The sequence below is a fragment of the Bradyrhizobium sp. CCBAU 21365 genome (assembly GCF_015291305.1).
Taxonomy (GTDB): domain Bacteria; phylum Pseudomonadota; class Alphaproteobacteria; order Rhizobiales; family Xanthobacteraceae; genus Bradyrhizobium; species Bradyrhizobium elkanii.
In genome coordinates this window covers 5,784,426-5,894,724 of record NZ_CP030036.1, presented here as the reverse complement: position 1 = coordinate 5,894,724, position 110,299 = coordinate 5,784,426, and the positions used below count along the sequence as shown (strand labels likewise).

The 110,299-nt window shown below is 63.8% G+C and carries 119 protein-coding genes, 3 tRNA genes and 1 pseudogene (2 of these 123 only partly in view); 77 read left to right on the top strand and 46 right to left on the bottom strand.

The window, feature by feature from the left end:
* Both XI02_RS27725 and XI02_RS27720 read left to right on the top strand, forming a co-directional pair.
* Window positions 1-522 carry the 3' end of a hypothetical protein gene (locus XI02_RS27725; protein WP_038380551.1) on the top strand. Its footprint begins 765 nt before the window's first position, so 522 of the gene's 1,287 nt are visible here — the last part of the coding sequence; its start codon lies off the left edge, out of view; it ends in the stop codon at window positions 520-522.
* Window positions 523-628: 106 nt separating this feature from the next.
* Window positions 629-1,765 carry an MFS transporter gene (locus tag XI02_RS27720; protein ID WP_050999578.1) on the top strand — a complete coding sequence of 379 codons (1,137 nt, stop codon included), beginning with the start codon at window positions 629-631 and terminating at the stop codon, window positions 1,763-1,765.
* 76 nt (window positions 1,766-1,841) lie between these two features.
* On the opposite strand, the gene XI02_RS27715 is transcribed toward XI02_RS27720, so the two are convergent.
* Both XI02_RS27715 and yidD read right to left on the bottom strand, forming a co-directional pair.
* On the bottom strand, window positions 1,842-2,009 hold the full coding sequence (locus XI02_RS27715) for a hypothetical protein (protein WP_016843922.1): 168 nt from the start codon (window positions 2,007-2,009) through the stop codon (window positions 1,842-1,844).
* Window positions 2,010-2,133: 124 nt separating this feature from the next.
* Complete coding sequence (gene yidD / locus XI02_RS27710) at window positions 2,134-2,445, bottom strand: membrane protein insertion efficiency factor YidD (protein WP_016843921.1); 312 nt, start codon at window positions 2,443-2,445, stop codon at window positions 2,134-2,136.
* Between the two features lie 369 nt (window positions 2,446-2,814).
* On the opposite strand from yidD, the gene XI02_RS27705 reads away from it, so the two are divergent.
* Complete coding sequence (locus XI02_RS27705; RefSeq protein ID WP_016843920.1) at window positions 2,815-3,657, top strand: hypothetical protein; 843 nt, start codon at window positions 2,815-2,817, stop codon at window positions 3,655-3,657.
* Window positions 3,658-3,681: 24 nt separating this feature from the next.
* Here XI02_RS27705 and XI02_RS27700 read toward each other — a convergent pair whose 3' ends face one another.
* Window positions 3,682-4,128 carry an iron-sulfur cluster assembly scaffold protein gene (locus XI02_RS27700; protein ID WP_016843919.1) on the bottom strand — a complete coding sequence of 149 codons (447 nt, stop codon included), beginning with the start codon at window positions 4,126-4,128 and terminating at the stop codon, window positions 3,682-3,684.
* A 240-nt stretch (window positions 4,129-4,368) separates the two neighbouring features.
* Here XI02_RS27700 and folE point away from each other — a divergent pair, with 240 nt between their 5' ends.
* The 10 genes from folE (at window position 4,369) to XI02_RS27650 (ending at window position 13,284) form a co-directional block, all read left to right on the top strand.
* A complete protein-coding gene (folE, locus tag XI02_RS27695) occupies window positions 4,369-5,049 on the top strand; it encodes a GTP cyclohydrolase I FolE (protein ID WP_016843918.1) in 681 nt (226 codons plus the stop codon).
* 28 nt (window positions 5,050-5,077) lie between these two features.
* The gene (hisI, locus tag XI02_RS27690; RefSeq protein ID WP_016843917.1) at window positions 5,078-5,506 is read left to right on the top strand and encodes a phosphoribosyl-AMP cyclohydrolase; all 429 of its coding nucleotides are present in this window, start codon (window positions 5,078-5,080) and stop codon (window positions 5,504-5,506) included.
* A gap of 205 nt (window positions 5,507-5,711) precedes the next feature.
* A complete protein-coding gene (locus tag XI02_RS27685; RefSeq protein ID WP_016843916.1) occupies window positions 5,712-6,323 on the top strand; it encodes a c-type cytochrome in 612 nt (203 codons plus the stop codon).
* Between the two features lie 13 nt (window positions 6,324-6,336).
* Entirely contained in the window at window positions 6,337-7,587 is a 1,251-nt protein-coding gene (locus XI02_RS27680) for a cytochrome c (protein ID WP_370143224.1), read from the top strand.
* Between the two features lie 115 nt (window positions 7,588-7,702).
* On the top strand, window positions 7,703-7,882 hold the full coding sequence (locus XI02_RS27675; RefSeq protein WP_016843914.1) for a hypothetical protein: 180 nt from the start codon (window positions 7,703-7,705) through the stop codon (window positions 7,880-7,882).
* Window positions 7,882-8,445: a hypothetical protein gene (locus tag XI02_RS27670; protein WP_016843913.1), complete on the top strand. Its 564-nt coding sequence runs from the start codon at window positions 7,882-7,884 to the stop codon at window positions 8,443-8,445. Before XI02_RS27675 ends, XI02_RS27670 begins: the two co-directional genes overlap by 1 nt.
* A complete protein-coding gene (locus XI02_RS27665; RefSeq protein ID WP_016843912.1) occupies window positions 8,435-10,060 on the top strand; it encodes a b(o/a)3-type cytochrome-c oxidase subunit 1 in 1,626 nt (541 codons plus the stop codon). The genes XI02_RS27670 and XI02_RS27665 overlap by 11 nt, the downstream gene beginning before the upstream one ends.
* Window positions 10,057-10,848 (top strand): c-type cytochrome, encoded by a 792-nt coding sequence (locus XI02_RS27660; RefSeq protein ID WP_016843911.1) that lies wholly within the window; start codon window positions 10,057-10,059, stop codon window positions 10,846-10,848. Before XI02_RS27665 ends, XI02_RS27660 begins: the two co-directional genes overlap by 4 nt.
* A gap of 86 nt (window positions 10,849-10,934) precedes the next feature.
* A complete protein-coding gene (locus XI02_RS27655; protein WP_018272280.1) occupies window positions 10,935-11,939 on the top strand; it encodes a transglycosylase SLT domain-containing protein in 1,005 nt (334 codons plus the stop codon).
* 163 nt (window positions 11,940-12,102) lie between these two features.
* Window positions 12,103-13,284, top strand: a complete 1,182-nt coding sequence (locus XI02_RS27650; RefSeq protein ID WP_026192936.1) for a DUF2336 domain-containing protein — start codon at window positions 12,103-12,105, stop codon at window positions 13,282-13,284.
* 68 nt (window positions 13,285-13,352) lie between these two features.
* Here XI02_RS27650 and XI02_RS27645 read toward each other — a convergent pair whose 3' ends face one another.
* The 3 genes from XI02_RS27645 to XI02_RS27635 all read right to left on the bottom strand — a co-directional run bounded on the left by XI02_RS27645 (window position 13,353) and on the right by XI02_RS27635 (window position 15,374).
* A complete protein-coding gene (locus XI02_RS27645; protein ID WP_016843908.1) occupies window positions 13,353-13,931 on the bottom strand; it encodes an Hpt domain-containing protein in 579 nt (192 codons plus the stop codon).
* Window positions 13,932-13,940: 9 nt separating this feature from the next.
* On the bottom strand, window positions 13,941-14,486 hold the full coding sequence (locus XI02_RS27640; protein WP_026192935.1) for a response regulator: 546 nt from the start codon (window positions 14,484-14,486) through the stop codon (window positions 13,941-13,943).
* A gap of 108 nt (window positions 14,487-14,594) precedes the next feature.
* Complete coding sequence (locus XI02_RS27635) at window positions 14,595-15,374, bottom strand: NAD kinase (RefSeq protein ID WP_016843906.1); 780 nt, start codon at window positions 15,372-15,374, stop codon at window positions 14,595-14,597.
* A gap of 163 nt (window positions 15,375-15,537) precedes the next feature.
* On the opposite strand from XI02_RS27635, the gene XI02_RS27630 reads away from it, so the two are divergent.
* Window positions 15,538-17,139, top strand: a complete 1,602-nt coding sequence (locus tag XI02_RS27630; RefSeq protein WP_018272278.1) for a S10 family peptidase — start codon at window positions 15,538-15,540, stop codon at window positions 17,137-17,139.
* Between the two features lie 310 nt (window positions 17,140-17,449).
* Here XI02_RS27630 and XI02_RS27625 read toward each other — a convergent pair whose 3' ends face one another.
* Window positions 17,450-18,346 carry a DUF2189 domain-containing protein gene (locus tag XI02_RS27625; protein ID WP_026192934.1) on the bottom strand — a complete coding sequence of 299 codons (897 nt, stop codon included), beginning with the start codon at window positions 18,344-18,346 and terminating at the stop codon, window positions 17,450-17,452.
* A 546-nt stretch (window positions 18,347-18,892) separates the two neighbouring features.
* Between XI02_RS27625 and coxB the strand changes: the two genes are divergently transcribed.
* From coxB to XI02_RS27590, 7 genes are all read left to right on the top strand, one after another.
* Entirely contained in the window at window positions 18,893-19,726 is an 834-nt protein-coding gene (coxB, locus tag XI02_RS27620; RefSeq protein ID WP_018272276.1) for a cytochrome c oxidase subunit II, read from the top strand.
* 83 nt (window positions 19,727-19,809) lie between these two features.
* Window positions 19,810-21,585 carry a cytochrome c oxidase subunit I gene (gene ctaD / locus XI02_RS27615; protein ID WP_018272275.1) on the top strand — a complete coding sequence of 592 codons (1,776 nt, stop codon included), beginning with the start codon at window positions 19,810-19,812 and terminating at the stop codon, window positions 21,583-21,585.
* Complete coding sequence (locus tag XI02_RS27610) at window positions 21,582-22,286, top strand: cytochrome c oxidase subunit 3 (protein ID WP_016843901.1); 705 nt, start codon at window positions 21,582-21,584, stop codon at window positions 22,284-22,286. The genes ctaD and XI02_RS27610 overlap by 4 nt, the downstream gene beginning before the upstream one ends.
* 14 nt (window positions 22,287-22,300) lie before the next feature.
* Entirely contained in the window at window positions 22,301-23,023 is a 723-nt protein-coding gene (locus XI02_RS27605) for a heme-copper oxidase subunit III family protein (RefSeq protein ID WP_016843900.1), read from the top strand.
* Window positions 23,024-23,031: 8 nt separating this feature from the next.
* A complete protein-coding gene (locus XI02_RS27600) occupies window positions 23,032-23,439 on the top strand; it encodes a cytochrome C oxidase subunit IV family protein (protein ID WP_026192933.1) in 408 nt (135 codons plus the stop codon).
* Window positions 23,440-23,578: 139 nt separating this feature from the next.
* Window positions 23,579-24,487 (top strand): heme o synthase, encoded by a 909-nt coding sequence (locus XI02_RS27595; protein WP_016843898.1) that lies wholly within the window; start codon window positions 23,579-23,581, stop codon window positions 24,485-24,487.
* A gap of 710 nt (window positions 24,488-25,197) precedes the next feature.
* Entirely contained in the window at window positions 25,198-25,635 is a 438-nt protein-coding gene (locus XI02_RS27590) for a DUF5658 family protein (RefSeq protein ID WP_016843896.1), read from the top strand.
* Between the two features lie 43 nt (window positions 25,636-25,678).
* Here the strand turns inward: XI02_RS27590 and XI02_RS27585 are convergent, their stop codons facing one another.
* Window positions 25,679-26,560 carry a LysR substrate-binding domain-containing protein gene (locus tag XI02_RS27585; protein WP_016843895.1) on the bottom strand — a complete coding sequence of 294 codons (882 nt, stop codon included), beginning with the start codon at window positions 26,558-26,560 and terminating at the stop codon, window positions 25,679-25,681.
* A gap of 182 nt (window positions 26,561-26,742) precedes the next feature.
* On the opposite strand from XI02_RS27585, the gene XI02_RS27580 reads away from it, so the two are divergent.
* The 18 genes from XI02_RS27580 (at window position 26,743) to XI02_RS27495 (ending at window position 43,333) form a co-directional block, all read left to right on the top strand.
* Window positions 26,743-27,204 carry a (2Fe-2S)-binding protein gene (locus XI02_RS27580; protein ID WP_016843894.1) on the top strand — a complete coding sequence of 154 codons (462 nt, stop codon included), beginning with the start codon at window positions 26,743-26,745 and terminating at the stop codon, window positions 27,202-27,204.
* A gap of 3 nt (window positions 27,205-27,207) precedes the next feature.
* On the top strand, window positions 27,208-29,385 hold the full coding sequence (locus XI02_RS27575) for a xanthine dehydrogenase family protein molybdopterin-binding subunit (RefSeq protein WP_018272272.1): 2,178 nt from the start codon (window positions 27,208-27,210) through the stop codon (window positions 29,383-29,385).
* 89 nt (window positions 29,386-29,474) lie between these two features.
* Entirely contained in the window at window positions 29,475-29,903 is a 429-nt protein-coding gene (locus tag XI02_RS27570) for a hypothetical protein (protein ID WP_018272271.1), read from the top strand.
* A 100-nt stretch (window positions 29,904-30,003) separates the two neighbouring features.
* Entirely contained in the window at window positions 30,004-30,405 is a 402-nt protein-coding gene (locus tag XI02_RS27565; protein ID WP_016843891.1) for a FixH family protein, read from the top strand.
* Complete coding sequence (locus XI02_RS27560) at window positions 30,402-31,859, top strand: efflux RND transporter periplasmic adaptor subunit (RefSeq protein WP_370143231.1); 1,458 nt, start codon at window positions 30,402-30,404, stop codon at window positions 31,857-31,859. Before XI02_RS27565 ends, XI02_RS27560 begins: the two co-directional genes overlap by 4 nt.
* Window positions 31,856-35,014, top strand: a complete 3,159-nt coding sequence (locus tag XI02_RS27555) for an efflux RND transporter permease subunit (RefSeq protein WP_018272269.1) — start codon at window positions 31,856-31,858, stop codon at window positions 35,012-35,014. The genes XI02_RS27560 and XI02_RS27555 overlap by 4 nt, the downstream gene beginning before the upstream one ends.
* A 157-nt stretch (window positions 35,015-35,171) precedes the next feature.
* Entirely contained in the window at window positions 35,172-35,480 is a 309-nt protein-coding gene (locus tag XI02_RS27550; RefSeq protein ID WP_016848401.1) for a phage minor head protein, read from the top strand.
* 343 nt (window positions 35,481-35,823) lie between these two features.
* A complete protein-coding gene (locus XI02_RS27545; protein WP_244620814.1) occupies window positions 35,824-36,315 on the top strand; it encodes a hypothetical protein in 492 nt (163 codons plus the stop codon).
* Between the two features lie 89 nt (window positions 36,316-36,404).
* Window positions 36,405-36,611: a hypothetical protein gene (locus XI02_RS27540; protein ID WP_125459324.1), complete on the top strand. Its 207-nt coding sequence runs from the start codon at window positions 36,405-36,407 to the stop codon at window positions 36,609-36,611.
* A gap of 126 nt (window positions 36,612-36,737) precedes the next feature.
* Window positions 36,738-36,941 (top strand): hypothetical protein, encoded by a 204-nt coding sequence (locus tag XI02_RS27535; RefSeq protein ID WP_125459325.1) that lies wholly within the window; start codon window positions 36,738-36,740, stop codon window positions 36,939-36,941.
* A 566-nt stretch (window positions 36,942-37,507) separates the two neighbouring features.
* Entirely contained in the window at window positions 37,508-37,960 is a 453-nt protein-coding gene (locus XI02_RS27530; protein ID WP_370143235.1) for a hypothetical protein, read from the top strand.
* A 77-nt stretch (window positions 37,961-38,037) separates the two neighbouring features.
* The gene (locus tag XI02_RS27525) at window positions 38,038-38,349 is read left to right on the top strand and encodes a hypothetical protein (protein WP_018272268.1); all 312 of its coding nucleotides are present in this window, start codon (window positions 38,038-38,040) and stop codon (window positions 38,347-38,349) included.
* Window positions 38,350-38,358: 9 nt separating this feature from the next.
* Window positions 38,359-39,783: a TolC family protein gene (locus tag XI02_RS27520; protein WP_018272267.1), complete on the top strand. Its 1,425-nt coding sequence runs from the start codon at window positions 38,359-38,361 to the stop codon at window positions 39,781-39,783.
* Window positions 39,784-39,795: 12 nt separating this feature from the next.
* Window positions 39,796-41,151: a multicopper oxidase family protein gene (locus XI02_RS27515; protein ID WP_026192930.1), complete on the top strand. Its 1,356-nt coding sequence runs from the start codon at window positions 39,796-39,798 to the stop codon at window positions 41,149-41,151.
* 41 nt (window positions 41,152-41,192) lie between these two features.
* Window positions 41,193-41,666 (top strand): cupredoxin domain-containing protein, encoded by a 474-nt coding sequence (locus XI02_RS27510; protein WP_016842356.1) that lies wholly within the window; start codon window positions 41,193-41,195, stop codon window positions 41,664-41,666.
* A gap of 29 nt (window positions 41,667-41,695) precedes the next feature.
* Complete coding sequence (locus XI02_RS27505; RefSeq protein WP_016842357.1) at window positions 41,696-42,010, top strand: copper-binding protein; 315 nt, start codon at window positions 41,696-41,698, stop codon at window positions 42,008-42,010.
* 149 nt (window positions 42,011-42,159) lie between these two features.
* Window positions 42,160-42,909, top strand: coding sequence for a cation transporter (locus XI02_RS27500; RefSeq protein WP_016842358.1), 750 nt, complete (start codon window positions 42,160-42,162; stop codon window positions 42,907-42,909).
* Between the two features lie 145 nt (window positions 42,910-43,054).
* Complete coding sequence (locus tag XI02_RS27495; RefSeq protein WP_018272266.1) at window positions 43,055-43,333, top strand: hypothetical protein; 279 nt, start codon at window positions 43,055-43,057, stop codon at window positions 43,331-43,333.
* Between the two features lie 175 nt (window positions 43,334-43,508).
* Here XI02_RS27495 and XI02_RS27490 read toward each other — a convergent pair whose 3' ends face one another.
* Window positions 43,509-44,057 carry a lipopolysaccharide assembly protein LapB gene (locus XI02_RS27490; protein WP_016842359.1) on the bottom strand — a complete coding sequence of 183 codons (549 nt, stop codon included), beginning with the start codon at window positions 44,055-44,057 and terminating at the stop codon, window positions 43,509-43,511.
* A gap of 284 nt (window positions 44,058-44,341) precedes the next feature.
* On the opposite strand from XI02_RS27490, the gene XI02_RS27485 reads away from it, so the two are divergent.
* From XI02_RS27485 to XI02_RS27470, 4 genes are all read left to right on the top strand, one after another.
* Window positions 44,342-44,662, top strand: a complete 321-nt coding sequence (locus XI02_RS27485) for a His-rich protein BRANT (RefSeq protein WP_075968988.1) — start codon at window positions 44,342-44,344, stop codon at window positions 44,660-44,662.
* 229 nt (window positions 44,663-44,891) lie between these two features.
* The gene (locus tag XI02_RS27480) at window positions 44,892-45,317 is read left to right on the top strand and encodes a hypothetical protein (protein WP_016842361.1); all 426 of its coding nucleotides are present in this window, start codon (window positions 44,892-44,894) and stop codon (window positions 45,315-45,317) included.
* A 316-nt stretch (window positions 45,318-45,633) separates the two neighbouring features.
* Entirely contained in the window at window positions 45,634-46,350 is a 717-nt protein-coding gene (locus XI02_RS27475) for an outer membrane protein (RefSeq protein WP_016842362.1), read from the top strand.
* A 183-nt stretch (window positions 46,351-46,533) separates the two neighbouring features.
* Entirely contained in the window at window positions 46,534-46,773 is a 240-nt protein-coding gene (locus XI02_RS27470) for a DUF6719 family protein (protein WP_026192929.1), read from the top strand.
* A 66-nt stretch (window positions 46,774-46,839) separates the two neighbouring features.
* Here XI02_RS27470 and XI02_RS27465 read toward each other — a convergent pair whose 3' ends face one another.
* Complete coding sequence (locus XI02_RS27465) at window positions 46,840-47,088, bottom strand: hypothetical protein (protein WP_016843366.1); 249 nt, start codon at window positions 47,086-47,088, stop codon at window positions 46,840-46,842.
* Between the two features lie 509 nt (window positions 47,089-47,597).
* On the opposite strand from XI02_RS27465, the gene XI02_RS27460 reads away from it, so the two are divergent.
* The 3 genes from XI02_RS27460 (at window position 47,598) to XI02_RS27450 (ending at window position 50,087) form a co-directional block, all read left to right on the top strand.
* A complete protein-coding gene (locus XI02_RS27460; RefSeq protein ID WP_063709307.1) occupies window positions 47,598-47,966 on the top strand; it encodes a hypothetical protein in 369 nt (122 codons plus the stop codon).
* A complete protein-coding gene (locus XI02_RS27455; RefSeq protein WP_016843369.1) occupies window positions 47,963-48,811 on the top strand; it encodes an alpha/beta fold hydrolase in 849 nt (282 codons plus the stop codon). Before XI02_RS27460 ends, XI02_RS27455 begins: the two co-directional genes overlap by 4 nt.
* A 115-nt stretch (window positions 48,812-48,926) precedes the next feature.
* On the top strand, window positions 48,927-50,087 hold the full coding sequence (locus XI02_RS27450; protein ID WP_016843370.1) for a DUF2652 domain-containing protein: 1,161 nt from the start codon (window positions 48,927-48,929) through the stop codon (window positions 50,085-50,087).
* A gap of 36 nt (window positions 50,088-50,123) precedes the next feature.
* Here the strand turns inward: XI02_RS27450 and XI02_RS27445 are convergent, their stop codons facing one another.
* The 7 genes from XI02_RS27445 to XI02_RS27415 all read right to left on the bottom strand — a co-directional run bounded on the left by XI02_RS27445 (window position 50,124) and on the right by XI02_RS27415 (window position 53,064).
* Entirely contained in the window at window positions 50,124-50,657 is a 534-nt protein-coding gene (locus XI02_RS27445) for a hypothetical protein (protein ID WP_018272265.1), read from the bottom strand.
* 133 nt (window positions 50,658-50,790) lie between these two features.
* The gene (locus XI02_RS27440) at window positions 50,791-51,021 is read right to left on the bottom strand and encodes a hypothetical protein (RefSeq protein WP_016843372.1); all 231 of its coding nucleotides are present in this window, start codon (window positions 51,019-51,021) and stop codon (window positions 50,791-50,793) included.
* A 137-nt stretch (window positions 51,022-51,158) separates the two neighbouring features.
* Window positions 51,159-51,338, bottom strand: a complete 180-nt coding sequence (locus tag XI02_RS27435; protein ID WP_016843373.1) for a hypothetical protein — start codon at window positions 51,336-51,338, stop codon at window positions 51,159-51,161.
* Between the two features lie 55 nt (window positions 51,339-51,393).
* Complete coding sequence (locus XI02_RS27430; RefSeq protein WP_016843374.1) at window positions 51,394-51,582, bottom strand: hypothetical protein; 189 nt, start codon at window positions 51,580-51,582, stop codon at window positions 51,394-51,396.
* Window positions 51,583-51,947: 365 nt separating this feature from the next.
* Window positions 51,948-52,178 carry a hypothetical protein gene (locus tag XI02_RS27425; RefSeq protein ID WP_125459437.1) on the bottom strand — a complete coding sequence of 77 codons (231 nt, stop codon included), beginning with the start codon at window positions 52,176-52,178 and terminating at the stop codon, window positions 51,948-51,950.
* 211 nt (window positions 52,179-52,389) lie between these two features.
* Window positions 52,390-52,464 (bottom strand) — tRNA-Thr (locus XI02_RS27420).
* 162 nt (window positions 52,465-52,626) lie between these two features.
* Window positions 52,627-53,064 (bottom strand): hypothetical protein, encoded by a 438-nt coding sequence (locus XI02_RS27415; RefSeq protein ID WP_038381361.1) that lies wholly within the window; start codon window positions 53,062-53,064, stop codon window positions 52,627-52,629.
* Between the two features lie 197 nt (window positions 53,065-53,261).
* Between XI02_RS27415 and XI02_RS27410 the strand changes: the two genes are divergently transcribed.
* From XI02_RS27410 to XI02_RS27400, 3 genes are all read left to right on the top strand, one after another.
* Complete coding sequence (locus XI02_RS27410) at window positions 53,262-54,029, top strand: hypothetical protein (RefSeq protein WP_016843376.1); 768 nt, start codon at window positions 53,262-53,264, stop codon at window positions 54,027-54,029.
* 172 nt (window positions 54,030-54,201) lie between these two features.
* Entirely contained in the window at window positions 54,202-54,675 is a 474-nt protein-coding gene (locus XI02_RS27405; RefSeq protein ID WP_018272262.1) for a hypothetical protein, read from the top strand.
* A gap of 95 nt (window positions 54,676-54,770) precedes the next feature.
* Complete coding sequence (locus tag XI02_RS27400; RefSeq protein WP_026192928.1) at window positions 54,771-55,190, top strand: hypothetical protein; 420 nt, start codon at window positions 54,771-54,773, stop codon at window positions 55,188-55,190.
* Between the two features lie 60 nt (window positions 55,191-55,250).
* Here XI02_RS27400 and rlmB read toward each other — a convergent pair whose 3' ends face one another.
* Window positions 55,251-56,075: a 23S rRNA (guanosine(2251)-2'-O)-methyltransferase RlmB gene (gene rlmB, locus XI02_RS27395; protein WP_016843379.1), complete on the bottom strand. Its 825-nt coding sequence runs from the start codon at window positions 56,073-56,075 to the stop codon at window positions 55,251-55,253.
* Window positions 56,076-56,384: 309 nt separating this feature from the next.
* On the opposite strand from rlmB, the gene XI02_RS27390 reads away from it, so the two are divergent.
* Together XI02_RS27390 and XI02_RS27385 are read left to right on the top strand one after the other, a co-directional pair.
* A tRNA-Tyr gene (locus tag XI02_RS27390) sits at window positions 56,385-56,470 on the top strand.
* Window positions 56,471-56,798: 328 nt separating this feature from the next.
* On the top strand, window positions 56,799-58,034 hold the full coding sequence (locus tag XI02_RS27385) for a glycosyltransferase family 87 protein (protein WP_016843380.1): 1,236 nt from the start codon (window positions 56,799-56,801) through the stop codon (window positions 58,032-58,034).
* 85 nt (window positions 58,035-58,119) lie between these two features.
* Here the strand turns inward: XI02_RS27385 and XI02_RS27380 are convergent, their stop codons facing one another.
* Together XI02_RS27380 and XI02_RS27375 are read right to left on the bottom strand one after the other, a co-directional pair.
* Entirely contained in the window at window positions 58,120-58,980 is an 861-nt protein-coding gene (locus tag XI02_RS27380) for a sterol desaturase family protein (RefSeq protein ID WP_240537337.1), read from the bottom strand.
* A gap of 115 nt (window positions 58,981-59,095) precedes the next feature.
* On the bottom strand, window positions 59,096-60,067 hold the full coding sequence (locus XI02_RS27375) for a LysR family transcriptional regulator (RefSeq protein WP_018272234.1): 972 nt from the start codon (window positions 60,065-60,067) through the stop codon (window positions 59,096-59,098).
* A 102-nt stretch (window positions 60,068-60,169) separates the two neighbouring features.
* Between XI02_RS27375 and XI02_RS27370 the strand changes: the two genes are divergently transcribed.
* The gene (locus tag XI02_RS27370; RefSeq protein ID WP_016843383.1) at window positions 60,170-60,781 is read left to right on the top strand and encodes a DUF1989 domain-containing protein; all 612 of its coding nucleotides are present in this window, start codon (window positions 60,170-60,172) and stop codon (window positions 60,779-60,781) included.
* Between the two features lie 24 nt (window positions 60,782-60,805).
* Entirely contained in the window at window positions 60,806-61,735 is a 930-nt protein-coding gene (locus XI02_RS27365) for a LysR substrate-binding domain-containing protein (protein ID WP_016843384.1), read from the top strand.
* On the opposite strand, the gene XI02_RS27360 is transcribed toward XI02_RS27365, so the two are convergent.
* Together XI02_RS27360 and XI02_RS27355 are read right to left on the bottom strand one after the other, a co-directional pair.
* The gene (locus XI02_RS27360; RefSeq protein WP_018272233.1) at window positions 61,716-62,600 is read right to left on the bottom strand and encodes a polysaccharide deacetylase; all 885 of its coding nucleotides are present in this window, start codon (window positions 62,598-62,600) and stop codon (window positions 61,716-61,718) included. The genes XI02_RS27365 and XI02_RS27360 overlap by 20 nt on opposite strands.
* A gap of 36 nt (window positions 62,601-62,636) precedes the next feature.
* On the bottom strand, window positions 62,637-63,308 hold the full coding sequence (locus XI02_RS27355) for an FMN-dependent NADH-azoreductase (RefSeq protein WP_018272232.1): 672 nt from the start codon (window positions 63,306-63,308) through the stop codon (window positions 62,637-62,639).
* A 296-nt stretch (window positions 63,309-63,604) separates the two neighbouring features.
* Between XI02_RS27355 and XI02_RS27350 the strand changes: the two genes are divergently transcribed.
* Window positions 63,605-65,065 carry a cytosine permease gene (locus tag XI02_RS27350; protein WP_018272231.1) on the top strand — a complete coding sequence of 487 codons (1,461 nt, stop codon included), beginning with the start codon at window positions 63,605-63,607 and terminating at the stop codon, window positions 65,063-65,065.
* 22 nt (window positions 65,066-65,087) lie between these two features.
* Here the strand turns inward: XI02_RS27350 and XI02_RS27345 are convergent, their stop codons facing one another.
* Window positions 65,088-66,014, bottom strand: a complete 927-nt coding sequence (locus XI02_RS27345) for a LysR family transcriptional regulator (RefSeq protein ID WP_018272230.1) — start codon at window positions 66,012-66,014, stop codon at window positions 65,088-65,090.
* 119 nt (window positions 66,015-66,133) lie between these two features.
* Between XI02_RS27345 and XI02_RS27340 the strand changes: the two genes are divergently transcribed.
* Complete coding sequence (locus XI02_RS27340; protein WP_026192923.1) at window positions 66,134-67,489, top strand: MFS transporter; 1,356 nt, start codon at window positions 66,134-66,136, stop codon at window positions 67,487-67,489.
* A gap of 22 nt (window positions 67,490-67,511) precedes the next feature.
* Window positions 67,512-68,756, top strand: a complete 1,245-nt coding sequence (locus tag XI02_RS27335) for an amidohydrolase family protein (RefSeq protein ID WP_018272228.1) — start codon at window positions 67,512-67,514, stop codon at window positions 68,754-68,756.
* A gap of 191 nt (window positions 68,757-68,947) precedes the next feature.
* Here XI02_RS27335 and XI02_RS27330 read toward each other — a convergent pair whose 3' ends face one another.
* Window positions 68,948-69,148 carry an autotransporter gene (locus tag XI02_RS27330; protein ID WP_145972847.1) on the bottom strand — a complete coding sequence of 67 codons (201 nt, stop codon included), beginning with the start codon at window positions 69,146-69,148 and terminating at the stop codon, window positions 68,948-68,950.
* Window positions 69,149-69,240: 92 nt separating this feature from the next.
* Here XI02_RS27330 and XI02_RS27325 point away from each other — a divergent pair, with 92 nt between their 5' ends.
* Window positions 69,241-70,431: an adenylate/guanylate cyclase domain-containing protein gene (locus tag XI02_RS27325; protein ID WP_016843392.1), complete on the top strand. Its 1,191-nt coding sequence runs from the start codon at window positions 69,241-69,243 to the stop codon at window positions 70,429-70,431.
* Between the two features lie 79 nt (window positions 70,432-70,510).
* Here the strand turns inward: XI02_RS27325 and XI02_RS27320 are convergent, their stop codons facing one another.
* The 3 genes from XI02_RS27320 to XI02_RS27310 all read right to left on the bottom strand — a co-directional run bounded on the left by XI02_RS27320 (window position 70,511) and on the right by XI02_RS27310 (window position 73,490).
* Complete coding sequence (locus XI02_RS27320) at window positions 70,511-70,711, bottom strand: hypothetical protein (protein WP_041482667.1); 201 nt, start codon at window positions 70,709-70,711, stop codon at window positions 70,511-70,513.
* A 204-nt stretch (window positions 70,712-70,915) separates the two neighbouring features.
* Window positions 70,916-72,229, bottom strand: coding sequence for a chloride channel protein (locus XI02_RS27315; protein WP_018272225.1), 1,314 nt, complete (start codon window positions 72,227-72,229; stop codon window positions 70,916-70,918).
* Window positions 72,230-73,079: 850 nt separating this feature from the next.
* Complete coding sequence (locus tag XI02_RS27310; protein WP_016843395.1) at window positions 73,080-73,490, bottom strand: NUDIX hydrolase; 411 nt, start codon at window positions 73,488-73,490, stop codon at window positions 73,080-73,082.
* A 322-nt stretch (window positions 73,491-73,812) separates the two neighbouring features.
* On the opposite strand from XI02_RS27310, the gene XI02_RS27305 reads away from it, so the two are divergent.
* Together XI02_RS27305 and XI02_RS27300 are read left to right on the top strand one after the other, a co-directional pair.
* Window positions 73,813-74,109 (top strand): hypothetical protein, encoded by a 297-nt coding sequence (locus tag XI02_RS27305; RefSeq protein WP_018272224.1) that lies wholly within the window; start codon window positions 73,813-73,815, stop codon window positions 74,107-74,109.
* A 60-nt stretch (window positions 74,110-74,169) separates the two neighbouring features.
* Window positions 74,170-74,397, top strand: a complete 228-nt coding sequence (locus XI02_RS27300; RefSeq protein WP_016843397.1) for a hypothetical protein — start codon at window positions 74,170-74,172, stop codon at window positions 74,395-74,397.
* 190 nt (window positions 74,398-74,587) lie between these two features.
* On the opposite strand, the gene XI02_RS27295 is transcribed toward XI02_RS27300, so the two are convergent.
* The gene (locus XI02_RS27295; protein ID WP_244620813.1) at window positions 74,588-74,818 is read right to left on the bottom strand and encodes a hypothetical protein; all 231 of its coding nucleotides are present in this window, start codon (window positions 74,816-74,818) and stop codon (window positions 74,588-74,590) included.
* Between the two features lie 354 nt (window positions 74,819-75,172).
* On the opposite strand from XI02_RS27295, the gene XI02_RS27290 reads away from it, so the two are divergent.
* The gene (locus XI02_RS27290; RefSeq protein ID WP_018272223.1) at window positions 75,173-75,970 is read left to right on the top strand and encodes a lytic transglycosylase domain-containing protein; all 798 of its coding nucleotides are present in this window, start codon (window positions 75,173-75,175) and stop codon (window positions 75,968-75,970) included.
* Between the two features lie 71 nt (window positions 75,971-76,041).
* On the top strand, window positions 76,042-76,464 hold the full coding sequence (locus tag XI02_RS27285; protein ID WP_018272222.1) for a hypothetical protein: 423 nt from the start codon (window positions 76,042-76,044) through the stop codon (window positions 76,462-76,464).
* 73 nt (window positions 76,465-76,537) lie between these two features.
* Here the strand turns inward: XI02_RS27285 and XI02_RS27280 are convergent, their stop codons facing one another.
* The gene (locus tag XI02_RS27280) at window positions 76,538-76,924 is read right to left on the bottom strand and encodes a YciI family protein (RefSeq protein WP_018272221.1); all 387 of its coding nucleotides are present in this window, start codon (window positions 76,922-76,924) and stop codon (window positions 76,538-76,540) included.
* Window positions 76,925-76,927: 3 nt separating this feature from the next.
* Between XI02_RS27280 and XI02_RS27275 the strand changes: the two genes are divergently transcribed.
* Together XI02_RS27275 and XI02_RS27270 are read left to right on the top strand one after the other, a co-directional pair.
* Complete coding sequence (locus tag XI02_RS27275) at window positions 76,928-77,146, top strand: hypothetical protein (protein ID WP_129965114.1); 219 nt, start codon at window positions 76,928-76,930, stop codon at window positions 77,144-77,146.
* Window positions 77,147-77,417: 271 nt separating this feature from the next.
* A tRNA-Gly gene (locus XI02_RS27270) sits at window positions 77,418-77,491 on the top strand.
* A 57-nt stretch (window positions 77,492-77,548) separates the two neighbouring features.
* Here XI02_RS27270 and XI02_RS27265 read toward each other — a convergent pair.
* The 5 genes and pseudogenes from XI02_RS27265 to XI02_RS45495 form a co-directional block, all read right to left on the bottom strand.
* A complete protein-coding gene (locus XI02_RS27265; protein WP_026192919.1) occupies window positions 77,549-78,808 on the bottom strand; it encodes a hypothetical protein in 1,260 nt (419 codons plus the stop codon).
* Window positions 78,805-78,993 (bottom strand): hypothetical protein, encoded by a 189-nt coding sequence (locus XI02_RS27260; RefSeq protein ID WP_018272218.1) that lies wholly within the window; start codon window positions 78,991-78,993, stop codon window positions 78,805-78,807. Before XI02_RS27260 ends, XI02_RS27265 begins: the two co-directional genes overlap by 4 nt.
* 429 nt (window positions 78,994-79,422) lie before the next feature.
* Complete coding sequence (locus tag XI02_RS27255) at window positions 79,423-79,632, bottom strand: hypothetical protein (protein WP_018272217.1); 210 nt, start codon at window positions 79,630-79,632, stop codon at window positions 79,423-79,425.
* A 911-nt stretch (window positions 79,633-80,543) separates the two neighbouring features.
* Window positions 80,544-81,728 (bottom strand): HEPN domain-containing protein, encoded by a 1,185-nt coding sequence (locus XI02_RS27250; RefSeq protein ID WP_129965112.1) that lies wholly within the window; start codon window positions 81,726-81,728, stop codon window positions 80,544-80,546.
* Window positions 81,729-82,219: 491 nt separating this feature from the next.
* Window positions 82,220-82,402, bottom strand: a pseudogene (locus XI02_RS45495) (hypothetical protein); the annotation flags it as partial.
* A gap of 480 nt (window positions 82,403-82,882) precedes the next feature.
* On the opposite strand from XI02_RS45495, the gene XI02_RS27245 reads away from it, so the two are divergent.
* From XI02_RS27245 to dhaK, 12 genes are all read left to right on the top strand, one after another.
* The gene (locus XI02_RS27245) at window positions 82,883-84,241 is read left to right on the top strand and encodes an ABC transporter substrate-binding protein (RefSeq protein ID WP_018272215.1); all 1,359 of its coding nucleotides are present in this window, start codon (window positions 82,883-82,885) and stop codon (window positions 84,239-84,241) included.
* 71 nt (window positions 84,242-84,312) lie between these two features.
* Complete coding sequence (locus XI02_RS27240) at window positions 84,313-85,287, top strand: carbohydrate ABC transporter permease (protein WP_016843402.1); 975 nt, start codon at window positions 84,313-84,315, stop codon at window positions 85,285-85,287.
* Entirely contained in the window at window positions 85,284-86,261 is a 978-nt protein-coding gene (locus tag XI02_RS27235; RefSeq protein WP_016843403.1) for a carbohydrate ABC transporter permease, read from the top strand. The genes XI02_RS27240 and XI02_RS27235 overlap by 4 nt, the downstream gene beginning before the upstream one ends.
* On the top strand, window positions 86,258-86,476 hold the full coding sequence (locus XI02_RS27230) for a hypothetical protein (RefSeq protein ID WP_016843404.1): 219 nt from the start codon (window positions 86,258-86,260) through the stop codon (window positions 86,474-86,476). The genes XI02_RS27235 and XI02_RS27230 overlap by 4 nt, the downstream gene beginning before the upstream one ends.
* 4 nt (window positions 86,477-86,480) lie before the next feature.
* The gene (locus XI02_RS27225) at window positions 86,481-87,578 is read left to right on the top strand and encodes an ABC transporter ATP-binding protein (RefSeq protein ID WP_018272214.1); all 1,098 of its coding nucleotides are present in this window, start codon (window positions 86,481-86,483) and stop codon (window positions 87,576-87,578) included.
* Window positions 87,571-88,596, top strand: a complete 1,026-nt coding sequence (locus tag XI02_RS27220; RefSeq protein ID WP_018272213.1) for an ABC transporter ATP-binding protein — start codon at window positions 87,571-87,573, stop codon at window positions 88,594-88,596. The genes XI02_RS27225 and XI02_RS27220 overlap by 8 nt, the downstream gene beginning before the upstream one ends.
* Before the next feature lie 21 nt (window positions 88,597-88,617).
* The gene (dhaL, locus tag XI02_RS27215) at window positions 88,618-89,241 is read left to right on the top strand and encodes a dihydroxyacetone kinase subunit DhaL (protein WP_016843406.1); all 624 of its coding nucleotides are present in this window, start codon (window positions 88,618-88,620) and stop codon (window positions 89,239-89,241) included.
* The gene (gene dhaM / locus XI02_RS27210) at window positions 89,238-89,630 is read left to right on the top strand and encodes a dihydroxyacetone kinase phosphoryl donor subunit DhaM (RefSeq protein ID WP_016843407.1); all 393 of its coding nucleotides are present in this window, start codon (window positions 89,238-89,240) and stop codon (window positions 89,628-89,630) included. Before dhaL ends, dhaM begins: the two co-directional genes overlap by 4 nt.
* 31 nt (window positions 89,631-89,661) lie before the next feature.
* Window positions 89,662-89,964, top strand: a complete 303-nt coding sequence (locus XI02_RS27205; RefSeq protein ID WP_063607060.1) for an HPr family phosphocarrier protein — start codon at window positions 89,662-89,664, stop codon at window positions 89,962-89,964.
* Window position 89,965: 1 nt separating this feature from the next.
* Entirely contained in the window at window positions 89,966-91,582 is a 1,617-nt protein-coding gene (gene ptsP, locus XI02_RS27200) for a phosphoenolpyruvate--protein phosphotransferase (RefSeq protein ID WP_018272211.1), read from the top strand.
* Window positions 91,575-91,997, top strand: coding sequence for a hypothetical protein (locus XI02_RS27195; RefSeq protein ID WP_018272210.1), 423 nt, complete (start codon window positions 91,575-91,577; stop codon window positions 91,995-91,997). The genes ptsP and XI02_RS27195 overlap by 8 nt, the downstream gene beginning before the upstream one ends.
* A gap of 37 nt (window positions 91,998-92,034) precedes the next feature.
* Window positions 92,035-93,018, top strand: coding sequence for a dihydroxyacetone kinase subunit DhaK (gene dhaK, locus XI02_RS27190; protein ID WP_018272209.1), 984 nt, complete (start codon window positions 92,035-92,037; stop codon window positions 93,016-93,018).
* Between the two features lie 222 nt (window positions 93,019-93,240).
* Here dhaK and XI02_RS27185 read toward each other — a convergent pair whose 3' ends face one another.
* The 3 genes from XI02_RS27185 to XI02_RS27175 all read right to left on the bottom strand — a co-directional run bounded on the left by XI02_RS27185 (window position 93,241) and on the right by XI02_RS27175 (window position 96,778).
* Entirely contained in the window at window positions 93,241-94,623 is a 1,383-nt protein-coding gene (locus XI02_RS27185) for a hypothetical protein (protein WP_018272208.1), read from the bottom strand.
* Window positions 94,624-94,650: 27 nt separating this feature from the next.
* Entirely contained in the window at window positions 94,651-95,736 is a 1,086-nt protein-coding gene (locus XI02_RS27180; RefSeq protein ID WP_016843414.1) for a hypothetical protein, read from the bottom strand.
* A gap of 163 nt (window positions 95,737-95,899) precedes the next feature.
* Window positions 95,900-96,778, bottom strand: coding sequence for a hypothetical protein (locus tag XI02_RS27175; RefSeq protein ID WP_018272207.1), 879 nt, complete (start codon window positions 96,776-96,778; stop codon window positions 95,900-95,902).
* 129 nt (window positions 96,779-96,907) lie between these two features.
* Between XI02_RS27175 and XI02_RS27170 the strand changes: the two genes are divergently transcribed.
* The gene (locus XI02_RS27170) at window positions 96,908-97,537 is read left to right on the top strand and encodes a hypothetical protein (RefSeq protein WP_026192915.1); all 630 of its coding nucleotides are present in this window, start codon (window positions 96,908-96,910) and stop codon (window positions 97,535-97,537) included.
* Between the two features lie 89 nt (window positions 97,538-97,626).
* Here XI02_RS27170 and XI02_RS27165 read toward each other — a convergent pair whose 3' ends face one another.
* The 9 genes from XI02_RS27165 to XI02_RS27125 form a co-directional block, all read right to left on the bottom strand.
* Window positions 97,627-99,213 carry a class I SAM-dependent methyltransferase gene (locus XI02_RS27165; RefSeq protein WP_038380522.1) on the bottom strand — a complete coding sequence of 529 codons (1,587 nt, stop codon included), beginning with the start codon at window positions 99,211-99,213 and terminating at the stop codon, window positions 97,627-97,629.
* A gap of 5 nt (window positions 99,214-99,218) precedes the next feature.
* Complete coding sequence (tssH, locus tag XI02_RS27160; RefSeq protein WP_018272204.1) at window positions 99,219-101,855, bottom strand: type VI secretion system ATPase TssH; 2,637 nt, start codon at window positions 101,853-101,855, stop codon at window positions 99,219-99,221.
* A gap of 97 nt (window positions 101,856-101,952) precedes the next feature.
* Window positions 101,953-103,017, bottom strand: a complete 1,065-nt coding sequence (gene tssG / locus XI02_RS27155; RefSeq protein ID WP_018272203.1) for a type VI secretion system baseplate subunit TssG — start codon at window positions 103,015-103,017, stop codon at window positions 101,953-101,955.
* Window positions 102,981-104,948: a type VI secretion system baseplate subunit TssF gene (gene tssF / locus XI02_RS27150; protein WP_038380498.1), complete on the bottom strand. Its 1,968-nt coding sequence runs from the start codon at window positions 104,946-104,948 to the stop codon at window positions 102,981-102,983. The genes tssG and tssF overlap by 37 nt, the downstream gene beginning before the upstream one ends.
* Window position 104,949: 1 nt before the next feature.
* Entirely contained in the window at window positions 104,950-105,498 is a 549-nt protein-coding gene (gene tssE, locus XI02_RS27145) for a type VI secretion system baseplate subunit TssE (RefSeq protein WP_026192914.1), read from the bottom strand.
* 68 nt (window positions 105,499-105,566) lie between these two features.
* Window positions 105,567-106,052: a type VI secretion system tube protein Hcp gene (locus XI02_RS27140; protein ID WP_016843423.1), complete on the bottom strand. Its 486-nt coding sequence runs from the start codon at window positions 106,050-106,052 to the stop codon at window positions 105,567-105,569.
* A 53-nt stretch (window positions 106,053-106,105) separates the two neighbouring features.
* Window positions 106,106-107,608: a type VI secretion system contractile sheath large subunit gene (gene tssC / locus XI02_RS27135; protein WP_018272201.1), complete on the bottom strand. Its 1,503-nt coding sequence runs from the start codon at window positions 107,606-107,608 to the stop codon at window positions 106,106-106,108.
* A gap of 17 nt (window positions 107,609-107,625) precedes the next feature.
* Window positions 107,626-108,153, bottom strand: a complete 528-nt coding sequence (gene tssB, locus XI02_RS27130) for a type VI secretion system contractile sheath small subunit (protein WP_016843425.1) — start codon at window positions 108,151-108,153, stop codon at window positions 107,626-107,628.
* 129 nt (window positions 108,154-108,282) lie between these two features.
* A complete protein-coding gene (locus XI02_RS27125) occupies window positions 108,283-109,596 on the bottom strand; it encodes an ImpA family type VI secretion system protein (RefSeq protein ID WP_038380497.1) in 1,314 nt (437 codons plus the stop codon).
* A 349-nt stretch (window positions 109,597-109,945) separates the two neighbouring features.
* On the opposite strand from XI02_RS27125, the gene XI02_RS27120 reads away from it, so the two are divergent.
* Window positions 109,946-110,299, top strand: partial view of a type VI secretion system Vgr family protein gene (locus XI02_RS27120; protein ID WP_172647751.1) — the beginning only. 1,515 nt of this gene lie beyond the right edge of the window; the window shows 354 of its 1,869 coding nt (coding positions 1-354); it begins with the start codon at window positions 109,946-109,948; the stop codon falls past the right edge of the window.

The window sequence follows — 110,299 nt, the reverse complement described above, 5'->3', positions numbered from 1 at the left end:
GTGGAGAAGGAGACACGGCCCTATGTTCGCAAGATCGTGCAGCAGAAAAGAGCCGACGGCAGCTCGTTCCGCATGATGGAGTGGCGGCTGTTCTGCGAGAGCAAGGATCGCGGGCGGCTGATGTTCGTGCGCGAGTTCGAGGAGGGGGCAGCCGGCAAGAGCACGGTGGCGATGATGGCCGGCGCGTCCAGGACCGTCGCATTCGGCCGATCGGCGCGGTTCGGCAAATACGAGGTCTGGAGCGAGGCGGTGACCTCCGACACCGTCAAGGCGATGCTCGCGGCCCCGCATCTGCAGATCGGCGAAAGCGCGCCGGCAACCGACGGCAAGCTTGATACCAAGTCTGACAGCAAGTCCGACCTTGCGACATTCGATATCGACACCACCGGGCTGGAGCAGGGGTGGACGCAGCTTCTGGCATCGTGCCCGGCGGCGACCACCGGTCCGAAGCCTGCGAGCCCGTTGCCGGCTGCCGCGTCGCCGAGCGTCAGTGCGGTGCCGGCGTCGTCGCCGTCGCCATGAGCGCAAGAGGCGCCGTTCGATCAGGTGCCATGCATTTAGATGCAGTTGCATCGATCTCGCCGTCTGCTAACACCGCGGCGTGAAACGCTTCGCTCCCACCGCATTGATGCTCGGCAATATCGTCACCGGCTGCTCGGTGCTGGCGCCGGCCGGCATGCTGGCGGAGTTGTCCGACGGACTCGGCGTCACGATCCATACCGCGGGTCTCCTGATCACCTTCGGCGCGATCGTGCTGTGCGTGGGCTCGCCGGTGACGGCGTGGCTGACCAGCCGGATCGAGCGGCGGGCGCTGCTGACGGCGACGCTGCTGGTGCTGACGCTGACCAATGCGGCCTCCGCCTTCGCGCCGAACTACGACAGCCTCCTGATCATTCGGCTGGTGATGCTCGCGGTCGGCGTGCTCTACACGCCGCAGGCGGCGGGCACCGCGGCACTGATCGTGCCGGTGGAGAAGCGCGGCAGCACGATAGCCTACATCTTCCTCGGCTGGTCGCTTGCCGCCGCGATCGGGCTGCCGCTGATCACCTTCATCGCAAGCCGCTACGGCTTTCGCGTGACCTATGGCGCGATCGCGCTGACAGGGCTTGTGAGTTCCCTGCTGCTGTGGTGGCGGCTGCCAGGCGGACTGCACGGCGCGCCGGTTGACCTCAGAACCTGGGTCGATCTCGGTCGCAATCCGATGGTCATTCTGCTGCTGTCGATCACGACGCTGCAGATGTCCGGCCAGTTCGTGGTGTTCACCTTCATGGGGCCGCTGCTCGCCAAACTGACCGGCGCCAATGCGGACGCCGTCGGGATCGTGTTCGCGCTCTACGGCATCTTCGGGTTCGTCGGCATCGTGATCGCAACGCGCGTGGTGGACTCGTGGGGCGCCTGGAAAACCTCGGTCCTGTTCACCGTGCTGCTGCTCGCAGGCGTAGCCGGCTGGGCACTGAGCGCCGGGGCCTACGCCCTGATGGCCGCCTCCGTCGCGGTGTGGGGCCTCGGCTTTGCATCGACCAATTCGATGCAGCAGGTACGCCTGGTCGGTGCGGCGCCGGCGCTCGCTTCGGCGTCGGTCTCGCTCAATACCTCGGTGCTGTATATCGGCCAGGCCATCGGCTCCGCGATCGGTGGCTTGCTGTTCGCCCACGAATGGCTGCACAGCGCAGGCTACGTGGCCACGGTCTTCGTCGCGGCGGCGCTCGCGGTCGTAATCATCACGCGGCCGCGACGGACGGCTGCCACCGCCGCAGCCGAGTGAACGGCTGGCTTTCACGCATGCGTTCGCGAGAGCATCAACGATCCGCGTGAGGACCATCCTGGAGCTCGACTGCGCGTCACCACCTCACGCTCTGGCTGGGCACGATGAACGCCGTCGTACTCGGCTTGTTCGGATTGTGGGTGAAGTAGCCGTAGGCGGCGACGATCACGACGAGCAAGGCAAGCACGGCCAGCAAGTCGATCTGCCGGGGATCATGACCGTTGTGGCTGATTTTCCAGCGCATTGTTGTTTCCTCCCCAAAGGGGCAACGAAACAATGCGCCAACTATCGCCACAGTTCCGACGGGCAGCACTGCGCGCCGCGCTTGGACGTGCCGCAGCAACCGATCAATTGTCGTTGACGCCGCGTCAACCCTCGTTGACGCCGCGCCAGCGGCCATAGCTCCAGGGCAAGTACCAGCGTGCCCCGGGCGGCTTCGTCAGCGGGACATTATCGATCCCGGATGTTCCCCAGGGCTGGCAGCGCAGCAGCCGCGCCAGCGTCATCCAGCCGCCGCCCCACAGGCCGAAGCGTTCGATCGCCTCGTCGCCATAGACCGAACAGGTCGGCAGATGCCGGCAGTTGTAGCCGACCAGCGGCGACAGCGTGTGCCGGTAGATCCAGATCAGGGCGCGGCCGAAGTTGCGCGGCAAGCGGCGCATGGTGCTGGCACAGTCCATGCATCGTGGATGGTGTGTCGTTGAATGGTCTGTCGGCGGCATACGCAAGTATGTACGTAGTCTTGCGGGGGTTCCAAGCCAAGGAACTGTTTTGTTGCAGATATTTACGCCACAGTTCGTTATTATTGCACAGCACCGATGGCGCTGCAGCAAGGGCTCTATGGACGGTCCGGGTCAGCAACGCTACCGTTCCCATAACGCGCCGCTGACAGAATCGTGGCGCATTGCCATGGGGCCATTGCCACCGCTCGCATCACCAAGGGCTTGGGGGAAGGAACCAAATTGAGGCTCGTCAAGTCGCTCTCGTTGCGCAGTTGGGCGCTTACCGGCGCCGTTGCTCTTTGCTTCGCAGCTTCCGGCACCGCCGCCATGGCGGGCGGTTCCGCGCAGGCCAATTCGACCCTCGAAGAGCGCAAGCTGCCGATGAAGTTCAGCTGGATCGCCTGCCAGCCGAATTGCCGCGGCTGGGTGTCCGCGGTCGGCATCATCACGGCCGATAGTCCGAGGGAATTCGACGAGTTCGCGCGCGGCCGCCAGCTCAACGGCGCCACCATCGTGCTCGACTCCAGCGGCGGCTCGGTCAACGACGCGATCGCGCTCGGCCGCCGCTTCCGCGGTCTCGGCGTGCTGACCACGGTCGGCACCAGCGTTGCCAATCAGGCCGCGCAAGGCCGCGCGAGCGTTCTGCCGGATGCCTATTGCGAGTCGATGTGCGTGTTCCTGCTGCTGTCGGGCAAGACGCGCTACGTTCCGCCGGCCGCCCATGTCCGCGTGCATCAGATCTGGATGGGCGATCGCGCCGACGACGCCAAGGCCGCGAGCTACACCGCGCAGGACCTGATGATCGTCGAGCGCGATATCGGCCGTCTTGCCAAGTACACCTTCGATATGGGCGGCGCGGGTGATCTGCTGGCGCTCTCGCTCAGCGTGCCGCCGTGGGAAGACCTGCACGAATTGTCGGCGGCGGAGTTGCGGCTGACCAACCTCATCACCACCGATGCGGTTGCCGACGTGCTGCCGCGGCAGGACAACAGCAAGGACAACGCAATTCCCGTCGCCGAGGCGAAGCCGAAGAACAACGATCGCTTCGTGAGCAGCACGATGGAGGGCGAGGCGCCACCGGCGGCGAGAGCGACCAAGACCGCCGAGGCCGTGGTGCCGACCGGCGGCAACGCAGCGCCGGCGCCGGCGCCGGTCCAGCCCGCGCAGTAGGACGTGGGCCGGCGGAAGTAAGGCTTACGCCGGCTGCTTCGCCTTGGCCTCGATCTGGCCGATCGCATCGACCACGGCATCGAAGGTCAGCAAGGTCGAGGCATGGCGGGCCTTGTAGTCGCGCACCGGCTCAAGCAGCGCGATATCGGCCCATTTGCCGCCCTGCGGGGGCCGGCCGTTTTCCTTCAGCATCTTGCGGACCGTCTCGCGCAATTCGCGCAACTCGTCCGCGGTCGAGCCCACCACCTGGCTTGCCATGATCGAGGAGGAGGCCTGGCCGAGCGCACAGGCCTTCACATCATGGGCGAAGTCCGTCACCACGGGACCGTCCATCTTGAGGTCGACCTTGACGGTCGAACCGCACAATTTGGAGTGGGCGGTGGCGCTGGCGTCCGGGTCGGCAAGCCGTCCGAGGCGCGGAATATTGCCGGCCAACTCGATGATCCGCTTGTTGTAAATGTCGTTCAGCATGAGGACAGATGCCTGGTTCCGGCCGTGCCGGGCGCTCTTGGCGGCTGGGTTGCACCGCCCTATATATGGGCGGCAACGCCGGAAACATAGCCCGGCCATGCAGCCAGCGCGGCCCACCTCCGCCGCGGCGGTGCTACAATAATGGGACTCAGGCGCCCGGCGGTCGAACCATCCGCCCCGTCTGCCCGGTGACACATCCGGACCAAGGTCAAATCCGAGGGCCGGTCGAACGGAGAAGACATGGACGCCTTGATCAAATCGATTCGCCCCAACAAGCCGGCCGACGCGAAGCCCGGCGAGCTCGACCCCTCAGAATTCATGACGGCGGCCGTTCGTGCCGATCAGCCGCGCCCGTCGCGGGCGGAGGCGGAGGACGCCGTCAAGACGCTGCTCGCCTATATCGGCGAGAACACGGGCCGCGAGGGCCTGCTCGACACGCCGCGCCGGGTCGTCGAGGCCTATGACGAACTTTATCAGGGCTACCACCAGTGCCCGGCCGAGGTGCTGAACCGCACCTTCGGCGAGACCGCCGGCTACGACGATTTCGTCCTCGTCCGCGACATCGAGTTCACCTCGCAGTGCGAGCATCACATGATGCCGTTCTACGGCAAGGCGCATATTGCCTATACGCCGGTGGAGCGCGTCGTCGGCCTCTCCAAGCTCGCGCGGCTGACCGACATCTTCGCCCGCCGTCTGCAGACCCAGGAGCATCTCACCGCGCAGGTCGCGGCTGCGATCGACGAGGTGCTGAAGCCCCGCGGCGTTGCCGTGCTGATCGAGGCGGAGCATACCTGCATGTCGGTGCGCGGCGTCGCCAAGCATGGTGCATCGACCTTCACCAGCCGCTTCACCGGCATGTTCCGCGACAATCCGGCGGAGCAGCAGCGTTTCCTGTCCCTGGTGCGAGGACCGAACCGGTAACCTCGCATTTTCCTGAGCGAGGTTTTCCGTGTCCGCAGCGACCCACGATCACGACCGCGAGGAGGGGCTGGCCTTCCAGCCCAAATTCGACGCGGCAGGCCTTGTGACCTGCGTCGCGACCGATGCCGCGACCGGCGACGTGCTGATGGTCGCGCACATGAACGACGAAGCCCTGCGCAAGACGATCGCGACCGGCGAAGGCTGGTACTACAGCCGCTCGCGCAACGCGCTGTGGCGCAAGGGCGAGAGCTCGGGCCAGACCCAGCGCGTGGTCGAGATCCGGATGGATTGCGATCAGGACGCGGTGTGGATCAAGGTCGAGCAGATCGGCGCCGCCTGCCACACCGGACGGCGCTCCTGCTTCTATCGGGCGGTGAAGGACGAGGATGGCCATGTCAGCCTGTCCTTTGTCGACGCCGAGCAGCTGTTCGATCCGGCGCAGGTCTATCGCAAATAGCGTTTTCATCTGAATCAAATGCGACGCGTCGAAGCGTCGCGCTTCGTTGCTCCTCCTTTCGCGATGTGCCTATAATTCCCCATCATCGTCGCGCTGGGGGTGAGTTGTGGCGCATCGTCTGATACCGCTTGTTGGGTTTCTTGCCTGGGTTGTATTGCCGATTGGTGCAGCGCAATCGCAAACAACCGAGCGCGCACCCGACACGATGGCCGCGCGCGTCCTTGCCTGTGCACCTTGTCACGGCGCCGAAGGCGAGGGCACCAGCGACGCCTATTTCCCGCGGCTGGCCGGCAAGCCGGAGGGCTATCTCTACAACCAGCTCATCGCATTCCGGGATGGACGGCGGAAATATCCGCCGATGAACTATCTGCTGGAGTTTCAGACCGACGATTACCTGAAGAAGATTGCCGAATATTTCGCCTCGCTCAGGCCGGCATTTCCGCCGCCGGTCCCGCCGGTCGACAGCAAGGAGATTCTGGCGCGCGGCGAGGAGATCGTGAAGAACGGCGATCCGCAGCACGGCATTCCGCCCTGTTCGGCCTGCCATGGTTCCACATTGGGCGGCATGGAGCCCGGCATTCCCGGCCTGCTTGGCCTGCGCGCGGCCTATATCAGCGGCCAGCTCGGCGGCTGGCGCTACGGCACGCGGACTGCGTTCGCTCCCGATTGCATGCAGATCGTCGCGAGCCTGCTGACGGAGGACGACGTGAAGGCGGTGGCAGCCTACCTGTCATCGCGTCCGGCGCCAGCCGATCCATCCTTCGCGCCGCGGGGCAGCCTTCCGATGCCGCTCAAATGCGGCAGCGAACCGCATTGAGGGGATCGTGCCGATGTCGCGAACCTTAACAGGACTGCTTGTCGGACTGATGCTGGCACTGTCGCCGATTGGGGCATCGGCGCAGCAGAAGGCGGCCGATCCGGCCGTCCTCGCCAAGGGCGAGTATCTCGCACGCGCCGGCGATTGCATCGCCTGCCACACCGCGCGCGAAGGCATGACCTTCGCCGGCGGCCTGCCGATGAAGACGCCATTCGGCACGCTGTACACGTCGAACATCACGCCCGATCCGCAGACCGGGATCGGCACGTGGACCTCCGATCAGTTCTACCAGATGATGCACAATGGCCGCTTTCCCGATGGCGGCCTGGTCTATCCGGCGATGCCGTTCGCCTCCTATACCAAGGTGACGCGCGAGGACAGCGACGCGATCTACGCCTATTTGCGCACGGTGCCGCCTGTGAGGCAGCTCAACAAGCCGCATGACCTGACATTCCCGTTCAACAATCGCTCGCTGATCCTCGGATGGCGCACGCTGTTCTTCAGGGAAGGCGAGTTCAAGCCGGATCCGACGAAGTCGGCGGAGTGGAATAGAGGTAACTATCTGGTCGAGGGACTGGGTCATTGCGGGATGTGTCACACCCCGATCAATGCGCTCGGCGGCAGCAAGCAGTCGCAGGCCTTCGAGGGCGGCCTGATCTCGATGCAGAACTGGTACGCGCCGTCGCTGACCTCCAACAAGGAGACGGGGCTCGGCGACTGGACCATCGAGGAGATCGTCGACTATCTGCGCAAGGGCGTGTCCGCCAAGGGCGCGGTGTACGGGCCGATGGCCGAGGTCGTGTACAACAGCCTGCAATATCTCAATGATGATGATGCGCGCGCGATGGCGGTCTACCTGAAGGGCCTTGCGCAGGGCGGTCCTCCGGAAAAGGCGTCGACTTCGCTGCCGTCGGCCGAGAGCAGTCTGCTGCTGTCCTTTGGCAAGTCGATCTATGACCGCGACTGCGCAAGCTGTCATGGCGCGGTCGGGCAGGGCATGCCGCCGGATTATCCGCCGCTTGCCGGCAATCAGTCGATCCAGATGGTCTCCGCGGTAAACCCGATCCGGATGGTGCTCAATGGCGGTTATCCGCCGGGCACGTCAGGCAATCCGATGCCCCACGGCATGCCGCCCTTCGCGCAGAAGCTGTCGGATGACGAGGTCGCGGCTGTCGTGACCTACATTCGAACGGCCTGGGGCAATCGCGGCGAGCCGGTGTCGGCGCGGCAGGCCAACGAACTGCGGGCAGCAACGCTGAACTAAAGCATGATCCGGAAAAGTGCGAAGCGGTTTTCCGAAACGATCATGCTCAAACAAAGGAGCTAAAGCGCGATGACTAGTCAATCTCGTCTCGTCGCGCGTTAGGGGGAGCGCGATCATGATCAACTCGTCTTCGCCGCAACCGCCGGCATCGGGCTCGGAAGACGATGATGTCGAGACCATCGTCCGCGCCGGTCCGGGTGGCGCGGTCGCGGTCGCGGGCATTGCGACGGCCGTCGTGGTCGGATTGTGGTTTGCATTCTACCTGCTGGTCTTCCTGCCGCGGAGCGTTCCCTGATGGCGAGCGAGACCGATCACAGCCTCGGCGAGGCCGTTGCCGCACGGATCGAGCGGCGCTGGGCGACGTTGTCGATCGTCATTGTCGGCGTCCTGGTCGGCATGGCGGCCTATATCGGCATCCATCAGGCGACGATGCCGCAGGGCCGGGTCGAAACCGCCGATCCCAAGACGCTGCATCTGTCGGGCGAATTCGTCGAGAGCAATCTCGGCAGCGAAATGCTGGCCGACGGATCGGTCACCGTGCGCGCGATTGGCCAGCAATATTCCTTCACACCGCAATGCATCGTGGTGCCCGCGGAGACTCCGATCACCTTCCGCGCCACCAGCGCCGATGTCGTCCACGGTTTCCTGATCGAGGGCACCAACATCAACACGATGCTGGTGCCGGGCTACGTCACCGACCTGCCGGTGCGCTTCAAGGCGCCGGGCGATCACGTGATGCCGTGCCAGGAATTCTGCGGCATCGGCCACCAGGGCATGTGGGGCAAGGTCAAGGTGGTCGACAAGGCTGCGTTCCGTGACATGGCGGCAGCGAAGCGGAGGCTGACCTGTGTTGATTAACAAGCGGCTGATCGCGGCGCATTTCTGGCTTGCCTTCATCGTGTTCGGCGTCGCGCTGGTGCTCGGCGCCTGGCAGATGTTCGTGCGCAGCCCGTTGAACGCCTGGCATTTCAATCCCGAGTTCTATTATCGCTCGGTCACCGCCCATGGCTCGGCGATGGGATACGTCTTCCCGACGTTGATCGCGATGGGATTCGGCTACGCGATCACCGAAGCCTCGCTCGAGAAAGAGCTGGTTGGACGGCGCTGGGCCTGGGTGGGCTTCTTCCTGGTCGCCGTCGGTGCCGTTGTCGCGATGATCCCGGTGTCGCTCGGGCTCGCCTCGGTGCTCTACACCTTCTATCCGCCGATGGTCGGCAACCCCTTCTATTACATCGGCGTCGTCATGGTCGTGGTCGGCTCATGGATCTGGGTCGCGCTGATGGTGACCAATTTCGTGATCTGGAAGCGCGAGAACCCGGGCAAGCCGGTGCCGCTTGCGATGTATGCCAATGTTGCGGGCTCATTGCTCTGGGGCTGGACCGCGGTCGGCGCGGCGCTGGAGATCCTGTTCCAGATCCTGCCCGTGGCGCTTGGGCTGAAGTCGACGATCGATGCGGGGCTGGCCCGTGTCTTCTTCTCCTGGACGCTGCATGCCATCGTCTATTTCTGGCTGATCCCGACCTACATCGCCTATTATACGATCTTTCCGCGTGCGATCGGCGGCCGGCTCTTCAGCGACGCGATGGCGCGGATTTCGTTCATCCTGTTCGTCGTGGTGGCGATGCCGATCGGCGTGCACCATCTGTTTGCCGACCCGCAGGTCGGCGCCGGATTCAAGTTCATGCACTCTGTGTTCACCGGCCTCGTCGCGCTGCCGACGCTGCTCACGGTGTTCACGATCTGCGCGTCGGCGGAGATCGCCAGCCGCCTGCGCGGCGGCCGCGGTGCATTTGGCTGGATCGGGGCGCTGCCGTGGTCCAATCCGATCATGCTGGCGACGGCGCTGTCGCTGGTCATGCTCGGCTTCGGAGGCGCCGGCGGTCTGATCAACATGAGCTATCAGCTCGACGCCACCGTGCACAACACGCAGTGGATCACCGGCCATTTTCACCTGATCTTCGGTGGCGCCATCGTCATCATGTATTTTGCCATCGCCTATGATCTGTGGCCGCATCTGACCGACCGGGCGCTGGACAGTTTTGCGCTGATGCGCACGCAGCTCTGGCTGTGGTTCATCGGCATGATCGTGACCACCTTCCCGTGGCACTATGTCGGTATTCTCGGCATGCCGCGCCGCATGGCCTATTATGACTATGCCAACCCGGCGATCTCGCCGCAGGCCTTGTCGGTCACGATGTCGGCAATCGGCGGATTCATCCTGTTGCTGTCGGGCCTGCTGTTCCTGCTGGTGTTGATCCGCGGGCAGTTCGGCGCGCGGGGCGAGGCTGGTGCGTACCGCTTCGCGGTGCCGTTGCACATGCCGGCGCGGATTCCGGTCGCGCTCAACTCGTTCGGCCTGTGGCTCGCATTGATGGTCGGCCTCACCGTGGTGAACTATGGTTTCCCGATTGCGCAGCTGATGGCGCTGAACGAGACCAGCGTGCCTGCGGTCTATGTCGGAGCAGGCCGATGAGCGACCAGCCGCTGTTCTCGCTTCGCAATCCGTGGTTCGGCGCCAGCGTCGGCATCACGGCCGCCATCGCCGTGTTGTCGGCCGTCGCAGGCCTGATCTGGTTGCCGCTGGCGCAACCCAATTTGAAGCTTGCCGGCGTCTGGGATGCGATCTGCAGCGCGGCCGGCGTTCCGCGTGCCGCCGTGCAGGAGCCCGGCATCAAGCCGGATTTCAAGACGTCGAACGTCATCATGACGTCGGAGATGCTGACCAAGGTGAATCAGGTCTCGATCGGGCGGGGCGCGACGCTGGCGCAGCGCTGCGCGATCTGCCACGGACCGCAGGGCGTCAGCGACGCCCATTCACCGAACCTCGCCGGGCAATTTGCCGCGGTGACGTACAAGGAACTGAACGACTTCAAGACCGGCGCGCGGGTCAGCGTGGTGATGAGCCCGTTCGCGGCGGCGATGAGCGATCAGGACATGAAGGACGTCGCGGCCTATTACGCCTATCTGCCGCGGGTGCCTTCGAACAATCTGGATACCGGGCGTCCCGCGCCGGCGATCGTGGTGACGGGCGCCCCGATGCGCAACATCGCGCCTTGCGGCTCCTGCCACGGCGATGTCGACAACAAGGCGGGAAGCCCCTGGCTCGGCGGCCAGTCGGCGGTCTACATCAAGGCGCAGCTCGAGGCCTTTGCATCCGGGGCCCGCCGCAACGACATCAGTCAGCAGATGCGCAACATCGCGCGCCAGATGACGGCCGAGGAGATCGACCAGGTCGCGCACTACTACGAGGCCCAGCCCTGAGCCATTAACGCGCCATTAACCATAATTACGGCAGGTTGACGGGACATGGGTGCCGATTGCCGGCACCCGGCAAGGCACCCGGACAGATGGCGGTCGACCTCTTCAATGCGACGGCTTCGGCAGGTGTCGATCCCTCGCGCCTGAAGGTCGCGAGCTCGATCAAGCAGGCGGCCGCGACCACCGGCACGAGCTTCGAATATCTGCTCACGACCGCGAAGATGGAATCCAATTTCAATCCGCGGGCCGGCGCCACGACCTCGTCGGCGCATGGACTTTATCAATTCATCGACCAGACCTGGCTCGGCACCGTCAAGGAGGCTGGAAGCCAGCTCGGCTACGGCCAGTATGCCGACGCCATCAGCAGGAATTCCGACGGCAGCTATTCGGTCGGCGATCCCTCCGCGCGCGCCGCGGTCATGAAGCTGCGCGACGATCCGGACGCGGCGTCCTCGATGGCGGCGGTGCTGACGCAGTCCAACAGCTTCAAGCTCACCGGCAAGCTCGGCCGCCGTCCGACCGATGCCGAACTTTACATGGCCCACTTCATGGGAGTCGGCGGCGCCGGCAAGCTGATCTCGAGCGCCGAGGATAGCCCGAGCGCCAATGCGGCCGCGATGTTTCCGAAGGCGGCGGCCGCCAACCAGTCGATCTTCTACGACAAGTCGGGCAACGCGCGCAGCGTCAGCCAGGTCTATTCGGTGTTGACCACGCGCTACGCCGCGGCCGCGAACTCCAAGGACACGCGCACCGCCTTCGCCGCGGCGGGCGGCGACACCATGTCGCCTTACGCGATCGCAAGCGCCGCGCCCACACAAGCGCTGACCATGGACACCGCGTCCTATCTCTCGACCTTCCCGGACTCCCGGTCGGCGACGCCCGTCGCTGCGACCTCGGCCGTCGCATCGGCGCAGCCGGCACCGGCCTTCCGCTCGCTCTACCAGGCCGGCGACCGCTCGGAGCCGATCTCGCCGGCGGTGCAGGAGCTGTGGGGCAATTCCTCCTCGCTGACCGCGTCGGCGACGCCAAAGGTTCGCGCGCCCGGACGGCTTGACCTGTTCAGCGATCCGAGCGGCACCTACAGCAACGGCTAGCGCCGCCCTGCCGCGCGCGCGAAGCCGCACGCCGTTGCCGTCTTAACGAAACGTCAATAATCCCAAACGTTTATGGTGAACCCTTTATTAAGCGTCATGGTTTATTTTTCCTTGTAGTGGCGTCGTATGCCGATGCCGTTTCGTTGCGTAAGCCGGCAGGACCATGATCGTTCGGCAATTTATTAGTTGGATTAGGACCGCTCCAGCAGGTGAGCGAGCAGAGGCGACACGGGCGTTGGCCCGGGCCTGGCTCATCTCGGATCTCACCGAGGACGACCGCATCGCAGCCGAAGGCGCGCTGCTGATGCTGCTCGACGACCCGTCGCCGCTGGTACGGCAGGCGATGGCCGAGGTGTTCGCGCGCAGTGCGGACGCGCCTGCCGCAATCGTGCAGGCGCTGTCGGCCGACCAGCCGGCGATCGCGCTGCCGGTGCTGGAACATTCACCGCTTCTGATCGATGCCGACCTCGTCGACATCGTCGCCACCGGTTCCGACGAGATGCAATGCGCGATCGCGCGCCGCATCAACCTGCCGGCCTCCGTCGCCGCCGCGATTGCCGAGGTCGGCTCGGCGGCGGCCGCGCTCGAGCTGATCGAAAATCCTTACGCCGGCCTCGCGCCATTCTCCTGGGATCGCATCGTCGAACGCCACGGCCATCTCGCCGCCATCAGGGAATCGATGCTGCAGCTGGAAGACCTGCCGTCGGCGACGCGGCTGGCGCTGGTCGCAAAGCTCTCCGACACGCTGGCGCAGTTCGTCGTCGCGCGAAACTGGCTCGGCAGCGATCGGGCCGACCGCATCGCCGGCGAGGCCAGGGAACGCTCCACCGTGAACATCGCCGCGCGTGCCTTCGGCGATGACATGCAGAACCTGATCATGCATCTGCGCGCCACCGGGCAATTGACCGCCGGGCTGATCCTGCGCGCGCTGCTGTCGGGCAATCTCGATTTGTTTGGGGCGGCGCTCGCCGAACTGTCCGGACTGCCCTATGGCCGCGTCTCCGCGCTGTTGAACGACCGCGGCGGCAACGGCCTGCAGGCGCTGCTGCGCCGCGCCGGTCTGCCGGAATCCACCTACGCCGCGTTCCGCGTCGCGCTCGAGGCCAGCCACGAGGTCGGCTATGTCGACAGCGGCGACGGTGCGGCGCGGCTGCATCGCCGCATGGTGGAGCGGGTGCTGACGCATTGCGAGACGGACCATTCGGCGGCCGAGCCGCTCCTGATCCTGCTGCGCCGCTTCGCGACCGAATCGGCCCGCGAGGACGCGCGGATGTTCTGCGAGGAGCTCGCCGCGGAAGACGCCATCGCGGTGCTGCCTTACGACGACGATCTCATCGCGGCCTGAGGGCCGCGATTCTTTCCGATCGATGGATGCCTGAGAGGCGGCCGCAACGCGAGCGGCCGGCCGCGCGGCTATTCGCCGGGCACGATGCTCGGCGCGAGGATCGCCTCGAGGTGCTCGGGCCGGTCGCGGTTGGCGTGGGTCAGGAATTCATCGGCGATGCCGCGGAGCTGCTTGCTCAGCACGCCGGCGACGACCGCGGTGTCGAGCTTGGTGCGGTTGCGCACGATCGCCTGCACGGCGTTGATGTGATGGGCGATCAGCTGCGGCGGCACGGCGCCGAGATCCGGCGCGTGCTCGATGATGCGGCACAGGCTCTCCGCGGCTGCGGCGGCCGACGGATAGCCGAATGTCGCGGCGTCGCCCTTGATGTCATGCGCGGCGCGGAACAGCTCCTCGCGCGTCTTGTCGCTGAAGCCCTCGCGCAGCACGGTGGCGTGCGCGGCGGAGAGGCGGTCGGCCTCGATCGTCATCCACTCCTTGAACTCGCCCGACAGCCCGGCGAGCGCCTTTTCGGCGCGGCCGACCGGATCGTCGAGATCGCTCTCGGGGACGCGCAGCAGCATCTTGCGCAGCGGATTGGGCTGCGTGATCACGTGGTGCGTGCCGAAACTCTTGACCTCGATCGTCCCGGGTTTGTCTTTCGCCATGGCGGTGTCCTAGATGGCCGAGCGCGCCTTTTCGAGCAGCGACGGCTGTTGCAGCACCTCGACCTCGCCGCTGCCGCGGCGTTCGGGGCCGATATAGGTGGTGGTGGTGTTGCGGCGGCGGTCGGGGCCGAAATAGGTCTTGGTCTTGATGAACGGGCGCGGATTGGCGACCACGTTCATGATGCGCTGGTAGAGGCCCTTGGCCGAGATCGGCTTGGCCAAAAATTCGGTGACGCCGGCATCGCGCGCCACGGTGACACGGCGCTTCTCGGAATGCCCGGTCAGCATGATGATCGGCGCGTAGGGGTTGCCCTTGGATTCCGGCTGCCGGATCATCTGCGCAAGCTCGAGCCCGTCGAAGATCGGCATCGACCAGTCGGTGATGACGATGTCGGGCACGTAGTGCGTATACATCTCGAGCGCGGTGGCGCCGTCCTCGGCCTCATACACCTCGCGCGCGCCGAACGAATGCAAGAGCGTCCGCAGGATGCGGCGCATGTGCGGATTGTCGTCGCAAATCAAAAATCGCAGCTTGTTGAAATCGATGCGATACATGGTCCGGCCCTGATAGGGCATTACCTCGCCAATGCGGTATTACCCGACGTTAACCATATCCTGCCCGGGGTTAATGATTGGTTGCCGGGCAAGGGGCAGCCGTCGCCGTCAGTAGCCGAACTGCTCGCGCAGGATGCGTTCTTCCAGCGAGTGGCCGGGATCGAACAGCATCCGCATCGCGATCGTCTTGTCGGACAACACCTCAACCCGGCGGACGTCGCGCACCTCGTCATGGTCGGCGACCGCGGCGACCGGGCGCTTCTCGCCCTCGATCACCTCGATCACCACGAAGGCGGAATTCGGCAGCAGCGCGCCGCGCCAGCGCCGCGGCCGGAACGCGCTGATCGGGGTCAGCGCCAACAGCGCCGCGTTGATCGGCAGGATCGGCCCCTGGGCGGAGAGGTTGTAGGCGGTCGATCCGGCCGGCGTCGCCACCAGGATGCCGTCGGCCATCAGCTCGGGCATCCGCTCGTGCTCGTCGATCAGGATGCGCAGCTTGGCGACCTGGTAGGTCTGCCGGAACAGCGCGACCTCGTTGATGGCGTGATGCAGATGCACGGCGCCGTGGATGTCGGTGGCGCGCATCAGCAGCGGATTGATCAGCGACTCGCGCGCGGCGGCAAGCCGGGTGCGCAGATCATGCGTCGAATATTCGTTCATCAGGAAGCCGACGGTGCCGCGGTGCATGCCGTAGATCGGCTTGCCGCTGCGCATGTTGGCGTGCAGCGTCTGCAGCATCAAACCGTCGCCGCCGAGCGCGACCACGACGTCGGCATCGGCGGGTGGATGGTTGCCGTACATTTCCGTCAGCTGCTCGAGCGCCGATTGCGCTTCCGCACTGGCGCTGGCGACGAAGGCGATCTTGTCATACCGCTTGGAGCTGGCCATTCGCTCACGAACTCGTTTGGCACGGAACACGCCGCGCTCGTCTATACATCCCGGGCGGCCTTGTCGAGATGGTCCGGGAACGGACCGCATGCCACGCCGGCGCCGCCAAACTAGCGCAGTTTGCCGCTGGGTTGCGTAAATCGGGGCGCAGGGAGTGAACGATATGGCTAACAGTCTTGCGACACGGCTCGCCGCGGCGTTGCTGGTGGCCTGTCTTGCGACCGCGGCGCGGGCCGACGACGAGACCCCGCAGCCATCGCCGTCGCCGAGCGTGCAGGCCCCAGGCGGCCAGAACCCAGCTGGCCAGAACCCGAGCGGTCAGAAGGGGCGGGCAGGACGCGGCGGCGAGGCCGGCTCCGGCGCCAACGCCGCGGCCAGCGGCTCGACCGCCGAGCAGCACCGCCTGCCGCCGGACTCCACGACCAAGCAATCGGTCGCGCTGCCGAACCGCACCCTTAACTTCAGCGCGACCGCGGGCTCGATCCGCGTGTTCGACGACAAGGGCGAACCGCTCGCCGACATCGCCTATACGTCCTACCAGCTCGACGGCGCCGAGAAGGCGAACCGTCCGGTGACCTTCCTGTTCAACGGCGGTCCGGGCTCCGCGTCGGCCTGGCTGCAATTGGGCAATATCGGGCCGTGGCGGCTGCCGTTCGACGGCGCGGTGTCCTCGGCCGCGCCCGAGCTGCAGGCCAATGCCGACACCTGGCTCGATTTCACCGATCTCGTCTTCATCGATCCGGTCGGCACCGGCTACAGCCGCTTCGTCACGACGTCGGAGGAGGCGCGCAAGCGCTTCTTCACCGTCGACGGCGACGCCAATTCGGTCGCGCTGGTGATCCGCCGCTGGCTGGAGAAATACGACCGGCTGACCTCGCCGAAATATCTCGTCGGCGAAAGCTATGGCGGCATTCGCGGACCCAAGGTGGTACGCAATCTGCAGATGCAGCAGGGCGTCGGCGTCCGCGGCCTGGTGCTGATCTCGCCGGTGCTCGATTTCCGCGAATATACCGGCTCCAGCCTCCTGCAATATGTCGCAAGCCTGCCGACCATGGCGGCGGTCGCGCGACAGGCGAAGGGCCCGGTGACGCGCGAGGATCTCGCCGACGTCGAGAGTTACGCGCGCGGCGATTTCCTGCTCGACCTCGTCAGGGGGCAGGCCGACACCGAGGCCACCACGCGGCTCGCCGACAAGGTCGCAAGCCTGACCGGGATCGATCAGGCGGTGAGCCGCAGGCTCGCCGGCCGTTTCGACATCGGCGAATTCCGCCGCGAGTTCGATCGCAAGAACGGCAAGGTCACCGGCCGCTACGACGCCTCGGTCGAGGGCTTCGATCCCTATCCGGATTCCAGCTACTTCCGCTTCAACGATCCGTCCGGCGATCCCCTGATGGCGCCCTTGACCAGCGCCGCCGTCGACCTCACCACGCGCAAGCTGAACTGGCGGCCGGACGGCTCCTATCATCTGCTCAGCGAGAGCGTGAACAAGGCCTGGGAGTTCGGTCACGGCATCAGTCCGGCGGAGTCGGTGACGCAGCTCCGCCAGGCGCTGGCGCTCGACCCCAACCTGAAACTCCTGGTCGGCCACGGCCTGTTCGATCTCGCCACGCCGTACTTCGCCTCGAAGATCATCCTCGACCAGTTGCCAGCCTTCGCGGGCCCGAGCCGCACCAGGCTCGCGGTCTATCCCGGCGGCCACATGTTCTACTCCCGCGACGGCTCGCGCCAGGCCTTCCGCAAGGAGGTCGAGGCGCTGATGAGGTGAGGGGATGTGGCGGCGTGGATTGCGCCGTCGCTGCAAATACGGTCGTCGTCCTGGCGAAAGCCAGGACCCATTACCACTGGATTCGATTGTGAGCGGGATCGTGGCCCCAGCGTCGCGCAACAAGTGCCATTTGGGGGAATGGGTCCTGGCTTTCGCCAGGACGACATCGATTGTGTGGCACGGCCGACATCCACATTCGTCGTCCCGGCCCCCCGTGCGCAATTACGCATCAGGCCGGGACGACACCCAATTGTTGCAGCATCGGTGCCATGCACCCGCATTCTCGCGACATGCTTCGCTCAAAAAACGCTTAGCGCTCACGGCTCCATGGGAAGAGGGAGGCCGGGAAGTCGGCCGCGTAGCGGTGACCGATCGGCGGGCGGGGCTCTTCTTGCGGAGGATTCCGGTCGGGCTCGACCACCTTCCGGTAAAGATGCCAGGTCGCATGACCAAGCACCGGCAGAACGACGCAGAGGCCGACGAAGAACGGCAGTGAGCCCACGGCCAGCAATACCGCAACGATCAATCCCCACGCGGCCATCTCAATTGGATTCATCATCACGGCTCGTATCGAGGTGCGGATCGCATCGATCGCTGTCGCATGACGGTCGAGCATCAGTGGAAATGAGACGACGCTGACGCACAGGGCAACCAAGGCGAAAAGGAAGCCGACGCCGCATCCGACGATGATGAGCGACCAGCCTTCGGGCGTCGTCAACACGCGCTTTGCGAAATCAGGGATGCTCGCAGCCGGCGCATAGCCGAACGTCATGATGTAGATCGCGTCCGCGGTGGCGATCCAGACCCCGAACAGAACGAACAGGAGAACGCCGAGTTCGAACATGGCGCCGAACGACGGCGCGCGCAGCACCTGCATTGCATCCCAGGCTCCTGGCTCCTCTCCGCGTTCGCGTCGTCGGCTCAGTTCGTAGAGGCCGAGTCCGGCGAAAGGACCGATCAGGGCGAAGCCGGCGGCGAGCGGAAACAGCAGCGGCAGCACCGAATAGCCAAGCACAAGTCTGAACAGGACAAGTCCGAGCACCGGATACATCACGCACAGGACGATTGCGTGGGTCGGGATGGCCTTGAAGTCTTCCCAGCCGAGGCGCAGCGCGTCGCCCAGGTCGGAAAGGCTGATCTTGCGAACGACGAAGGCGGTAGAGACGCCAAACAATTGCAGCTTGGGTCGTGCGAACACCGTGGTCATGGTTCCGGTCTCCTTGCTTGTGGCCGCAGGGGAACGGAGCGCCATCAACACACGCACATCCGCCTCATGCGCGAAAATCGCGACTGAGTCCGGCAAATCAGATTCAACCAGAAGGAGCTTGCCGGACGACATCTGTCGCAACCGGTCCGGTAAAACTAGTCCGATGCGCGGCAGAAGCAAGGTGGCGAATGCGGTCGGGAGAATTGTGCAGCTGCACAAGCGATGTCTTGCGATGCACCATGCGAGACGGGAGGGCCGATCAGTGTTCGCGGCATCCCATGCATTCCCGGCAGCACGCGCCGGACAGGGGCGGGCATTACTCCTCTATTGACGTCCGCCTCGATGGGTACCATGTTGATGGTTGACGCCCCCAGCTCCGATGAGGTTGCGGCCGTGACGTTGAGTTTTTGTCATGTCCCAGCATCGTGACCGGCAGAATGGGCGAGGCAAAAGCCACGGTGATGGTGAACGTGAGACCATCCCTCTGACGTGAGCTCCGCCCTTTCGTTCGTCTCCGCAGCCTTCGATGGCAAGGAGGAATGAGGGATGGCTGTAGCGATCTTACTGCTCCTGGTTGCCGTCGCCTCGGTGCTGTTTCACCTCTACAGCCCCTGGTGGTGGACCCCGATTGCCTCGAACTGGAGCTATATCGACCACACCATCAACCTGACATTCTGGATCACCGGAGCGGTGTTCTGCACGGTGATCGTGTTCATGGCCTATTGCGTCCTGCGCTTTCACCACACCGAGGGACGGCGCGCCCACTACAATCCCGAGAACAAGAAGCTCGAATGGTGGCTCAGCATCGGCACCGCGATCGGCGTCGTCGCCATGCTGGCGCCCGGCCTCGTCGTCTGGCACCAGTTCGTCACCGTTCCCGACGACGCGACCGACGTCGAGGTCGTTGGACAACAATGGATGTGGAGTTATCGGCTTCCGGGAAAGGACGGCCGGCTCGGCACCTCAGATGCACGCCTGATCAGCTCCGACAATCCACTCGGGTTGAATCCCAATGATCCGAACGGGCAGGACGACATCGTCGTGCAAAACGAGGATCTGCATCTGCCGGTCGGGAAGCCGGTGAAGGTGCTGCTCCGCTCGATCGACGTCCTGCATGATTTCTACGTCCCCGAGTTCCGGGCGAAGATGGATATGATCCCCGGCTCGGTGACCTACTACTGGCTCACGCCGACCCGGACCGGAACCTTCGACGTCCTCTGCGCGGAGCTTTGCGGTGCCGCGCACGCACAGATGCGCAGCAAGGTCGTCGTGGAAGAAGAGAAGGAATATCACGCGTGGCTGGACAAGCAGCACACGTTCGCCGCCTTGTCCGGCCAGCGCAACGTCGCGAAGGCGGCGTACAAGACTGGCAGCGAATGAACATGCCGACGAGGATCGGCCGGATGTTCGGCCGGATATGACGTGAACTCGTCGCTGAGCGGAAGACCGAGGAGGGTATTCCGATGGTCGATATCCCGTTTGATCAGGTCGCAGGCATCCCGCCCGCCGAAGTAGGTGAGGTCGAGCTCTACCATCCGCACAGCTGGTGGACGAGGTACGTCTTTTCGCAAGACGCCAAGGTGATCGCCGTCCAGTACTCGATCACGGCGATGTCGATCGGAATGGTTGCGCTGGTGCTGTCGTGGATGATGCGGCTGCAACTGGGATTTCCCGGCACATTCTCCTTTATCGATGCCAATCAGTACCTTCAGTTCATCACCATGCACGGCATGATCATGGTGATCTATTTGCTCACGGCGCTGTTCCTCGGCGGCTTCGGTAACTACCTCATCCCGCTGATGGTCGGCGCGCGGGACATGGTCTTCCCCTATGTGAACATGCTGAGCTATTGGGTCTACCTGCTCGCGGTGCTGGTGCTGGCCGCGACATTCTTCGTGCCGGGCGGGCCGACCGGTGCCGGCTGGACGCTTTATCCACCCCAGGCGATTCTGTCCGGTACCCCCGGGCAGGACTGGGGCATCGTTCTCATGCTGGCCTCGCTGATCCTGTTCATCATCGGCTTCACGATGGGCGGGCTCAATTACGTAGTGACGGTGCTGCAGGCGCGCACGCGCGGCATGACCTTGATGCGCATGCCGCTGACGGTGTGGGGCATCTTCACCGCGACCGTGATGGCGCTGCTGGCGTTCCCGGCGCTGTTCGTGGCCTCGGTGATGCTGCTGCTGGACCGCCTCCTTGGAACGAGCTTCTTCATGCCGACACTGGTCGAGATGGGCCAGCTGACCAAGTATGGCGGCGGCAGCCCGATCCTGTTCCAGCATTTGTTCTGGTTCTTCGGCCACCCCGAAGTCTACATCGTCGCGCTGCCGGCGTTCGGCATCATCTCGGATCTGATCAGCACGCACGCGCGCAAGAATATCTTCGGCTATCGCATGATGGTCTGGGCGATCGTGGCGATCGGAGCGCTGAGCTTCGTCGTGTGGGCGCACCACATGTATGTCAGCGGCATGCACCCTTATTTCGGGTTCTTCTTCGCCACCACGACGCTCATCATCGCGATCCCGACCGCGATCAAGGTCTACAACTGGGTGCTGACCCTCTGGCGCGGCGACATCCATCTCACGGTGCCGATGCTGTTTGCGCTCGGCTTCATCGTCACCTTCGTCAATGGCGGCCTGACCGGGCTGTTCCTCGGCAACGTTGTCGTCGATGTTCCGCTGTCCGATACGATGTTCGTCGTCGCGCACTTCCACATGGTGATGGGAATTGCGCCGATCATGGCCGTGTTCGGCGGGATCTATCACTGGTATCCGAAGGTCACCGGGCGGATGCTCAATGATGCGCTCGGACGCTTCCACTTCTGGGTGACGTTCATCGGGGCCTATGCGGTGTTCTTCCCGATGCACTATCTCGGCCTGCTCGGGATGCCGCGCCGCTATCACGACATCGGCGAGACCTCGTTCGTCCCGGCATCCGCCCATGACCTCAATGCGTTCATGAGCGTGGCGGCGCTGATTGTCGGCTTCGCCCAGCTTGTCTTCCTGTTCAATCTGGTCTGGAGCCTGTTCAAGGGAAGAGAGGCGGGCGGCAATCCCTGGGGTGCCACCTCGCTGGAATGGCAGACGCCGGAGACCCCGCCGGGGCACGGCAACTGGGGCAAGGAGCTCCCCGTCGTCTATCGCTGGGCCTATGATTACAGCGTGCCCGGTTCCGCGAGAGACTTCATCCCGCAGAATGAACCGCCGGCCAAGGTGCTGGCCCAGGGAGCCCATCCGTGAGTGCCATCGTCCTGTTCATTGCTACGATTGCAGCGATCGCGGGATGGTGGCTCTCGCAGCAACGGCTGGCCGCCAAGCCGTGGCTGGAGCAGGGCATTGCCGTCGATCTTCGCGGCGATCTCGGCTCTTCGGTGCCGGCGGCGAAAATCGGCCTTGGTGTCTTTCTCGCGGTGGTCGGCTCGCTGTTCGCGCTCCTGATCAGCGCCTACTCGATGCGCACCACCATGGTGGACTGGCGCGAGCTGCCGCTGCCGAGGCTGGTGTGGTTCAACACCGGCGTCCTCGTCATCAGCAGCGTGGCGCTGCAATGGGCGCTGATGGCCGCGCGCCACGACGACCATGAGGGCTTGATCGCGGGCCTGTTGGTCGGCGGTGCATCGGCCGTGATGTTCCTGATCGGGCAGCTCGTGGTGTGGCAGCAGCTCAACGTCGCCGGCTATGTCATGGCGTCGAATCCGGCCAATTCCTTCTTCTATCTGATCACCGCGCTCCACGGGCTGCACGTGACCGGCGGCCTGGTGGCGCTCGGCAGGGCGACCGTAAAACTGTGGCGCGGCGCGCCGATGACGCAGATGCGCCTGAGCGTCGAGCTTTGTACCATCTACTGGCATTTCCTGTTGCTGGTATGGCTGGTCCTGCTCGGTCTGCTGACGGGCTGGACCGACAATTTCGTCGACATCTGTCGCCAGTTGCTCACCTAGCGAGGCAGGACGCGATGACCGAAACCACACTCGCAACCCCCAAGGCGCTGCCCGGAACGACGCCCGGACTGCGAGGCATCGCCGCCGACTGGGCCTCGGACCAGCGCGCGTTCAAGAACGTGTCGTGGGGGAAGGCCATGATGTGGATCTTCCTCCTGAGCGACACCTTCATCTTCAGCTGCTTCCTGCTGTCGTACATGACGGCGCGAATGTCGACGACCGTGCCGTGGCCCAATCCCAGCGAAGTCTTCGCGCTCAATATCGGCGGCCAGCACATCCCGCTGATCCTGATCGCGATCATGACCTTCGTCCTGATCAGCAGCAGCGGGACGATGGCGATGGCCGTCAACTTCGGTTACCGCCGGGATCGCGTCAAAACCGCAGCCTTGATGCTGGTCACCGCGGCATTTGGCGCGACGTTCGTCGGAATGCAGGCTTTCGAATGGACCAAGCTGATCATGGAGGGCGTGCGGCCCTGGGGCAACCCGTGGGGCGCACCGCAATTTGGCGCTTCCTTCTTCATGATCACCGGCTTCCACGGCACCCACGTGACCATCGGTGTGATCTTCCTGATCGTGATCGCGCGAAAGGTTTGGCGGGGAGACTTCGACGTCGAGCGGCGCGGCTTTTTCACGAGCCGCAAGGGCTACTACGAGATCGTCGAAATCATGGGCCTGTACTGGCATTTCGTCGATCTGGTCTGGGTGTTCATCTTTGCCTTCTTTTATCTCTGGTGAGGTCGCGCATGACAGAAGCAGCGGTACATGTGGAAGGGCAGGCAGCACAGCATGTGCTACACAGCTATGTGCATGGCGCGGTGGCATCGGGCGCCGCGCATGCGGAGGGCCAGCAGCACCCGATCAAGCTCTATCTCGTGGTCTGGGGATGGTTGTTCGTGCTCAGCACCTGCTCCTATCTCGTCGACTATTTTGGTATCCATGGCCACCTGCGATGGTCGCTGATCCTGCTGTTCATGGTGCTGAAGGCCGGCCTGATCGTCGCCGTGTTCATGCACATGGCCTGGGAGCGGTTGGCATTGGCCTATGCCATTCTGTTGCCGCCGGTGCTGGTGCTGGTTTTTGTGGGGATCATGGTGTTCGAATCCGACTATACGCACCTGCTTCGGGTCATGTTCTTCGCACCAGCAAGCTAGAAATGGGGCGGCCATGACCACATCGGTCGTGCTGGACGAGGCAAGACATCCTGAAGGCGGAGGCCTCGCCGCATCGTCCGGCACCCTGCGAAGAGGGCCTTCAACCGATGGCTTTTCGAACTGACGAGGAATTAATCTCGTGCAAATCAATCGTTCAATTCGTCGCCGGAGCTATGCCAACATCGGAGACTACGTCGCACTGACGAAACCGCGCGTGATGTCGCTGGTCGTCTTTACCGCACTGGTCGGTCTCATGGTCGCACCGGGGGGCATCGATCCCTTCATCGGGTTCGCTGCTCTTGTTTGCATCGCTGCGGGCGCCGGCGCTGCAGGCGCGCTCAATATGTGGTACGATGCCGACATCGATGCGATGATGGCACGTACCGCCATCCGTCCAATTCCGAGCGGCCGCGTATCGCGCCCGGAAGCATTGGTCTTCGGATTGATGCTCGGCACGTGCGCCGTCCTCGCCCTCGGCACCTTGCTGAACATGGCCGCTGCTGCGCTGCTTGCTTTTACAATCTTCTTCTACGTTGTCGTCTACACGATGTGGCTCAAACGCCGAACCCCGCAGAATATCGTCATTGGCGGTGCCGCCGGCGCGCTCCCTCCGGTGATCGGCTGGGTCGCGGTCACAGGACATATCGGGCTCGAGCCGCTCATCCTGTTTCTGATCATCTTCCTTTGGACGCCACCCCACTTCTGGGCACTGTCGCTCAATCTTGCTGGAGAGTATGCCCGCGCCGGAGTGCCGATGTTGCCGGTCGTGGCCGGCAAGGCCGAAACAAAGCGCCAGATTCTTCTCTACAGCGCCCTTCTTGTTTCGACCTCACTGCTGCCTTGTGCACTGGGGTTTGCTGGAGCCGTCTACGGCGCGGCTGCGGTGACGCTGGGAGCGATCATGATTTTTCTCGCATGGCAGGTACGCCGGAGCCACGACAAGGAAAGGCGGCCCGCTCGTCGCCTGTTCGTGTTTTCGATGCTCTATCTGGTCCTGCTTTTCGGGGCGCTGCTGATGAATGCTGCGCCCTACGCTCAGTCCCACTGACTGGACGCATTCGAATCGACAGCCGCCTTGCGCCATCGGACAGCTCAGTGATTGAATTTCGCGGGGCACCCGCCGGGGACGGCCCTAGCGCTCGTCTCGCATATATGGACTTCGCTGGGAGACGCGTCTCAGGTCTTGGTCGTCTTGATCGGCAGACATCGTCTGGAGCCCGTGCATACGTGGCACGCTCGCCGGGTTACCGAACAAGATCCAGGCGATAGCGCCCGTGGCCAGCATTCCGCCGCAGATCACCAAAAGGTCCCGCCTCATCGCGCGTCCTCCGCATGTGGCCATCTCCAAGCATAAATCAGGCCAATCCAGCGGGTACGGACAGGTGCGGCGCACAGGATAGCGTTGGACAAGTAGGACAAGCTCGCCCTAAGCTTCGCCCATTGCAGCAGCCAGGCGCGGTTCAACGATGGACTGGTCCTACTATCTCGGGAGCACTGCTATTGTCCTGCTTCTTCTTGCCTATCGGCTGCATGGCGGGCTGTTTAGGAAGAATTCATTGCGGGACGAGAGACTAAATCGACTGATTGATGAACGCATCGGACGCATGGACCTGAAGCGACGCAACGATTGAATCGCCCAGAAGCGGCACCTCCACTCTCCGGAATCAATCCTTGCGGCGACGGCAGAGCCGTCTCCGGAGCGGACCATTGCGGCAGATGATACGTCTTATGATTTGAAAAGAGCTATTTGAGCATCGAATGAAAGTCTGGGTCTATACCGACACAAGCAAGCCCGTTGGCGAGCCGGAGCGTCTGAAGGTTTTCGCGACCAATGACGCCGCGCAGTCGTGGTTCAAGCGGAACGTCCCGGAGGGCGTCGCTTTTGCTTACGAGATTATTCTGGGGCCGCGTTACCTCGCCAAGACGCTCCTCGTGCTGTCCGTCCTGCTTCTTGGCATCGCCGACCTATACACCACGAACACAATCCTGAATCTCGGCCTCGGCGAGCTGAACCCGTTCATGCATGTCGCTCAGACATGGCTCGGCCCCTGGTGGCTTATCCCGAAGCTCGGTTTGACCTATTTCATGATGTGGCTGCTTTGGCGCAGCAATAACCCTTACAATATTGCGATCGTGGCGGCGTTTTGCTCCACGCCCGTACTCAACAATCTTCTCATCATAGCAGGCACGAACTAACCTCAATTCACGTTTCGAGCGTGAACCGAAGGATCGATCTGTCTCACCCATACGTCTCCACGATGAAGTCGATCAGCGCGCGGAGCTTCGGCGTCATCTTGCGGTGCTTCGGCCACAGGATCTGGCGCGCGCGGGCCCGCGTCGTGTAGTTCGGCAGCAGGACCTGCAGCCGTCCTGCGGCGATATCGTCGGCAAGCAGCTCGTCGCGCATCAGCACGATGCCGGCGCCGGCCAGCGCCGCATAACGGATGCCGAACGCGCTGTTGATGAAGAGGCGGCTCGCGACATCGACATGCACTTCGCCCTCCGGCCCCAAGAAGGTCCATCGCTGTCCGTCCGACCAGCCGGGGTAGCGCAGGCATTCATGGCGGGCGAGATCCGCCGGATGGGTCGGCGTGCCGCGTTCGGCGAGATAACTCGGCGCGGCGCACACCACGCCGGTATAGGGCGACAGCGAGCGCGACATCATGGTGGAGTCAGTCAGCGTGCCGACCCGGATCGCCGCATCCAGCCCTTCCTCGAGCAGGTCGACCATCCTGTCGCTGAGGATGAGGTCGACCGAGACTTCCGGATACTTCTTCATGAAGCGGACCAGCGCGGGCGCCAGGCTGTACGATCCGAAGGCGACCGAGGTCGCGATCCGGAGCTTGCCGCGCGGTGCGCTGAGGGCCTCCTCGACCAGCGCATCGCCGGCCTCGGCCTGTTCCAGCAATTGCCTGCAGTGATCGAGATAGCTGCGGCCGAGCTCGGTGAGGCCCTGCCGCCGGGTCGACCGGTTGATCAATTGCGAGCCGAGCCGGTCCTCGAGAAAACGGATATGCTTGCCGATCATGGTCGGCGACATCCGCAGCTCCTTGGCCGCCGCGGTGAAGGAGCCCAGATCGGCGACGCGGGCGAACACGGACATGCTGGTCAGTCGATCCATGATTATAAACCAATAGTTATTTCACTGCAGATCAAAGCGTCGCTTATACGGCGCTGGAATTGTATTTATTACCATAAGTGAGCAATCGGCGCGATGATCCGTGCGATTGCTTCGAAATGCTGCCGATTTCGCCCGGAGGGACGCGATCCCGCCCAGGACTTGAACCAGACAGGAGTGTCAGGATGCCTTTCCAGATCACGATCAATGGGACCAGTCATCAGGTCGATGCCGATGGCGATACGCCGCTGCTCTGGGTGCTGCGCGACGTGCTCGGCATGACCGGCACCAAGTTCGGCTGCGGCATGGCGCTGTGCGGCGCCTGCACGGTGCATCTCGATGACAGCGCGGTGCGCTCCTGCATCACGACGATCGACAGCATCGGCGACTCCAAGATCACGACCATCGAGGCGGTCGGCAACACGCCGGCGGGCAAGAAGATCCAGGACGCATGGCTCGCGCATGAGGTGCCGCAATGCGGCTACTGCCAGTCCGGGCAGATCATGTCGGCTTCCGCGCTGCTCGCGAGCAAGCCGAAGCCGACCGATGCCGATATCGACGACGCGATGTCCGGCAATATCTGCCGCTGCGGCACCTATGTCCGCATTCGCGAAGCCATCAAGCAAGCCGCGCAGTCGGGAGGTTGAGCCATGACGCTGATCGACAATCTGTCCGAGCGCGCTGCTGACCTGTCGCGGCGCAACTTCCTCCGCGCCGGCGCGATCGCGGGCGGCGGCCTGCTGCTCAGCGTGAGCCTGCCGTTCGCGGGCCGCGAGAGCGAGGCGGCGGCCTCCGACGGCTTCGCGCCGAACGCCTTCGTCCGGATCGGCGGCGACGGCAAGGTCGTGCTGACCATGCCCTATGTCGAGATGGGGCAGGGCACCTACACCTCGATCCCGATGCTGATCGCCGAGGAACTCGAGATCGGCCTGACGCAGGTCCGGCTCGAACACGCGCCGCCGAGCGACAAGCTCTACGCCAACCCGCTGCTCGGCGTGCAGGCCACCGGCAATTCGAATGCGATGCGCGGCGCCTGGCAGCCGATGCGGAAAGCCGGCGCGACTGCGAAGGCGATGCTGGTTGCAGCCGCGGCGAAACGCTGGAACGTCGAGCCTGGGACATGCCGCGCCGAGAACGGCGAGGTGCATCATGCAGCCTCGGGACGCAAGCTGGGTTACGGCGAACTGGCGACCGACGCGGCGCAGATGCCGGTGCCGGAGAATGTCACGCTGAAGAGCCCGTCCGAGTTCAAGCTGATCGGCACGCCGGCCAAGCGGCTCGATACGCCCTCCAAGATCAACGGCACGGCGGTCTACGGCATCGACGCCCGGCCGCCCGGGGTGAAGATCGCGACCCTGGCGCAGTCGCCGGTGTTCGGCGGGCGGGTGAAGCGCGTCGATGATGCGGCGGCAAAAGCCGTCAACGGCGTGCGCCAGATCGTGACGCTCGACGACGCCGTCGCGGTGGTGGCCGACCACATGGGGGCGGCGAAGAAGGGTCTCGCGGCGCTCACGATCGAGTGGGACGAGGGGGCCCACGCCAAGCTCGCCACATCGGATATCGCGCGCGAGCTCGAAACCGCCACCACGAAGCCGGGCGCGGTCGCGCAGAATATCGGCGACGCCGACAAGGCGATGGCAGGCGCGGCGACGAAAGTCGAGGCGACCTATCAGCTGCCGTTCCTCGCCCATGCGACGATGGAGCCGATGAACTGCACCGTGCATGTGCGCCCCGATGGCTGTGAGATCTGGGTCGGCAGCCAGGCGCTCTCGCGCGCGCAGGCGGTGGCCGCGAAGGTGCTGAACATGCCGCCGGAGAAGGTGGTGGTGCATAATCACCTGCTCGGCGGCGGCTTCGGCCGCCGGCTCGAGGTCGATGGCGTCATTCGCGCGGTGCAGATCGCCAAGCAGGTCGATGCGCCGGTCAAGCTGGTGTGGACCCGCGAGGAGGACATCCAGCACGACATGTACCGGCCCTACTGGTGCGACCGGATTGCGGTCGGGCTCGATGCATCCGGCAAGCCGGTCGCCTGGAACAACCGCTTCGCCGGCTCGTCGGTGCTGGCGCGATGGGCGCCGCCGGCGTTCCGCAACGGGCTCGACCCCGACACGACGGAAGGCGCGATCGATCTCGTCTACGACATCCCGAACTTCCACGTCGAATATGTCCGGGTCGAGCCGCCGGGCATTCCGACCGCGTTCTGGCGAAGCGTCGGGCCCTCGCACAACGTGTTCGTCACCGAAAGCGTGATCGACGAGCTGGCGGCGGCGGCGAAGCAGGATCCGGTCGATTATCGCCGCGCGCTGCTCGGCAAGTCGCCGCGCGCCAAGGCGGCGCTCGAGCTCGCGGCGGCCAAGGCCGGTTGGGGCGGCAAGCTGCCGGCCGGGCGCGGACGCGGCGTGTCGCTGCAATTCGTGTTCGGCAGCTACCTCGCGCAGGTCGCCGAGGTCGAGGTCGCCAGGGACGGCTCGGTCCGCGTCCACCGCGTCGTCTGCGCGATGGATTGCGGCACCGTGGTCAATCCCGACACGGTGCAGGCGCAGCTGCAGAGCGGCATCAATTTCGGCGTCACGGCGGCGCTCTACGGCGAGATCACGCTCAAGGACGGCCGCGTCGAGCAGAGCAATTTCGACAGCTACCAGATGCTGCGCATCGATCAGGCGCCGGCGATCGAGGTCCATATCGTCCCGAGCACCGAGCCGCCCGGCGGCATGGGCGAGACCGGAACCTCGGGCATCGTGCCGGCGATCAGCAACGCGATCTTCGCGGCGACCGGCAAGCGGCTGCGCAAGATGCCGGTCGATCCGGCGGTGTTGAAGCAGACGTAAGCCGCGGGTGAGAATGTCAGCCGGGGTGCTGGCGCGATCGTGAAGCCGGACGGATTTGCGCCGTGCACAGATCCGTGCGAGAAGCGGGCATGCATTTGAGGCGGCTCGCCAATCTCTGGATTCTGCTGCTAGTCGCGGCCGGGCTGTTGCTCGCGCCCGTGGCGCCGGCATTTGCCCGGATGATGCCGGATGCATCGGCTGCTGCGATGCAGGCGATGTCCGATCACGCCATGTCTGGACAGGCCATGTCGCATCAGGCCGTGTCCGTCGAGACCATGTCCGGGCAGGAGATGGCCGACGACATGCCGTGCTGTCCGGACCAGAGCAAAAGCAAGGGCTGCGGCGACTGTCCGTTCCTCGCGCTCTGCATGCTGAGCGTTTCGCTACCGGTGCCCGCCGGCACAGCGTCGCTGGTCGAGCGCGAGCCGCTGCGGAGCCGGATCGCCGCCCGTGACGACCGCCTGCTTGACGGCCTTGGTGCCAAACCTCCCGACCATCCGCCTCGAACCCACGTCTGACGGGCGCGCAAGCGCCTGATCGTTGACGCGTGCGCCAGACGGCGCGCGTGCCTTTGCATGCCGCTCACGCGGTTCATCAGACGTATCGAGGATCATTACCATGAAGTCTTTCCACCTGGCGCGCGCCGCTGCCGCCGCGCTGATGGGCGTTGCCGTAACGGGCATGGCTGCCCACGCCGAGATCAAGAACTACGAATTCCAGCTCGTGCAGCCGACGGTCAAGGCGGGTGCCGATCGCATCGTCACGGTGCGGCTGGTCGACAAGACCAGCGGAAAAGCCGTGCCCGACGCGGTCATCTTCTCGACTAGGCTCGACATGGCGCCCGACGGCATGCAGGAGATGGCCACCAAGGTGACGCCGATGCCGGGCACCGAGCCCGGCACCTATCGGTTCAAGGCGACCTTCGGCATGGCCGGCCGCTGGCAATTGTCGCTCGGCGCCAAGGTGCAGGGCGAGACCGGCGCGGTCGAGAACAAGCTCGTCGTCACGGCCGAGCAATGAGCCGTCGAGCAATGGGCCCCTTAACATGGGCCGGCGCTGGGGCTGCGATCGCCGCAGTGGCAGGCGCCGCATGGATCGGCCGCGACCTGCCGCCGCGGCCAGCGACCGCTGCCATCGTCTCCGCCGCGCGGGCGGCGGAGACCGCTGCGCCGATCTACTACCGCGATCCCGACGGCAAGTCGCTCTATTCGGCGACACCCAAGAAGACGCCTGACGGGCGGGACTATCTGCCGGTGTTTGCGGATGACGAGGGAGGTGCCGGCGGGCCCGGGCAATCGGCAGAGGTGAGCGCGCCTGCCGCGAAAGGCGAGCGCAAGGTCAAATATTATCGCAATCCGATGGGACTTCCCGACACCTCGCCGGTGCCGAAGAAGGACTCCATGGGGATGGATTACATCGCCGTCTATGACGGCGATGACAGCGACGACGGGTCGATCACGCTGTCGCCCGGTAGGATCCAGCGTAGCGGCGTCAAGTCCGAGCCCGCACAGATGCGCCGCATCCGCACGCTGGTCCGCGCACCCGGCACGATCCAGCTCGACGAACGGCGGGTGTCGGTGATTGCAATGCGCGCCGAGAGCTATGTGCAGAAAGTCGCCGACGTCACGACCGGCAGCCGGGTGACGAAGGGCCAGCCGTTGATGGAGATCTACAGCCCGGCAATATCGTCCGCTGCGGCCGAATATGTCGCGACCATCACGTCGAAGGCGACCGTGGGTATCGAGCCCTACGGGCGCGGCTCCAAGCAGCGACTGACCAATCTCGACGTTCCCGAACCGGTCATCGCCGAGATGGAGAAGAGCCGGACGGTTCCGATCGCGATCCAGTGGCTGTCGCCGCGCGACGGCATCGTGCTGCAGCGCGCCGCCATCGAGGGCATGCGCGCGCAGCCCGGCGACGTGCTGTTCCGGATTGCCGACGTCTCTGTCGTGTGGGCATTGGTCGACGTTGCCGAGCGCGATCTCGGCAATATCGTCGTCGGGCAAAAGGTCACGGTGCGGGCGCGCAGTTATCCCGGGCGCAGCTTCGCGGGCCAGATCAGCGTGATCTATCCGCAGGTGAACAAGGAGACGCGCACCGCGCGGGTGCGGATCGAATTGCAGAATGCCGACCTCGCGCTGCTGCCGGACATGTATGTCGACGCAGAGATCGACACCGGCGGCGCGGCGCCGGTACTTACGGTAGCTGATAATTCTATCCTCGACACTGGCAGCCGCCAGAGCGTGCTGATCGACCGCGGCAACGGGCGGTTCGAGCCGCGCGAGGTCAAGCTCGGCCGGCGCGGCGAGGGCTATGTCGAAATCCGCGACGGCCTCGCCGAGGGCGATGCGGTGGTGACCTCCGCGACGTTTCTGATCGATGCCGAAAGCAACCTGAAGGCGGCGATCAAGGGCTTTGCCGAGGCCGGTGCTGCGCAGGCGGGCGAGGGCGAGAAGACGGGGGACCGGCGATGATTGCCCGTGTCATCGCCTGGTCGGCGCGCAATCTGCTGCTGGTGCTGTTCGGCACCGGCTTCGCGGCAGCCGCGGGCCTTTACGCGCTGCTGCATTTGCCGCTCGATGCGATCCCCGATCTCTCCGACACCCAGGTCATCGTCTATACGGAGTATCCCGGCCAGGCGCCGCAGGTGATCGAGGACCAGGTCACCTATCCCCTGACCACGGCGATGCTGACGGTGCCGAAGTCGAAGGTCGTGCGCGGCTTCTCGTTCTTCGGCGTGTCTTTTGTTTATGTCATCTTCGAGGACGGCACGGACATCTACTGGGCGCGCTCGCGGGTGCTCGAATTCCTCAACGGCGCGGCGTCGCGGCTGCCGGCCGGCGTCTCGCCGACCATCGGACCCGACGCGACCGGGGTCGGCTGGGTCTACCAGTATGCCGTGATGTCGAAGGAGCTGAACCTTGCGGACACCCGCACGATCCAGGACTGGAACCTGAAATTCGCGCTCGCCAGGGCGGAAGGCGTGGCCGAGGTCGCCAGCGTCGGCGGCTTCGTCAAGCAGTACAACGTGATCCTCGATCCGCAACGGATGCGCGATCGCGGCATCACCATGCAGCGGATGCGCGATGCGATCCGCGCCAGCAATGCCGATGTCGGCGGCCGCACCGTCGAGCTCTCCGAGTTCGAATATGTCATCCGCGGCAAAGGCTATCTGAAGGACATCAACGATCTCGGCAACATCGTGCTGAAGACCGATGGCGGCACGCCGGTGCTGCTGCGCGACGTCGCCCGCGTCGAGCTCGGCCCCGACGAGCGGCGCGGCATCGCTGAACTGAACGGCGAGGGCGAGGTGGCGAGCGGCATCGTGCTGCAGCGCTTCGGCGTCAACGCGCTCGACGTGATCGAGAACGTCAAGAAGCGTTTCAGGGAGATCGCGACCAGCCTGCCGAAATCGGTCGAGATCGTGCCGGTCTATGACCGCTCCAACCTGATCTATGCGGCGATCGACACGCTGAAGCGGACGTTGCTGGAGGAGAGCGTGGTGGTCGCGCTGGTCTGCATCGTGTTCCTGCTGCATGTCCGCAGCGCACTGGTCGCGATCCTGATGCTGCCGGTCGGTGTCTTGATGGCGTTCGGCGCGATGAAGCTGCTCGGCATCGGCTCCAACATCATGAGCCTCGGCGGCATCGCGATCGCGATCGGCGCCATGATCGACGCGGCGATCGTGATGATCGAGAACGCGCACAAGCACCTGGAGCGGGCGGAGCCCGGGCGGTCGCGGGTCGCGATCCTGATCGAGGCCGCGGCGGAGGTGGGGCCGGCGCTGTTCTTCAGCCTGCTCATCATCACCGTGTCCTTCATGCCGATCTTCACGCTGGAGTCGCAGGAGGGGCGGCTGTTCTCGCCGCTCGCCTTCACCAAGACGTTCGCGATGGCGGCGGCGGCGCTGTTGTCGGTGACGCTGGTGCCGGCGCTGATGGTGATCTTCGTCCGCGGCAGGATCGTCCCCGAGCACAGAAATCCGATCAATCGCTTTCTGATCTGGATCTACCGTCCGGTCATCAACGGCGTGTTGCGGGCGAAGACGCTGGTGATCCTGCTGGCGCTCGGTGCCGTCGCCGTCTCGATCTGGCCGGCCCGGCAGCTCGGCACCGAATTCATGCCTGACCTCAATGAGGGCACGCTGCTTTATATGCCGACCACGCTGCCGGGGATTTCGGTGACCAAGGCGGCCGAGCTGTTGCAGATGCAGGACCGGATCATCCGCGGCTTTCCGGAAGTCGCCTCGGTCTACGGCAAGGCCGGCCGCGCCGCCACCGCAACCGATCCGGCGCCGTCTGAGATGTTCGAGACCGTCATCAATCTGAAGCCGAAGCAGCAATGGCGCGCCGGCCTCACGCTCGACCGCCTGATCGCCGAGATGGATAAGGCGCTGCAATTTCCCGGCGTCTCCAACGCCTGGACCATGCCGATCAAGGCGCGGATCGACATGCTGTCGACCGGGATTAGGACGCCGGTCGGCGTCAAGGTGATCGGTCCCGATCTTGCCGTGATCGACAAGCTCGCGCGCCAGGTCGAGCAGGTCGTGCGGGGCGTGCCCGGCACCTCGTCGGCCTATGCCGAGCGCAGCCTCGGCGGCTACTACCTCGAGATCACGCCGAACCGTGAGGCGTTGTCGCGCTACGGCATCGCGGTGCAGGACGTGCAGGATACGATCGCGACCGCGCTCGGCGGCCAGAGCGTGACCACGACGGTCGAGGGGCGCCAGCGCTTCACCGTCAACATGCGCTATCCGCGCGATTTGCGCGACAATCCGGGCGCGATTGCGGGCGACATCCTGGTGCCGATGCCGGCGGGCGGCGCGGTGCCGCTCGGCGAGGTCGCCGACATCGCGCCGGCGCGCGGGCCGACCACGATCCGGACCGAGAACGGGCAACTCGCGACCTACATCTATGTCGATATTCGCGATCGCGATCTCGGCGGCTATGTCGCGGACGCGCAGCGCGCGGTGCAGGCCGGCGTGCAGTTTCCGCCCGGAACCTACGTGGTCTGGAGCGGGCAGTACGAATATCTCGAACGCGCCGCCGCGCGGCTCAGGATCGTGGTGCCGGTGACGCTGTCGATCATCTTCCTGCTGCTCTACCTCAATTTCCGCTCGGTGGCGGAGACGATGATCGTGATGCTGTCGCTGCCGTTCGCGCTGGTCGGCGGCTTCTGGCTGATGTGGGCGCTCGGCTTCAACCTGTCGGTTGCGGTCGCGGTCGGCTTCATCGCGCTCGCCGGCGTCGCCGCCGAGACCGGCGTCGTGATGCTGATGTATCTCAACCAGGCGCTGGGCGAGATCACCGCGCGTCGCGCTGCGGAGGGACGCACGATCGTTCGTGACGACCTCAATCGCGCGATCATCACGGGCGCGGTCGAGCGCGTCCGTCCGAAGATGATGACGGTGGTCGCCATCATGGCCGGGCTGTTGCCGATCATGTGGAGCACCGGCACCGGCTCCGAGATCATGCAACGCATCGCGGTGCCGATGATCGGCGGCATGATCTCGTCGACGCTGCTGACGCTGATCGTGATTCCCGCGATCTTCGCCGTCGTGAAGGGCATCGAGATCAAGGCGAGAGTGTCGGCACGCGAAGTTGCTTCCTGTGCCGCGCGCCAAGTGTAGCGCGCAAAAACGAATGGCACCGTGCGCAACTTCGTTTGTCACCCCATCACCAACCCGGAACTTTGGGTCAACCGAGCGCCGCCGCGGCGGTCCAAAGGGCGTCCATCCGGGCGCTGGGAGCAGATACAGCAGGTCAAGGCGACCCGGGCCTTACCTAATGTACAAGCATCTGCCGGGCCAGGCGCATCCGCGGCCGGAGCACAAGGCCTGGGACGGCACAATTCTCCCAGTGGATGATCCGTGGTGGCAGACGCATTTCCCGCCCAATGGCTGGTTCTGCCATTGCTGGGTCGAAAGCCTCTCCGACGACGACCTTGAACGCTACGGCTATGAGGTGTCCTACCAGGCGCCGGCCTCGCGCCTGGTGCCGCACATCGTCGGCGACCGAACCGTCATGGTGCCCGAAGGAATCGACCCCGGTTTCGCCTATCGACCAGGCGAGCAACCGGTGCGCGCCGAGGAATAAAGTCTATACGTGCTCGTACTCACAAGCCCTTGTGCAGGTATCGAGGTCCGCGGTGCCCTTCCTTATTCAACACATGTTCGGTCATTAATCATTAGGTGTTAGACGGGAGACGGAGTAACGTCTCTACAGTGCTCAACCGAATTGCTTGCCGGATAGCTGCCAAAGTGGCGAGGCGCCGAGGTCTCGCAGCCACCAGGTGGGGCAGCTCATGCCGTCGGTCGGCACACTTTTTCCACGCTTAATGACGTGAAGTGCACCCAAACGCGCAGCCCGCTGACTGCGGCAGGCCATTTGTTCCTTGCAGAGGCGAAACAACATGCGAATGTGCAATGCGCCACGGGCGATGGCAAAGTACGTTTATGCCTCGGCTACCAACTGGGTAGCTCCTCTTGCTCTAATCAAATCGGTGCATCTCCTTGAAAGGATTGGACTGGCTACCGTTGGAGCCTCCTGCGGCATGTATGTGGGCGCAGCATTGATGCACCTGAAAGGCGAATTGTTTGGAAGCGACTGGTTTATCTGGTTGGTGATGCTCTTTGGCGCCTTCAGCTTCTATATCGGGATCGACCTGCCTGGCCGTCCTGCTCAGCGATCAACTTCGAGGCTGCCGGGAGAGCGAACCACTGGCACAGACGCCGCCGAGATCCTCAGTGCGGCAGGTACTTTCGTCGCCGCTATTACCGCGTTTCTGTGCGTCAATATGATTGTCCTTGATCACGTAGTGTCCGACGGTTCGATCGTTCTGATCGCATGCTGCTGGGCAATTGGATGTTCGCTTCAAATTGCCGCGGGCACGGTTAGCCGCAACTACGACCTCGAGATGATGGCCTCGTAATCTCTGCAATGGAATCGGCTCGCCGCAATTGGTGGACGCGAGCAATCGGAGAGGTTGACGCAGACGCGCGTAGCGAGAGGGAGATCAGGATGAATAATTATTCACCAGAAGAGCTTGCCAGTTTCCGAAAAGTTTTTGAGGAAGCGATAACTTCATTATTACCCATGACGCTCACGATCTCTAACCGTCTGCAGATTGCACAGAACATCCTTTCTTGTGCCGCAACGGGTGAGCGCGACGAAAGCGAACTGCGGGTTACGGCCTTGGCAAACGTGAAAGGGCCTCAACAAATCTAGCCGCAACGGTGGCGCTCTGTAACATCCGTCAGGGAGCGCGCCTCGGCAAGGAAATCGAGACAATTTTTTTCGCCGGTACCGTGCAAGCGGATCGACGTTCCTGTGTTCTTTCATTGGAGAACAGCATTGAAAAAATCAATTGGCGATCCGGTTGCGGACTCACGCTACGCGATAAGAATAGCCGAGGGTCGCTTTGTGCTGTGGGACAACACGCGTCCTGATCCGCTATCTAAGCACCGCTCGCTGGCCGCCGCCGAAAGCACGAAGGGCATCCATGTCCGCATCGACCGCCTTCTCAAGGCGGGACGAGAACGGCGCAAGGCGCGATGATGGCAAACGTCAGCAGCGAGACTAATTCGACGTCAACGCAGTGGGACAAGCGAGCTCGCTTACCTATCAAAAGCGACCGAAATTGAGTCCCACTTGGAGTCCCACTTTCGACGCGTCTGCTGTGCGCCCGAAGTCAAAAACCCTTTGCGCGGCAAGGCTTTCTTGAACATCCGACCTAGGTGGGACTCCCGTTCGCGAGGACGCCGGTTTGAGTCCCACTTAGGCCTCGCCGGACTGAATTGATTGGCATTTTCGTGCGCGGCGCGCCGCCGGGTGACATTCGAAGTTGCGCGCTCGCGTCCCGTCCAAATGCGCGCAGTGGCCAGCCAAGCCTTTGAGAACTCGCCACTTCCCGGCCAATCCCGGTTGATCCCGGATCAGCCCGGGAGTGTCACTCGAAACTGCGCGTCACACCAAGCGGCAAGGATGTGATAGAAACATGACGCCGGCTCGTGGATTTGAACCGGATTGAATGATACCCGGCGGGGGTATATAGCTGGTGGCGATTTGCAGCAGGCTGATTTGCGGGTAGCTTGCGGATGGTTGGAGATGCGACGCGGGTGTTGGTGCGATTGACGAGGACAAGGCGGGTACGGGCGGGATGTTCCATCATCCTGGCCTATCTGTTTTGCGTGCTCGCGCCGTCCTTTGCGCTCGCATTCGGGGCGCCGTTTCCGTGCCTGACCGATGAGGTCCAGCCGGCTGCCGCCGCGCATGTTCACGCGGCGTCGACGCCGATGGCGCATGCCGAAGGCGTCGCGCACGATCATGCCGCCCACGATCACGGCGGCATGCACATGCATCACGCAGCCGATGGCGCTGAACCACCGGTCAAGCACAGCCACGACGGCAAGACCGCGCCGGGACCGTGCTGCGCGTTGATGTGCGCATCGGCGCTGCCGGCCGATCTTCCGCTCGTCGCCGGTCCCTTGCACCCGATCGCGACCCGTCTCGCTGAAGCCTTCCAGAGCCTGCGCAGCGAGGCGCCTGCGCGGCTCTATCGTCCCCCCATCGCCTGATCTCTCGCTGACATCGTGGCTGCGCCGCGCGCTCGCGTGCGCATGCCTGTGATTCATTTGATGATCGGGACAGATCCATGTTTTCGCATCTCGGGGCGAGGCTCGCCGCCGTGGCCAACCGGCTTGGCAACCGGCTTGGCCGGCGCGCGCAATCCATACTGTTATCGCGGCTGACCGCCGCCGTCGTCGCGGCAGCGCCGCTCGTCGGCTGCATGGCCGACGGCCGGCCGGTCGCCGTTGCTGGCGATCCTGCGGATCCGTCGGCGGGCAGGGCCAGCGTTGGCTACCGCTCGACGATCGCGCCTTACAGCAGCCTGCGTCCGTCGACGCCGCAGCCCTGGCGCGAGCGCAACGACGGCGTGACCCCGCCGGCCAAGTCCGAACATTAGGAGGGCGCCATGCGATATCCGGCCATCGCGCCGATCCTGCTGCTGACATCCGCGCTCGCGGGATGCGCCTCGTTCTCGCCCGATAGCGGTATGGGCGTCGTCTCCGAGGTGACCGCGCAGGCGATCGGCAAGGACGTCGCCTTCGTTCGCAGCGGAGAGGGGGCCGCGAGCGTCGACGCCGCGGTGAAACGGCTGCTCGCACGCAATTTGACGGCGGATGCCGCCGTGCAGGTCGCGCTGCTGAACAACAAGGGCTTGCAAGCCGCCTACAACGAGCTGGCGCTGGCGGAGACCGATTACGTCGCCGACAGCCTGCCGCCGAACCCGACCTTCTCGATCTCCCGCATCGCCGGAAACGGTGCCAGCGAGGTCGAGCGGCAAGTGGTCGGCGACATCCTTGCGCTCGCGACCCTGCCGGTCCGCTCCGAGATCGCGCGCGAGCGCTTCCGCCAGGCGCAGCTCAAGGCCGCGCTCGCCACCCTGCGGCTTGCCGCCGAGGTGCGGCGCAGCCATGTCGCGGCCGTCGCGGCAAATGAGATGGTCGCGCTGCTGACGGATGCGAAGGCAACCGCGGAGTCGACCGCGCAACTCGCCAGGAAGCTCGGCGAGACCGGCGGCATGAACAAGCTCGACCAGGCCCGCGAGCAGGTGTTCTACGCCGAGATCACCGCCGACCTCGCCAGCGCGCGGCAGAATGCGGCGAGTTCGCGCGAGCGGCTGGCGCGCCTGCTCGGCTTGTGGGACGGCGATCTCGGCTTCCGGATTCCGGACCGGCTGCCGCCGCTGCCGAAGCAGCCGCTGCAGCAGCCGTCGATCGAGATCGCCGCGGTCGGTCACCGCGTCGATCTGCAGATTGCACGGATGGAAATCGTCGCGCTCGCCAAGGCGCTCGATCTCACCGAGGCGACGCGCTTCGTCACGCTGCTCGACGTCGCCGGCATCGACAAGCGGACGCACGATCCCGAAGCCCCGCCGTTCAGCGAGCGCGGCTTCGACGTCCAGTTCCAGATTCCGGTCTTCGACGGCGGCGAGGTGCGAGTACGGCAGGCGGCGGAGACCTACCGCCAGGCGATGAACCGCCTGACCGAGAAGGCGATCAACGTCCGTTCCGAGGCGCGCGACGCCTACCGCGTCTACCGCTCGACCTACGACATCGCGCGCCACTACCAGCGCGAGGTGCTGCCGTTGCGGCAGATCATCACCGAGGAGATGCAGCTGCGCTTCTCCAGCATGCAGGTCGACGTGTTCGCGCTGCTGACCGAAGCGCGGCAGCGGCTCGCCTCGCTGCGCACGGCGATCGACGCCAAGCGCAACTTCCTGCTGGCGCAATCCGAACTGCAGACCGCGATCAACGGCGGCGGCTCGGCCGGCGCAGCATCGACACCATCCGCCATCGCCTCGGTCGCGCAGCCCGCGGCCGGCGGCGGTCATTGAATGGAGCAGCACATGTTTTCACGACGAGGATTTCTCGGCAGCGCGGCGCTGGTCACGGCCAGCGCGGTGAGCGGCCGCGTCCAGGCCGCCGCCATTCCCGAAGCACCGACCATGGACAAGGTGGTGATGCAGCCGCCGCTGCATCCCACCAGCGGGCCGGACTACCGGCCGGTCGTCACGCTCAACGGATGGTCGCTGCCGTGGCGGATGAACGGCGACTGGAAGGAATTCCATCTCGTCGCCGAGCCCGTGGTGCGCGAATTCGCCGACGGCATGAAGGGCAATCTCTGGGGCTATAACGGCCAGGCGCCGGGGCCGACCATCGAGGCGGTCGAGGGCGACAAGGTCCGCATCTTCGTCACCAACAGACTGCCGGAGCACACCACGGTGCACTGGCACGGCATGATCGTGCCCAGCGGCATGGACGGCGTCGGCGGGCTCAACCAGCCGCACATCAAGCCCGGCAAGACCTTCGTCTACGAATTCGAGATGAAGCACAGCGGGACCTTCATGTACCACCCGCATTCCGACGAGATGGTGCAGATGGCGATGGGCATGATGGGCATGTTCATCGTGCACCCGCGTGATCCGGCGTTCCGTCCCGTGGACCGCGACTTCGTCTTCATCATGAGCAGCTACCTCATCGACCCCGGCACCTATCTGCCGAAGGTCAACGAGATGACCGACTTCAACATGTGGACCTGGAACAGCCGCGTCTATCCCGGCATCGATCCGATGCCGATCCGGCTCGGCGACAGGATCCGGGTGCGGATCGGCAACCTGACCATGACCAACCATCCGATCCATGTGCACGGGCACAATTTCGCGGTGACCTGCACCGACGGCGGCTGGGTGCCGGTGTCGGCGCAATATCCGGAGACCACGACCGACGTGCCGGTCGGCGCGGTCAGGGCGTTCGACATGCTCGCCGACAATCCGGGCGACTGGGCGTTCCACTGCCACAAGTCGCACCACACCATGAACGCGATGGGCCACGACATGCGCAACTTCATCGGCGTGTCGCGAAAGGATCTGGCGAAGGCGGTCGGCAAGCTCGCGCCCGACGCGATGGTGATGGGATCGACCGGCATGGCGATGGGCAACATGGAGATGCCCGCGCCCGACAACACGCTGCCGATGATGACCGGCACCGGACAATTCGGACCGATCGAGATGGGCGGCATGTTCACGGTGATGAAGATCCGCGAGGGGCTCGGCCGCGACGATTACGCCGACCCCGGTCCCTATAAATATCCGCCGGGCACGGTTGCCTATGAGGTCGAGGCGCCCGCCGCCGAGCCCGCGCGCCAACCGCCGGCGGCGCCCGGGCGAAAGGCCAAGCCATCGATGAAGGGAATGAAGATGTAGCGGATCCGGCTCACTCACCAACCACAAGCATCAAACACAGAATGGAGAATCCAGTGAAGCAACTCACCGGCATCGGCGTCGCGCTGATCGCGCTGTCGGTCGCGGCAGTGCCGTCGCGCGGTCACGAAAAACATGGTCACGAATCCTATTCGGCCGGCGAGCCCGGCGATCCGAGCAAGCCCTCGCGCACGGTCGAGGTCGAGATGAAGGAGATGGAGTTCACGCCGTTCCGCATCGAGGTCAAGCGTGGCGAACAGATCCGCTTCGTGATCCGCAATGCCGGCACCGAGGATCACGAATTCCTGCTCGCGACCACCGAAGAGAATTTGAAGCATGCCGAAGTGATGAAGAAGCATCCGCATATGGAGCATGCCGATCCGAACGGCGTTCGCCTCGCACCGAAGAAGAGTGCGGAGATCGTCTGGAAATTCACCAAGGCCGGAACGTTCGAATATTCCTGCCTGATTCCGGATCACCGCGACTACGGGATGACCGGCCGCGTCATCGTGAAATGAAATCATCAACGAAAGAAAGGACAACAACCATGAACAGGATCATCCGGATTGCGCGCGCGGCCTCGCTTGCGCTGGCGTTGGCATTGAGTGCGCCTTGGGGCGCGGCGTTCGCGCAGGGCGCTGATATCGATGGCGAGGTCAAGAAGATCGACGAGGGCGCGGGGAAGATCACGCTCAAGCACGGCCCGGCCAGGAGCCTTGGCATGGACGAGCCGATGACGATGGTCTACCGGGTCAAGGATCCGGCGCTGCTGAAGCAGGTCAGGGTCGGCGACAAGGTCCGGTTCGAGGCCAAGGAGGGCGACGGCGGCTACACCGTCACCGCGATCCAGAAGGCAAAGTGAGGCGACGGCCCGCATCAACAGGTTGGGCTGTCGGCTGAACCCAGCCGGCAGCCCTTGACCGCGACACATGATCCGCAGAGCGGTTCCAGACGGATCGGCTTGAATGCGTTACGTGGTCGGCCTTATCCTGTCGTCTGGAAGGACGAGCAATGAACGATTGCTGTGAGCAGAAGACGACCGAATGCTGCGCACCACCGCCGCTGACGCTGCCGGTCAAGGCTCGTGTGCGGGCAGGGGACCGCGATCGCGCGGTCGATTCGTGCGGCTGCTCAGGCGGCGTTCCCGTCTTCGACGGTCTCGATCCACGCTACAGGCGCGTGCTCTGGACGGTCATCGGCATCAATGGCGCGATGTTCCTGACCGAGATGATCGCGGGTCAGCTTGCCGGATCGCAGGCGCTCAAGGCCGATGCGCTCGACTTCCTTGCTGATACGCTCACCTATGGATTGAGCCTTGCGGTGATCGGCGCCAGCCTGCGTGTGCGTGCCTCCGCTGCGCTGCTGAAGGGCGCGTCGCTGAGCCTGATGGCGCTGTGGGTGTTCGGCTCGACCGTCTACCAGACGTTCGTGCTCGGCGTGCCGAAGGCCGAGGTGATGGGCGCCATCGGCACGTTGGCACTCGCGGCCAATCTAGGTTCGGTTCTGCTTCTGCTGCCGTACAAGGACGGCGATGCCAATGTCCGCTCGGTCTGGCTCTGCTCGCGCAACGACGCGATCGGAAACCTCATCGTGATGGCGGCGGCTCTCGGCGTGTGGGGATCGGTCTCGGCCTGGCCTGACCTTGCCGTCGCCGCCGTGATGGCGATGATATTCCTTACCTCGTCGGTGCAAATCCTGCGGCAGGCATGGGCCGAATATCGCAAGGCGGCGCTCCGCAGTCCGTTAGCGGCGCATGGCTGATGAAGCCGCAAGCGCCCGGTGCTTCCTGCGACGGGCCGCGGCAGGGCAGAAATTTGCCGCGCATTTACCTTAAATGATGGCTCCGGGGGAACGTCCTTGGCAGCGGTGCGTTGCTGTGCATCATTCGCGCACAGAAGGCCCCCTCATGACAATCAACGCGGCAATACTGATGGCGGCATTGGTGCTGTCGGGAACCGTGTTGGCACAAAGCTCCGGCCCTTCGGCCGGCTCGGCGGGGGCCGGGCAGGCCGCCAATGTGACCACCACCGGTCAGGCGCTGAACAGCGCCAAGAAGACCGGCGACAGCGGGCCGCCGGTGGAGAAGGCCGCGCGTCCGGCAAAGCCGGATGCCGGCGCAGCGGGCAACACGGTGGGGGCGAGCCGCCCGCAAAAGCCCGATCGTCGCCTCGAGCATTATCCGTAATCACCATCCGTAACGATTATGCTGATCCTTGGGATGGGTGGAGCGAAGCGATACCCATCACCTCTGATCCGCGCGGAAGCATTATGGGTTTCGCTGCGCTCTACCCATCCTACAGCGCAGCAAAAAGCCGGCGCAGTCGTCGCGACTACGCCGGCTCGAAAGCGGTTGCCTTAACTCAGTAAACCAGGCCGGTGCCCGGGGGCTTCTCCAGCGCCGCGGCGAGCGAGCGATATTCGTCGCTGTTGGTGCCGGCGAGCTGGGCGATGCGATTCAGGTGGTATTGCGCCTGATCGCGGTTGCCCTGTTCGACCTGCCAGAGGCCGTAATACTGCCAGGTGCGCACATGGGCCGGGTCGGCCTTGAGCGCGCGCTCGTACCAGATCTGCGAGACCTTGTAGTCGCCGAGCTTGCGATAGGAGTAGCCGATCAGGTTGGCGACGTCGGCACGATCATCCTGGCCGAGCGCCTTCAGCTGCCCGATCGCGGCGGTGTAGTCGTGCTTGTCGTAGATCGTGGTGTAGGCGGCGCGATAGCCGGCCAGGAACTTCTGATCGTCGATCGCGGAGCTCTTGTCCTTCTTCGCCTTCTTGCCCTTGCTGCTGCCGCTGTCGGAAGCCGGCGGCGAGGGATTGTCGCTGCCCGCCGCATAGGCCGAGATGACCGGCCCGGAGGCGAGCGTCATCGAGAGCACTGCGAGGCCCAAAAACTTCGTCTTCCTGCTCATTCCTGGTTGCTCCTGATCGTTCCTGATCGTGCTCGGTAATCCTACACCGAAGCCTGATGACTTGAACACCCAGGGGTGCAGAACATTCCCGGCCGATCCCACGATTGCGTGATCCTGCTTTTCCGGCGGTAGAGGAGAACATGACAGAGATGTCATGCACATGAATGAAGTCCGTCAGGGTCCTTCAGAACGGGTTCAGTGCGCGGCCCCTAAGGTCACGTGCATTGATCGGTGAGGCCGACCATCCGGCCGGAAACCTCTCGATCCCGACGAGGAGGACCATCATGCTGAAGACGATTTCCGCCGCGCTGCTCGCCATGTCCGTGATCGCAGCGCCCGCGCTCGCCGCCGAGACCGGCAAGGCCGCAACGCCCGCGCCGGCGACCACGACCGCCCCCGCGACCAAGGCTGCCCCCGTCATCAAGAGCGAGCAGCTGCCGTCCAAGGTGCGCAGCGCCAACGCCAAGATGCACCACAAGCACTATCGTCATCACCGTCACCACAATCACATGGGCATGCTGAATGTGAAGTCGCCGAAGCATGCGACCAAGCACGTCCGTGCGAAGGTAGCGATCAAGCACGTCGCGCCGGCCAAACGCGGCTGATCAAGCGCGGTTGAATCTGATCCGAGGGGCGTAGTTTCGATCCACATTTGCCCCGCTGCGCCTTTTGGATGCAGAACCGGCCCGTCGTCCATTGCTTCCCCAATGGCGACGGGCCGGAGTGCGTCCGGCTCCGGTTGTGAACCCGGGCGAAGAATAACCGAGTTGCGAATTCCCTTCGGCCGCCCGGCAGTTTATGAGACGCCTCCGGGGACTCAGGGAACAGCGTCGTTTGCGGATTTCATCACAACTGGCAGCCATCCTGCTGCTCTCGCTTCCGCTCGCCGGCTGCCTTACCAGCGATGACGGCAGCGGGCCGACCACCTTCACCGACGATCGGGGCGTCGCCAACCAGCCGTTCCCGGACCGCTACCGCGACCAGATCCTCGCGTTCATGCGGACCTACCTGAACAATCCGGTCGGGGTCCGCGAGGCTGCTATCGCCGAGCCGGCGCAGCGCACGGTCGGCGGCCGGCTGCGCTACGTCGTGTGCCTGCGCTACAGCGCGAAGGATACCGACGGCAATTACCGCCCGGCCCGGGAGCGCGGTGTCCTGTTTGTCGACGGCCGGCTCGACCGCATCCTCGACAACCCCGCCGAGCCCTGCGCCGGCGCGTCCTATGCGGCTTTTCCGGAACTGGAAAAGATGTCGCGCTAGGGCATGATCCGGAAAAGTGTGAGGTGCTGACCGCGCTTCTGCGCGGCCGCTTGTCGCAAGCCTGATCGAAACGTTAGCGAACTCCGATCACTTTTCGGGGAGCGTTGAACTTCACTTTAGCCGTTTGCGACTTACATTCAGGCGAGATGCGGCTGCTTAACCGGTGAAAAAAACCTTCTGTGCCAGGGAACAGACGGGCGTTGTTGCGACCCTGTCACAGCTCGGAAACATCACGGGTGCGGCATTGCCCCAAAGCAACCTAATTGAGGTCACGTTGTTTGGCTTAACAGCGCAGCGTTAGTAACGGGGACCAGAAATGAAGAAGTTTTTGTTCGGCACAGTCGCGCTGGCCGCCCTTGCGGGCCCTGCGTTTGCGGCTGACATGCCGGCCCGCACCTATACCAAGGCACCGCCGCCCTATACCGCACCCGCCGTCGTCTACAACTGGACCGGTTTCTATATCGGCGGCCATGTCGGCGGCGCGTTCACCGACGGCAACAACCTGATGGGCAGCGACGCGCGCTTCATGGGTGGCGTGCAGGGCGGCTTCGACTATCAGTTCGCCCCGAACTGGGTGATGGGCGCCGAGGCGCAGTATTCCTGGCTGCCCAGCTCCTCGAACAATGGCGTGTTGCTCCCGGGCGGAACGCTGGTGACCGGCAACACCGACCAGATCGGTTCGGTGACCGGCCGCCTTGGCTACACCTGGGGTCCCGCGCTGCTCTACGCCAAGGGCGGTTATGCCTGGCGCGACAACAACAACATCACCGCGTCGGTCGGCGGCGTGCCGGCGTCCTTCACCACCGATGGCGGCCACAAGGACGGCTATACGGTCGGCGCGGGCCTCGAATACATGTTCGCCCCGAACTGGTCGGCGAAGGCCGAATACCAGTACTACAATTTCGGCAAGACCAACTTCACCAGCGGCCCGGCCGACCTCGTCGGCACGAGCTTCCGGAACGACGAGCACACCGTCAAGCTCGGGGTCAACTACCGCTTCGGCTGGGGTGGCCCGGTCGGCTCCCGCTACTGATCGCGGCTTCATCGCATCAATGAAAAGGCCGGCCTTAGGGTCGGCCTTTTTGTTTGCCGGACGCTGTCTCATTCAGCTGATGTTCACGCCTGATCGTGCAATGCAAAAAATAATTCCTGCATGGCACGGAACTTTCATCGTGCTGCGCTATTATGCGGTCGCCGGGCTGGTGGACAAACGAACATGCGTAGTTTTGCGTTAGGGCTGATCCTCTCTGCGGTCTCCGTGCCGTGCCTTGCCCAGACTATCCTCAAATCCGAACCCCTGGCGCTCGCGCCTTATGAGGTCGTATTCGTGCAGGACGCGTCCTGCTCGGCTGGCAAGGTGCTCAAGGTGACCGGCGCGATCCGCGGTCTGCATCGGCGGAAGATTTGCGTTTCGCTCGCCGCCGAACAGGCCTCGCTGGCGACGGCAACGCCGTAGGCGCGGGGCGACCGCACCCATTGCATCCCCGGTCCGCCGCTGCGCGCCGGCCAGCCTACCGTCTGATCAGTTCAACCGCGGCTCCAGGCGCGCTTCGCGATCGGCATCGGCCTTGTTCTTGGCCGGATCCTCGTTCGGCTCGAGCTGACAGGGCCGGATCTCGTAGTCGTTATCCAGCACCGGGCGGGGCGCGGACTTCTCCTCGGAAATGGCATCCACCACCAGGCCGGATTTCCTGGCCAGCGTCCAGACATCCGCCTCGGTCGGGTAGGCCTTGCTCAGTTTGGCGTCCTGATAAAACAGCGCGTACGGCATTCGTCGTTCCCCAAACAACCGACAACGCCAGCCCCCGTTTTGGGTTTCAGGCAATATCGCCGTTCCGGTCACGGAACCGTGAGCGAGCATCTGCGGCAAGCATCTGAAAATATGAGTCATTTCGGCCCTTTCGCGGAAGGGCCTTGAGTCCTTAACGGGTGGTAAACCCCGGAAAAAAGAATCCCCGGGACTCGCCGGCTAGAATCGCCGGATGCTTCGGTCCATGAGAGCGATCCACCAGCCCCCCTACGAACGCGTGCAGCTCGCGCTTGCGGTTGCGCTGCTCGCGGCCTGCGCCGCCAACGTGGCGCTGGTCTGGTCCTGGCTCTAGATATCCTGGCTCTAGATCTCCCGGCTCTCGCCAAAATTCGTATGTGGCGGCCACGCGAAATCGCCGGAGCCGCGCGGCGCCGCTGGCGATTGACGGCACCTGCATTCCTCCCATCATTGCCGGCAGAACAAGCGCCCGCTGCGCCCTGCGCGGACGGGCCGCGATCGGGGGAGCCGATATGATCGACACGCTGAAGGAACGGGTCAACGGCGACGCTGGCCTGGTGCGGCGCGGCCGCTACCTCACCACGACATTCCTGCTCGAGATCGGCGCCGCCGCCTGGCTGATCGCGATCCATGAGGGCCGCATCGTCGCGGTCACGAAGGGCCCGTTCGTGATGCCGTCGTCGTCGTTCGCGCTGCGCACCTCGCAGGCGGAGTGGGACCGGTTCTGCGAAGAGCGGCCGCCGCCGGGCTCGAACGACCTGATGGCGCTGATCAAGCGCCGCGTGCTGAAGGCCGAGGGCGAGCTGCAGATCTTCATGGCGAACCTGCGCTACTTCAAGGAGGCGCTGGGCAAGCTGCGCCGCGAGGGAGTGGCCGCATGAGCGCGAGATTCGAACCGATCGTCGGCCGTTACATGCATCTGGAGCTGTTCGGCCGGGCCCACCGCGTCTATGTCGAGGAGGCGGGCGAGGGCACGCCGCTGCTCTGCCTGCACACCGCAGGGGCGGACGGGCGGCAATATCGCGGCCTGATGAACGATGCGCGGGTCACGCGCAACCACCGCGTCATCGCCTTCGACATGCCCTGGCACGGCAAGTCGTCGCCGCCGCAGGGCTGGCACGACGAGGAGTACCAGCTCACCTCCGCGCAATACACGACCATGATCCTCGCGGTGATGGACGCGCTCGACCTCGACAGGCCGATCGTGATCGGCTGCTCGATCGGCGGCCGGATCGCGCTGCATCTCGCGCTGGAGCATCCCGAACGTTTCCGCGCCATCATCGGCCTGCAGGCCGGCGCGCATGTCGATCCCTATTACGACCTGAATTTCCTGCACCGGCCGGACGTGCATGGCGGCGAGGTCGCCGCCGCCATCGTCTCGGGCCTCGTCGGCCCCGACGCGCCCGACAAGGAGCGGTGGGAGACGCTGTGGCACTACATGCAGGGCGGGCCCGGCGTGTTCAAGGGCGACCTCTATTTCTACAAGATCGACGGCGACATCCGCGCCCGCGTCGCCGAGATCGACACGAGACGTTGCCCGCTGTTCCTGCTGTCGGGCGAGTACGATTATTCCTGCACCCCGGAAGAGACGCTGGCGGTGGCGAACAGCATCGCCGGAGCCGAGGTCACCATCATGAAGGGCCTCGGCCATTTCCCGATGAGCGAGAATCCGGGCGAGTTTCTCAAGCATCTGCTGCCGGTGCTGGAGCAGATCGGCGGCCGCTAGAGGCAGATGCTTGCGAGCGCAGGGCGGTTGCTTTGATCCTCGACTGCGGGCGGTGCGGTATGACAGACTGCGCGTCCGCACGATTGGGCGTGAACCGGTTGCGCAGGAGGTCCCCATGCTTCCGAAGGCTGAAGCGGCCTATTTCGCGATTGCCGATATCTCCGGCTATACCAACTTCCTCGCGGCGGTCGAGCTCGACCATGCGCAGGACATCATCGCCGATTTCATGGATACGGTGGTGAAAGCGCTGCGCCCGCCATTCCGCCTCGCCAAGTTCGAAGGCGACGCCGCGTTCGTCTACACCACCGCCGAAAAGATCGACGGCTCGCTGCTGCAGGACGCGATCGAGGGCGCCTATTTCAAATTCCGGCGGCGCCTGCGCAGTGTGCGCCAGGCCTCGACTTGCGAGTGTCAAGCCTGCGTCGCGATGGGCGATCTCGATTTCAAGTTCGTTATTCATCATGGCGAGATGGTGAAGCAGAAGATGGGCGGGAGAGAGGAACTCGCCGGGCGCGACGTCATTCTGGTTCACCGGCTGCTCAAGAACACGGTTGGTGAGAAGATCGGCGGGCGCGCGTATGCGCTCTACAGCGACGCGGCCATCCGCGCGATGGGCGTCGATCCGGTCGCGCAGGGTCTCATCGCGCATCACGAAACCATCGACGTCATCGGCGACGTGACGCTGTGGGCGCGCGATCTCGAGGCGGCGTGGCGGCAGGAAGACGCGCAAACCCGGATGCAGGTGACGCGCGACGATGCCTACGCCATACTGGAATTCGACATCGCCGCGCCGCGGCAGACGGTGTGGGAGTTTTTCACCGTGCCCGGGCAATGGCAGAAATGGTGGGACGCCGACGCCATCGTCGAGGATTCCGGCAAGGGACGACGCGGTCTCGGCACCAAGAACCACTGTATGCACGGCAACCATACCGTCGTTGAGGAGATGCTCGATTGGCGCCCGACCGATTATTTTACGGTGGGCATTACGCTTCCAATTCCCGGCGCGCCGCGGATCGTGATGACTCGCGCCGTTCTGGACGGTCCAGACGGAATGACGCATCTGGAGCTGCGGGTCGCCAAGCCTAAGCCAAAGGATCGAGAGTTCGTCGACGGCGCCGCAGCCAAATACACCGAACGCATGACCAAGGCGATCGCCGGTTTGCGATCCATGCTGGAGGGGAAGCAGCCTGTCCTCGACGCAGTGGAAGATCCGGCGCTGACGCGATCGGGCGGACGCTTTCTGACCGAACCGGTAAAATCGGGCGCGCGCGGCTGATGCCCAACGCACGCTCCGGAGTCTAATGGGGCTGCGCTACTTGCCCGAGCGCGGCAGCTCGTTGATCGCGGCGCGGACCTTGGCCATGGTCGTGGTGCAGTATTCCTCGCGCTCCTTCAGGAAGCGCTGCTGCTGGGCGCGGAAATTGGCAACCCGTTCCCGCACCTCGGATCCGAAGTCGCCGCTGATGTCGAGCCTGGCAAAATGCGGCAGCTGCGCCGGCTGAGGCGGGACTTCGACGACCGTCACCGCCAAGGGCGACGGAGCGGGGGGCAGGCCCTCGATCACGGTCGGCACCGGAAGCGGAGGCGGCACCACCGCAGCCCGCACCTCGGCCGCAGGCTTGACGCTGAACGTGGCGATCGCCTCGGCCAAGGCCTGTTCAGCGGCGGTTGGCAACGCGGCGGGGGCAGGTGTAGCGGCAGGCGGCGTGGCGGTCGGCTGGGCCGCAGGCGGCGCCGTCTGCCGGGCAGGCGCCGGCAGCTCGGCGTCGGGCAGCTTGCCCTTCACCGACTGTACGAAGGCCATTGTCTGCGCGATCAGGAGATCGCGTTCCTTCATCCACTTCATGGCGCACCCTGAGCGCGCGGATTCCAGCAAAGCAACCGCGCGGAATCAAGCGCTCGCCATCATGATGGTTGACGAATACGACTGTTTGGTAGGCGCGGTGACATAATTGTGACACGTGCCGGGCGCGGACGGGTCAGCGCTGACGGGGATTGGTGTTCGGGACGAACGGGATACCGACGATCCGGACCGGGGTCTGGGCCAGTCCCTGATTCGGCGCCGACGCTTGATTCGCGGCCGGCCGAGGCGCGGGGTTCGCCGGCGCGGGCGCCTGATCGAGCAGGGCGACGAGGCCGGCCGCGGCCACGCTGAGCAGCGTGAACGTGCCCAGGAGCAGCAGATTGCGGTTGGATTCGCGGACCCTCATACGAGGAAAATCGCGTGAGCGGGCATAACGTTCCGAACAAATCCTCAGACGTTTTCGCGCGGATTTCGTCGCATCTTAAGAACGAGCATCAGGAGAGGACGAACCGGTGTGCCGGCAGGAACGGGGCAGGGTTCGGCCTAATGGGCCGTTACCGCGGCGGGTACCTGCTCGGTGCTGCGCGCCTCGATCAGGTCGGCGTAGCGGCCATATTCCTCGGCCATTTCGAGCAGCTTCTCGCGCACCGCGGCGTCGGTCACCTGCCGGGCCAGCCGTCGCGCCTGATCGGATTGGAAGCGGTAATGTGCTGTGTCGGACATGGTGGCGGCTCCTCACATATCTGTAAGGGCCACCCGGCAAAGGTTCATTAAGGTGTCATTGCAGCGTCGGTGGGCGATCCGCCGGCGGAGCCGCCGCGGCGGGCCGCGTCTTGTCCTCGCGGACCTCGACTTCGAACCAGCCCATCTCCTTCAGCTCGCGTGCCTTCTTCTCGGCCGCGTCTTCGCTGTCGCGCTTCAGCACGATTTGGCTGGTGCCATCTCGGGCAAGGATCAAATAGGTCATTGGCTGAGTCCCACCCCGCATTCTGCATACCCCGTTTGGGGCCGCAAGAACAGAAGCAAGGCGAGGGATGGGTGATCCTACGGGAAGGATCCCACGATTCCTGCCAGGGAGGTGTCGCAGCGGCTTTCCGAACCGGCCCTGCGGCGCAGCGTCGGTTCGGAAGGGGCGAACTACCTCAGCGCTTCACGACCAGTCGATGTGGCGGTTCCTGTCGTCCCATCGATGTGCTTAGCGTTGGGTGCAGACGAACCGAGTGCCGTTCTTCGTCGTGCCGGTGGAAATCACAAGTGGTCGTTGCGAGGGGACTCAACGTTCTTGCAGGGCTTCATGCAAAACATTGCGGCGCGCCGAGGTCGTTGCATTGGCTATCGGTGAACGCGATCGACGATGTTGCACTCCCGACCACCGGAATAATACGGCTCGCTCTGCACATTGCGGGCAATCAAGCGAAGCGCTTTGATTGAATCGCGACGACGTGTTCGAATCGCAGCCGGGAAAGACGCGCGGCGCAAAGCCGCGCATATCTGGATGGAGGACGCGATGCCCAGGCACTTCGGTTTGAAGGCAGCATCGGCCGCAGGACGGTCGGCGTTCACGGGGTCATCGAAGGATTTGCAGCAGCGGACTGCTTCGGCGTCGGCATCGAAGAAGCGTGCTCCGGACAGCTCTGCAGCGTCGAAGCACGCTTCCCCATGCTCGGAACTGCCCTATTCGCCTGCGAGCTGGCGGGGCTGCCGTGGCCGGCGGTCGATCTCGGCAGACTGAAGCTGGGTCGCGGCGGCCAGGATGGCGGAAATCCAAGCCAAATGGTGCCGGCTGAGGGGATTGAACCCCCGACCTTCAGTTTACAAAACTGCTGCTCTACCGCTGAGCTAAGCCGGCGAATTGGCAATGATTTGCGCGCTCGCATAGCAGACTTGGCGCGCCAGAGCCAGAACCAAGGCTTGAACCGAGCAGGCGAGAAGCGATCGCGCCCCCGGATCGGCCCGACAGCAAAAGGCGGCCCGCAGGCCGCCTTTTTGCGCCGTCGGCCTGTCAGCTGAGCTACTGGCACGGATGCCGTCGGCCGTCGCTGCCGCGGAACCAGGTGCCGGGGGTGCAGACAAAGCCGTTCTGCCGGGCATATTCGGCGCCGCCGATCGGGGTGCGGGCATAGTCGGGGCCGCCAAACGGGGCGGTGGCGACCGCAGCCGCCGTGCCGACCGCGCCGCCGACGACGCCACCGGCCACGCGGGCCGCGGCGTCGACAGGCGCGAACGGGCCGGGGTCATAGCGGTTGTAGCTGCTCTGCCAGTCGCGGTCCCGCCGATCGATGCGCTGGTGATAGGCGGTGCGGGTGCCTGGTGCCATCGCCTGGCATCGGGCGTCCGGCCAGGCATTCGAGCAGCGCGCGGCGGTGCCGATCGTCTGTTGCGCCATCGCCGGGCTCGCCAGTGCCGAGGCGAGCAGGGCTGCTGCGCCGAGGATTCTGAAGTGTGTCATGCAAGGCCTCCTCTCGTCGTGGTGGACGGCTAATTTCGCCGTGCAGCGCTCGTTCCGCCGCGGCCTTGCCCTGCGTTCAAACCAGTGTGAAGTTCCGCAGGCTCGTGCGCATGATGCGTTCCGGAGCACGCTGCCTTCGACGAGAATTGCGTGTACAGCGGTGAACGAACTGGTGTCGGTGCCGACGCGGGGGATTGATGTTCGGAATCTTGAGTCTTGGCTTTCTGCTCGGCATGCAGCATGCGCTGGAGCCGGATCATATCGCGGCGGTATCGAGCATCGCGGCCCGCCGCACCCATGTCGGTGACATCGTCAAGCACGGGCTGACCTGGGGGCTTGGCCACACGCTCACTTTGTTCATCTTTGCCGGCGCCGCGATCCTGCTCGGGCGCGCGATTCCCGAGACGGTATCGCAGCCGATCGAGACCGCGGTCGGCATCATGCTGGTCGGCCTCGGCGCGCATGTGTGGTGGCGGCTGTGGCGCGACCGCGTGCACTTCCACACCCATTCGCATGGCGACGGCACCACGCATTTCCACGCCCACAGCCATGCCGGTGAAGCCGTGGCGGCTACGTCCACCGTGGCGGTTACGTCCACCGTAGCGCGTGCGTCCACCGTGGCGCTTGCGTCCACCGTGCCGCACGTCCGCGCCGCGCACAGCCATGCGCACGGCTTCCGCTGGCGCACGCTCCTGGTCGGCCTGATGCACGGCATGGCCGGCTCGGCGGCGCTGTTGGTGCTGACGGTGTCGCAGGCCCCAAGTCCAGTGATCGGGCTCGGCTATGTCGCGCTGTTCGGCATCGGCTCGATGATCGGCATGGGCGTGCTGTCCAGCGTGATCGCGGTGCCGCTCGCAGCCTCGGCGCGCTGGCTGACCTGGGCCAATCACGGCCTGCAAACGGCGGTCGGCGCGGTCACGATCGCGATCGGCGTCCACTCGATCGTCGAGAACGCCTTCACCTGACGGGTAGGCGGCTTCCGGGCGCCCGTTAACGATTTCTGATTCCGCACGGCCGCATTGACCGGATGCCGATGCTTACGCGTTAGGCTTACCGGCAGTTTGGCCGGCGTCCTTAACCCTTCCGCCGAGCCGTTGGATTAGGTTGTGGTGGAACAATTCGGGACGCTGGGTGAACATGCGCGCAAGTCTTGCGCTGGCGATATTGGCTGCGATGACCTCGACGGCGCTGGCCGGCGGCGGCTTCGACATTGTCGTGCCGGTGCGGCCCGGCGTGCCGATCATCATTAACGGCGTCGACGCCTCCTATGCCGTGGTCGAAAGCGCGATGGGGCTCGCCCGCAACGAGTCGATGGTGCCGACCGTCTATGGCGGCCGCCCGATCGATCCCCAGCCGAATGTCGGCCACTATTATCCGAGCCTTGGCCGCATGCCGGGTTACGGCCGCCTCGAGATCGAGCCGCCGGCCAACCGCCGCCTGCCCAAGCCGGCCGAGAGCTATCATCAATCGTGGGGCGCGGAATCGGCGCCGCTGCCGGCACAGTCCAACGTGCCGGTCGATCCGCCGCCGGTGATCTACGCGCCGGAGTTCAACGGGCCGCGGCCGCTGCCGCGCCCGTTCCCGCGGCCACCGCGACCCAGAGGATTCTGAAATCGACTGCCCGAAATCAAGAGCCCCGCGAAACGGGGGTCCTGAATAGCCATCAAGAGCTACGCGACGAACAGAGAGACCTACAGGAGAGAGTAATGCGTCAAATGATCAAAGGACTGATTGCGGCGGTGGCCGTCATGCTGAGCGCGCCCGCAATGGCGTGCGGATTCAACCCTTGCGGCTATTCCGCGCCCGTCGTGAATTACGGCTGCGGTGGTTGCGGGGGTTACGGCTACGGCTACGGTTACGGCGCCGTCGAACGTCTGCCCGACCCGGATGCCGCTTATCCCAGCGCGGCGCAGCAGTACTATTACGTCAACCAGGGACCTACCTACACCGGTCCGGGCAACTGGGCACCGCGCCCGTACTACCGCGAAGGCTACGGCCGCCCGTATTACGGCTATCGCCGCTACGGCTACCGTCACTACGGCTACCGCCATCACTACGGCTATCGTTCGCACTACGGCTATCGCTACGGCCGCTACGGCCATCCGGTGCTGCGCCGCTACTACTGATCCGATCGTCAGTTCGAGAGATCAGCGCCCGTTCGCGTCACGCGAGCGGGCGTTTGTCGTTCACATCAGCCCGAGCCGGCTGGCGCCGATATAGAGCGCGAGCACACAGGCGTTCGACACGTTGAGGCTCTTGATCTCGCCGGGCATGTCGAGGCGGGCGACGAGGCGGCAGGTCTCGCGCGTCAATTGCCGCAAGCCCTTGCCTTCGGCGCCGAGCACCAGCGCGAGCGGCGCTTGCAGCGCGGCCTTGCCGAGATCCTCGGTGCCCTCGCTGTCGAGGCCGACGGTCTGGAAGCCGCGCTCGTTCAACTCGTTCAGCGCGCGCGCAAGGTTCTGCACGGTGACGACAGGCACCAGTTCGAGCGCGCCGGAGGCGGACTTCGCCAGCACGCCGGTCGCCTCCGGGCTGTGGCGGGCGGTGGTGACGATCGCCTTCACCGCGAACGCCGCGGCCGAGCGCAGGATGGCGCCGACATTGTGCGGATCGGTGATCTGGTCGAGCACCAGCACGATGCCCTCCAGCGCCAGCGTGTCGATGCCGGGCGAGGGCAGGGGATCGGCCTCCGCCAGGAGGCCCTGATGCACCCCATCGGGGGTGAGGCGCCGGTCGATCTCGCTCGGCCGGACGATCTCGGGGGCGACGCGGGTCGCGATGTTTTCGTCGGCGAGGCGCTTGGCCGCGTTCTCGGTGAGGTAAAGCTTGCGGATATGGCGGTCGGGGTTGGCAAGCGCGGCCGACACCGTGTGCCAGCCGTACAGAATCACCGGCCCGTCGGAACCGGATTCGCGTTCCCGCCGGGCCGGCGGACGGCCGAATTTCGGCCCTTTTTGGAAGGGTTTACCGCCCTTGCCTCGGAAATTGGGTTTGCGGTCGCGGTCGCTCATGTGAGGCTTGTGTCACGGCTCCCGAATATTGGCAATTTTACACAGCGTTTTCGAGCGAAGTGGGGGCCGGTTCGCGTGAAGAAAACGCGACAAAACAAGAATCTAGCCGCAAGACTCACGACTTTGGAACAGAGATCGCCCGAGCCTGCAAAAGTATCCCAATTAGATGGCTGGCTTGGTTGACTTTGGGGACCGCCTTCCCCCATAAACGCGCCCGACCGCGCACCCGCTTCGGGTCGGCCGGTTATCAGCGTCATTTCGATGACCCGGTCCGCCGCCACTCGCGCGGCCGGTCTGATGCTGTTGGACGGGGGAGTGTCCCGAGTGGCAAAGGGAGCTGACTGTAAATCAGCCGCCTCATGGCTTCGCAGGTTCGAGTCCTGCCTCCCCCACCAGCCTTCGCTCGCTTCGCGAGCTACGGCTCGGCAGGCCGGGAAAACTCCATCGTAGCGAAGCGAGAAGGCTGCCACGCCATAGCCCGAAGGGCGACGGCGGGCTGCATCGGCGAGGCATGAGTCGCTTCGCGACCCACGGCCCGGCAAGCCCAGGAAACTCCATCGTAGCGAAGTGAGCGAAGGCGGGCCACAACCTGCTCGTCCATTCGACACCCGCTTCTTCACCCTATCCGCGCAAACATCTCCAGCTGCCGCCGGCGTTCCGTTGCTCGGCCCGAGAGTGCAATGGTAGATTGCGCCATTTCATGATTGAGCCGTTTCAGACGACATGAAGAAAATTTTGCACTGGGACGCTTCTGCAGGAGACGACCCGGCGCTGATGGTTGCCTGCGCTGTCCTGTTCGGCGTCTCGATCCTGCTTTCGATACCGGCATTTTTTGGTGGTGCTGGCCAGGCCGGAATCGATTTTTCATGTTTCTGGGGCGCGGGCGCGATGGCGCTCGAAGGCCATGCGGCGGCGGCCTACGATTGGGAGCAGCTGCATCAGCAACTTGTTCTCCGGCTGCAATCCCTCAATCACGCTCCGTATCCTTACGATCAGGTACCGGTTCCGTTCTTTTATCCGCCGGTGTTTTTCCTGGTTGTGGCGCCGCTGGCGCTGCTGCCCTTTCCGATCGCGTTCTGGGTCTGGAGCGCGGCGAAGCTGTCTTGCTGGCTGCTTGTCGTTCATGCCATCCGGCCACGCTCCGCCGCGCTGCTGCTGGCACTCGCTGCTCCGCCCGTATTCTACGATTTCATCTCCGGCCAAAGCGCGCTGCTTGCCGCATCGTTGCTCGGCGGCATCCTGCTGACATTGGACAGGCGTTCGCTTCTCAGCGGAATCCTGATCGCGCTGCTCATCTTCAAACCGCAATATGGCGTTCTGCTTCCCTTCGTGTTGATCGCCACCGGACGTTGGCGCGTCGTCATCACCGCCGCCCTTATGATTCCGGTCCTGCTGCTGCTCGCCGGGCTGATCTTCGGTTGGGATACCTTCGATGGATTCCGCGCGGCCGCCACCTTCGCCACGACGCAATTCCACCTCAGTGGCGCGCTGCCATGGTACAAACTGCAGAGCATCTATGGTCTCTTGAGAGACGCCGGCCTTGGCTATGGTCTGGCGATGGCATTTCACGTCGCCATCGCATCGGTGGTTGCGGTCGGGGTGCTGATCCTGTGGCGCGGCCATGTCAGCTTCGCGGTAAAGGCCGCAAGCCTGCTGGCGGCAACGCCGCTGATTTCTCCTTACTTCGCGATCTACGATATGCCGATCCTGGTGGTCGCGCTGGTGTTTCTCATGAACGCCAGCGCGGGCCGCCTCGCGTCGCGTTCGGGTCGAAGCGCCTTCCGGATCGCGGTCAGCGTCGTCTTCGTATTGGGATACGCTTTCCCGTTCGTGCGCACGCCTCTCGGCCCCATGATGTGCGCAACCGTGATCGCGCTGATCTGGACGAGATACCGGCAAGAGGCCGGCGAGACGGCTCCAGGCGAGGAGTTGCGAAAATCTGCGACCGTTGGAGGCTAAAGCATGATCCGGCGCGATGAGGATTCAACCCGATCTCATCGCGCTTTAGTGTCCTGATCGCGAACAGTCTGCGAAGATCATAGGATCAGCCGTCCTGGTGCGCCGGCGGCGTTGCCGTGCCGGGCACAGCCTCCGCGCCAACCGGGCGCCTGGTGCCCGACGGATCGTCGCGCTTGAGCATCGAGGCCCAGGCGAAAAATGGATAGGCCAAAAGCGCCAGGTACCTCGTGGGCATTGGATGATCGACGCCGAATGCCGTCGGCTTCTGCCCTTCCGGAAGATAGAGGCTGCCGAATAGCACATCGTAGAACGAGAACAGCCCGGCGTAGTTCTTGTCCCTGGCTTCCCGCTCGCTGCTGTGGTGCCAGTGATGAAACTCCGGCGACACCAGGACATGGCGTAGCGGGCCGTAGCCCAGGCGCACGTTGGCGTGCGCGAGCCAGGATTGCCAGTAGTAGATCGCAAGATAGGTCCCGATCGCCTCAGCGGAGAAACCGAGCGCGAACAGCGGAAACAGCGAACCAACCTTCATGAAGGTCACGTCAAGCGGGTGCTGGTGGATCGCGGCGAGCCAGTCCAGCTCTTCGACGGCGTGATGGACGGCATGGATGCGCCACATGGCGGGCACGACATGCAGGATGCGGTGGGTCCAGTAGATGCCGAGGTCCCCGATCACGATCGCGATGAGCGCCTGAGCCCAATACGGGAGATCGCTGACCGCCTGCTTGACGGCCGAGGGCAGGATCGATTGATTGACCAGCGTCGCCAGTGCGATGATCGCGGTCACGCCGATGAACACCAGCCAGCCGTTGAGAAACAGGAAGGCCATGTCGGTCGACAGACCACGCCTGAAGATCTTCTGCGGCCTCGCTGCAAAGAGTTGCTCGAACGGCACGAAGATCAGGGGCGCCAGCAACAGCTGATATTGTTCCAATAACGCGCGCATTCAAATGGCCACATGAAATGGCGACAGCCTACCACCTCGGTCCCCGATGGCGTCAATCGGAAACGAAACCCGGGTTGTGGCAGCGTTAATCAGCATCCCCGTGCCGCTACGGGGATCACGGGTGTCCGCGAGCCGGAGCGGGCCAAATCCAGCCCGTCACTCCATCCTTGCGAACATCTCCACCAGCGTTGCGCCGCCACCACCTCGACTCACCCCCCCGCAATCCACGCCGCAGCAGCTTCGCGAAATCCTGCGCCATCTGCGACGGCGCCTCATGCGTCGGGGAGAGGATCGCGATCTGGTACTGGATCTTCGGCTTGAACGGGCGGATGGCAAGGCCCTCGGTGAACGGCTTGCTCACCACCGGATCGACGATGCCGACGCCGCGGCCCTCGGCGACGAGCTGGCAGGCGGTCGAGAAGAATTCGGTTTCCGCCACCACGTTCCAGCGTGCGCCATATTCGGAGAAGGCGGATGCCAGCTGCTGATAGATCGGGTCGCCGCGAAACAGCGTGACGAACGGAACGCCGTCGAGGTCATCAGGAGTGATCTGCTTCAGCTTCGCTAGCGGATGCGCATGCGGCAGCATGCACGCGCACTCATACGAGAACACCTCCATATGCGAGGTCGGATAATCCAGCGGCAGCTCGGCGACCGCGAGATCGAATTGCTGGGTCGAGATCAGCTCGCGGACCGTCGCGGAATTCCGCGTGATGATCTTGATCTGCAGCTCGGGTCTGTTCTTGGCGAATTGCGACAGCAGACGCGGCAGCAAATTGATCGAGATGCTCGGATAGGCCGCGATCGCGAGGTGACCGCGCCGCCCGGACCTGATCTCGGCCGCCACGCGCGATGCGTTCTCGGCAGCTTCGAGAGCGCGCGCCGCCTCGACATAGAACAGCCTGGCTTCCGGGGTGGGTTGCAGGCGGCCGCCGCGGCGCAGGAAGAGGTTGAGGCCGGTCTCGTGCTCGAGGCCCGCGATCATGGTGCTGATGCCGGGCTGCGACATGCCGAGCAGCTCGGCCGCCCTTGTCATGGTGCCGTGGAGCATCAGGGCGCGGAAGCATTCGAGCTGTCTGAGGCGCATGAGCGACTATACGAATCTGCTATAATGGACACAACTAATATTATTAGAATTGCATGACGGGCGGTGCTCCAATGGCGCAACGAGCCATTGAGGAGACATCACGTGACCGCAGCAACCATCGATCTGACCCGCGCCCGTCTGATCCCGGCCCGCAACGGCGTGGCGGCTCGCCTCGATGCGGGAGAGACCGTCACGATCGTCAACACCCACGGCAAGCAGGTGGTCGATACCTGGGCCTTCAATGCCCGCGACACCGGCGAGTTCATGTCGATGGAGCACAGCCGCGCATCGATGCTGCGGCTCGTTCCGCGCGTCGGCGACACGCTGACCACCAACCGGCGCCGCGCCATCCTCACCTTGGTCGCCGACACAACGCCGGGAATCCACGACACCTTGATCGCGGCCTGCGACATCCACCGCTATCGCCAGCTCGGCGCCGTCGGCCATCATGACAATTGCACGCAGAATCTGGCGCACGCGCTCGAGACCGTCGGACTGTCGGCCGCGGTGACGCCGGCGCCGCTCAATCTGTTCATGAATGTGCCGGTCGACGACAGCGGACAACTGGACTTCAGGTCGCCGGTCAGCGAGGCCGGGCAGTATGTGGCGCTGCGCGCCGAGATGGATCTGGTCATCGTGTTCTCGGCCTGTCCGCAGGACATGGTGCCGGTGAACGACATGCGGCCGACCGACGCTCACTTTCTCATCGCCTGAAGCTGTCAGCGCGGAGAACCGATCATGCGCAAGCTGCCGCCGCTCAATGCCGTCCGCGCGTTCGAAGCCGCGGCGCGCCACGAGAGCTTCACTGCCGCCGCCAATGAGCTCTGTGTCACCGTGACGGCGATCAGCCACCAGGTCCGGCAACTCGAAGCGATCCTCGGCCACAGACTGTTCGAACGCTCCGGCCGCGCGGTCGTGCTGACGGCGGAGGGCCATGCGCTGTTTCCGATGCTGCGCGACGGTTTCGACCGCATGGCGAGCGCCTTCGCGGCGATCAGGCCGCCGGCCGATGGCGATGCGATCACCGTATCGACCACGCGCGCCTTCGCCGAGCGCTGGCTGATGCCGCGGCTCGCGCGCTTCAACGCGGCGTTCCCATCGGTCGTGGTCCACATCGATGCGACCGAGGAGGTGCGCACACCGGGCACCGACGGCGTCGATCTGGCGATCCGCTACGGACGCGCGGATCGCGCCGGCGAGACATCGGTGCTGTTCAGCGATCGCTACATTGCGGTTGCGGCAAGCACGATCTGTCCGCCCGGTGCCCGTCTCGCCATTGACGACGTCCGTTCGCGCTCGCTGCTGGCGTTCCGCTGGAAGAACGCCGCGCTGGATTCGCCGGCGTGGTCGGCCTGGCTCGCGAAGGCCGATCACGATCCCGGCCGGGACTTCCGCATCTCCTGGTACAGCGAGGAGCCGCTGGCGCTGCATGCCGCCGAGCGCGGGCTCGGACCGCTATTGTGCAGCGATGCGCTGGTCGACGAGCAATTGCGGCAGGGCACGCTGCGCCGGCTCGACGGTCCCGCGCTTGCGGGCTTTGCCTATCGTCTCGTCGATGCGCCGGGCGCTGCCCGGCGCAAATCGGTGACGGCATTCATCGACTGGCTGCGCGGGGAAGCCGCCGCATTTCGGGCGGCTCCCCGACAGGTCATGACACGGGCTGCGTGAAGTAGGGCAGGGTCTCGACACGGACCTGGTAGGTGCCTGCCTTGACCAGGCCGTCGAGATGCGCGGCGATCTCCTCGAGCGATGCGAACCACACCTTGCGGTCGGCGACGACCCGCTCGAGCCAGCGCTCGACCACGCGCCAGCGGGCGAGCCGGCCGGTCAGGAACGGGTGCCAGATCCCCATCCAGAATCCGCCGGCCTCATAGGCGGCTTCGAACTCCTCGAACGAGGCGGCAAGGCCGTCGCTCGGCGATTTGACCGGCATCATGTAGCCGATCTCCGCGTAATGGGCGAAGGGCGGCCAATCGTCCGATCCCCAGTGCGGTGGCATCTCGTAGAGCGATCCGCGCGTGGTGCGCATCTGGTACGGGATGTCGTCGGCCATCAGCGACGAATCGTAGACGAAGCCGTGCTCGATCAGGAGATCGATCGTGCTCTGGTTGGCATTGTAGACCGGCGCGCGGTAGCCGCGCGGCTTCCGCCCGGTCATCGCGACATGGATGGCAAGCGCGCGCTCGAAGGCCTCGCGCTGCTGCGCCGAGGAAATCTCCGTCGGGTCCTCGTGGATGTAGCCGTGATGGCCGATCTCGTGACCCGCTTCAAGGATCGCTTCCACCGCATCCGGATAGCGCTGCATGGTCCAGGCCGGCATGAAGAACGATTGCTTCAGGCCGAGGCGGCGATAAGTCTCGAGGATGCGCGGCACGCCGACGGTCGGCCCGTATCGTCCCATCGTGATCGGGTAGAGCCGGTCGAAGGAGTCCTTCGGCCGCGCGATATGAATGAGGCTGTCGGCGTCGACGTCGAAGGTGATCGCGCAGGCGCAGCGCGCGCCGTTCGGCCAGGGGATGGGATTCGTTATCATCGGATCATCCTCATGCAGCCGGCAGGCAGCGGCGCATCATTCCGCGGCGACATTAACAGGCCCGTCGATTCCAAGACACTGCCGGACCAGCACCGGGATCGCGGCGAAGGCGTCGGCAACCGATCGCCGGTAGCGCTCGTCGTTGAACTCCTGGTAGTCGACCGCGATCAGATGGCTCTCCTGCACTCCGAGATAGTGGGCGCAGGTGAAGATGTGGGTCTCCAGATGGTTCATGGTCTCGCGCACCCCGCCGGGGCCGAAGCCGAATTCGCCGCGCGAGCTGAGCACCACAAGCGTCTTGCCGCGCAGGACCGGTTCGAGCGGAAAGTCGCCGCGTGCGAGATCGAAGCTGAAGGTCTTGTCGATGCGGATCACCTTGTCGAACCACGACTTCAAGGCCGCCGGCATGCCGTAATTGTGCATCGGCGCCCCGATCACGATCACATTGGCGCGTTCGAGCTCGTCGATCAGTTCGTCGGAGAGACGAAGTTCGTCGTGCTGCTCTGCGGTGCGGTCGCCGGGCGCGGTGAAGGCCGCGGCCACCCACGCCTCCGTGATCAGCGGCGGCGGGTCGCGGCCGACGTCGCGCGAGATGACCGTGGCGCCGGGCTCGTGCGTCAGCCACTGCTCGACGAACGATCTGGAAAGCTTCCGGCTGACCGAACGGTCGCCGCGCGGGCTGGCATCGATATGCAGAAGTGTCGTCATCCCTGGCCTCGGCTGATTGGGGCAATGCGTCGCTCCACAATGACCAAATGCCACCTCCGGCGTGATTGACGAATCCGGCAGCCGAGTTGAGAGAATCTCAACAGTGAAGCAGCGCGCCATGGCAACGCGGAGTGCGAGCGTGATCGCACTGCGATCTGTGGCTATTCAGCGCGCAAACTTCACTCTCGATGCCGCCTCAACCCGGCTTGAGGATTTCTCATTATCGCCTCAACGCTGCCTGCTGCTCAGATACCCCATCCCGGCCCAAACTAATGCGCCGGACAAAGGGGGGAAACATGTTGCTCAAGCAGACACAGCTTCCGGCGCAGGATGAGGCCGGCTTCGATGCCCACGGAATTGAACCGGTGCCGGCGGCGCACCGCACCTCGTCATCGTTCGATCAGTTCTGGATCTGGACCGGTGCGAACATCGCGCCGATCAACTGGGTGCTGGGCGCGCTCGGCATCCAACTCGGCCTCAGCCTGCTGCAAACGCTTGCCGTCATCGTTGTCGGCAATCTGTTCGGCGCGGCGCTGTTCGCCGCCTTCTGCCTGATGGGGCATCGCACCGGCGTGCCGCAGATGGTGCTGGGCCGGCTGGCGTTCGGCCGCCGCGGCGCCTATCTGCCGGCACTGGCGCAGGTGCTGATGCCGATGGGGTGGGTCGCGATCAACACCTGGATCGTGCTCGACCTCTGCATGGCGGCGCTCGAGCGGATGGGGATTGGCGGCGGCGTCGAGCTCAAATACGCGATCGCAGTGCTGGTGATGCTGTTCCAGATCGCCATCGCCGCCTGGGGCTTCAATGCCATCAAGGTGTTCGAGCGCTACACCATGCCGGTCATTCTGCTGATCATGGCCGTCATGACCGCGCTCGCCTTCTTCCGCGTCGATATCAAGTGGCAGTCGGCAACCGTCACCGGCATGCCGGCATTCGCGGCGGCGACGCAACTGATGACCGCGATCGGCATCGGCTGGGGCATCTCGTGGCTGACGTATGCCTCCGATTATACGCGCTTCACCAGGCCCTCGCTCAGTGGCGCCAAGGTGTTTCGGGCGACATTCCTCGGCATGTTCCTGCCCACGGTCTGGCTTGCTTTCCTCGGTGCTGCCATTGCATCCGCCGGTGCCGGCTCCGATCCGTCGAAACTGATCATCGCAGCATTCGGTGCGATGGCGCTGCCGGTGCTGCTGGTGCTGCTGCATGGCCCGATCGCGACCAACATCGTCGTGATCTATTCGGCGGCGCTGTCGTCGCTCGCGCTCGATCTGCGGCGGCCGCGCTGGGTGATCTCGGTGATGTCAGGCCTGATCGCCTCCGCGATCCTGTACGCCTTCCTGCAGTCGGGCGATTTTGCACACGCCTTCGACAACTTCATGGTCGCCCTGATCGTCTGGATCAGCCCATGGGCCGGCGTCACGCTCGCAGACTTCTATCTGGTGCGACGCGGCCGCATCGACGTCGCCTCGCTGTACGAGGAGCCGGGTCGGGATCGCGATTTCAACTGGGCCGGGCTGATCGCCTTTGCGGCCGGGTTCGCAGCGGCGTGGGCGTTCCAGATGGGCACGATCAAGGCCATGCAAGGCCCGCTGGCGCTCGCAACCGGCGGGGTCGACCTGTCGTGGCTGACCGGCATCGGCGTGGCAATGGCGAGCTACCTTGCGCTGCATCGGCTGTTTGGGCGCCCGCTGCCGCGGAGCGTCCGATCGCCGGCCACGGACGCCGCGTCGATCGAGCCCGCGCCGACGTCGACCTGACGGGGGTACGCCTTGCGCCAGTTCACTCCATCCTTGCGAACATCTCCACCAGCGTCTCGCGCAGCCAGCGTTGCGCGGGAACGGTGTCGTTGCGCTGGTGCCAGAACAGGCTGACGATGCGCGGCGGCGCCGGCAGCGGCACCGGCATGGCGTGCAGATGGGGCGCGTGGCGGGACTGAGCGCTGAGATCGCGCGGCAGCACGGCGATCAGGTCGGACTGGCGCACGATCTCGTAGGCGGCGTTGTAGTGGTTGACGGTCGCGACCAGATTGCGCGACAGCCCGCGCGAGGCGAGAAACTGGTCATAGGTCGGCAGCGTCTTGCCGGCGAGGCTGACATCGACATGCTTGGCGGCAAGGAAGCTCCGGGTGTTGAGCCGCTTCTGCCTGGCCAGCGGATGGTCGCGCCGCATCATGCAGGCGTACTCGACGGTCCACAGCGAGCGGGAGCGGATCACCGCCGGCGGCTGCTGCGCCTCGTTGACATAGACGCTCAGCACGCAATCGACCCGATTGTCCTCGAGCCGGTCGCCGATCTCCAGGATGGTGTTGGGCACGGTGTGGATGCGCGCGGACGGCGCCACTTCGCTGAAGCGGTTGAGCAGCCGCGGCATCACCAGCGAAGACACGTAATCCGACATCGACAGGATGAATTCGGCCTGGGTCTGTCGTGGATCGAAGGCGTCCTCGTCGAGCGCGTGGCGGACATGTTCCAGGGCATCGCCGATCGGCTGCCACAGCGCCACGGCGCGCTGCGTCGGGCGGATCCCGCTCGCGGTGCGCACGAACAGCGGATCGCCGAGTGCGTCGCGCAGCCGCGCGAGCGCGTTGCTGACCGCGGGCTGCGTCATGGTCAGCGCGCTGGCAGCGCGCGTGACGCTGCCCTCGGTCATCAGCGCCTCGAAGACTTTCAGCAGGTTGAGGTCGAGCGTGCGGAAGGACACGAGCAATATTCACAATGGTGATGTGCTAGATAACGATTATAAATTATTCGGATAATATCGGTTTGTCTATCATTCCCCGGCTGACCCTGTGGCGCGTGCCGGCCGCGGGGCGAGGGGGGACTTTCATGTCGATGATCTCGGCGCGCATCGAGCGCCTGCCGTTCGCGCGGTTCCATGTGCACCTGCTGCTGATGGGCGGCCTCGGCTATCTGTTCGACGCGATGGATGCCGCGGTGCTGGCGTTCATCCTGCCGGTGCTGCGCACCGCCTGGGGGCTGACCAATGTCGAGACCGGCGTGCTCGGCTCTAGCACCTTCGTCGGCTATTTGTTCGGCGCGCTGCTCGCGGGGACGCTGGGTGACCTGATCGGCCGCCGCGCGGTGATGATGTCGGCGCTCGCGCTCTACAGCGCGGCCTCGCTGGTCAGCGCCGCGGTGGACAGCTGGCCGGCGTTCTTTGCCGCGCGCGTCGTCGCCGGCATGGGCACCGGTGCGGAGAGCGCGATCATCGCGCCGTACCTCGCGGAGTTCGTGGCGCGGCGCTATCGCGGCGCCTTCACTGGCGCGCTGGCGGGCTTCTTCTCGTTCGGCTTCGTCGCCGCAGCCTTGCTCGGCTATTTCATCGTGCCCGCCTACGAGAACGGCTGGCGCATCGTGCTCGTCATCACGGCCGTACCTGTCGTGATGCTGCTGTGGTGGCGGAGGTCGCTGCCGGAATCGCCGCGCTGGCTGGAAAGCCGCGGAAGGGCGAAAGAGGCCGAAGCGGTGCTCGACAGGATCGAGGCCGGCTTCGCGCGCGAGGGCCGCGCGCTGCCGTCGCCGGTCGCCGAGCCGGCCGCGCCCGCCGCATCGTCGGGAACGCTGCTGAGCAATTTCGCCGCGCTGCTCGCCGGCCGGCAGGCGCGCATCACCACCATGACGTGGATCATGTGGCTGTCGATCACGTTCAGCTACTATTCCTTCTTCGTCTGGATTCCCGGCCTTTTGGTGCAGAACGGCATGAGCATTACCAAGAGTTTCGGCTATTCGCTCGCGATGTATTGCGCGCAGGTGCCGGGCTATTTCACCGCCGCCTTCTTCAATGAACGGATCGGACGGCAGGCGACGATTGCGACCTATATGCTGCTCGGCGGCGCCAGCGCGCTCGGGCTCGCCTTTGCCAAGAGCGATGCGGAGATCATGACGGCCGGCCTGCTGCTGTCGTTCTTCATGAACGGCACCTATGCGGGCGTCTATGCCTACACGGCCGAAGTGTTTCCGACATCGATCCGGACCACGGGGGCCGGGCTCGCATCCGCGATCGGCCGCATCGGCGCGATCGTGGCGCCGATCCTGGTCGGCTACCTCTATCCGAATTTCGGCTTTGCCGGCGTGTTCGGCGTCACCACGTCGGTGCTCCTGATCGGCGCGCTGACCGTCGTGCTGATGGGCGTGCCGACGCGCGGCCGGTCGCTGGAAGACATCGCAAGCAAGGCTGCGTGATCACGCAGGCCGGGAGACGATCATGTCCACTATCCTCTTCAAGAATGCCGCGCTGCTCGATCCGCTGCGGTCCGATCTGCTCGAAGGCCACCACGTGCTGGTCGAGGATCGCCTGATCAAGGAGGTGTCGGACAGGCCGATCGAGGCTTCCGCCGATCGGGTCATCGACCTCAAGGGCAAGACCCTGATGCCCGGCCTGATCGACCTGCATGTGCATGCGGTTGCCGTCGAGCTCGATTTGTCGCAGCAGGCGCGGATGGCCAACGTGCTGGTGACGCTGCGGTCGACCATGCTGCTGCGTGGCATGCTGAAGCGCGGCTTCACCACCGTCCGCGATGCCGGCGGCGCCGGCTATGCGCTGAAGCAGGCGATCGACACCGGTCTCACCGACGGTCCCAGGCTGTTCGTCTCCGGCCGCGCGCTCAGCCAGACCGGCGGTCACGGCGACGGGCGGGCCCGCTCGGACTATCTGGCCGACCCGACCTGCTCCTGCTGCGTGCGGGTCGGCGCGATCGCGCGCGTCGTCGACGGCGTCGAAGCGGTGCGCAAGGCGGTGCGCGAGGAGCTGCAGATGGGCGCCGACCAGATCAAGATCATGGCGTCCGGCGGCGTCGCGTCGCCGACCGATCCGATCGGCGCCTACGGCTATTCCGAGGACGAGATCCGCGCCATCGTCGCCGAGGCGAGGGCGCGGCACACCTATGTGCTGGCGCACGCCTACACCGCGGAGGCGATCGAGCGGGCAATACGCTGCGGCGTGCGCACCATCGAGCACGGCAATCTGATCGATCTGCCGACCGCGCGCCTGATGGCCGAGCAGGGCGCTTATGTGGTGCCGACGCTGGTCACCTATGAGGCGCTGGCCAATGAGGGCGCGAAATACGGCCTGCCGGCGGCGAGCGTCGCCAAGATCGCCGACGTGCGCGATGCCGGCCTGCGCTCGCTTGCGATCTATCGCGAGGCCGGCGTGAAAATGGGGTTCGGCACCGACCTGCTCGGGCCGTCGCAGCGGCTGCAAAGCGACGAATTCCGGATCCGCGCCGAGCTGCTCGGCCCTCAGGCGGTGATCGCCAGCGCGACCATCATCGGTGCCGAGGTGCTCGGCATGGAAGGCAAGCTCGGCCGCATCGCGCCGGAGGCCTTCGCCGATCTCTTGGTGGTCGAGGGCAACCCGCTGCGCGACGTGACGTGCCTGCTCGGCCAGGGCGAGCACATCCCGCTGGTGATGAAGGCCGGCAAGGCCGAGGTCGACCGGCTGGGCGGGTAGGGTGCGCTAACCTGCCGCCGAAGGGGGGCACGGCCAAAATATCGAAAACAACCCCATGCAAAGGAGCCGGCGGCTGCCGGCGAACACGGCAGCTTGACTCGTCGGGCAACTCAGCGGCATTATTCCATTATTCAGAAATCATGCAGCTTCGTTCGTCTCGCCCCCGCACGCGGGGCGTGGTGAAGCGTCCTTCACCACACCACGCGGAGGCCGGCGGTGCCCTTGTAGCTGTGGTTGTCGCCGGCATCCTGCAGGCTGGCGCGGTAGGTGGCTTCGCCGAACACGGTGTAGCGGCCGCCCGCCCAGCTGTAGCTGCCGCCGCCGCCGATCGAGCCCCAGAGCCGGTCGCTGGCGCGGGCAGGCCGGCATGGCACGCCCTGACCAGCCGGCACGCCCGATCACAATACCGCTGGCAGCGTTGACGTTGCCGGGCGGAAGCACGACATATCGCGTGCCGATCCCACCCGCCGCTCCGGAGCAAGCCATGAACGCCCCCAACATCGAGTCCGTCACGCCGCAATCGGGCGACGACGTGGTGGCCTGGCTGACCAACGAGACCCGCGACGAGCGCTTCATCGACAATATCTTCGCCGAGCTGTGCGTCCGGCTCCAGCAAACGGGTATCCCCCTCAAGCGGGCGACGATGAATCTCCTGATCCAGCATCCGCAATGGCTCGGCGCCCGGATCATCTGGGGCGACGGCAAGCGCGAGGCCGAGATCACGCGGGTCGACTACGAGGTCAGGGAGCGCTCGGAATATATCGGTAGCCCGGTCTACGAAATCCACCAGGGCGCCGGCGAGGTACGCGAGCGGCTCGAACGGGCGCCTGGCCGCACGCATGCGCTCTTTGACGAGATGCGCGCGCAAGGCCTGACCGACTATGTGGCGTGGCCGCTGCTGCATACGCTCGGCAAGCGGCATGTCGTGACATTCGCGACCGACCGGTCCGGCGGTTTCGATGACGCTGACATCGCCGAGCTGCGCAAGGTGCTGCCGGTGCTGGCGCTGGTCAGCGAAATCCGGATGAAGAACCGCCTGGCGCGGACGCTGCTCGAGACCTATGTCGGCACCCATGCCGGCGAGATGATCCTGGCGGGTGCGACGAGGCGGGGCAGCGGCACCACGGTCCGCGCCGCGATCATGATCTGCGACCTCAGGGACTTCACGCGGATCTCGGATTCCTGGCCGCGCGACGACGTCATCGATCTCCTCAACGACTATTTCGACGCGATGTCGGAGCCGATCGCGCGGCACGGCGGGGAAATCCTGAAATTCATCGGCGACGGTCTGCTTGCGATTTTCCCGCTCAGCGATCCCAGGGCCTGCGCCAACCTGCTGCATGCGGTGTCCGAGGCGCGGCAGGCGATGGCGGCGCTGAGCGAAAAGAACAGCATGATGGGCCGCGCGCCGATGAATTACGGCATCGGCGTCCATGTCGGCGACGTCATGTACGGCAATATCGGATCGCGCAGCCGGCTCGACTTCACGGTGATCGGCCCCGCGGTGAACATGGCCTCGCGGCTCGAGGCTCTGACCAAGCAATTGGGACGAAACGTGCTGCTGTCGCGCGCCTTCGCCGATCTGGTCTCGCACGATTTCGCGCTCGAGCATGTCGGCGAGCATTCGGTGCGCGGTTTCAGCGAGCCGATCGAGCTGTTTGCATATCGCGGCTGAGGCTCGTTTGGCCGAAAGCGGCGTGACGTGCGGCGCACGCACCGGCCGAGATGGCCCGATCTCCAGAAGGCTCCTGCCGCTAAGGAGATTGGCCGGAGAGCCTCAGCGTCGGTGCGCGCAGCAATTGCTGCTCGGCATAGTTGGCCAGACGATCGTACTCTTCGGCGATCTTCAGAAGGTTCGCGCGTGAGTTTTGGTATCTGAACAACTCCGCCTTGGCACGTGTCCTGGCGGCTCGGTCTCGCCAATAGGCGGGGTTGGTCATGACGTTCTCGATCATGGCGCCTCCCCCCTTTTCTCGGGGACTGCCCATAGACCAACGTCGCCGCGACAAGTCCGCTCCCCGAGGAACCCCGGAACTTCGTTCACGCATCAAGAGTCACTGAAACATTCCGTTTGTTCCAGGCGAAGTTTATTTAACCTGGATTCACGCGCGTTATCTTCCGGAACGCCGGATCGCGCGAATCATTCGGGCACTGGGAATTCAGATCGAGGTGATCTGCTGCGCCGGCGCAGCGCGCTCGACGAAGCCCTTGGCGAGGGCGTGATAGACGCCTTCCTTGCAGATCAGGCGCGAGCTCGCGTGCGCAATCAGGGCCGCGGCCATCAAGGGCACGACCATCGCGTGATTGTCGGTCATCTCGGTGACGATCACGAAGGCGGTGATCGGTGCCTGAACCACGCCGGCGAAATAGGAGACCATGCCGAGCAGCATGATGGCCGGCAGCGGCGCGCCGTGAAACAGCGGCGCGATGTTGGAGCCGAGCCCGGCACCGACCGCGAGCGAGGGCGCGAAGATACCGCCCGGCATGCCGCTGATCGAGGCGAACGTGGTCGCCAGGAATTTCCAGACGCTGAAGCTCGCCGGCAATTGTGCTCCGGCTTCGAGCGCGGATTTGACCTGCTGATATCCCGTGCCATAGATCGCGCCGTCGGACGCAATCCCGCAAATCGCGGCCGCAAATCCGCAGATTGCGGCAAAGCCGGTTGGATAATTCTTGATCGCGCGTCCGGCCGGATTGGCAAATCCGCGTGCCATTGCGATCAGGATGCGACTGAACAGGCCGCCCGCAAGACCTCCGGCAACGCCGCAGAGCGGGACCGCGAGCCAGTCGGTGCCGTTGCGCAGGGCCGTCGCGCTGGTGCCGAAATACGTGTAGTTGCCCATCAGCGCGAGCGAGGTCAGGCCGGCAGCGATCACCGCGCCGATGATCAGGCTGCTGGTTCTCGTCTCGAAGGCTCGGCTCATTTCCTCGATGCCGAACACGATCCCGGCCAGCGGGGTGTTGAAGGCGGCCGCAACACCTGCGGCCGCGCCGGCAAGGATCAGGCCGGGTTGGCGCCGCGGCGAGAAGCGGCCGAGCGCAAACATGATCGAGGCGCCGATCTGCACCGTCGGTCCCTCGCGCCCGACCGACGCGCCACACAACAGGCCGAACAGGGTCAGCAGGATCTTGCCGGCCGCAACGCGCAGCGAAACCAGGCTTTCGCGCGCGGTCTGGTCGGTCAGATGACGTGCAGCGATCGCCTGCGGGATCCCACTGCCTTGCGCGTTCTGAAAGAAGCGGTTGGTCAGAAACACCGACAGCGCGAACCCGGCCGGCGTCAGCATCAGCGAGGCATATTGGAAATGGGATACCACTGCGCCAAATGCGATCTGCGCCAGATCCGCGAGTTGTGCGAGGGCGACGGCCGCCGCACCGACCGCAATGCCGCCCAGCAAGAACAGGGCCCGGCGCTGCCAGCGCGCGGAGACCAGTCTGAACAGCCGCCTCTGGCGGTTGGAGGGGAAAGTCATTCTGACGAATTCTTAGCTCATGTCGTGGTCCGATACGAAGCGGATCACGTCATTCCTAGCACGCGTCGGCGGTATGCGAAGCTCAAGAAATCAGCACGGTGTGCCGGCGAAGCCGCCAAACTCCAGGGCCGAAATCCGTACCGCCTGAGGCCTCAATCTTCGGCGATCTCCGGGAGGCTCACGCGTGAGTTTTGGTGTCCGAACGACTCCGCTTTGGCGCGTTCTTTCCCTGCGGTGACGCATGATTGAGGGACGCGGAAAAACTGGCACAAACTGCACTTTGCGCGGCTTCCGCCGCGGCGTATTTTGAGCGTCCCATTGAAGGGCGCGTGTCATGTCCGAAGTGATTGTTCGAGCGGGCATCGTCGTGTTGGGACTGTGCCCAATCGCAATGGTTGCCGTTGCTCTGTTCATTTGATGGACGCTCACCTGGCCCGACCCGCGCTACCCGGGCCGGTAGATGGCCCCAGCGCCTGCCCTCCCAGGCCCCCATAGGTTGCTGGGGCCGCTCAACAAGGAGGCCGCCGGTTGGCGGCCTCATTCTGCCTGATACTGAGATGGGTAAGGCAAATTCACCGGGATTGATGCCGCCCAAATGACACGGGCACTGAATCGAAAAGGGCCGTCGCATCGGCGGCCCCTTTCTGCCGGTCACAATAGGTCTGTAAAAACTCAGTCGTGAAAAATGCTCTGCAAAGAACGGTAACGCCGGCAGGATTGGTATTACGACCGTCCTATCTTTCCAGAAATCCGGATCAGTACGGTGTTCCTGCGGTGGAACTGGTGGTCTGCGCGAGAGCCGAAAGAAAACCCTGCGCGCGCTGCGATGCGGGCGCGGTCGATCGTGCGCCTATCTCCGGCGCCGCTGCTTTCTCGGAAACAGCCGGTCGCGGATGTAGCGGGAGGTCGGCGTCAGGCGAAGGCCGCGCGGCTTCTGCCAGGCGGCGCGGTCGATCTCCTTCTTGTCGCCGATCGCCAGTCGGCCCTTGGCGTTCTTGGCGATGAAGATCGCGTCGCTCATCCTGCGGCCCGAACGCTTGTTCCTGGCCGTCACTTCCTTCCACAGGCTGAGCCTGCCGAGCTTGAGCTTCGGCAACTCCTCCTTGATTTCGCGCTTGAGGCAGTCCTTCCCTGTCTCGCGCGCGCGCCTGCGCCCGCCGGGGAACATCCACAGCCCGTCGGATCGGCGTCTAACCAGAAGAACCTTGCCGCGCTTCGCGGCTACCAGCTTGGAGGACTTGGGCAGTGAAGACTTGGGCATCTGCTGCGCAATGATCGAAAGAGAATCGACCCATTTTAACTTGTCTATTTGTGTAGACAAGTTCGAAGCCGCATTGTTCCACAGTCGTGTGTCGGCTGTTTGTCTTTGACGGCTGCGATCTTTGCTGCGCGCGGTCGGCCGTGGCTTCCTGATCTCGCTTGTATCCGGCACCTCACATTGAATTCGTGAAAGCTGTTACGGCCGGTGACCTGAACTCAGCCGGTTGCGTCGTGATGACGATACCCATGACGGCCGGCTTTCACTGCTTGACTCAATGTTCTTGTTTTGTTCTAATTGCCTCCACCGGGAATTGGAGGACGTCATGGACAACCGCATCAGCGAAATTCGCAGGCAGATCAGGGCGCTGCGCGTCAGCATGCTCGAGGCCGAAGCCATCATGCGCCAGCAGATCAACCGCGATGAGGACTGCGCCTTCGTCGCCGGGGACCTCTTGAAGATGCGGCTGGTCATGAGCCGCCTGGTCGAGGAGCGGGAGGTCCTGGGCGACCGCGATCCGATCATCGTGCATGCGGGCGTTGCACCGCGCCGTCGCGCCGCGACGCCGGCCTTCATTCGCCCGGCGAAGCGAGAGCTGGCCGTCGGCGAAGCGCGTGCATGACGGCGCTTGGAATGCGGCGGCTGTACGCCGAGCTGCAAGACGTGATGTGTCGGAGGAAAGATGAGAGAGCCGCTTCGGTATTTCCACGACAGCGATGATCACGCGCCCTGGATCAAGGCGCTGGCCGAGGTCCGGCACATGGCGACGCGGGAAGGCTGGTGCTTTCACCACGTGCAGGCGATCATCGTGGCGATTGACCAGTATGCCGAGGCCGCGCTCGGCAACCGCGAGTTCTTCCTCAACCGGCCGCAGACCGTCGGCCCGGTGAGGCGAGGCGACGTGCCCTAGAGCGTTTTCCAGCGAAGTGGATACCGGTTCGCGTCAAGAAAACGCGTCAAGACAAAAATCCAGAGCCCGTTCCGATTCAATCGGAACGGAAAAGGCTCTAACACGCTGATCGGCAGGCATACGCGTTCGGCGCCGCGGCAGCTCAACGCGCTGTCCTCGGCGGCGAAAGACCTTTCCCGGGAAATGCCGGCTATTTCGTGTAGCCTTGACTGGTGCAGTACCACCAGGATTCAGCGGCCGATGCGCCATGCTCGATCACGTATTTCCGGCAGGCTTCGTAGCTGACCGCATAGCGCTTGCCGCACGGTACCGCAGAGATGCCGAAATTGCTCGTGGAGCATGTGGATGCGGCGTGGCCCGTCGACATCGACAGGGCGCCGATAACGGGCAGGACCGCTAGAAGTGACGGGGCCTTCATCATAGCCATCGCCTCCCAAGTTGGAGGACAGCGGGGCCGCCGTCCCCACGGAGAACCTACTACATCGCAGACCTTTCACCACCGGATTTCGCTGATCTGACGCGCGATCTGCATCGCCACGCATCGTCGCGCACGCCGTGTTCGGCGTCATGCCCGGCGCATGACGCCTTCCGGGCGCAGGGGCCAAATGTCCCGGCCTGCCTGAGGCGGCCGGGATGGCCAATCCGCTGCCGGCGACATATCGTGACGGTTCGCGGCCGAATCTGAGGTGGATCGTTCATCGCCGGGTCATGTCCATCCGGCCATCGTCAGCGCCGCGCCCGCGAGGGCGGCGGCACATTTGCGGAGGAGTTTCGGATGATCAGGGGCTGGCAGGTTGCGACGTCGGCACTCGCCATCGTCGTGATGGTTGCAACGCTGGGGGCTGAGGCGAACGCGGCGCAGTGCGGCAACGGGCCCGGCGGGTTCGAAGCCTGGAAGCAGCAGTTCTCGGGCGAGGCGAGCGCCAAGGGCATCGGCGCCACCGCGATCGCCGCGCTGATGCAAACCCATTATGCCAGTGCGACGATTGCCGCGGATCGCGGCCAGCGCAGCTTCGGCCTGTCGCTCGAGCAGTTCATGGCCAAGCGCGGATCTGCGACCATCGTGGCGCGCGGCCGATCGCTGAAGCAGTCGCAGGCGGCGCTGTTCGCCTCGATCCAGCAGCGCTATGGCGTGCCGCCGGGACCGTTGATCGCGATCTGGGGCATGGAGAGCGGCTTTGGCAGCCAGCGCGGCAACCAGAACATGCTGTCCTCGATCGCAACGCTTGCCTATGACTGCCGCCGTCCGGAGTTCTTCACCGACCAGCTCTATGCGGCGCTGAAGCTCATCGACCGCGGCACTTTGTCCGGAAGCACGCGCGGCTCGATGCATGGCGAGATCGGCCAGACCCAGTTCATGCCGAAGAACGTCCTCGCCTACGGCACCGGCAATCTCGACGTCGCGGCCAACGCGCTGAGCTCGACGGCGAACTTCCTGCGCGCCCATGGCTGGCGCGCCGGCGCCGGCTATCAGCCCGGGGAACCCAACTTTGCCGCGATCGAGGCGTGGAACGCGGCAGGCGTCTACCAGAAGGCGATCGCCATCATGGGGCGGCAGATCGACGGCCAATGAGCGCAGGCGCGAGTTCCTTCATCGCCTGTTAACGCAACGGTGCCAGATCGTGCGCTGTGAAACGGGAGCAGATGGAGACCGGCTCCATGCTCAAGAACGGCACCTACGCGGCGTGGTTTCGAACGTCGCTTGCGGACGGCACCGGCATCGTGCACGTCGCCGATGGCAGGCTGTGGGGCAGCGACGCGGTCATGCTCTACAGCGGCACCTATGAGGTCGACGGCGAGCGCTTCTCCGCCGTGCTCACCACGCAGCGGCACTCCAGGGACGGCACGACCGTGTTCGGCACCGACGACCTCGTGGTGCGGCTCGAGGGCATCTGGACCGGCGCGATCGCGACCTGCACGGGCAGGGCGGACGCCGTGCCCGATCTCGCCTTCGAGGTGACGCTGATTCCGAGCCAGGAGGTGGCACCCGAGCCGCCGCCGGATCTGCCGCTGCCGAAGTTCGACCCCAGCAAGCTTCCGAAGTTGCCGAAACGCTCCAGCCGCTAAGGCACGATCCGGAAAAGTGCGAAGCGGTTTTCCCTCGCGACAAACGCCAGAGGCGTTTGCGCGGGGATCATGCTCACGCGTCGCGCGGGCCCGCGGTCTCCGGAAACGGCGCGCCCGGGATGTAGAGCTTCAGCGCGCGGATCTCGTAGACCGCCGACGGGTTGACGCTGCGCAGGTCGCGCGCCGCGGCGATCGCCTCCGCCTCATCGGCGCAATCGATCACGTAGAAGCCGAGCAATTGCTCCTTGGTCTCGGAGAACGGCCCGTCGATCACCATGCCGTGGCCGGGCCCACGCAGCGTGCTGGCGTTGCGGGTATCGCCGAGCCGCGCAGCCGGGCCGAGCTTGCCCTTCAGCCGTTGATGGACCTCGCGCAGACCCGTCATCACGGCAGCGTCCTCCTCGGCGCTCCACGACTTGACCTCGGCTTCGACGTGATAGGCCAGGATGGCATAAAGCATCTGATGTGCTCCTTATTTCTGATGCGCCAGGTCCAAGGACGTCTCGCGGCGATCCGAGCCGACATTTCATCCGGAGCGGATCGCACGGTTTCTGTGCTGCGACAAGGTATCCCGGCGGCCGGCATGGCGGCGGCGAATCGCGCAGGCCAAAACAGCAAAAAGGCGCGGCGGATGAGCTTCCGCCGCGCCCCCGATTTTGATGTCTCGCTGGTCCAGGGCTGAGAGCGCCCCGATGCCAGGCTGATTGCTCAGGTCCTAGCGGGCGATCCCAGCGAGGTGACAGCGCTTGAGACAAGACACTAGATCACCTCCTTTCTTTGTTGATGGGACTTCGAATATAGGCGCCGAATCCGCCGCTGTTAAGGCCGCAAGCCGGCCCGGCCGCGCCAGGAAACCGGCCGGATTGTGCCGAAATGGTTTCCTTTACGGAGAATCAGAACGCACGCCGGGGCAGTTGAGGCCGCCGCCCGGCCGTGTTAGGTGAACGCGAGATGCGGGTGTAGCTCAATGGTAGAGCAGCAGCCTTCCAAGCTGAATACGAGGGTTCGATTCCCTTCACCCGCTCCAATAATTTCAGTCACTTACCGGCTCTCCTTCTGTCCATTCGGACAGGCACGCTGTTGCTCATTCGGACAAATGTCCGCCCTTCGTTCGCGCGGCGCGTCGCTTTTTCGTGCCGGTTGCAATCTGCTTCTGGGTGCGTTTGACGTAGCGCGGAAGCACCTTCACCGTGGTGTGCCGGCTTTGTGCGAGGATCTCGCGATCGGTGAGTTCTGCGTCGCCGGTCTCCGTCAAGCCACCGTGGCGGAACGACGTGAACGACAGCTCGTCGCGTAGGCCGGCAGCGCGCACCACCTCTTTCACCTTCCGACTCATGTGAGTGAAGTCCGGCATGTCAGGCTTCGGCCATGTTGGCCAGGGTCCGCGGTTTCCCCAATCCCGTACCAGCATGAGGCCGCCGATTCGCTCGCGCTTGATCGCGTCGAGCTCCGCCATCAGCTCCGGATAGAGCGGCACACCGATCTCGTCAAAGAGCGGAATCCAGCTTTCGGACCCGGTCTTCTCATCGATCACGCAAACCAGATCAGGGCGGTCCTTCGGGCGATAGTGAGATGCATCGAACGTTGCGAAGATGTCGGTCTCGCGCTGCAGCCACTCCCAGGCGATTAGGGAGGCAGTGGCCAGCGAATGAAGGTTCATTTCGCCAGCCTTGATCCTGAAGGCGACCAATTCTTCGTAGGTCGCAGTCGGTGTCTCGCGATCTGACGAACGTAGCCCCATCCTGGCGAACGGATTGACGATCGGCAGTCGTCCGGGATTGCGGCGCGCGCACACGTTCCAGGCGCGGCGGCAGGATTTCATAGCGTGGTTCACGGTGGTGCGCCGCTCGCGCTCGACGATGTTGCCAGCGCTATCCTTGACCTTGAGCACCAGTAGCTTTTCGTACAGGTCATCGGTTAGCGCCGTATCGATCGAGACAATGCGCTTTTCGCCGAGGCGCTTCCCATCCTTCAGGACATAACCGCCGACAAGCTTGAATCCGACCTCGTGATTCCGCCTCGACTTTGGATCGAGCTTTGTGAAGCGGCGATCGGCGCGGTACTCGGCGAACACCCAATCGAGCGTTCCGGCAGCCGCGATCGCTGGTGTTGTCGTGGTCGCAGTGCTGGTGTCGCCGGTCCGCCACGCGTCAAACGCAGGTAGCAAAATCTCTTCGGCGCGCTTCACCGCAGCGGCATAGTCGAGACCAAGAGCCTCGCTATGCAACGGACAGCCGGCACGTTTCGCCCACGTCGGCACATGGAAGAAATGCGCCCATCCGGCGCCAGTTCGTTTGCGTTCGACGTAACGGGGAAGCGGCAGTGCGGAGCGGGGCGGCCTCATAGCAGCTTCCGGAGGTCCGCAGAGGTTTCATCCTGGGTGTCAGGTGCGCTGGCCGGCGCAGCGGGGAGCACGATGATCTTGCCCGGAACGATCTCTATGCGCCAATCCTTCACGCCAGACTTCGCCGCGGCTTTCATCGCCTTGGTGAGGTCGCCCTGCTTGAAGGAATGCGCGCCGCGCGACATGGCTAGATGGTCTCCATTGGGGCGCTCGGCCGACCAAGCCACACGCGCCGTGGTTCGCTACTTCTCGCGAAACCGAGGCCCCAATGGAAATTCGGGATCGGACGTCGCGCGTACCCCGTTGGTCACAGGGAAATCTCGATCGCGATCAGTCGATAAGAGCCCCCGGCGGTCAATCGGAATTTTACACGTACAAACTCGCACGAGTTTGGATGAATCCGGGTGCAGCAAAATCAAAAACTTGTCTTCACATTTCGATTTTTGGCGCGCCATCACTTTCTGTTGAAAACTTCCAGCAATGCCGTGGATCGCGGTTTCGCCGGGAGTCGCAAAAATGAAGGAGGCCCCGGATCATCTCCGGGGCCTCCTCTGCTCACCTGCTGTGGAACCGGCATGGTTGGGCCGCGGTGCTGTGAACACCTGATGACCAACTCATCCTGCGGCGAGCGCGAGGCATGGACTATGGTAAGTTTCGAGCAGGCGCTTGGCGCGCCTCACGGTGTCCTGGGCCTCGCGCATTGCCGCCAACTCGCGCTCCAGCCGCTCGAAAATTGGCACCAGATAGTCGCCGTGCTTTGTAATGCAATACGCTACAATCGCGAGCGCGCGTTCGAGACGTTCGATCGTTACCGGCTCACTCAAGTTGCAACTCCCTTTGCTCGCGCGACTCGTTGCACAGCGTGAAAACGCTCTAACTCTGACCAGTCGTCCGCATCGCTCTCTGCGGCCGCAGCATCGACAAGTGCCCGCGAATAAGCCGCACGGAATTCCGGCGACGTCGGATCGTTTGGCAACGGAGTGCGCGTGCCTCCGTTGACGCGAAACGATAGGTGAAGATCGCCAGCGCTTCGAAGCTCAAGCGCGCGTCATTGAAGCAGGCGTTACCGATGACGGTATAGTTGCTCGTGAAAGTGTGCTGCACGATCGTCACTTTGTCGCTCCTTCTCCGCGTTGAAGGGGACGACAACCACAACGCTTGATAAGGCGCGCCGTATGTGGCATCACGAGTCTCGCTTGAAGAGACTACGCAAGGGATCGTCCCCCTTGTGTTTCAAACGGCCGAGTTCACAGCTCGGCCGTTTTCTTTTTGTCGCGATGTCTTGTTCCGCTCAAGCCCCCAACGAACGCACGCTGCATCGCGTTGCTTGTTCCGCGTGAGAAAATGTTGGTTACCCATCGCGAAGAAATCATCCTGCTACGCGCCAATAGAGCAGGTATCGCAGAAGTGCCCATTTTGTGCGGGTTTCTGCAATTCCTGTGTTCGGCGCGTCGCGGGTGGGTTTGCTGGTTACGCGTGAGAAAAGATCACGCATTTTATTTTCGGCGCGTGAATGTGCGGATGTGCAAAGCGGGTTGTTACCGCGTTGCCACCGCAACGATGACGCGATACACCATGTGAGCCAGCCGATCGTGTCTCCTTCGATCTGCTGGTTCGGTGATGGCGTGGTGTGTTGCTACTCGCGCCTTCTTCGCTCCGGCTCCAAAAGATCGGCCCGCGCCACCTGTCGCGGGCCGGTTTTCGTTTCAGGCGCACGTCATATGCCCGGTGCGTTTCAGGCGGGAGCACCGTTGGAAGCGGCGTCACGCTTCTCCGCAAATGAGATCAGACCGTCGAATCCTTCGGCCATTTGTCTGTTCGTCAGTTCACGGTCGAAGAGCCCGTGCGACTCAAACAAGCCCAATCCGCAACAGATCACTTGTTCGACCCGCTCCAGGCAGACCGGAGCGAAGGCTCTGACTTCCGGATCGAAAGGCGATAGAGAACCGTGGGCGAGGCGAGACCGCATCACGTAGGCTTCGGCCAGCTCACTTTCCAGTTCGTCAAATGACTTGGTGTCCGCTGGGTCGTACCGAATCGCCGCGCTGCGCTGGCTAACAGTTCTTTTGATGTCTTCGTGTTCGGAGGTTAGCACCAGTCGTTCGAGTGCCGTTACCGCCTTGATGATTTGTGCGGCGGGGGAGTCCTCGCGAACGGCATCGCCGAACCATGCAGCTGAGTCCAACAAGCGTGATCCCAGCGTCCGCTTGATCGCTGGGTTGACAATCGTTTCGAGCGCTTTGTCGGCGGCGCGAAGCAGTACCGCGATATTCTCGCCTTCGAGAAATTTGCCCCAATCGTCCTCGAACCCCACGGCCGAGGTAGCGGCGCTGGAGCACGAGATATACAGGCTTTGTTTGGGATCGAGCGACATATGCGCCCGGCGGTCCGTTGCGAGGCGCGGACCGCCGATATCCATTCGGCGCGTGTGATACGCCCCGAACAGAATATGCACGATGTTGACCGCTCCGGTCACCGCCATCCGGGCACGATCGAACGAGGTGCGGTCGTCGCAATTCAGTACGTTGACCTCGCCGACCCAGGTGAAACCGTCATAGTAGTGCTTTGCGCTGGCAAGCAGTCGTTCGTCCGACTCCTTTTTCCAATCCTCACCACCACGCTGTAGGTAGTTTTCGTAGTGCGGAGCCATCAGTTTGTTGAAGCGTTCGAGCGTGTAGAACGTAACTGGCCCGATCGTGAAACTTGGAGGTTCCTTGCTGTGCATTAGCCGGCAGGGGAAATAGTGCGTTCGGTCCGTGCGAGCTTTTTTGGCTTCTTTGACTGCCGACGAGAGAGCCCGTTCTGCCTGCTGTTCATCGATCGGGCGGCGCTCAGTCAGAAAGCGCTGGACGAGGATCTTGCCGAGCGCCTTGTACACCGGCGCGATTTCGATGGTGCCTACGGCATCGCTGTATTTCACGGCCTGTTCTGCAAGCCGCCAAATCCGATGGTCAGCCGCGCGCCCGCACGTTATCGTTCCCTTACCATCCGGGTGAGGTAGCTCGCCCCACAAGTCCTGTTTCGGAAGGTCTTGCAAACTGGCAGGACTATGTTCGACCGCAGCGGAGATCGCGGTTCGAATCCGCATGCATTCGGCGAACACAAACTCGATATCGCTAACCCATCTGGTGTTTCGATTCGTTGGCATGAGGCAATTAGATACGAAAAACCGCTCTTAGGGCAGATGCGTCTGCCAAGCGACGTCCGGCGCAAACTGGCTGGTCTCCAAGGGCCGCCCGGGCGTCGAGGTTCAGTGCTCGCGCCCCTTCGGACAGAGTAAAATTGCCGTTGCGGTTCAATGGTTGGTTTTGGGGGTGGATTGTCCGAATGAGCGTTGACGGTATTCAGCTGCCGAAACCCTTCCAAGCTGAATACGAGGGTTCGATTCCCTTCACCCGCTCCAATGATTCTCCCTGATGCTGCAAGGCCCCTTGAAAGCGTCTGGGCGGCCGTAGCTTCATCCGGATGCATCGGCTGCGGGTCGAACCCTGCCGCGAAGCGTTTGATGTCTGCTGCGGATCTGAACCGCAGCCCCGCGCGTAAACTTTCAGCGATGTCTTGATCTCCCCCGGTCAGCGCTGCCTCTGCAGACATTGCAGGCGAGGCTGCTTGCGCTCTCAATTGTTTTGTTGAACGTTCAGTAAAGTGATGTACTAAACATATCGGCTGTGGCTGACCTTCCGGCTTTCCTGTTATCGGGACGGGCCGAATTGCGTCGGTCGAACCAGATCGGCAAGCGTGGTCCGCCGCATCCGCTGCAAATCCCAGACATTTTGTTGCATTGCAAACGTCGGCGCTTGCCCGTGCGAGCGTCGCGAATATTTTCGCCAGGGTCGCGAGAACCGGCTTGACGGCTCAAAAATTTTAGTACTACGTTTAGTAATACAAAAAACTAAACATCGCGCATCGAGCGCCGATGTGCAGGAGGAGCCCAAGCCAATGCCGGAGCCGTCTCCGGCAACGGTCCGTCTCGTCCTTCACTCGTCGCTCCTCAAACTCGGTTTCAGGGTCTTGGCGTCGCTCCGGCAGAGCGCGCCGAGCGGGTTGGATGCTTCAACGAGAGAGGAAACGGATATGCGAACATTCAATTGGCTGAGAAACTCGGCGGCCACCACGGTTCTCGGGGCGGCGCTGCTGGGGATATTTGGCGGAGGCGAAGCTGCGGCCCAGGGTAAGCAGCTCACGCTGTGCTGGGCCGCATGGGATCCGGCCAACGCGCTGGTCGAACTTGGCAAGGATTTCACCAAGCAATCCGGCATCGAGATGAAGTACGAGTTTGTCCCCTGGACGAGCTACGCGGATCGCTTCCTCAACGAGCTCAACTCCCACGGCAAGCTCTGCGACCTGATCATCGGCGACAGCCAGTGGATCGGCGGCGCCGCCGAGAACAAGTGGTACGTCAAGCTCAACGATTTCTTCGACAAAGAGCACATCTCGATGGACGACTTCGTCCCGGCGACGGTTGTCGGCTATTCGCAGTGGCCAAAGAACTCGGCGAACTACTGGGCGCTGCCGGCGATGGCCGACGCCGTGGGTTGGACCTATCGCAAGGACTGGTTCTCGCGACCCGACATTCAGTCGGCTTTCAAGGCCAAGTACGGTCGTGATCTGGCGCCGCCGAAAACCTATGACGAGTTGAAGCAGATCGCGGAGTTCTTCCAAGGCCGCGAGATCGACGGCAAGAAGGTCTATGGCGCCTATATCTTCACCGAGCGCGGCTCCGAAGGCATCACGATGGGCGTGACCAACGTGCTCTACAATTACGGCTTCAGCTACGACAATCCGAAGAAGCCGTACCAGATGCAGGGCATCGTCAATTCCGCCGAGGCGGCCAAGGGGCTCGAATTCTACAAGGAGCTCTACAAGTGCTGCACCGCGCCGGGCATGACCAACGCCTACATGCAGGAAGGCTTAGATGCCTTCAAGTCCGGCCAGGTCGCGATGCAGATGAACTGGTTCGCCTTCTTCCCCGGCCTCTACAAGGATCCGAATGTCGGCGGCGACAAGATCGGCTTCTTCGTCAATCCCGCCGGCCCGAAGGGGCATTTCACCCAGCTCGGCGGACAGGGCATCTCGGTGGTTGCGACCTCCGACCGCAAGGACGACGCGCTCGCCTATATCAAGTGGTTCGCGCAGCCCGCCGTGCAGCAGAAATGGTGGCAGATCGGCGGCTACTCGGCGCTCAAGGCGGTGGTCGACGCGCCGGACTTCCCGAAGAGCGCGGCGTTCGCGCCGCAATTCCTGGAGTCGATGGGCATCGTCAAGGACTTCTGGGCCGAGCCGTCCTACGCCCAGCTGCTGCTTGATATGCAGAAGCGGGTGCATGACTACGTCGTCGCCGACAAGGGCACGGCGCAGCAGGCGCTCGATCTCCTGGTCAAGGACTGGACCAAGGTGTTCAAGGAACAGGGCAAGCAAGTCGCCTCGCAATAGCCCGAACGCCGCGTCCCAACTGAACTGGCTTCCCCGAGGTCAGCCTCGGGGAAGCCGAACCAGCCCAGCCGATGGACAAGATGACGACGATCCTGCAACCCGATCATGCTACGATCCCGGGCGTGAGCGAGCCCGCCGAATCCCGTGCCGCGCGCCGCGTCCATGGTCTGTCCGACCGGACCATCGCGTGGCTGTTCGTCGCGCCGACGATTGCGCTGCTGCTCGCGATCAATATCTTCCCGCTGGTCTGGATGATCCGGCTGTCCTTCACCAGCCTCAACCTCAGCATGTCCTATCTGCCGCTGCGGTTTGTCGGGCTCGACAATTTCAGCGACATACTCAACGACGAGGACGTCTGGTTCCGGCTTCAGACCACCGCGCAATTCGTGATCTGCTCGGTCGCCTTGCAGGTCGTGGTCGGCTTTGGGCTCGCGCTTCTGATCAACCGTCAATTCCGCGGCCACAGTTTCTGGACCACGATCATCCTGCTGCCGATGATGCTGTCGCCGGCGGTTGTCGGCAATTTCTGGACGCTGCTGCTGCAGCCGCAGATCGGCCCGTTCAACTATCTGATCAGCTTGTTCACTGGTGTGCCGCCGAGCTCGTTCAGCATGACAGGGCAGGTCGCGCTCGCGCCATGGACCATCGTGCTCGTCGACACCTGGATGTGGGCGCCGTACGTGATGCTGATCTGTCTCGCCGGACTGCGCTCGATCCCGGATTATATCTACGAGGCGGCTGAAGTCGATCGTGCCTCGGCCTGGCGGCAGTTCTGGTCGATCACGCTGCCGATGACGGTGCCGTTCCTGATGCTGGCCGTGCTGTTTCGCGCGATCGAGAACTTCAAGATGTTCGACATGGTCAACCTGCTGACGTCGGGAGGACCGGGGTCGACCACCGAACTCGTATCGATCACGCTCAAGCGCGCGGCATTCGAGAAATGGCGCACCGGCTATTCCTCCGCGCTCGCCATCATCCTGTTCGTGACCGTGTTCGGTGCCGCCAACATCTACGTCAAAGCGCTCAACAAGGTGAAGCAACGATGACCGCTGCCGTAGCCAAATCCGTCCTGGCCAGATCCAGCGCACACTCGATCGTCGAGGCCTCGCCGCGCACCAAGGCATTCGCCGGTGCTCTCGTCATCCTCTATGCGTTGATCACGATCCTGCCGCTAGTCTGGATCGTCGCCACCGCCTTCAAGTCGCAAAGCGATGCCATTGCCTATCCGCCCAAGGTGATCTTCGAGCCGACGCTCGAAGGTTATGTCAACCTGTTCACGGTGCGCACCCGCCAGACACCCGATTTCATCGCCAAGCTGCCGCCGCCGGAGACGTGGTATGACAAGCTCGTCCGCAAGCATGACATGGTCATCGCCGGACCGTCCAAAGTCGTCCCGCGCTTCGTCAACTCGCTGATCATCGGGTTCGGTTCGACGTTCCTCGCCGTATTCCTCGGTACGCTGGCGGCCTACGCCTTCTCGCGCTTCCGCATTCCGCTGGCCGACGATCTCCTGTTCTTCATTCTCTCGACACGGATGATGCCGCCGGTCGCGGTCGCGATCCCGATCTATCTGATGTACCGGCAGCTCAACCTGACCGACACCAGGCTCGGAATGATCCTGCTCTATACCGCCGTGAACGTCTCGCTCGCGGTCTGGCTGCTCAAGGGGTTCATCGACGAGATCCCGCGCGAATACGAGGAGGCGGCCCTCGTCGACGGCTACACGCGGCTGCAGGCACTGCGCAAGGTGGTGCTGCCGCAGGCCGTCACCGGAATTGCGGCGACCGCGATCTTCTGCCTGATCTTCTCCTGGAACGAATACGCCTTCGCGGTCCTGCTGACCAGCGGCGAGGCGCAGACCATGCCGCCCTTCATCCCTTTCATCATCGGTGAGGGCGGGCAGGACTGGCCAGCGGTTGCCGCCGCGACCACGCTGTTCGTCGTCCCCATCGTCATGTTCACCGTGCTGCTCCGCAAGCATCTGCTGCGCGGCATCACCTTCGGAGCGGTGCGCAAATGAGCGGTTCTGCTGTTGCCAAGGAGACCAAGGGGACCAAGACGACATTGCATCGCTTGTTCAGCCGCGGGCGCTGGGAAGCCGTTGCGATGACCCTGATCGGGGGCGGCATCTTCATGCTGGTGCAGCCGTTCTCGATCGATCTGTACAGTTATTCATTCGTGACGATTCTCGCCGGCACGGCCGGCTTCGTCGTCGTCAGCCACTTTCCGGAATAGCGCCATGGCTCAGATCCGCGTCGAAGATCTTCGCAAGTCGTTCGATCAGTTCACCGCGGTGGAAGGGTCGAGCTTCACCATCGACGACGGCACGTTCTTCGCGCTGCTCGGCCCGTCCGGCTGCGGCAAGACCACCACCTTGCGCATGATCGCCGGCCTCGAGCTTCCGACCGAGGGCAAGATCCTGCTCGACGGGGAGGACGTCACGTTCCACCGTGCCGCCGCCCGCGACATCGCGTTCGTGTTCCAGCTGTTCGCGCTCTATCCGCATATGAATGTCGGGCAGAACATCGGCTTCCCGCTGAAGTGCCAGGGTATGGCGCGGCACCAGATTCGCGAGCGGGTGCAGGAGACCGCGCGGATGCTGCGGATCGAGCATCTGCTGTCGAGCAAGACATCGAAGCTCTCCGGCGGCGACCGCCAGCGCGTCGCGCTCGGGCGAGCCATGGTGCGCCGTCCGAAGGCCTTCCTGATGGACGAGCCGCTGGGCGCGCTCGACGCCGAGTTTCGCCATCTGATGTGCGGCGAGCTGCGCGACCTGCACGATCGCATCAAGGCGACCACGGTCTATGTCACCCACGACCAGCTCGAGGCGATGTCGATGGCCGACCAGATCGCGATCATGAACAAGGGGCGCGTGGAACAGATCGGTACGCCGCAGGAGGTTTACGACCGGCCCGCCAGCATGTTCGTCGCGGACTTCATCGGTTCGCCGCCGATGAACTTCCTGCGCTTCGAGAGCAGCCTGCGATCTGGTGACCGGGCGATCGATTTCCACGACGCCAGGCTCGCGGTGCCCGAGATCCGCGAGGACCGCGCCAGCGCTGCGCTGGCGCTCGGGGTTCGTCCGGAGCATATTCGATTCACCGACGCCGGATCCGTTCGTGGCGAGGTGTTCGGCGCGGAATATCTCGGCACGACGCAGATCGTCACCATCGACACGGCGTATGGGCGGCTCGCGGCGCGGCTGCCGTCGAGCGCCTCGGTGCGGATCGGAGAGACGGTCGGCCTCGAATTCAACTCCGTTCGGCTCTCACTGTTCGATGCCGGCAGCGGCCTTGCAATCAGGACCGCCGGCGAGGAGGGCGTGCGCCATGGTTGACGTCAGCTTGCGCAATATCAGCAAGCGCTTCGGTGCGGTGGAGGCGGTGCGCGACCTTTCGCTGACGGTGAGCGACGGCGAATTCCTCGTCCTGCTCGGGCCGAGCGGCGCCGGCAAGACCACGACGCTGCGACTGATTACCGGGCTCGAGAGCCCCGATGCCGGTTCGGTCATGATCGGGGGGCGCGACGTGACGCAGGAGCCGCCGGGTGCGCGAGACATCGCATTCGTGTTCCAGCAATATTCGCTGTATCCGCATTTGTCGGTCTATGACAACCTCGCGTTCCCGCTGCGCTCTCCGGCGCGGCGCGTGCCGGAGCCGCTGATCCGCAGGCGTGTCGAGCAGACCGCGGATCTCCTGCACATCGCCAGCAAGCTGAATAATCGCGCCACCCGCCTGTCGGGAGGTGAGATGCAGCGGGTCGCGATCGGCCGCGCGCTGGTGCGCGATCCCTCGATCTATCTGATGGACGAGCCGCTGTCGTCGCTGGATGCAAAGCTTCGCGCCGAGCTTCGCCTCGAGTTGAAGCGGATCCAGCTCGAGCTCGGCGCGACCATCTTGTATGTGACCCACGATCAGGTCGAGGCCATGACGATGGCATCGAGGATCGGCGTGATCAAGGACGGCCGGCTGCTTCAGCTCGGCACCCCGAGGGAGATCTACGAAAATCCATCCAGCAGCTATGTCGCGTCGCGGCTCGGGACGCCCCAGATCAATTTCCTGCCCGCACGGCTGCTGTCCGATGTGGCGATGCCGCCGGAAACCGAGACGGTCGGCATCCGCACCGAGCACCTTCAGATCGCCGCGCGCAACGGCGGGCAGATGATCGGCCGGGTGCATCGCGTCGAGCACCTCGGCGAGCAGAATCACGTTCACCTCGACTATAAGGGCGAAACACTGGTGACGCTCGCGGATCCGCATCAACCGCTGCGGGCCGGCCAGGAGGTTGAATTGCAACTGGTGCGGCCGCTGTGTTTCGACCGTGCCGGGCAACGTATCGGCGCGATGGTTCAATAGAGGAGCGAGAGGTTCAGATAGATGTCTGTGCAACCCGAGACATTCAAGTCGCTGCTCAAGGCGGCCGCCGAGCAGGTCATCGCCAGCGCGCCGGAGCTCACGAGTCTGGACCAGGCGATCGGCGACGGCGACCACGGGACCAACATGAAACGCGGCTTCGAAGCCGTGCTCGGCAAGCTCGATGCCATCTCGGCGCAGCCGCTCAACGAGGCATTCAAGACGATCGGCAAAACCCTGGTCATGACGGTTGGCGGCGCCTCCGGTCCGCTTTATGGCAGCTTCTTTCTCGCCGCGGGCGAGGCGCTGTCGCAGGACAAACATCTGCCTGATGATCTCGCCGACGTGTTCGGCAGCGGAGTGGACGCGGTGAGCGCGCGCGGCCGCTCGCAGGCCGGCGAGAAGACGATGCTCGATGTGCTCGTTCCGGTGCTGGAGACGCTGAAGGCCGGCGCCGGCCAACCCGATCTGATCGCGCGGGTGCGCACCACCGCGGCTGAAGCGGTCGAGCGCACGGTGCCGATGCAAGCCACCAAGGGCCGGGCGTCGTTCCTCGGCGCGCGCAGCGTCGGTCATGTCGATCCCGGGGCGCGATCGAGCTGCGTTCTGCTGCACGCTGTGTGCGCTGGCCTGGAGGCGCGGCAATGACCGATACCGTAGGGATCGTGATCGTCTCGCATTCCCGGGACATCGCCAAGGGAACCGCAGACATGGTACGGCAAATGGTCGGCAGCGAGGTCAAGGTCGCTTTCTGCGGCGGCAATCCCGACGGTGGTCTCGGCACCAGCGTGCCGCTGATCATCGACGCCATCAACGACGCCTGGTCGTCGAAAGGCGTTGCTGTGCTTGTCGACCTCGGCGGCGCCGAGACGAACAGCGAAATGGCGGTCGAGATGTTGGAGCCGGCGCGACGCGAGCTCGTTGTCGTCTGCAACGCGCCGATCGTCGAGGGCGCCGTCATGGCGGCGACCGAAGCTGCGGGCGGCAGCTCGCTGGCCCAGGTCAGGGCCGTGGCCGAGGAACTCTCTGCCGACTGAGGCGGCGGCGAAGCGATGATGGATGATGAGCATGCTTGATAAAGCGGACGAACAGATCTTCACCGGCAATGTACGGTTGGTGCACGCGGTTGGCATGCACGCGCGCCCCGCGGTCAAGCTGACCAAGCTCGCCAAGAAATTCCAGGCTCAGATCTCGGTGCGGGTCGCGGGCGCGCCTGAATGGATCAATGCCAAGAGCGTGGCCAAGATCATGGCAATGCGCGCGGCACACGGCAGCACGATCGAGATCAAGGCCTCCGGCAGCGATGCCGAGGCCGCGGTCGCGGCGTTGGTCGATCTGATCGCAAGCGATTTCCCGGATGGAGCACCATAGCATGCAGGGCGGCGCTGCAGGGCTGGCCTACCGCGGCAGGACCGCCTCGATCGGCTTTGCCCATGGCCCGTTCGTCCGTGTCGACGCGGGCGCGGCCGGCGAGCGTGTGGCCGGCACACTGGTCGAGGAGGCGCTGGCCTTGCGCAATGCGATCGACGTCGCGAGTGGCCAGATCGCGGATCTTGCCGCCAGCGCCGGCGGCGAAGCCGCGCAGATTCTCGAATTCCAGGTTGCGCTGCTGGAGGATGAGGATTTGATCGAGGCGGTCTTCGCGTCGATCGGCGAGGGACGTCCAGCCGATATCGCATGGCGTTCGACGCTCGACGCGCAGATCGCCGACTACAATTCCGCACCGGACGACTATCTGAAAGCGCGTTCCTCCGATCTTGCGGATTTGCGCGACCGCGTGGTCCACATTCTGCGTGGCGACCAGGGGCAGCCGCTGAAGGTCCCGAGCGGGGGCGTGGTCTGCGCCGACGATCTGCCGCCATCGCGATTCCTCGAGATCGACTGGTCCGGCGGCGGTGGCCTGGCGCTGTTGCGCGGCAGCCCGACCAGCCATGTCGCGATGCTGGCGCGGGCGCGCGGCATCCCGATGGTGGTGCAACTCGGTACCATTCCGGACATCGGCACCACGGCGCTGCTCGACGGCGAAGGCGCGACGCTGGAGCTCGATCCCAATGCCGAACAGGTCCGTACGTTCGAGAAGCGGCGCGACAGCCATCTCAAGAGCAGGGCATCCGCGCGCGCGATCCTGCGGCGGCCGACGGCCTCCTGGCGCGGCGAGCGGATCAAGCTCTTCATCAACATCCAGCGCGTCGAGGATCTCGAACATGCCGACGCGCAGTATGCCGACGGCATCGGCCTGATGCGGACTGAATTCCTGCTCGCCGGCCGGAGCGTGCCGGACGAGGAGACCCAATTCCAGGCCTATGACGCGGTGTTGCGCTGGGCCGGCCAGCGGCCCGTCACCATCCGCACGTTCGATGCAGGCGGCGACAAGCCGGTGCCCGGGTTTACGCTGGATGGCGAGGCCAATCCGTTTCTCGGCGTGCGCGGCTTGCGGCTGTGCCTGGCCCGGCCCGAGATCTTTGCCGTTCAGCTCCGCGCGCTGGCACGCGCGGCGATACGCGGCAATCTCAAGGTCATGTTCCCGATGGTCACCTCGGCGGATGAGCTCGAGGCGGGACGGAAGCTGTTCGCCGATATCGTGCAGCGCTTGCTGGCGGACGGCATTGCCGCAATGCTTCCCGAGCTGGGAATCATGGTCGAAGTCCCGGCGGCGGCCCTCGCGGTATCTAGCTTCAAAGCCGCCTTCTTCTCGATCGGCTCGAACGATCTCGCGCAATATGTCCTGGCCTGCGATCGTTCCAACGGAGCTCTCGCCCCCTTGATGGACCCGCTGCATCCTGCAGTGCTCGAACTGATCGCGCGGACCGCGGAGCACGGCCGCCGCGCCGGCATCAGTGTCAGCCTGTGCGGCGACATGGCCGGCGATCCGCGCTGCCTGCCCGCATTGCTGAATTGCGGACTGCGCGAATTGTCCGTGAACGCCTCGGCGCTGGCGCAGATCAAGCACACCATCGACCGGCTGAGCAGCGGAGGCAGCGTTGGCTGACACGGCGGCCGATGATGCGCCCGAAGCCGGCGCGGTTGCGGTCTACAAGCGCATCTTCAAGGAGGTGCTCGAGAGCCGCCCGTCCGGCATGCGGCTGCGGCTCGCCCATGCCATGGGGAAGAACCGCAGCTTCGTCAGCCAGATCAGCAACCCGGCCTATCCGGTGCCGATCCCGGTGCAGCATCTCAACACGATCTTCGACGTCTGCCACTTCCCGCCACAAGCAAAGAGCGCCTTCCTTCGCGCCTATGCCCGCGCGCATCCGCGCCGCGTCGGCCGGCTGAGCGAAGGCTCGCACGAGCGGACGCTGACGCTGCATCTGCCGGACCTCGGCAGCGCCAAGCGCAACGCCGAGCTCGACACGCTGCTTCAGGAGTTCACACGGCGCCTGATTGCAATCATGCGGGAAAAATAGGCGAGAAACGCCGAACGGACGAAGCGGGGAGGACACCATGAAGAAGTTCATCAATTCGGTCGACGACATGCTCGCAGAAAGCCTCGACGGTTTCGCGGCCGCGCACGCCGATCTGGTCGTGCTGGGCGCCGAGCGCAAATTCGTTCGCCGCCGCGAGCTGAACTCGAAGAAAGTCGCGCTGGTGTCGGGGGGCGGCAGCGGGCATGAGCCGCTGCATGCGGGCTGCGTCGGTTACGGCATGCTGGATGCCGCCTGTCCCGGCCAGGTGTTCACTTCGCCGACGCCGGACCAGATCGTCGAGGCCGCACAGGCGGTCGCGGGCGATGCCGGCGTCCTGTTCATCGTCAAGAATTACGCCGGCGACCGCATGAATTTCGAGATGGCGGCCGAGATCGCCGAAGGCCGCACCGCCACCATCGTGACCGACGACGATGTCGCGGTCGAGAAGTCGACCTACAGTATCGGGCGCCGCGGCGTCGCCGGCACGTTGATCGTCGAGAAGATCGTCGGCGCCGCCGCTGAGAGAGGCGCCGATCTCAGCTCCTGCGTGGCGCTCGGCGAGCGCATCAACGCACAGACGCGCTCGATGGGCGTTGCGCTGACCAGTTGCACCGTCCCGGCTGCGGGCACGCCGACCTTTGCTCTTGGTGAAGACGAGATGGAGATGGGGGTCGGCATTCACGGCGAGCCGGGCCGCCGCCGCGTCAAGCTCGCGCAGGCCGACGCGATCGCCGCCGAGATGATCACCGCGATCGCCGATGATCTTGGCGCGCGCGTCGGTACCGAGGCGCTGCTGCTCGTCAACGGCTTCGGCGGCACGCCGACGATCGAGCTCTATCTGATGTACAACGCGGCGCGCCGGATGCTCGAGGAGCGGGGCCTGCGCGTCGCCCGTTCGCTGGTCGGCAGCTACGTCACATCGCTGGACATGGCGGGCTGCTCGCTCACCGTGAGCCTGCTCGACAGCGAGTCCGCAGCGCTCTGGGATCATCCCGTGCGCACGGCCGCATTGAAATGGTGACCGCTGCGGTGAGCGGCCGCTGATTTTCAGGTTGCGCCCTGATCGATGATGGGGCCGGGGTCTCAGGCATGCACCGGAAGTCTGCCGGTTCATCCTCCCTGAAACTTGCCGTGCCCGTCGGGCACGGCATCTTCTTGTGCGGAGTAGACGAGCTCTCCGACGATCGATGATCGTGAGTGCCAAGCGATTCCGCAACGCGTGGCGAGAGCGCTCGTTCTCCACTCACGCTTTGGCAGCAACGTACCCGTAATAATTCATGAGGAAGTCCCCAATTGAGAGGGGCTTCTGGGCGCCACCCTTGCCCGGATGAGGGATCGCGTAATCTCCTTTGCCCCATGTGAAGATCGTTGTCGTCACGTTTCCGTTCGACACTTGTATCCTGTCACGCAAAACGACCCAGTGCCGCGTCAACACCGAGCCTTCGTCCGACTGGTCGTCGTATTCGATCATGTTGGCGCTTATGAACAGGCATACGCGATATCCGCCGGCGAGCAGACTATTGGCCTCGTTGACGCTGTCGAGGCCTTTGCTGAATTTCAGATTGGTCTCCTCGCGCACGTCCTGGTATCCGGCCTTGCGGAACCATTGCTCCATTTCGCTCGGCAAGGTGATCCCCGCTACATCGCTTATTCTGCCGGTGTCGTCAAAATCGAGGAACCAGTTTTCGGAGTCGCGAATGGAGGCGCATGTCAGCCAATCGACATGGTCCAGCGAGTAGGGCGGCGTGTAGTTCTTCACGTCCTTTCCTGGCTTGATCAGCAGGCGGCCGAGGTTCGCCTGCCCCTTCTGATACAAGTCGATGGCGAACCGCGCATATTGCCCCGGCTTGTCGGATGCGTAGCTGAACATCAGCGCGGAGGGGCCGCACATGCTCGCCTGATCCTGATCTATGAGGCTCGGCTTCGCAATTCGCCTGAGAATGCCTATCCCGACTCGGTGCGGGTCGAGCTTCGGAAAGAATGTGGTCCTCGTGTTCTTGAGGAAATCGCAGACCATCTCGGCGGCGAGCTTCTTTTGGTCCGAATTGAGATCGTACGGACCAATCCCGAGCCACTTCTTCTTTTCGTCGCCGACGAAGAGCGTGATGAGCTTCTTCGAGGTCGGAGAGAGCGTTCTGGAGGTGTTGGCAATGGTGGTCAGGTCGTCCAGCTCGAATGCGGTGACCATGCCGTCCGTGACGGTCGCCCTGATGATATCGACGACTTCCGCGTAATCCAGCTTGGAATCGTCGAGCAGACCCTTGCGGAGTGCGGCATCGACGGATGGCGTCGCGATCGCATCCCATTGACCCTTGGGAGGAGGAGGCTTGGCGGTCGCCTTTGTCGCGAGGTCGACGAGCCGAGTGAATGTTGGTCCGCCGGGGCGGATATAGCCGTCCGGCGTGCCCGGGAAGTTCTTTTGCTGGAAATACAGGATCGAGTGGTAGAGGCTGTCGCTGGCGTGACCCGTCACGACCATTTGCGGTTTGAGCGTGGTCTCGGCTCCTCCGTCGGAGATTGCAATCTTGTTGAGCAGGGAGATGACCAGCTCCTGGTCTTGCTTCCAATTCTGGCAGCTGCGACCCGTCGCGGCAAACCGACCGACTTTGTCTTTCAATTGCGGCATGACTGATCACCAGCAATATGGTCGTGTTCAGTGGCGGATTGCGGGTTCAACTATCGCGTTGGTGGTCGGCTGAAGCGTCCAGGCAAGCTTGTCGATGAATTCGTACTCAAACAGCGCCTGCGGGTCGGTTCCGAAATAATATCCATACTGATGCAGGATCTTGGAGCCCTTGGCGACCATCTCGCGCTTCCATTTCAGGTCTTTGGCAGAGCTGAACTGAAATCCAATCGCCACCGCATAGTTTTCGTATGCTTCGGCAACTTGCAGAATGGTCGCGCGCGTCAGGATGCCGGCAGGATCCTCCAGGCCTTGAACTCTGAACGCGGTGATGCGGTTCATCAGATTTGATGCAACCTCCTCCTCGGACCAACCCATGACGCCCGCTGCAACGCCCTTTGCAAACCCTTCCTTGATGAACTTGACTTGAATGTTCTTGAGTGCCTCCCGAGCCGCGACCTTGTCAGCCACCATGAGGACCAGATCGGGGATCATCGCAGCGATGTTCTCGGCCTTAAGAGCCTCCTTTAACCCGGCCTTGAAGCCGGCCTTGGCCGCGCTCCACAATCCTTCGCCAGCAACGGAGCCGGCCGGCGGCGGCGGGACCTCTGGCGGGGTCGGTGTGTTCCGCGGGACCTTCAGCCGTATCTCCGGTGCCCGAAAGTCGAGCGCCTGAACGCCTCTCCTGCGCATCGCAATGAGCGTTCCTCCACTGTCCCTGGTCAGAAACACCGGATTTTTGATGCCGCGAGCCACTCCGCCTGCCCTGACCTGGGCGACCACATCGGAATCGAATGCGGAAAGCCCGTGGTTCAAACCCTCATTGCCCCACTTCCAAACTTGCGCGCGGGGCACCTGGGTCATCATCTTGTCTTCGACGATCCGCAGGTCGGTGAGCAATTTTTCCCCTGACTGAGCGCGCGCTCCCTTTAGAAATTCAAACTTGACCCGTGGTGAGATCAGAACCTCGTGACCGTCCTTGGCCAGGTTGAGAATTTCATTCTCAAAACGTCGGCTGAGCGCTTTCTCGGCGGCGCTCGCCGCAGCTCTTTGCCCGTTCTGTATGTCTATGAGGATGTTGGTATCGAGCCAGACCGGGGGCTTTAAAGGCGCCATTGCAACACCATTGGCTTAACTGGCACAGGACGCATTTTTGCGTCAGCGAGCCTATCCCTCAGTCGCGTTTGCCGAAGCGGCGGTTCAAGCGGCTCCGGATATCGCCAGTGAGATCCATCGAGGTCATGAGCCTGCCGCTATCTGGATCCCAGAAATGCGATCGTCAGCGCGCGCCCTTCGGCTTGGAGCCAAGCAGATCGTGCGTCCCACTGACGCTTAACGTTCCCGAGCACTCGAATCCCCCGAAAATGCCGCAGGATCCGGTGACGGTGACGCGCAAGTCCTTGCGTTGATACAGGTCGACCGAAACGCCAAATCGCGAAAAATCATTGGCGCTGTTCGGCAGGATCAGGTCGATGTGATCGATCGCCCAGCGCGGCAGGTGAGGATTGCTCTTCCAGAACAGTTCGTTGACGGCGTGGTGCCCGAAATTCGGTCCGACCGTGAGGGCGCCGTCTGCGCCCTCGAACACGAAGCCCGTCTCGTCGATGTGAACATTGACCCGATCTGGCGCTACCGCGAAATGTAGCGACGTGATGTCTTGCGGCTGCGGGTCCTTGCCGAACTGCGCACTATAGTCGTCGCTCCATTGCCCTCGGCCGCGTCCCAGCCCGAAGCCGTGCCGGCCCGGAAGGTCTCGCGTGGAGAGGGGCCGGTCGGATAGCTTTGGGCGCCAGATCTCCCGGAATCCCTTGCCGATTGTGGCTGCCATCGACAGATCAAGGGCCCAATGCGACGGCTTCTCCGGGCTTTTGCCTTCGGCGAAGGCGTCGAATCCGTCCGAGGTCTTGGCAATGCGCAGCGTCTTGATCAGGTCTTCCCAGTCCTTGGGCAGGAACGTGACGCCGTCGAGCGTGCTCGTTGCGGCCGCCACGCCATACTTCTCCAATTGGCGTCGGATATAGGGCTTCTCGTCATAGAGGCGGACATTGGGATTCGGCCCCGCGAAATATTTCGACAGATCGATCTGCGGCCGGAGCATGATCAGCCGCGCCGCGATCTTGCGGTAGGTGTCGGTCGTGGTCGGGTCGGTGGTCGTCACGGGGCTGCCCTGCGAGTGAAAGCCAGTCTCCAATTTGTCTGGTCCGGGCGGGGCCGGGTTCAACTGAACCTCCCAACCGGAAACGCCGACCACCATTCGTGGAGCAGTGTCAACAGCAAGGACGATCCGATGTCACTTCGGAGCAGGGTGCTAGACGTACTCAATGGCCCGGCGGTCGCGCGCATTCGCTTCCGGTTTCCGATCCGTGGCAGCCACGTGACGATTGCACCGCAAACGTTCCATCACGTCGCTCGCGCGATCCGGTTGGGACAGGTCAGCGTCAGAGTTCCGACCGACCTCGCGGCAAATGTTGCGGCACAGTATAACGACGTCGCGCGAACCCGGGCGGACGGTACGGTCGTCGCGGCGAATACGCTGGAGGTCGTGTCGGCGACGGGGCGAATGGACGAAGCCTATATCGTCCACGAGGCCTTGCATGCGGCTTACGATCTGCTGCGGACCGGCCTTGACGGCAATGCGGAGGAGGCGTCCGCCTATGTCTGCACGGCGCTCTACTGCCGGATGACGGGCCTGCCGCGCCCCCGCTGGGCGAACGGCCCGATCTACGCCAATGCCGCGGAGGTCGCCCGAACGCTGCTGTCGCAATATCAGAAGGGTGATCCTGGGATTCCCTGGGTCGGCGAGCATGAATGGCGGATGCTGCGCGCCGGTGTCGGCCTTAGTGCGGTCTATGCCAGCGGACCTGGCGGCATTGTCACCGGATGGCTCCTTGGCCAACAATACACCCACGACGGCTGATGGGACGGAGGGGCTTCCGCTCCACAAACTGGCTGGCGGCCCGGCTCCCTGCCGCCACGTCCTTACCGAGGCCCACGCCGTCGAAAGCCTCAGGCAACCAGCAAACCCAGCTTGCCGACCGTCGCCAGCGAACGGTCAACGCTTTGTCGGGTTGACAGCAGCAGCGGCGCTGTGGGCTGCCCGGCATCGTCCATTTGCTTGACCTGGACGGTCGGCCCGAAGGTTTCGGTCATTTCGGCTGTGATCTGCTCGATCGTCCGGGAGCCGTCGAGCAGCTGCAGGAAGTGGCGCGTCCTGTCGTCCTCCAACTGCACGGTTTGGTGGAGCAGATTGGTGACCAGCGGACCGGTCAGCGCTTGTCTGCGGGCGAGCAGACTCGCCTGCGGGCAATCCGTGACTTCCTTCACGAGAAACGGCCGTGATTTGAGAAAGGAGACCTCGCCGCTGCAGGCCAGGATATAGAGCGCTTCCGTCAGTATCCGCCGGTCGTCGCCGGTTTGCCGGCCCTCCAGCAGCGTCCGGGCGCCATCGAGCAGTTCAGTGAATGAGAGTGCGCGCGGCCAGGCCCGGCCGAGACAAAGATGTGCAGCCTTCAGGAGCGGATTGGTCACCGTGATCCGGCTGCCGTCCTGATTTTCAAATTCCATCTCGGAATCGTCAGTCAGGCAGGCGTCAGGGCGACGTGGGCTGGCGGTGCTCAGCAGATAGAAGGCGGTGATGAAGTCGAGATCGACCTTGCGGTCAAGGAATATGCCTTCGTGGCAGAGCAACGTACGCCGAAACCCGTTGCCGTCGATAAAGTCCTGGTATTGATCGCGCGCCATGAACTCGCTTTCGGGAAAGCGCTGCAGCGTGGCGCGGACCTCTTCGGTGTAGCCGGCAAGATAGCGTCGCGAGAAATCGGCGTCGCTCAGATATTGCAGGCCATGTCGGCCGGCGTCTTCGACGACTTCGTGCAAGAGGAAGGCCGTCGCGCCGGAATCGAGATCGTCGTGAAAAAGCAATTCGTCCGGAGCGTTGAGCACGCGGGTGCATTGATCGCGCATGACTGCACCGTGTACCGAGTTGGACTTCGATCCTTCGCTGAGAAATTTCACGATGGCGCGAGCTTGTCCCACCTTCTCCTTCATCCCGGTGATGCGCCGGGTGTGGTAGCGCATCATGTCGCGGACCATGTCGCGAAGGTGCGAGAACGGGTGCGCGTTATAACTGACGTAGCACAGCCCCTTTGGCGCCAAATTCCGTTTGAAGATGGACATCATCTTCTCGCGCACGATCGGTGGTACCCATGAATACACGCCATGGGCGATGATGTAGTCGAACTGTCCGAAGGCCGCGTCGACATCCATGATGTCGCAATGCAGAAGCCTGATGTTGCTCAAGCCCAATGCGGCGATGTTTCGCTGTCCGCGTTCGATTGTAGCGCCGCTCAGGTCGATACCGATGAACTCGCTGTCTGGATATTGAAAAGCCATCGGCAACAGATTGCCGCCAACGCCGCAGCCGAGCTCCAGGACCCGGCAGCGCTCGACCGGAGCCGGCTGCATGCCATAGACCGAAGCGATCGTTGCCAGATGGTTCGGATGCGTGAGCCCGTAGACATGCCCGGGATAATACACCTCGTCGTATGCTGTGGTGCCGGTGGTCGGCTGGCGGTGCTCGGTCTGGATGTTCATCGCGGTCAGTTCCACGAATATGCAAACTTGTCGTTCACGATCGAGACGCGCGTCTGCTTGACCTCCTCCTTGGCGAGAGACTTGCTCAGGAATTCGCGCGAGAGTTCGGGCAGCAGCGTGTTGGTGATGATGTTATCGATCATCCGCCCCCCGGAGTCCGGATCGTTGCAACGGGATACGATGTGCTCGACGACTGCATCGTCGTAGCCGAAGGCAGCCTTGTGATTGTCGCGGAGGCGCTGTCCGATCCGGTCGAGCTGCAATCTGACGATGCCGGCAAGCATCTCGTCGGAAAGCGGAAAGTAGGGGATCGAGACAATGCGCCCGAGCAACGCGGCGGGGAACACCTTCAGCAGTTCCGGCCGCAGCAGCCTGGCGAGTTCTTCCGGATCGTTGCGATACTTGGGATCGCGCGCCAGGCTCATGATGAGATCGGTGCCGACGTTTGTGGTCAGAATGATCAATGTGTTCTTGAAATCAATTCGCCGACCGTTGCCGTCTTCCATGACTCCCTTGTCGAACACCTGAAAGAAGATCTCATGGACGTCGGGATGGGCCTTCTCCACCTCGTCGAGCAGGATAACGCTGTAGGGTTTGCGCCGGACCGCTTCGGTGAGCCGGCCGCCCTCACCATAGCCGACGTAACCCGGAGGTGCGCCCTTCAAGGTCGAGACCGTGTGCGCCTCCTGGAACTCCGACATGTTGATCGTGATCATGTTCTGCTCGCCGCCATAAAGGGTTTCGGCAAGCGCGAGGGCGGTTTCCGTCTTGCCCACGCCGGACGGTCCGGCCAGCATGAAAACGCCAATCGGCTTGGACGGGTTGTCCAACTTGGCGCGGCTGGTCTCGATTCGTTTGGCAATCATCGTCAGTCCGTGGGACTGGCCGACCACGCGGCGATTGAGAATTTCGGGCAGCTTCAGGACGGTCTCGATTTCGTCGCGCATCATTCTGCCGGTCGGGATGCCGGTCCAGTCGGACACGACAGAGGCCACCGACTGCTGATCGACATGGGCATAGATCATCCGCTTTTCCGGATTGATGCCCTCCAGTGTCTCGAACTTGCCGCGCAACTCGACGCGTTTGGTGGCGCGATCTTCGTCTTCGTTCCCGGAGAGGATTTCGCGAATGCTGCGGATGTCCTTGACGAGCTCCTGTTCCTTGGCCCAGTCGGCCTCCAGGCCGGTCAGCTTGTCCTTCAGCGCCGCTATGTCGCCTTCGATCGCGGTGATGCGCTCGCTGTTCTCGTCCCCGAGATCGCCGTCGCTGACCAGCGCCGATCGTTCGGCCTCGCGGGCCGCGATCGCGACGCGAGCGTCCTCGATCAGGGCCGGCGTCGCGCTTTGACTGATCGCTACCCGCGCCGAAGCTGTGTCCAGCAGGCTGACCGCCTTGTCCGGCAACTGTCGAGACGGAATGTAGCGATGCGACAGGTTGACCGCGGTCACGATCGCGGCGTCTGAGATGCGAACGCCGTGGTGCTTCTCCATCGGGCCGAGGAGGCCGCGCAGCATGATGCAGCAGGTCTCGACGTCCGGCTCATCGACCTGGATCGGCTGGAAGCGTCGTGTGAGTGCGGGATCCTTTTCGATGTACTGGCGATATTCCGCCCAGGTGGTGGCGGCGATGGTCCGCAGCGTGCCGCGGGCGAGGGGAGGCTTCAGGAGATTGGCCGCGTCGCCGGTGCCGGCCGTGCCACCGGCCCCGATCAGCGTGTGAGCCTCGTCGATGAACAGGATAATCGGGGTAGGCGAGTTCTGTACCTCGTCGATCACCGAGCGCAGGCGCTGCTCGAATTCGCCCTTCATCGAGGCGCCGGCCTGCATCAGGCCGATATCCAGCGCGCAGAGCCTGACGTTGCGCAGCGGCGGCGGCACCTCGCCGGCGGCAATGCGCTGGGCAAATCCCTCGACCACGGCGGTCTTGCCGACGCCGGCCTCGCCGGTGAGGATCGGATTGTTTTGCCGCCGGCGCATCAGCACGTCGATCAATTGACGGATTTCGTCGTCCCGACCAAGGATCGGGTCCATCTCGCCCGATCTGGCCTTTGCGGTGAGATCCTGGGAGAACCGGTCGAGCGGTGTCGTCCCCTTGGCATTCGCCCGGTCCGCACCATCGGTGCCGGCACCGGCCAATCCGGAGCCATCCATCGGACGCATGGTCTCCTCCTCGGAGCCCGCCCAGATCGCGCGGTGCTCCGCAGCCAATGCGTCGACATTTATCTTGGCGAATTCCTGCGAGATGTTGTTGAGCGCACGACGGATCTCGTTCGATTTCAATCCGGCGACCAGGAGATGGCCGGTGCGGATCTGGGTCTCGCCGAAGAACAGCGTGGCATAGTGCCAGCCACGGTCGAGAATATCGATGACCGAATTGGCGACGCCCGGCATGTCGGTTTCGTTCTTGCGGAAACCGTTGATGACGCCCGCGAGGTCCGACAACAGCCGCGCGCGGTCGAGCTTGTAGCGATCCGCCGACAGGCTGAGGTCGGTCCGCTCCTGTTGCAGGATGTGAAACAGCCAGTGCGCAAGCTCCACGTTACGGTTGCTGGCGCTCTTGGCGTGGCGCAGGGCCTGTATGAAGGCGTCGTAGCCGGCCCGGTTCAGTTTGCCAGTCACGGCCTCAAGGCTGATATCGGTCACGATGGCGCCTCCTGCTCAATCCCTGGGCGATGCCGGGTCGTCGCGGAAATCGGCTCGAATTCCCATGATGTTAGGACAATCGGAGCGATGCTTAGGTTCAAACCGGCGGCGTACCTGTCGCAGCATTGCGCCGGGCTCTCAGACGCTCGGCTAGGTGAAAGCGTGCATCGCGCCGGTACTCCTCGGTCGAGGCCCAGTTCGGCGAAACCCAGCTGGTCCATCCAAGGCGTCCGCTGTGCCCCAGCTTCATCGGGACAACCGCTCCCGCCGGAATGGCGAGTTCCACCTCCCACTCGAGTTCGTCGCCGATATAGAAATAGACGGCGTCAGCCAGGGGCTCGGACAGGTTCGGCGCTTCGGTGGGCAGGAACTGCTCGTATTGAGCAAAATCCTTCACGAATACGCGAACCCTGATCTTGTCTTCGACGCTGAACACGCGCGAGCCCAGGAGCGCGTCGTGACCGAGCCTGGCGTGCGTCCCGCCGAGCCGGCTGCAGTGGCTCGGGTCGAACGGGAGCCAGGTGCCAACGAACTCGTCGATCTCGACCCTGACATCGAACAGCCCTTGCAGGAGCCGCGCCAGCCGTGAAGCGGATTTCGCTCTCGGTGAAACCAGTCCCGCGAAGCTCAGCTTCGCCATGTCAGGCACGGTATCCCGATTGGCAAAAACATCGGAGCCGAGGCCGGCGAAGGAGCCGACATAGGCGATGAAGCGATCGTCGGATGGGCGATCGTGCTGGGCGATCGGCCGTGCGTCTGCCCAGGCTCGAAAGAACAATTGCAGGAAGCGTCCGTTCAGCAGGTCGAGAAAACGGGGGAAAGCGTCATCCCGCATCAACTGCCAGCCGACGCTCTCATCGGTGGTGGCCAGCGGCAGCGCGCCCTGCGGCCCAAGCAGGCCGAGGAATTTGACCAGAATTCTGAGCCTGCCATCGCGATCGTCGACCGAGCTCAGATTGGAGGCTGGAAATTCCAGATAGGGGGTTTGACCGAGGTCGACAAACTCCTCGCGACGCGCAGCACTGTCGCCGATCCGGGGCCGATCCGGATTGCATCGCTCGAGCTGGCGGAGCGTCTGAAAAAAATCGAACCGCCAGGGCTCGGCCTTCATCTGGTCGATCAGCGTCACAGCGGCCTCCGGGTGCCCATGCGGGCAGGCCAACGCATGATCTCGCCGCGCTCCGGGGTCGAGATGACGGTCTGGGTGAAGGTATTGAAGCCAGAATAGTCGGCGAAGAAGCGTTCCAGCACCGCCCCGAGCAGGAACACGCCGCTGCCTTCGAATGCCTTCTCGTCCAGCGTGACCGTGATCTCCAGGCCGCGCGCTGCGCCACTGCCGGTACGCTCACGCACCCGCCGCACCACGGGCCTGCTCTCGACGCTGCGCACGCCACGAATCTTGCGTTCCGTCGCGTCGTCGAACTGGTCGGCGAATAAGGACAGCATCTCGCGCAACGCCCCGGCGTTCTTGCCGCCGCTGCGTTCCACGAGGCCGAGATAGTTCAAGCTCAGCATGTTGATCAGGCGCCAGCTGACGACGCCGCTATTGGCGATTTCGCTGCGGCTGCGTAGCTGCGCCACCACCGGCTCGCGTGGCCGGGTGGGGCCGGCTATGCACATCAGCTCGAGCGAAGTGTCGTCCAGCAGGCGAAAGTCGGCGCCGCCCTGGCCGACCGGCAGATGTTCCGTGAGATGCCGGTTGGAGCACAGCGCCCGGACGCTCAGCTCGGCGGCGGATCCGCCGCCGCTCGGGTCGCCGGGCTCGAGCAGCGAAAGGAACATGTCCGTCCCGGTGTAGTCCGAGGCTGCGCCATAGGTCTTCTCTTCGACGGTGCGACGCCGCGGCAGCCGACGAACCGTATAATAAAGTCCCTCGACCGATCCGGCCGTCCGGTCGACGGCGGCGGAGTACAACGGACGCACGCGGCGCTTGTCCTTTTCCGCCGGAAAGTGTGCGTAAACCTCCAGCACCTGGTGCGGCTCGTATTCGAGATAGCGGCTTCGGTCGGGCACCACGTGGTATTCGTAGGTATTCGACTTGATCGGGATGCGATCGCTGGTCTTCTCGAACAGGTTGATCGCCGGGGCGGTGTAGAGACTGAAAGTATCCGCCCGGACCGAGGCGGCGAGCCGCGAGTTGTGCTCATCGAATGCGAAGACGATATCGATGGACTTGCTGCGTAACCGCGGCATCACTGCGCGAAGTTGCGTCAGATTGACGCCAAGGAACTTGCGCGGAAACACGAAATATTCCCGCAACAACTCCGAGCCGCGAAAGACCCGGTTGTCGTTCGGAAACAGGGATTCGTCCTCGTTGAAGCCGACCTGCTGCACACAGTCGTTCGGAGCCCGGATGACGACCGGATCGCCGAAATCGTCGAGATAGCGAAAATAGAGCCCGACGCAGTTCGAGGTCAGTTGTTCGTAAAGTGCGATGGCGTCCGACTCGGCGCCGGTCAGGTAGATGGGCAGTTCGCTGGTGCGGCAGCCGGCGAACCAGGTGTCCGGCTTGTTGCGAGCCTCCACGTCCGTCGGCTCGTCGTCGAGCCGCGCGGCGGTACGGTGCGTCAAGGAGAGCCTGAGCCCGGCGATAACTTCTCCGCCGACTGGAATCCCGAGGGCCTGCAAGGCGCCGGCGGTCGCAAAATATTCGGCGCCGGTGACGTCAAAGGGCCAAAGCACGATATCGCGGCAAAGCCGGAACCGACAGGCTAGGCTCCGTTCCCTTTCGCGATAGTTCGCGTCGAAATAGGCGCCCCGCGCAATCTTCTTGCCGTCGCGCAACGCCGGATCGGCGTAGGTCGGCTGAATCTTGACCAGCATGGCGGACGGAGTCGGCGCGAGATAATTCGGAACCAACTGCTCAAGCAGGTTCGCCGTGAATTCCGGAAACTCGTGCTTGAGCTTGAGCTGAACACGAGCGGCGAGAAATGCAGCGCCTTCCAACAGGCCTGAGATCATCGGATCTGAGCGGTCGCGGACCAGGCCGCCGAGCCGCTCGGCGATACCAGGATATTCCTCGGCAAAACCCTCCGCATGCTCGTACAGCAGCGACAGTTCACGATTGTAAAAGTCGAGGAACTCGCGATTCATGTTACAGTCGGTTGATCTGTATATCGCCGCTGTCGAGGTCGACGTCTGCGACGAATTCCACGGGCACGTTGAGCGGTTCGCACTTCAGGTCGGAATGCACGACGAAACGCAGCTTGAGCTGCTCGGCGCCCACGGAGGTGTCGCGCCGCACCCGGATGGACTTGCGATCGAGTCTCGGCTCGTAGGTCGTGAGCGACATGCGCAGGGCATCGCTGAGCTCCTCGTCGGTGACTTCGTCGATCGAACGGTTTGCGATATCGGGGAATCCATAGTTCAGGATCGAGGCGCGGACGCAGCCGCGACCCGTCAGGTCAAGCGTCGATTCGAGGGCAATGGTGTTGAGGAGTGTTTCGACGTCCTGCGAAACCTCGCGCCTCAGCAGCGTCTCCGAGATCGGGAAACGACCAGCGCTGCGCCGTCCCGCTATCACTCGCTCACCGAACTGATCGCGCAGTTCGAGTGGTTTGCGCGCATCGCGAGCGTCATGAGCCGCACGAAAGGCCAGCATCAATGGCGGAGAGAGCCGGTCCTTCCTTGGCGTAACAGTCATTGACGGTCCCCGTACCGCCAGCGCCGATTGCCGCTATGGGCAACCGGCGCCGGGCAGGAAGCTTGCGATCAGGCCCATTCCTTGTTGGCCGCAACGTCCCATCCGAATACCGGAGACGCGCCGGCGCCGCCTTTTTCCGTCTGGGTCTTGTAGGTCATTTTGACCTTCTGGAAGTTCAGGCTGACGTTTTCGGTGAGGCGATCCTCGCCGTGCGATCCACCCGTCGAGACGCTGGAGACCAGAACGTGCTTCATCTCGATCTTGAGATATTCGAGCGGGTGTTCACCGGCCTTGCGTACCGTGAGAATGGCGCTGTCGATGTGCTTTCCATTGGCGCAGACCTTGAAAAGCTCGGGTGTCGCCTTGTCCACGAAGTGCGTGAAGTGGAGGTCTTGAACGGCGACCTTGCCGGCGCCGCCGCCCGACCCGCTGTGGAACGTGCCGCTCTGGCTCTCGCCAAACGACCAGCTCAAAATGTCGATTTCGTCCTTGTGTTTGTCGTCGAGCGACTCGCCCTTGATCGGATCGAGTTTCAGAAAGATGTCGACAGCCATAGCATAGCCCTTTCAAAATGCTCTGATGATAGACGGTTTGCGATGGCGTGGCGTCAGGAGCTCGGGCCTGGCAGGCGCGAAACAAGACTGAGACCGACGTCCATCGCTTCCAATTGAAAGTGGGGACGGAGAAAGAAGCGCGCGTTGTAATATCCCGGGTTCTCCTCGTTTGCTATGACCTCAACCTTCGCAGCGGCCAGCGGCTTGCGCGCTTTCTGAGCTTCTGACGACAGGGCCGGATTGGCATCAACGTATTCGTTGATCCAGGTCTGCAGCCAGACCGTCAGCTCATCCTTTTCCTTCATGGATCCGATCTTGTCGCGAACCATGCACTTCAGATAATGCGCAAAGCGGGATACTGCGAACATGTAGGGCAGACGTGACGACAGGTTGTCGGACGCGGTTGCATCCACGCCCTTGTCGCCGAAATACTTCTTCGGCTTGTAGAGCGACTGGGCGCCGATGAAGGCGGCCTTGTCGGTGTTCTTGCGATGGATCAGCGGGATGAGTCCCGCCTTTGCAAGCTCGTGCTCGCGACGATCGCTGATGGCGATCTCGGTCGGGCATTTCAGGTCGACGCCACCATCGTCGGTCGGGAACGTATGCGTCGGCAGGTTGATGACCTCGCCGCCGGATTGGACGCCGCGGATGCGCGTGCACCAACCGAACTCCTTGAAGGCGCGGTTGATGTTGACTGCCATCGCGTAGGCGGCGTTGATCCAGCCGTATTTGTCACCGGTGTGCCCGTCCGTCTCCTCTTCGAAGGCGAACTCTTCCACCGGCTCCGATTTGGCGCCGTAGGGGAGGCGGCCCAGCGCGCGCGGCATGCACAGGCCGAGATAGCGCGAGTCGTCCTGATCGCGCAGTCCCTTCCATGCGGCGTATTCCGGCGTGTCGAACACCTTGCCGATGTCGCGAGGGTTGGACAGTTCGGTCCACGAGTCCATTCCCATCAGCGTAGGCTCGGCGCCGCTGAAGAAGGGGGCGTGCGCGGCGCCGGCGATCTTGCTGAGATCGCGGAGCAACTGCACGTCGGTGGGAAGGTGGCTGAAATAGTAGTCGCCGATCAGGCAGCCGAACGGCTCGCCGCCGAGCTGGCCAAATTCGTACTCGTAGATCTGCTTGAACAGCGGGCTCTGGTCCCAACGTGCATCGGGATAAAGTCGCAGGTTCCGATACAACTCGTTCTTGGAGACGTTCATCACCCGGATCTTGAGATTGGCGTCGGTCTCGGAATTGAAGACGAGGTAGTGAAGGCCGCGCCAGGCACTCTCGATCGCCTGGAATTCGGGCGCGTGCAGGATCTCGTTCATCTGCGCGGTCAGCTTCTGATCGATCCGCGCGATCATCTCCTCGATGGTGTCGAGCACGTCCGACTTGATGACGCTCGTGTCCTTGAGCGCCTCCTGAACCAGCGTGGACACCGCGTTCTCGACTTCGGTCGCCGCACGTTCGGTGCGCGGCTTGAAGCTTTGCTTCAGCAGGGCGGCGAACTCGTCAGCCTCGACGGTCCCGACCTTGGTGGTGGTCTCTTTATGGATTGCTTCTTTTGCCATGGTCCCCATTCCTTCCCTTAGCTGTTGCTGTCGGCTTCGGTGGACTGGCTGGTCGCGCGCTCGCGCAGTGCGGCCATCAGTTGAGGATCGGCGAGGAGTTTCTTCAGCTGGTCCTCGGCGCCCACCTTGCCATCCATGTAGCGCAGCAGGTTGGCGAGCTGTTCGCGCGCTTCGAGCAATTTGGCCGTCGCCGGCACCTGGCGGGCGACCGCCACCGGCGTGAAGTCGGACATCTTGTTGAAGCGCAGGTTGACGGAGATCTTTTCGTCGGACCCGTCGCTGAGACGATTGGCGACGCGCGCCGTCACGCCGGGCTGGATCGCCGCCATGCGGTTGTCGAAATTGTCCATGTCGAACTCGAGGAACTTGCGCTCCTCGACCTTCGCCTTCTCGACGCCGGGGTCGTTGCCGGAAAGATCGGACAGGACGCCCATGACGAACGGCAGTTCGATCAGCCGCTCGGCATCGTATGGATCTTCGTAAGTGATGTGCACGCGCGGTGCGCGGTTTCGGCGAATGAATTTTTGACCGCTGTCGGTTGCCATTGGGTTGCCCTCTTCACAAAAAATTCTCTGCGGAAGCCGACTTGCGCGACGCAGGCAGGGGAAGTGCCTCGGTCTTTCGTCGGCGGAGCTTCCTTCCGTTCAGTTAGTCCCGTCGAACGGAAGGCGGGTTCAATTCGATTTATCGATCGCCTTCAGAGCGCCCTCCGGCAGCACTTCGTTCAGCAGGCTGAGGAAGTCTCGCTGTGCGAGTTCGCGTGCGCGATCGACCAGGAACGGGATCGGGCTGGACGGCTCCGCGGCCCGGAAGAAGGAGGCAACCTTGCTCAGCAGGTCCAACGCTTGGGCTCTGTTTTCGGCTGCAAAAACAGCATCTTGAGCCTCATTTTCGGCCGCGGATGGGAGCGAGGTGGCGAACTCCGCCATGCGCTCGATCGGCAGGTCGAAAACCTTGTCGCGACCGATATTGATGGCGGCGCTCTCCACGTGGGCCGGCATCAGCATCCGCATCACTTCGATAAACGATTTGCCAACCATGTCCTGTGCCTGCCGCACCAGCAGCAGCGCCGGGCTCGACGGTTCCTTTCGAGCGAAATAGTCGGCAGCCGCTGCCAGCGCCGCGGATGCCTGTCCGGGTGATGTCACTGCGCCGGCGATTTCGATCGGAAGCTGCGGGCCGCCTTGAGCAGACTCGTCCGGGGACGGGGTGATTGCGGCCGGATCGCGTGCGGTGACAAGAGTCGCGAGCCAGCCGGCCATGCCATTCGCGACACCCGCCAGCCTGTCGAGACTGATGGGTTGCCCCGAGTTCAACTTTTCGTGCCAGACCGATTTGATGCCGGCGATCTCGGCAGCGACCGCCGAACAGCGGGCGCTCACCGCCTTGAGGGTGTCGAGGTCGGTCTCGCCGATGATGCGCTCGATGGTTCCGAGATCGGGCATGTCGACATCGGCATCGGCGGCGGGAATTTCGCCCTTGGCAATCTGATAGGCACGGTAGTTGAGGCTGCCGTGCCTTCGATTTTCGATCAGGGGGAGGAATTGGAGCGGGTTGATCACCGTCGGAAACACGTCGATCGCCTCGATGGTGACGGCCCGAAAAGCATAGTCGCCGTCCTCGCCCCTTGGGTGAACCGCTTCCCATTGTTCGCGCAGCAGCAGGGTGGTTGCCCTCAGGCAGCTGAGGAAGCCGTCGAGATCGCGGTTCAGGATGGAAAACTTGGCGAGCAGCATGGTCAGGCGCAGATCGCGGGTGCGAGCCAGCAGGGGCTGCGCAGCGGCGAACTGGCCGGCAATATCGATGGCTTTCGGGTCGAAGCGTCCGCGCTCTCCGTTCGCGTTGACGACCTCGAAATACGACATCGGCAGCAGCGATTCCGCAGCTGCGAAGAAATTCAGGTACTGAACGTCGCCGGCCGCATCGAGGTCAGGCCCGCAGGGATCGTCCGGGTCGATGGGCTGGGTCAGGGATGCGACGTCGAGCATGCAAAGAGGATCCGTCTGCGGGGGTCTGGCCCCTCTACCAGGTCCGGGACATCTGGCGGATCACGCGGGGGATCATGATCCGATTGACTGGTAGGTCAGATCAACGCCGGCCTCGGTTCATTCCCGCGATGATGGCGGTTTCCCGTGAACCGGCAAGCGCTTGGAACCGACTACATGAGTGCCGCAGTGGCTTCCTCAGGCAATGCTTCGCCGCGCCGGGAGAGGAGACACCGGGCGGACTTGTCGGCCATCCCAGCGATGGACGGCTCGGATTTCGGTCGTTCGTGCTTGACCGCCTGATGCGCCGGTTGCGCAGCTCGTGCGGTCAACGAGGGAGTTTAACGCCCACATGGGCCAGCTTACCCAGGATACCCGCCTCTGCGAGCTCAAGACCCCCCTTGGCAAGGACGTTCTGGTTTTTGCCCGGTTCGAGGCCGCCGAAGGTCTGAGTGAACTGTTCGAATACCGCATCGAATGTCTCAGCGAGGAAGCCGATCTCGACTTCGATCGGACCATCGGCAAGCAGTGCACCCTCACCATCAAATTGCACGAGAAGGAACGCGAGTTCAGCGGCATTCTCACAGAAGCCCAATGGCTGGGGGTGAAGAACGACTACTTCAGTTATCGGATCGTGCTGAGGCCCTGGTTGTGGCTGCTGTCGCGGACCACCGATTGCCGGATTTTTCAGGACAAGAAGGCGCCC

Bases quoted from the DNA above. Each gene is read 5' to 3' on its own strand.
- XI02_RS27625 (WP_026192934.1), bottom strand. From the start codon at position 18,346: ATGACCACGGTGTTCGCACGACCCAAGCTGCAATTGTTTGGCGTCTCT.
- XI02_RS27445 (WP_018272265.1), bottom strand. From the start codon at position 50,657: ATGAAGTGGATGAAGGAACGCGATCTCCTGATCGCGCAGACAATGGCC.
- XI02_RS27400 (WP_026192928.1), top strand. From the start codon at position 54,771: ATGCGTCAAATGATCAAAGGACTGATTGCGGCGGTGGCCGTCATGCTG.
- XI02_RS27280 (WP_018272221.1), bottom strand. From the start codon at position 76,924: ATGCTTTATGCCATCCTGGCCTATCACGTCGAAGCCGAGGTCAAGTCG.
- XI02_RS27360 (WP_018272233.1), bottom strand. From the start codon at position 62,600: ATGATAACGAATCCCATCCCCTGGCCGAACGGCGCGCGCTGCGCCTGC.
- dhaK (WP_018272209.1), top strand. From the start codon at position 92,035: ATGAAGAAGTTCATCAATTCGGTCGACGACATGCTCGCAGAAAGCCTC.
- XI02_RS27380 (WP_240537337.1), bottom strand. From the start codon at position 58,980: ATGCGCGCGTTATTGGAACAATATCAGCTGTTGCTGGCGCCCCTGATC.
- dhaL (WP_016843406.1), top strand. From the start codon at position 88,618: ATGTCTGTGCAACCCGAGACATTCAAGTCGCTGCTCAAGGCGGCCGCC.
- XI02_RS27650 (WP_026192936.1), top strand. From the start codon at position 12,103: ATGATCGTTCGGCAATTTATTAGTTGGATTAGGACCGCTCCAGCAGGT.
- XI02_RS27455 (WP_016843369.1), top strand. From the start codon at position 47,963: ATGAGCGCGAGATTCGAACCGATCGTCGGCCGTTACATGCATCTGGAG.
- XI02_RS27410 (WP_016843376.1), top strand. From the start codon at position 53,262: ATGTTCGGAATCTTGAGTCTTGGCTTTCTGCTCGGCATGCAGCATGCG.
- ptsP (WP_018272211.1), top strand. From the start codon at position 89,966: ATGCAGGGCGGCGCTGCAGGGCTGGCCTACCGCGGCAGGACCGCCTCG.
- XI02_RS27125 (WP_038380497.1), bottom strand. From the start codon at position 109,596: ATGCTCGACGTCGCATCCCTGACCCAGCCCATCGACCCGGACGATCCC.
- XI02_RS27520 (WP_018272267.1), top strand. From the start codon at position 38,359: ATGCGATATCCGGCCATCGCGCCGATCCTGCTGCTGACATCCGCGCTC.
- XI02_RS27205 (WP_063607060.1), top strand. From the start codon at position 89,662: ATGCTTGATAAAGCGGACGAACAGATCTTCACCGGCAATGTACGGTTG.
- XI02_RS27720 (WP_050999578.1), top strand. From the start codon at position 629: ATGCTCGGCAATATCGTCACCGGCTGCTCGGTGCTGGCGCCGGCCGGC.
- XI02_RS27705 (WP_016843920.1), top strand. From the start codon at position 2,815: ATGGCGGGCGGTTCCGCGCAGGCCAATTCGACCCTCGAAGAGCGCAAG.
- XI02_RS27565 (WP_016843891.1), top strand. From the start codon at position 30,004: ATGAAGTCTTTCCACCTGGCGCGCGCCGCTGCCGCCGCGCTGATGGGC.
- tssF (WP_038380498.1), bottom strand. From the start codon at position 104,948: ATGAATCGCGAGTTCCTCGACTTTTACAATCGTGAACTGTCGCTGCTG.
- XI02_RS27685 (WP_016843916.1), top strand. From the start codon at position 5,712: ATGGCCGCGCGCGTCCTTGCCTGTGCACCTTGTCACGGCGCCGAAGGC.
- rlmB (WP_016843379.1), bottom strand. From the start codon at position 56,075: ATGAGCGACCGCGACCGCAAACCCAATTTCCGAGGCAAGGGCGGTAAA.
- XI02_RS27550 (WP_016848401.1), top strand. From the start codon at position 35,172: ATGTACAAGCATCTGCCGGGCCAGGCGCATCCGCGGCCGGAGCACAAG.
- XI02_RS27670 (WP_016843913.1), top strand. From the start codon at position 7,882: ATGGCGAGCGAGACCGATCACAGCCTCGGCGAGGCCGTTGCCGCACGG.
- XI02_RS27575 (WP_018272272.1), top strand. From the start codon at position 27,208: ATGACGCTGATCGACAATCTGTCCGAGCGCGCTGCTGACCTGTCGCGG.
- dhaM (WP_016843407.1), top strand. From the start codon at position 89,238: ATGACCGATACCGTAGGGATCGTGATCGTCTCGCATTCCCGGGACATC.
- XI02_RS27225 (WP_018272214.1), top strand. From the start codon at position 86,481: ATGGCTCAGATCCGCGTCGAAGATCTTCGCAAGTCGTTCGATCAGTTC.
- XI02_RS27600 (WP_026192933.1), top strand. From the start codon at position 23,032: ATGACAGAAGCAGCGGTACATGTGGAAGGGCAGGCAGCACAGCATGTG.
- XI02_RS27500 (WP_016842358.1), top strand. From the start codon at position 42,160: ATGAACGATTGCTGTGAGCAGAAGACGACCGAATGCTGCGCACCACCG.
- XI02_RS27235 (WP_016843403.1), top strand. From the start codon at position 85,284: ATGACCGCTGCCGTAGCCAAATCCGTCCTGGCCAGATCCAGCGCACAC.
- XI02_RS27660 (WP_016843911.1), top strand. From the start codon at position 10,057: ATGAGCGACCAGCCGCTGTTCTCGCTTCGCAATCCGTGGTTCGGCGCC.
- XI02_RS27355 (WP_018272232.1), bottom strand. From the start codon at position 63,308: ATGACGACACTTCTGCATATCGATGCCAGCCCGCGCGGCGACCGTTCG.
- yidD (WP_016843921.1), bottom strand. From the start codon at position 2,445: ATGGACTGTGCCAGCACCATGCGCCGCTTGCCGCGCAACTTCGGCCGC.
- XI02_RS27475 (WP_016842362.1), top strand. From the start codon at position 45,634: ATGAAGAAGTTTTTGTTCGGCACAGTCGCGCTGGCCGCCCTTGCGGGC.
- XI02_RS27440 (WP_016843372.1), bottom strand. From the start codon at position 51,021: ATGAGGGTCCGCGAATCCAACCGCAATCTGCTGCTCCTGGGCACGTTC.
- XI02_RS27365 (WP_016843384.1), top strand. From the start codon at position 60,806: ATGCGCAAGCTGCCGCCGCTCAATGCCGTCCGCGCGTTCGAAGCCGCG.
- XI02_RS27540 (WP_125459324.1), top strand. From the start codon at position 36,405: ATGAATAATTATTCACCAGAAGAGCTTGCCAGTTTCCGAAAAGTTTTT.
- XI02_RS27315 (WP_018272225.1), bottom strand. From the start codon at position 72,229: ATGACTTTCCCCTCCAACCGCCAGAGGCGGCTGTTCAGACTGGTCTCC.
- XI02_RS27525 (WP_018272268.1), top strand. From the start codon at position 38,038: ATGTTTTCGCATCTCGGGGCGAGGCTCGCCGCCGTGGCCAACCGGCTT.
- XI02_RS27245 (WP_018272215.1), top strand. From the start codon at position 82,883: ATGCGAACATTCAATTGGCTGAGAAACTCGGCGGCCACCACGGTTCTC.
- XI02_RS27450 (WP_016843370.1), top strand. From the start codon at position 48,927: ATGCTTCCGAAGGCTGAAGCGGCCTATTTCGCGATTGCCGATATCTCC.
- XI02_RS27335 (WP_018272228.1), top strand. From the start codon at position 67,512: ATGTCCACTATCCTCTTCAAGAATGCCGCGCTGCTCGATCCGCTGCGG.
- tssE (WP_026192914.1), bottom strand. From the start codon at position 105,498: ATGACTGTTACGCCAAGGAAGGACCGGCTCTCTCCGCCATTGATGCTG.
- XI02_RS27325 (WP_016843392.1), top strand. From the start codon at position 69,241: ATGAACGCCCCCAACATCGAGTCCGTCACGCCGCAATCGGGCGACGAC.
- ctaD (WP_018272275.1), top strand. From the start codon at position 19,810: ATGGTCGATATCCCGTTTGATCAGGTCGCAGGCATCCCGCCCGCCGAA.
- XI02_RS27495 (WP_018272266.1), top strand. From the start codon at position 43,055: ATGACAATCAACGCGGCAATACTGATGGCGGCATTGGTGCTGTCGGGA.
- XI02_RS27680 (WP_370143224.1), top strand. From the start codon at position 6,337: ATGTCGCGAACCTTAACAGGACTGCTTGTCGGACTGATGCTGGCACTG.
- XI02_RS27430 (WP_016843374.1), bottom strand. From the start codon at position 51,582: ATGACCTATTTGATCCTTGCCCGAGATGGCACCAGCCAAATCGTGCTG.
- tssB (WP_016843425.1), bottom strand. From the start codon at position 108,153: ATGGCAACCGACAGCGGTCAAAAATTCATTCGCCGAAACCGCGCACCG.
- XI02_RS27470 (WP_026192929.1), top strand. From the start codon at position 46,534: ATGCGTAGTTTTGCGTTAGGGCTGATCCTCTCTGCGGTCTCCGTGCCG.
- XI02_RS27485 (WP_075968988.1), top strand. From the start codon at position 44,342: ATGCTGAAGACGATTTCCGCCGCGCTGCTCGCCATGTCCGTGATCGCA.
- XI02_RS27385 (WP_016843380.1), top strand. From the start codon at position 56,799: ATGAAGAAAATTTTGCACTGGGACGCTTCTGCAGGAGACGACCCGGCG.
- folE (WP_016843918.1), top strand. From the start codon at position 4,369: ATGGACGCCTTGATCAAATCGATTCGCCCCAACAAGCCGGCCGACGCG.
- XI02_RS27515 (WP_026192930.1), top strand. From the start codon at position 39,796: ATGTTTTCACGACGAGGATTTCTCGGCAGCGCGGCGCTGGTCACGGCC.
- XI02_RS27675 (WP_016843914.1), top strand. From the start codon at position 7,703: ATGATCAACTCGTCTTCGCCGCAACCGCCGGCATCGGGCTCGGAAGAC.
- XI02_RS27295 (WP_244620813.1), bottom strand. From the start codon at position 74,818: ATGATGAAGGCCCCGTCACTTCTAGCGGTCCTGCCCGTTATCGGCGCC.
- XI02_RS27605 (WP_016843900.1), top strand. From the start codon at position 22,301: ATGACCGAAACCACACTCGCAACCCCCAAGGCGCTGCCCGGAACGACG.
- XI02_RS27415 (WP_038381361.1), bottom strand. From the start codon at position 53,064: ATGACACACTTCAGAATCCTCGGCGCAGCAGCCCTGCTCGCCTCGGCA.
- XI02_RS27460 (WP_063709307.1), top strand. From the start codon at position 47,598: ATGATCGACACGCTGAAGGAACGGGTCAACGGCGACGCTGGCCTGGTG.
- XI02_RS27180 (WP_016843414.1), bottom strand. From the start codon at position 95,736: ATGGCGCCTTTAAAGCCCCCGGTCTGGCTCGATACCAACATCCTCATA.
- XI02_RS27230 (WP_016843404.1), top strand. From the start codon at position 86,258: ATGAGCGGTTCTGCTGTTGCCAAGGAGACCAAGGGGACCAAGACGACA.
- XI02_RS27510 (WP_016842356.1), top strand. From the start codon at position 41,193: ATGGAGAATCCAGTGAAGCAACTCACCGGCATCGGCGTCGCGCTGATC.
- XI02_RS27645 (WP_016843908.1), bottom strand. From the start codon at position 13,931: ATGGCGAAAGACAAACCCGGGACGATCGAGGTCAAGAGTTTCGGCACG.
- XI02_RS27700 (WP_016843919.1), bottom strand. From the start codon at position 4,128: ATGCTGAACGACATTTACAACAAGCGGATCATCGAGTTGGCCGGCAAT.
- XI02_RS27340 (WP_026192923.1), top strand. From the start codon at position 66,134: ATGTCGATGATCTCGGCGCGCATCGAGCGCCTGCCGTTCGCGCGGTTC.
- XI02_RS27165 (WP_038380522.1), bottom strand. From the start codon at position 99,213: ATGAACATCCAGACCGAGCACCGCCAGCCGACCACCGGCACCACAGCA.
- XI02_RS27555 (WP_018272269.1), top strand. From the start codon at position 31,856: ATGATTGCCCGTGTCATCGCCTGGTCGGCGCGCAATCTGCTGCTGGTG.
- XI02_RS27320 (WP_041482667.1), bottom strand. From the start codon at position 70,711: ATGATCGAGAACGTCATGACCAACCCCGCCTATTGGCGAGACCGAGCC.
- XI02_RS27545 (WP_244620814.1), top strand. From the start codon at position 35,824: ATGGCAAAGTACGTTTATGCCTCGGCTACCAACTGGGTAGCTCCTCTT.
- tssC (WP_018272201.1), bottom strand. From the start codon at position 107,608: ATGGCAAAAGAAGCAATCCATAAAGAGACCACCACCAAGGTCGGGACC.
- XI02_RS27300 (WP_016843397.1), top strand. From the start codon at position 74,170: ATGAGAGAGCCGCTTCGGTATTTCCACGACAGCGATGATCACGCGCCC.
- XI02_RS27140 (WP_016843423.1), bottom strand. From the start codon at position 106,052: ATGGCTGTCGACATCTTTCTGAAACTCGATCCGATCAAGGGCGAGTCG.
- XI02_RS27635 (WP_016843906.1), bottom strand. From the start codon at position 15,374: ATGGCCAGCTCCAAGCGGTATGACAAGATCGCCTTCGTCGCCAGCGCC.
- XI02_RS27220 (WP_018272213.1), top strand. From the start codon at position 87,571: ATGGTTGACGTCAGCTTGCGCAATATCAGCAAGCGCTTCGGTGCGGTG.
- XI02_RS27405 (WP_018272262.1), top strand. From the start codon at position 54,202: ATGCGCGCAAGTCTTGCGCTGGCGATATTGGCTGCGATGACCTCGACG.
- coxB (WP_018272276.1), top strand. From the start codon at position 18,893: ATGGCTGTAGCGATCTTACTGCTCCTGGTTGCCGTCGCCTCGGTGCTG.
- XI02_RS27285 (WP_018272222.1), top strand. From the start codon at position 76,042: ATGGAGACCGGCTCCATGCTCAAGAACGGCACCTACGCGGCGTGGTTT.
- XI02_RS27630 (WP_018272278.1), top strand. From the start codon at position 15,538: ATGGCTAACAGTCTTGCGACACGGCTCGCCGCGGCGTTGCTGGTGGCC.
- XI02_RS27640 (WP_026192935.1), bottom strand. From the start codon at position 14,486: ATGTATCGCATCGATTTCAACAAGCTGCGATTTTTGATTTGCGACGAC.
- XI02_RS27275 (WP_129965114.1), top strand. From the start codon at position 76,928: ATGTGCTCCTTATTTCTGATGCGCCAGGTCCAAGGACGTCTCGCGGCG.
- XI02_RS27490 (WP_016842359.1), bottom strand. From the start codon at position 44,057: ATGAGCAGGAAGACGAAGTTTTTGGGCCTCGCAGTGCTCTCGATGACG.
- XI02_RS27265 (WP_026192919.1), bottom strand. From the start codon at position 78,808: ATGAGGCCGCCCCGCTCCGCACTGCCGCTTCCCCGTTACGTCGAACGC.
- XI02_RS27260 (WP_018272218.1), bottom strand. From the start codon at position 78,993: ATGTCGCGCGGCGCGCATTCCTTCAAGCAGGGCGACCTCACCAAGGCG.
- XI02_RS27505 (WP_016842357.1), top strand. From the start codon at position 41,696: ATGAACAGGATCATCCGGATTGCGCGCGCGGCCTCGCTTGCGCTGGCG.
- XI02_RS27185 (WP_018272208.1), bottom strand. From the start codon at position 94,623: ATGCCGCAATTGAAAGACAAAGTCGGTCGGTTTGCCGCGACGGGTCGC.
- XI02_RS27715 (WP_016843922.1), bottom strand. From the start codon at position 2,009: ATGCGCTGGAAAATCAGCCACAACGGTCATGATCCCCGGCAGATCGAC.
- XI02_RS27305 (WP_018272224.1), top strand. From the start codon at position 73,813: ATGGACAACCGCATCAGCGAAATTCGCAGGCAGATCAGGGCGCTGCGC.
- XI02_RS27435 (WP_016843373.1), bottom strand. From the start codon at position 51,338: ATGTCCGACACAGCACATTACCGCTTCCAATCCGATCAGGCGCGACGG.
- XI02_RS27310 (WP_016843395.1), bottom strand. From the start codon at position 73,490: ATGCCCAAGTCTTCACTGCCCAAGTCCTCCAAGCTGGTAGCCGCGAAG.
- XI02_RS27350 (WP_018272231.1), top strand. From the start codon at position 63,605: ATGTTGCTCAAGCAGACACAGCTTCCGGCGCAGGATGAGGCCGGCTTC.
- XI02_RS27465 (WP_016843366.1), bottom strand. From the start codon at position 47,088: ATGCCGTACGCGCTGTTTTATCAGGACGCCAAACTGAGCAAGGCCTAC.
- XI02_RS27570 (WP_018272271.1), top strand. From the start codon at position 29,475: ATGCATTTGAGGCGGCTCGCCAATCTCTGGATTCTGCTGCTAGTCGCG.
- XI02_RS27560 (WP_370143231.1), top strand. From the start codon at position 30,402: ATGAGCCGTCGAGCAATGGGCCCCTTAACATGGGCCGGCGCTGGGGCT.
- XI02_RS27580 (WP_016843894.1), top strand. From the start codon at position 26,743: ATGCCTTTCCAGATCACGATCAATGGGACCAGTCATCAGGTCGATGCC.
- XI02_RS27290 (WP_018272223.1), top strand. From the start codon at position 75,173: ATGATCAGGGGCTGGCAGGTTGCGACGTCGGCACTCGCCATCGTCGTG.
- XI02_RS27585 (WP_016843895.1), bottom strand. From the start codon at position 26,560: ATGGATCGACTGACCAGCATGTCCGTGTTCGCCCGCGTCGCCGATCTG.
- XI02_RS27655 (WP_018272280.1), top strand. From the start codon at position 10,935: ATGGCGGTCGACCTCTTCAATGCGACGGCTTCGGCAGGTGTCGATCCC.
- XI02_RS27590 (WP_016843896.1), top strand. From the start codon at position 25,198: ATGAAAGTCTGGGTCTATACCGACACAAGCAAGCCCGTTGGCGAGCCG.
- XI02_RS27375 (WP_018272234.1), bottom strand. From the start codon at position 60,067: ATGCGCCTCAGACAGCTCGAATGCTTCCGCGCCCTGATGCTCCACGGC.
- XI02_RS27240 (WP_016843402.1), top strand. From the start codon at position 84,313: ATGGACAAGATGACGACGATCCTGCAACCCGATCATGCTACGATCCCG.
- XI02_RS27170 (WP_026192915.1), top strand. From the start codon at position 96,908: ATGTCACTTCGGAGCAGGGTGCTAGACGTACTCAATGGCCCGGCGGTC.